At 58.8% G+C, this 115,343-nt stretch carries 106 protein-coding genes (2 of these 106 running past the window's edge); 54 read left to right on the top strand and 52 right to left on the bottom strand.

What is annotated here, in order from left to right; all coding sequences use genetic code 11:
- The 3 genes from C7H10_RS08235 to C7H10_RS08225 all read left to right on the top strand — a co-directional run.
- Positions 1-2,002: the 3' portion of an Ig-like domain-containing domain gene (locus tag C7H10_RS08235; RefSeq protein ID WP_106694466.1), read on the top strand. It extends 1,256 nt beyond the left edge of the window; 2,002 of the gene's 3,258 nt are visible here — the last part of the coding sequence; its start codon lies beyond the left edge, outside the window; its stop codon occupies positions 2,000-2,002.
- 164 nt (positions 2,003-2,166) lie between these two features.
- Positions 2,167-4,461, top strand: a complete 2,295-nt coding sequence (locus tag C7H10_RS08230) for a molybdopterin-dependent oxidoreductase (protein ID WP_106694465.1) — start codon at positions 2,167-2,169, stop codon at positions 4,459-4,461.
- 25 nt (positions 4,462-4,486) lie between these two features.
- Positions 4,487-4,945, top strand: a complete 459-nt coding sequence (locus C7H10_RS08225; protein WP_106694464.1) for a DUF2489 domain-containing protein — start codon at positions 4,487-4,489, stop codon at positions 4,943-4,945.
- Positions 4,946-5,221: 276 nt separating this feature from the next.
- Here the strand turns inward: C7H10_RS08225 and C7H10_RS08220 are convergent, their stop codons facing one another.
- The 3 genes from C7H10_RS08220 to C7H10_RS08210 all read right to left on the bottom strand — a co-directional run bounded on the left by C7H10_RS08220 (position 5,222) and on the right by C7H10_RS08210 (position 9,754).
- Positions 5,222-6,592, bottom strand: coding sequence for an aminoacyl-tRNA deacylase and HDOD domain-containing protein (locus tag C7H10_RS08220; RefSeq protein WP_106694463.1), 1,371 nt, complete (start codon positions 6,590-6,592; stop codon positions 5,222-5,224).
- A gap of 118 nt (positions 6,593-6,710) precedes the next feature.
- Positions 6,711-8,786 carry an ATP-dependent DNA helicase RecG gene (recG, locus tag C7H10_RS08215; protein ID WP_106694462.1) on the bottom strand — a complete coding sequence of 692 codons (2,076 nt, stop codon included), beginning with the start codon at positions 8,784-8,786 and terminating at the stop codon, positions 6,711-6,713.
- Between the two features lie 8 nt (positions 8,787-8,794).
- Positions 8,795-9,754 carry a hydrogen peroxide-inducible genes activator gene (locus C7H10_RS08210; RefSeq protein WP_058091990.1) on the bottom strand — a complete coding sequence of 320 codons (960 nt, stop codon included), beginning with the start codon at positions 9,752-9,754 and terminating at the stop codon, positions 8,795-8,797.
- A gap of 76 nt (positions 9,755-9,830) precedes the next feature.
- On the opposite strand from C7H10_RS08210, the gene C7H10_RS08205 reads away from it, so the two are divergent.
- A complete protein-coding gene (locus tag C7H10_RS08205; RefSeq protein ID WP_106694461.1) occupies positions 9,831-10,700 on the top strand; it encodes a sugar nucleotide-binding protein in 870 nt (289 codons plus the stop codon).
- On the opposite strand, the gene C7H10_RS08200 is transcribed toward C7H10_RS08205, so the two are convergent.
- The 4 genes from C7H10_RS08200 to gmk form a co-directional block, all read right to left on the bottom strand.
- A complete protein-coding gene (locus tag C7H10_RS08200; protein WP_011784170.1) occupies positions 10,693-11,079 on the bottom strand; it encodes a RidA family protein in 387 nt (128 codons plus the stop codon). The genes C7H10_RS08205 and C7H10_RS08200 overlap by 8 nt on opposite strands.
- Before the next feature lie 77 nt (positions 11,080-11,156).
- Positions 11,157-13,298: a RelA/SpoT family protein gene (locus C7H10_RS08195; protein WP_106694460.1), complete on the bottom strand. Its 2,142-nt coding sequence runs from the start codon at positions 13,296-13,298 to the stop codon at positions 11,157-11,159.
- A gap of 171 nt (positions 13,299-13,469) precedes the next feature.
- On the bottom strand, positions 13,470-13,682 hold the full coding sequence (gene rpoZ, locus C7H10_RS08190) for a DNA-directed RNA polymerase subunit omega (RefSeq protein WP_058091993.1): 213 nt from the start codon (positions 13,680-13,682) through the stop codon (positions 13,470-13,472).
- Between the two features lie 88 nt (positions 13,683-13,770).
- On the bottom strand, positions 13,771-14,403 hold the full coding sequence (gmk, locus tag C7H10_RS08185; RefSeq protein ID WP_106694459.1) for a guanylate kinase: 633 nt from the start codon (positions 14,401-14,403) through the stop codon (positions 13,771-13,773).
- Positions 14,404-14,586: 183 nt separating this feature from the next.
- Between gmk and C7H10_RS08180 the strand changes: the two genes are divergently transcribed.
- The gene (locus C7H10_RS08180) at positions 14,587-15,471 is read left to right on the top strand and encodes a universal stress protein (RefSeq protein ID WP_106694458.1); all 885 of its coding nucleotides are present in this window, start codon (positions 14,587-14,589) and stop codon (positions 15,469-15,471) included.
- A 36-nt stretch (positions 15,472-15,507) separates the two neighbouring features.
- Here the strand turns inward: C7H10_RS08180 and C7H10_RS08175 are convergent, their stop codons facing one another.
- Complete coding sequence (locus C7H10_RS08175; RefSeq protein WP_106694457.1) at positions 15,508-16,377, bottom strand: YicC/YloC family endoribonuclease; 870 nt, start codon at positions 16,375-16,377, stop codon at positions 15,508-15,510.
- Positions 16,378-16,561: 184 nt separating this feature from the next.
- On the opposite strand from C7H10_RS08175, the gene rph reads away from it, so the two are divergent.
- Positions 16,562-17,278 carry a ribonuclease PH gene (gene rph / locus C7H10_RS08170; protein WP_106694456.1) on the top strand — a complete coding sequence of 239 codons (717 nt, stop codon included), beginning with the start codon at positions 16,562-16,564 and terminating at the stop codon, positions 17,276-17,278.
- Between the two features lie 230 nt (positions 17,279-17,508).
- On the opposite strand, the gene C7H10_RS08165 is transcribed toward rph, so the two are convergent.
- Positions 17,509-18,315: an exodeoxyribonuclease III gene (locus C7H10_RS08165; RefSeq protein ID WP_106694455.1), complete on the bottom strand. Its 807-nt coding sequence runs from the start codon at positions 18,313-18,315 to the stop codon at positions 17,509-17,511.
- Between the two features lie 81 nt (positions 18,316-18,396).
- On the opposite strand from C7H10_RS08165, the gene pyrE reads away from it, so the two are divergent.
- Together pyrE and C7H10_RS08155 are read left to right on the top strand one after the other, a co-directional pair.
- A complete protein-coding gene (pyrE, locus tag C7H10_RS08160; protein ID WP_061332566.1) occupies positions 18,397-19,035 on the top strand; it encodes an orotate phosphoribosyltransferase in 639 nt (212 codons plus the stop codon).
- Positions 19,036-19,037: 2 nt separating this feature from the next.
- On the top strand, positions 19,038-19,679 hold the full coding sequence (locus tag C7H10_RS08155) for a DUF4124 domain-containing protein (protein WP_106694454.1): 642 nt from the start codon (positions 19,038-19,040) through the stop codon (positions 19,677-19,679).
- A 72-nt stretch (positions 19,680-19,751) separates the two neighbouring features.
- On the opposite strand, the gene C7H10_RS08150 is transcribed toward C7H10_RS08155, so the two are convergent.
- Positions 19,752-20,168 carry a hypothetical protein gene (locus tag C7H10_RS08150; protein ID WP_061332564.1) on the bottom strand — a complete coding sequence of 139 codons (417 nt, stop codon included), beginning with the start codon at positions 20,166-20,168 and terminating at the stop codon, positions 19,752-19,754.
- A 268-nt stretch (positions 20,169-20,436) separates the two neighbouring features.
- Between C7H10_RS08150 and C7H10_RS08145 the strand changes: the two genes are divergently transcribed.
- Positions 20,437-20,934 (top strand): fibronectin type III domain-containing protein, encoded by a 498-nt coding sequence (locus C7H10_RS08145; RefSeq protein ID WP_106694453.1) that lies wholly within the window; start codon positions 20,437-20,439, stop codon positions 20,932-20,934.
- Between the two features lie 21 nt (positions 20,935-20,955).
- Here C7H10_RS08145 and C7H10_RS08140 read toward each other — a convergent pair whose 3' ends face one another.
- Positions 20,956-21,291: a DUF2782 domain-containing protein gene (locus C7H10_RS08140; RefSeq protein WP_061332562.1), complete on the bottom strand. Its 336-nt coding sequence runs from the start codon at positions 21,289-21,291 to the stop codon at positions 20,956-20,958.
- Positions 21,292-21,376: 85 nt separating this feature from the next.
- Here C7H10_RS08140 and polA point away from each other — a divergent pair, with 85 nt between their 5' ends.
- Positions 21,377-24,109, top strand: coding sequence for a DNA polymerase I (gene polA, locus C7H10_RS08135; RefSeq protein WP_106694533.1), 2,733 nt, complete (start codon positions 21,377-21,379; stop codon positions 24,107-24,109).
- Between the two features lie 196 nt (positions 24,110-24,305).
- Complete coding sequence (locus C7H10_RS08130; protein ID WP_106694532.1) at positions 24,306-24,659, top strand: hypothetical protein; 354 nt, start codon at positions 24,306-24,308, stop codon at positions 24,657-24,659.
- 39 nt (positions 24,660-24,698) lie between these two features.
- On the opposite strand, the gene C7H10_RS08125 is transcribed toward C7H10_RS08130, so the two are convergent.
- From C7H10_RS08125 to C7H10_RS08115, 3 genes are all read right to left on the bottom strand, one after another.
- Positions 24,699-26,072, bottom strand: a complete 1,374-nt coding sequence (locus C7H10_RS08125) for an OmpP1/FadL family transporter (protein ID WP_106694452.1) — start codon at positions 26,070-26,072, stop codon at positions 24,699-24,701.
- Positions 26,073-26,230: 158 nt separating this feature from the next.
- Positions 26,231-27,352, bottom strand: coding sequence for a PilT/PilU family type 4a pilus ATPase (locus C7H10_RS08120; RefSeq protein WP_061332594.1), 1,122 nt, complete (start codon positions 27,350-27,352; stop codon positions 26,231-26,233).
- A 194-nt stretch (positions 27,353-27,546) separates the two neighbouring features.
- Positions 27,547-28,581: a type IV pilus twitching motility protein PilT gene (locus C7H10_RS08115; protein WP_058091364.1), complete on the bottom strand. Its 1,035-nt coding sequence runs from the start codon at positions 28,579-28,581 to the stop codon at positions 27,547-27,549.
- Between the two features lie 52 nt (positions 28,582-28,633).
- Between C7H10_RS08115 and C7H10_RS08110 the strand changes: the two genes are divergently transcribed.
- The 10 genes from C7H10_RS08110 to C7H10_RS08065 all read left to right on the top strand — a co-directional run bounded on the left by C7H10_RS08110 (position 28,634) and on the right by C7H10_RS08065 (position 37,689).
- Positions 28,634-29,347: a YggS family pyridoxal phosphate-dependent enzyme gene (locus C7H10_RS08110; protein WP_106694451.1), complete on the top strand. Its 714-nt coding sequence runs from the start codon at positions 28,634-28,636 to the stop codon at positions 29,345-29,347.
- 63 nt (positions 29,348-29,410) lie between these two features.
- Positions 29,411-30,244, top strand: coding sequence for a pyrroline-5-carboxylate reductase (proC, locus tag C7H10_RS08105; protein WP_106694450.1), 834 nt, complete (start codon positions 29,411-29,413; stop codon positions 30,242-30,244).
- A 22-nt stretch (positions 30,245-30,266) separates the two neighbouring features.
- Positions 30,267-30,851 carry a YggT family protein gene (locus tag C7H10_RS08100; RefSeq protein ID WP_061332558.1) on the top strand — a complete coding sequence of 195 codons (585 nt, stop codon included), beginning with the start codon at positions 30,267-30,269 and terminating at the stop codon, positions 30,849-30,851.
- 206 nt (positions 30,852-31,057) lie between these two features.
- On the top strand, positions 31,058-33,022 hold the full coding sequence (locus tag C7H10_RS08095) for a dynamin family protein (protein ID WP_106694449.1): 1,965 nt from the start codon (positions 31,058-31,060) through the stop codon (positions 33,020-33,022).
- 171 nt (positions 33,023-33,193) lie between these two features.
- The gene (gene metX / locus C7H10_RS08090) at positions 33,194-34,342 is read left to right on the top strand and encodes a homoserine O-succinyltransferase MetX (protein WP_106694448.1); all 1,149 of its coding nucleotides are present in this window, start codon (positions 33,194-33,196) and stop codon (positions 34,340-34,342) included.
- Positions 34,339-34,941 (top strand): methionine biosynthesis protein MetW, encoded by a 603-nt coding sequence (metW, locus tag C7H10_RS08085; protein ID WP_106694447.1) that lies wholly within the window; start codon positions 34,339-34,341, stop codon positions 34,939-34,941. The genes metX and metW overlap by 4 nt, the downstream gene beginning before the upstream one ends.
- Positions 34,941-35,387 carry a DUF4426 domain-containing protein gene (locus C7H10_RS08080; protein WP_061332593.1) on the top strand — a complete coding sequence of 149 codons (447 nt, stop codon included), beginning with the start codon at positions 34,941-34,943 and terminating at the stop codon, positions 35,385-35,387. The genes metW and C7H10_RS08080 overlap by 1 nt, the downstream gene beginning before the upstream one ends.
- A gap of 4 nt (positions 35,388-35,391) precedes the next feature.
- A complete protein-coding gene (gene rdgB, locus C7H10_RS08075; protein WP_106694531.1) occupies positions 35,392-35,991 on the top strand; it encodes an RdgB/HAM1 family non-canonical purine NTP pyrophosphatase in 600 nt (199 codons plus the stop codon).
- Positions 35,992-35,995: 4 nt separating this feature from the next.
- Positions 35,996-37,141, top strand: a complete 1,146-nt coding sequence (gene hemW, locus C7H10_RS08070) for a radical SAM family heme chaperone HemW (RefSeq protein WP_106694446.1) — start codon at positions 35,996-35,998, stop codon at positions 37,139-37,141.
- Positions 37,141-37,689, top strand: a complete 549-nt coding sequence (locus tag C7H10_RS08065; protein WP_106694445.1) for a hypothetical protein — start codon at positions 37,141-37,143, stop codon at positions 37,687-37,689. Before hemW ends, C7H10_RS08065 begins: the two co-directional genes overlap by 1 nt.
- 12 nt (positions 37,690-37,701) lie before the next feature.
- Here the strand turns inward: C7H10_RS08065 and trmB are convergent, their stop codons facing one another.
- The 3 genes from trmB to C7H10_RS08050 form a co-directional block, all read right to left on the bottom strand.
- A complete protein-coding gene (gene trmB, locus C7H10_RS08060; protein WP_061332551.1) occupies positions 37,702-38,427 on the bottom strand; it encodes a tRNA (guanosine(46)-N7)-methyltransferase TrmB in 726 nt (241 codons plus the stop codon).
- Positions 38,428-38,499: 72 nt separating this feature from the next.
- A complete protein-coding gene (locus tag C7H10_RS08055; RefSeq protein WP_106694444.1) occupies positions 38,500-40,026 on the bottom strand; it encodes a YifB family Mg chelatase-like AAA ATPase in 1,527 nt (508 codons plus the stop codon).
- Positions 40,027-40,099: 73 nt separating this feature from the next.
- Positions 40,100-40,351, bottom strand: a complete 252-nt coding sequence (locus C7H10_RS08050; protein WP_061332549.1) for an accessory factor UbiK family protein — start codon at positions 40,349-40,351, stop codon at positions 40,100-40,102.
- Positions 40,352-40,735: 384 nt separating this feature from the next.
- On the opposite strand from C7H10_RS08050, the gene glnK reads away from it, so the two are divergent.
- The gene (gene glnK, locus C7H10_RS08045; RefSeq protein ID WP_058091350.1) at positions 40,736-41,074 is read left to right on the top strand and encodes a P-II family nitrogen regulator; all 339 of its coding nucleotides are present in this window, start codon (positions 40,736-40,738) and stop codon (positions 41,072-41,074) included.
- 71 nt (positions 41,075-41,145) lie between these two features.
- Positions 41,146-42,393 carry an ammonium transporter gene (locus tag C7H10_RS08040; RefSeq protein ID WP_061332548.1) on the top strand — a complete coding sequence of 416 codons (1,248 nt, stop codon included), beginning with the start codon at positions 41,146-41,148 and terminating at the stop codon, positions 42,391-42,393.
- A gap of 76 nt (positions 42,394-42,469) precedes the next feature.
- Here the strand turns inward: C7H10_RS08040 and C7H10_RS08035 are convergent, their stop codons facing one another.
- Together C7H10_RS08035 and speE are read right to left on the bottom strand one after the other, a co-directional pair.
- Positions 42,470-42,664, bottom strand: coding sequence for a DUF6316 family protein (locus tag C7H10_RS08035; protein ID WP_061332547.1), 195 nt, complete (start codon positions 42,662-42,664; stop codon positions 42,470-42,472).
- A gap of 92 nt (positions 42,665-42,756) precedes the next feature.
- Entirely contained in the window at positions 42,757-43,638 is an 882-nt protein-coding gene (gene speE / locus C7H10_RS08030; protein WP_061332546.1) for a polyamine aminopropyltransferase, read from the bottom strand.
- 229 nt (positions 43,639-43,867) lie between these two features.
- On the opposite strand from speE, the gene speA reads away from it, so the two are divergent.
- Positions 43,868-45,778 carry a biosynthetic arginine decarboxylase gene (speA, locus tag C7H10_RS08025; RefSeq protein ID WP_106694443.1) on the top strand — a complete coding sequence of 637 codons (1,911 nt, stop codon included), beginning with the start codon at positions 43,868-43,870 and terminating at the stop codon, positions 45,776-45,778.
- A gap of 3 nt (positions 45,779-45,781) precedes the next feature.
- Here speA and C7H10_RS08020 read toward each other — a convergent pair whose 3' ends face one another.
- Entirely contained in the window at positions 45,782-46,828 is a 1,047-nt protein-coding gene (locus tag C7H10_RS08020; RefSeq protein WP_106694442.1) for an AraC family transcriptional regulator, read from the bottom strand.
- Between the two features lie 227 nt (positions 46,829-47,055).
- Between C7H10_RS08020 and C7H10_RS08015 the strand changes: the two genes are divergently transcribed.
- From C7H10_RS08015 to C7H10_RS08005, 3 genes are all read left to right on the top strand, one after another.
- Positions 47,056-47,655 (top strand): sigma-70 family RNA polymerase sigma factor, encoded by a 600-nt coding sequence (locus C7H10_RS08015; RefSeq protein ID WP_061332542.1) that lies wholly within the window; start codon positions 47,056-47,058, stop codon positions 47,653-47,655.
- Positions 47,652-48,290: a ChrR family anti-sigma-E factor gene (locus C7H10_RS08010; RefSeq protein ID WP_061332541.1), complete on the top strand. Its 639-nt coding sequence runs from the start codon at positions 47,652-47,654 to the stop codon at positions 48,288-48,290. The genes C7H10_RS08015 and C7H10_RS08010 overlap by 4 nt, the downstream gene beginning before the upstream one ends.
- 174 nt (positions 48,291-48,464) lie before the next feature.
- The gene (locus C7H10_RS08005; protein ID WP_106694441.1) at positions 48,465-49,409 is read left to right on the top strand and encodes a sodium-dependent bicarbonate transport family permease; all 945 of its coding nucleotides are present in this window, start codon (positions 48,465-48,467) and stop codon (positions 49,407-49,409) included.
- 18 nt (positions 49,410-49,427) lie between these two features.
- Here C7H10_RS08005 and C7H10_RS08000 read toward each other — a convergent pair whose 3' ends face one another.
- A complete protein-coding gene (locus tag C7H10_RS08000; RefSeq protein ID WP_106694440.1) occupies positions 49,428-50,162 on the bottom strand; it encodes an SDR family NAD(P)-dependent oxidoreductase in 735 nt (244 codons plus the stop codon).
- A 176-nt stretch (positions 50,163-50,338) separates the two neighbouring features.
- Here C7H10_RS08000 and C7H10_RS07995 point away from each other — a divergent pair, with 176 nt between their 5' ends.
- Both C7H10_RS07995 and tcdA read left to right on the top strand, forming a co-directional pair.
- Positions 50,339-52,114 carry an acyl-CoA dehydrogenase C-terminal domain-containing protein gene (locus C7H10_RS07995; protein WP_106694439.1) on the top strand — a complete coding sequence of 592 codons (1,776 nt, stop codon included), beginning with the start codon at positions 50,339-50,341 and terminating at the stop codon, positions 52,112-52,114.
- A 257-nt stretch (positions 52,115-52,371) separates the two neighbouring features.
- A complete protein-coding gene (gene tcdA / locus C7H10_RS07990; RefSeq protein WP_106694438.1) occupies positions 52,372-53,169 on the top strand; it encodes a tRNA cyclic N6-threonylcarbamoyladenosine(37) synthase TcdA in 798 nt (265 codons plus the stop codon).
- Here the strand turns inward: tcdA and C7H10_RS07985 are convergent.
- From C7H10_RS07985 to C7H10_RS07970, 4 genes are all read right to left on the bottom strand, one after another.
- Entirely contained in the window at positions 53,166-54,146 is a 981-nt protein-coding gene (locus C7H10_RS07985) for an NADP-dependent oxidoreductase (RefSeq protein ID WP_106694437.1), read from the bottom strand. The two genes, tcdA and C7H10_RS07985, sit on opposite strands and share 4 nt — an antisense overlap.
- A 77-nt stretch (positions 54,147-54,223) precedes the next feature.
- On the bottom strand, positions 54,224-54,688 hold the full coding sequence (locus tag C7H10_RS07980) for an acyl-CoA thioesterase (RefSeq protein WP_072678627.1): 465 nt from the start codon (positions 54,686-54,688) through the stop codon (positions 54,224-54,226).
- Positions 54,685-55,773, bottom strand: a complete 1,089-nt coding sequence (locus tag C7H10_RS07975) for an SMP-30/gluconolactonase/LRE family protein (protein WP_425269120.1) — start codon at positions 55,771-55,773, stop codon at positions 54,685-54,687. The genes C7H10_RS07980 and C7H10_RS07975 overlap by 4 nt, the downstream gene beginning before the upstream one ends.
- A 99-nt stretch (positions 55,774-55,872) precedes the next feature.
- A complete protein-coding gene (locus C7H10_RS07970; protein ID WP_106694436.1) occupies positions 55,873-56,664 on the bottom strand; it encodes an alpha/beta fold hydrolase in 792 nt (263 codons plus the stop codon).
- Positions 56,665-57,051: 387 nt separating this feature from the next.
- Here C7H10_RS07970 and C7H10_RS07965 point away from each other — a divergent pair, with 387 nt between their 5' ends.
- From C7H10_RS07965 to C7H10_RS07955, 3 genes are all read left to right on the top strand, one after another.
- Positions 57,052-58,092, top strand: a complete 1,041-nt coding sequence (locus C7H10_RS07965; RefSeq protein WP_106694435.1) for an AraC family transcriptional regulator — start codon at positions 57,052-57,054, stop codon at positions 58,090-58,092.
- Positions 58,089-59,525: a cardiolipin synthase gene (cls, locus tag C7H10_RS07960; protein WP_106694434.1), complete on the top strand. Its 1,437-nt coding sequence runs from the start codon at positions 58,089-58,091 to the stop codon at positions 59,523-59,525. Before C7H10_RS07965 ends, cls begins: the two co-directional genes overlap by 4 nt.
- Before the next feature lie 77 nt (positions 59,526-59,602).
- Positions 59,603-60,265, top strand: a complete 663-nt coding sequence (locus C7H10_RS07955) for a GntR family transcriptional regulator (protein ID WP_106694433.1) — start codon at positions 59,603-59,605, stop codon at positions 60,263-60,265.
- Positions 60,266-60,285: 20 nt separating this feature from the next.
- On the opposite strand, the gene C7H10_RS07950 is transcribed toward C7H10_RS07955, so the two are convergent.
- Both C7H10_RS07950 and C7H10_RS07945 read right to left on the bottom strand, forming a co-directional pair.
- The gene (locus C7H10_RS07950; RefSeq protein ID WP_425269119.1) at positions 60,286-62,496 is read right to left on the bottom strand and encodes a patatin-like phospholipase family protein; all 2,211 of its coding nucleotides are present in this window, start codon (positions 62,494-62,496) and stop codon (positions 60,286-60,288) included.
- A 7-nt stretch (positions 62,497-62,503) separates the two neighbouring features.
- A complete protein-coding gene (locus C7H10_RS07945) occupies positions 62,504-63,112 on the bottom strand; it encodes a hypothetical protein (RefSeq protein WP_106694431.1) in 609 nt (202 codons plus the stop codon).
- Between the two features lie 231 nt (positions 63,113-63,343).
- Here C7H10_RS07945 and C7H10_RS07940 point away from each other — a divergent pair, with 231 nt between their 5' ends.
- Positions 63,344-63,709 carry a hypothetical protein gene (locus tag C7H10_RS07940; RefSeq protein WP_106694430.1) on the top strand — a complete coding sequence of 122 codons (366 nt, stop codon included), beginning with the start codon at positions 63,344-63,346 and terminating at the stop codon, positions 63,707-63,709.
- Positions 63,710-63,711: 2 nt separating this feature from the next.
- Here the strand turns inward: C7H10_RS07940 and C7H10_RS07935 are convergent, their stop codons facing one another.
- Entirely contained in the window at positions 63,712-66,468 is a 2,757-nt protein-coding gene (locus C7H10_RS07935) for an ATP-binding protein (RefSeq protein ID WP_106694429.1), read from the bottom strand.
- A 97-nt stretch (positions 66,469-66,565) separates the two neighbouring features.
- Between C7H10_RS07935 and C7H10_RS07930 the strand changes: the two genes are divergently transcribed.
- Positions 66,566-66,799, top strand: coding sequence for a DUF2789 domain-containing protein (locus C7H10_RS07930; protein ID WP_061332527.1), 234 nt, complete (start codon positions 66,566-66,568; stop codon positions 66,797-66,799).
- Positions 66,800-66,808: 9 nt separating this feature from the next.
- On the opposite strand, the gene C7H10_RS07925 is transcribed toward C7H10_RS07930, so the two are convergent.
- From C7H10_RS07925 to C7H10_RS07895, 7 genes are all read right to left on the bottom strand, one after another.
- Entirely contained in the window at positions 66,809-68,203 is a 1,395-nt protein-coding gene (locus C7H10_RS07925; protein WP_106694428.1) for a GGDEF domain-containing protein, read from the bottom strand.
- Positions 68,204-68,214: 11 nt separating this feature from the next.
- A complete protein-coding gene (gene xerC, locus C7H10_RS07920) occupies positions 68,215-69,147 on the bottom strand; it encodes a tyrosine recombinase XerC (RefSeq protein WP_106694529.1) in 933 nt (310 codons plus the stop codon).
- Between the two features lie 35 nt (positions 69,148-69,182).
- Entirely contained in the window at positions 69,183-69,935 is a 753-nt protein-coding gene (locus C7H10_RS07915) for a DUF484 family protein (RefSeq protein ID WP_061332525.1), read from the bottom strand.
- 17 nt (positions 69,936-69,952) lie between these two features.
- Positions 69,953-70,867 carry a diaminopimelate epimerase gene (gene dapF, locus C7H10_RS07910; protein WP_106694528.1) on the bottom strand — a complete coding sequence of 305 codons (915 nt, stop codon included), beginning with the start codon at positions 70,865-70,867 and terminating at the stop codon, positions 69,953-69,955.
- A 14-nt stretch (positions 70,868-70,881) separates the two neighbouring features.
- Positions 70,882-72,132, bottom strand: coding sequence for a diaminopimelate decarboxylase (gene lysA, locus C7H10_RS07905; protein ID WP_106694427.1), 1,251 nt, complete (start codon positions 72,130-72,132; stop codon positions 70,882-70,884).
- Positions 72,133-72,176: 44 nt separating this feature from the next.
- Positions 72,177-72,347 (bottom strand): LPS translocon maturation chaperone LptM, encoded by a 171-nt coding sequence (gene lptM / locus C7H10_RS07900; RefSeq protein ID WP_106694426.1) that lies wholly within the window; start codon positions 72,345-72,347, stop codon positions 72,177-72,179.
- 72 nt (positions 72,348-72,419) lie between these two features.
- Positions 72,420-75,269: a class I adenylate cyclase gene (locus tag C7H10_RS07895; RefSeq protein WP_106694425.1), complete on the bottom strand. Its 2,850-nt coding sequence runs from the start codon at positions 75,267-75,269 to the stop codon at positions 72,420-72,422.
- Between the two features lie 139 nt (positions 75,270-75,408).
- Between C7H10_RS07895 and C7H10_RS07890 the strand changes: the two genes are divergently transcribed.
- Positions 75,409-77,850 carry an EAL domain-containing protein gene (locus C7H10_RS07890; RefSeq protein ID WP_106694424.1) on the top strand — a complete coding sequence of 814 codons (2,442 nt, stop codon included), beginning with the start codon at positions 75,409-75,411 and terminating at the stop codon, positions 77,848-77,850.
- Positions 77,851-77,868: 18 nt separating this feature from the next.
- On the opposite strand, the gene C7H10_RS07885 is transcribed toward C7H10_RS07890, so the two are convergent.
- The 5 genes from C7H10_RS07885 to argH all read right to left on the bottom strand — a co-directional run bounded on the left by C7H10_RS07885 (position 77,869) and on the right by argH (position 82,106).
- Positions 77,869-78,474 carry a DUF2931 family protein gene (locus C7H10_RS07885; protein ID WP_341865212.1) on the bottom strand — a complete coding sequence of 202 codons (606 nt, stop codon included), beginning with the start codon at positions 78,472-78,474 and terminating at the stop codon, positions 77,869-77,871.
- On the bottom strand, positions 78,471-79,589 hold the full coding sequence (locus tag C7H10_RS07880) for a T6SS phospholipase effector Tle1-like catalytic domain-containing protein (protein WP_244178220.1): 1,119 nt from the start codon (positions 79,587-79,589) through the stop codon (positions 78,471-78,473). Before C7H10_RS07880 ends, C7H10_RS07885 begins: the two co-directional genes overlap by 4 nt.
- 8 nt (positions 79,590-79,597) lie before the next feature.
- Positions 79,598-80,191, bottom strand: coding sequence for a hypothetical protein (locus tag C7H10_RS19320; RefSeq protein WP_244178219.1), 594 nt, complete (start codon positions 80,189-80,191; stop codon positions 79,598-79,600).
- A gap of 37 nt (positions 80,192-80,228) precedes the next feature.
- Positions 80,229-80,540 carry a hypothetical protein gene (locus tag C7H10_RS07875; protein WP_106694423.1) on the bottom strand — a complete coding sequence of 104 codons (312 nt, stop codon included), beginning with the start codon at positions 80,538-80,540 and terminating at the stop codon, positions 80,229-80,231.
- A 150-nt stretch (positions 80,541-80,690) separates the two neighbouring features.
- Positions 80,691-82,106 (bottom strand): argininosuccinate lyase, encoded by a 1,416-nt coding sequence (gene argH, locus C7H10_RS07870; protein ID WP_106694422.1) that lies wholly within the window; start codon positions 82,104-82,106, stop codon positions 80,691-80,693.
- A 59-nt stretch (positions 82,107-82,165) separates the two neighbouring features.
- Between argH and C7H10_RS07865 the strand changes: the two genes are divergently transcribed.
- From C7H10_RS07865 to C7H10_RS07840, 6 genes are all read left to right on the top strand, one after another.
- A complete protein-coding gene (locus tag C7H10_RS07865; protein WP_413774331.1) occupies positions 82,166-83,254 on the top strand; it encodes a sensor histidine kinase in 1,089 nt (362 codons plus the stop codon).
- A gap of 30 nt (positions 83,255-83,284) precedes the next feature.
- Entirely contained in the window at positions 83,285-84,040 is a 756-nt protein-coding gene (locus C7H10_RS07860; RefSeq protein WP_061332519.1) for a LytR/AlgR family response regulator transcription factor, read from the top strand.
- An 85-nt stretch (positions 84,041-84,125) separates the two neighbouring features.
- Entirely contained in the window at positions 84,126-85,067 is a 942-nt protein-coding gene (hemC, locus tag C7H10_RS07855; protein ID WP_061332518.1) for a hydroxymethylbilane synthase, read from the top strand.
- Complete coding sequence (locus tag C7H10_RS07850) at positions 85,048-85,887, top strand: uroporphyrinogen-III synthase (RefSeq protein WP_106694421.1); 840 nt, start codon at positions 85,048-85,050, stop codon at positions 85,885-85,887. Before hemC ends, C7H10_RS07850 begins: the two co-directional genes overlap by 20 nt.
- The gene (locus tag C7H10_RS07845; protein ID WP_106694420.1) at positions 85,874-86,986 is read left to right on the top strand and encodes a uroporphyrinogen-III C-methyltransferase; all 1,113 of its coding nucleotides are present in this window, start codon (positions 85,874-85,876) and stop codon (positions 86,984-86,986) included. Before C7H10_RS07850 ends, C7H10_RS07845 begins: the two co-directional genes overlap by 14 nt.
- Positions 86,983-88,224, top strand: a complete 1,242-nt coding sequence (locus C7H10_RS07840; RefSeq protein ID WP_106694419.1) for a heme biosynthesis HemY N-terminal domain-containing protein — start codon at positions 86,983-86,985, stop codon at positions 88,222-88,224. Before C7H10_RS07845 ends, C7H10_RS07840 begins: the two co-directional genes overlap by 4 nt.
- Before the next feature lie 61 nt (positions 88,225-88,285).
- Here the strand turns inward: C7H10_RS07840 and C7H10_RS07835 are convergent, their stop codons facing one another.
- From C7H10_RS07835 to rho, 3 genes are all read right to left on the bottom strand, one after another.
- The gene (locus C7H10_RS07835) at positions 88,286-89,278 is read right to left on the bottom strand and encodes a 2Fe-2S iron-sulfur cluster-binding protein (protein WP_106694418.1); all 993 of its coding nucleotides are present in this window, start codon (positions 89,276-89,278) and stop codon (positions 88,286-88,288) included.
- 13 nt (positions 89,279-89,291) lie between these two features.
- The gene (gene ubiD / locus C7H10_RS07830) at positions 89,292-90,779 is read right to left on the bottom strand and encodes a 4-hydroxy-3-polyprenylbenzoate decarboxylase (protein ID WP_106694417.1); all 1,488 of its coding nucleotides are present in this window, start codon (positions 90,777-90,779) and stop codon (positions 89,292-89,294) included.
- Between the two features lie 222 nt (positions 90,780-91,001).
- Positions 91,002-92,264 (bottom strand): transcription termination factor Rho, encoded by a 1,263-nt coding sequence (rho, locus tag C7H10_RS07825; RefSeq protein ID WP_058091947.1) that lies wholly within the window; start codon positions 92,262-92,264, stop codon positions 91,002-91,004.
- A 364-nt stretch (positions 92,265-92,628) separates the two neighbouring features.
- Between rho and moaB the strand changes: the two genes are divergently transcribed.
- The 4 genes from moaB to C7H10_RS07805 are packed head-to-tail and all read left to right on the top strand — an operon-like array spanning position 92,629 to position 95,139.
- Positions 92,629-93,201, top strand: coding sequence for a molybdenum cofactor biosynthesis protein B (moaB, locus tag C7H10_RS07820; protein ID WP_106694416.1), 573 nt, complete (start codon positions 92,629-92,631; stop codon positions 93,199-93,201).
- A gap of 12 nt (positions 93,202-93,213) precedes the next feature.
- The gene (locus C7H10_RS07815) at positions 93,214-94,428 is read left to right on the top strand and encodes a molybdopterin molybdotransferase MoeA (RefSeq protein WP_106694415.1); all 1,215 of its coding nucleotides are present in this window, start codon (positions 93,214-93,216) and stop codon (positions 94,426-94,428) included.
- A gap of 2 nt (positions 94,429-94,430) precedes the next feature.
- Positions 94,431-94,691 (top strand): molybdopterin converting factor subunit 1, encoded by a 261-nt coding sequence (gene moaD / locus C7H10_RS07810; protein ID WP_106694414.1) that lies wholly within the window; start codon positions 94,431-94,433, stop codon positions 94,689-94,691.
- A 1-nt stretch (position 94,692) separates the two neighbouring features.
- Positions 94,693-95,139: a molybdenum cofactor biosynthesis protein MoaE gene (locus C7H10_RS07805; RefSeq protein WP_106694413.1), complete on the top strand. Its 447-nt coding sequence runs from the start codon at positions 94,693-94,695 to the stop codon at positions 95,137-95,139.
- A gap of 94 nt (positions 95,140-95,233) precedes the next feature.
- Here C7H10_RS07805 and trxA read toward each other — a convergent pair whose 3' ends face one another.
- Entirely contained in the window at positions 95,234-95,560 is a 327-nt protein-coding gene (trxA, locus tag C7H10_RS07800) for a thioredoxin TrxA (RefSeq protein ID WP_011784020.1), read from the bottom strand.
- A 285-nt stretch (positions 95,561-95,845) separates the two neighbouring features.
- Here trxA and ppx point away from each other — a divergent pair, with 285 nt between their 5' ends.
- Positions 95,846-97,372 carry an exopolyphosphatase gene (gene ppx, locus C7H10_RS07795; RefSeq protein WP_106694412.1) on the top strand — a complete coding sequence of 509 codons (1,527 nt, stop codon included), beginning with the start codon at positions 95,846-95,848 and terminating at the stop codon, positions 97,370-97,372.
- Positions 97,373-97,385: 13 nt separating this feature from the next.
- Here the strand turns inward: ppx and C7H10_RS07790 are convergent, their stop codons facing one another.
- A complete protein-coding gene (locus C7H10_RS07790) occupies positions 97,386-99,332 on the bottom strand; it encodes an ATP-binding cassette domain-containing protein (RefSeq protein WP_106694411.1) in 1,947 nt (648 codons plus the stop codon).
- Between the two features lie 44 nt (positions 99,333-99,376).
- Here C7H10_RS07790 and C7H10_RS07785 point away from each other — a divergent pair, with 44 nt between their 5' ends.
- The 3 genes from C7H10_RS07785 to bamJ all read left to right on the top strand — a co-directional run bounded on the left by C7H10_RS07785 (position 99,377) and on the right by bamJ (position 101,127).
- Complete coding sequence (locus C7H10_RS07785; RefSeq protein WP_106694410.1) at positions 99,377-99,910, top strand: DUF2390 domain-containing protein; 534 nt, start codon at positions 99,377-99,379, stop codon at positions 99,908-99,910.
- Positions 99,907-100,290 (top strand): hypothetical protein, encoded by a 384-nt coding sequence (locus C7H10_RS07780; protein WP_106694409.1) that lies wholly within the window; start codon positions 99,907-99,909, stop codon positions 100,288-100,290. The genes C7H10_RS07785 and C7H10_RS07780 overlap by 4 nt, the downstream gene beginning before the upstream one ends.
- A 123-nt stretch (positions 100,291-100,413) precedes the next feature.
- Positions 100,414-101,127 carry a BamJ family beta-barrel-assembly machinery protein gene (bamJ, locus tag C7H10_RS07775; RefSeq protein WP_061333459.1) on the top strand — a complete coding sequence of 238 codons (714 nt, stop codon included), beginning with the start codon at positions 100,414-100,416 and terminating at the stop codon, positions 101,125-101,127.
- Positions 101,128-101,197: 70 nt separating this feature from the next.
- Here the strand turns inward: bamJ and C7H10_RS07770 are convergent, their stop codons facing one another.
- The gene (locus C7H10_RS07770; protein ID WP_061333460.1) at positions 101,198-101,677 is read right to left on the bottom strand and encodes an Rsd/AlgQ family anti-sigma factor; all 480 of its coding nucleotides are present in this window, start codon (positions 101,675-101,677) and stop codon (positions 101,198-101,200) included.
- A 105-nt stretch (positions 101,678-101,782) separates the two neighbouring features.
- A complete protein-coding gene (locus C7H10_RS07765) occupies positions 101,783-102,289 on the bottom strand; it encodes a disulfide bond formation protein B (protein ID WP_061333461.1) in 507 nt (168 codons plus the stop codon).
- Positions 102,290-102,356: 67 nt separating this feature from the next.
- Here C7H10_RS07765 and C7H10_RS07760 point away from each other — a divergent pair, with 67 nt between their 5' ends.
- Positions 102,357-102,782 carry a flagellar basal body-associated FliL family protein gene (locus tag C7H10_RS07760; RefSeq protein WP_061333486.1) on the top strand — a complete coding sequence of 142 codons (426 nt, stop codon included), beginning with the start codon at positions 102,357-102,359 and terminating at the stop codon, positions 102,780-102,782.
- Between the two features lies 1 nt (position 102,783).
- On the opposite strand, the gene rmf is transcribed toward C7H10_RS07760, so the two are convergent.
- The 4 genes from rmf to C7H10_RS07740 form a co-directional block, all read right to left on the bottom strand.
- Positions 102,784-102,996, bottom strand: coding sequence for a ribosome modulation factor (rmf, locus tag C7H10_RS07755; protein ID WP_058091935.1), 213 nt, complete (start codon positions 102,994-102,996; stop codon positions 102,784-102,786).
- A 113-nt stretch (positions 102,997-103,109) separates the two neighbouring features.
- Positions 103,110-104,666 (bottom strand): glutamate--cysteine ligase, encoded by a 1,557-nt coding sequence (gshA, locus tag C7H10_RS07750; RefSeq protein ID WP_106694408.1) that lies wholly within the window; start codon positions 104,664-104,666, stop codon positions 103,110-103,112.
- Positions 104,667-104,731: 65 nt separating this feature from the next.
- On the bottom strand, positions 104,732-107,062 hold the full coding sequence (locus C7H10_RS07745) for a Tex family protein (RefSeq protein ID WP_106694407.1): 2,331 nt from the start codon (positions 107,060-107,062) through the stop codon (positions 104,732-104,734).
- Positions 107,063-107,114: 52 nt separating this feature from the next.
- On the bottom strand, positions 107,115-108,848 hold the full coding sequence (locus tag C7H10_RS07740; RefSeq protein ID WP_106694406.1) for a GGDEF/EAL domain-containing response regulator: 1,734 nt from the start codon (positions 108,846-108,848) through the stop codon (positions 107,115-107,117).
- A 144-nt stretch (positions 108,849-108,992) separates the two neighbouring features.
- Between C7H10_RS07740 and rep the strand changes: the two genes are divergently transcribed.
- The gene (gene rep, locus C7H10_RS07735) at positions 108,993-111,011 is read left to right on the top strand and encodes a DNA helicase Rep (RefSeq protein ID WP_106694405.1); all 2,019 of its coding nucleotides are present in this window, start codon (positions 108,993-108,995) and stop codon (positions 111,009-111,011) included.
- A 22-nt stretch (positions 111,012-111,033) separates the two neighbouring features.
- Here rep and C7H10_RS07730 read toward each other — a convergent pair whose 3' ends face one another.
- Entirely contained in the window at positions 111,034-112,353 is a 1,320-nt protein-coding gene (locus tag C7H10_RS07730) for a porin (protein WP_106694404.1), read from the bottom strand.
- Between the two features lie 146 nt (positions 112,354-112,499).
- On the opposite strand from C7H10_RS07730, the gene C7H10_RS07725 reads away from it, so the two are divergent.
- The 3 genes from C7H10_RS07725 to C7H10_RS07715 form a co-directional block, all read left to right on the top strand.
- On the top strand, positions 112,500-113,432 hold the full coding sequence (locus tag C7H10_RS07725) for a LysR family transcriptional regulator (RefSeq protein ID WP_106694403.1): 933 nt from the start codon (positions 112,500-112,502) through the stop codon (positions 113,430-113,432).
- A gap of 150 nt (positions 113,433-113,582) precedes the next feature.
- The gene (locus C7H10_RS07720) at positions 113,583-115,133 is read left to right on the top strand and encodes an ABC transporter substrate-binding protein (protein WP_106694402.1); all 1,551 of its coding nucleotides are present in this window, start codon (positions 113,583-113,585) and stop codon (positions 115,131-115,133) included.
- On the top strand, positions 115,133-115,343 hold the 5' portion of the coding sequence (locus C7H10_RS07715; RefSeq protein WP_106694401.1) for an ABC transporter permease. 707 nt of this gene lie beyond the right edge of the window; the window shows 211 of its 918 coding nt (coding positions 1-211); the start codon lies at positions 115,133-115,135; its stop codon lies beyond the right edge, outside the window. Before C7H10_RS07720 ends, C7H10_RS07715 begins: the two co-directional genes overlap by 1 nt.

Raw genomic sequence — 115,343 nt, 5'->3', positions numbered from 1 at the left:
GAACACCGAGGAGGCCCAGCCCAACGCATCGCTGTCTCAGGATCTGATGGGGGTAGAGCTGCGCGGGATTGCGCTGGTACAGGATGGCGTTCTGACGATTGATGCCATCGGCATGGTCGAGCCTAACCTTCTGGGGCAGGAATTTACCGACTCCACCATTGCCTTCCACTTGCAGGCGGCTACGGACGTAGATTCTGTGCTGGACGCCGATGCGATGCGCGAACTGGACACCACATCGCCACAACTGGTTAGCTGGATGCCAGGACCTGAGAATGCCATTCCGGACACTCGCCAGGCCATGCAACGCCCTGGTGACCCAGTAATTCTGAATTTTGATGAACCACTGGACCCGGCGACGGCCCCGGATGGCGTTACTCTGTTTGAAGCTGGAACCGTTGTTGAAAATCTTCATGTGAAAGTGGACGGCACAACGCTCACCATCAATCCTGAGGGCGGCCTGAAACATGGCCTGGCATACCGTGTATCGCCGAGCGGGCTCTCAGACCTGGCGGGCAACCCTGCCCTCTTCCAGGACCTCGATTTCGTCATGACCTCAACCGGCGACAACGATGACAGCGTCACGAAACGCTCGCCGATTGCCTTGACGACGTATCCCGGTTTCCCCTGCGTGACCACGGCCGCTGATTTCGCGTCTCTGAGCCATGGCCAATGTCTTGATGCAGCGCCCAGCGGCCCTGCTGGCGATGTTCTGCCAATTACAGACATGCCAACAGACCGCCCGATCATTGTCGTGTTCTCCCAGTCCATGCAAGTTGACACGATCAACAGCGAGACACTGGTTGTTGAAAAGGTCAGCGACCCGGCAACCGCTATCGGCGCTGGCGAAATCGTCAGTGGCCGTATTGAAAAGAACAACCAGCGCATCCGGTTCTTCCCGGATCTGCCGTGGGAACCAGGCGGCTTCTACCGCTACACGCTGCGTTCGTCGACCGCCGTGGGCGATTGCGCTCAAGCTATTTGCTCCGACCTGGGGCCGGGCTATCCGCTGAAAACGGATCTTCTGGTTAACCCGGAGGCTGTCGGCGGCCCGGACATGACGATCTACTTCCGGGGTGCCGAGTCCATCGCGTCGGTATTTACCCCGCTGAGAAATCTGCCTGTCAGGGATACCAATTCCAACTTTGAAATTGATTGCCCTACTCTCGGTGATGAAGGCTGCCTGGAGCCATTCGAGCAGGAAAGTGACGGCATGGGCGGCTTTCTACCTTCGGCTAACGCTGCGAAGCTGATTGTTAAAGACAAGCAGGCAACGGTCCTGGGCGCGCCAGCAGGTGCCGCTGTAGGATGCTCCGCCGATACCGAAGGTGACTGCCCCCGCGACAAGTTTATCTACCAGACCTACGGTTTGAACACTGAAGTGGTTGGCCCAGCCATCGACCCGGAAACCAACAAAACAGGCGTTAAGGTTCTGCTGTACCCGACCATGCTCGTTGCGACGTCCGCAACCGTGGTTCTGGACGGACTCGGCGATCAGGTTACCGGGCCGCAAGTTCTGAGAATGCGCTACAGCGAGGGTGCAGAAGGCCGCAGGGACCAACTGATTGAAGGCATCATTATAGAAGATGCCAACGGTGGTCCTATCTTCAAAACCACGGCTGAGCTGACACTCGATGCACCCAACCTGTCTGTACCGCTTGAAGGCGCCCTTCAGCACAACCTGTACAGTCTGCCGATCACCTTGAATCTGGACGGCCCTATCACTTTCTTCGACGATGGCCGGATGCAAATAGAACAGCGCAACAACAACGCGCCTGACATTAACGTGCTGGTCAGTACCGAAAACGCGATTCTTGATTCCGGCATCGAGCTGATCAGCTGCCTGGGGGGACTCCTGTTCGGTGATACTTCAGCCTGTGAGGACCTTCTCGACGAATCGTCCGAGGACACAGGGGCAGTCCTGATTCCGTTGACGATTCCGGAGGGCGGTATTTACCTGAACTTCATCTCCAACCCGCTAAAGGAACTGCCTATCGAACAATAAGGGTTCCACCGACATTTCGATAGACGTTCAGGCCAGTCTCCGGACTGGCCTTTTTTATGAACAAAGGTCAGCTGCCCTTTACCATCCGTTCTTTCATCTGGCGGCCATTTCCTGATAATCTGGTTGCAACTTGAAACCTAAAACAACAATTCCGGGAGAGCCCCATGCAAAACGGCACACACTACCGTACCTGTCATCTTTGTGAGGCCATGTGTGGCGTCGCCATTGAGGTTCAGGATGGCAAGATTGCCTCCATCAAGGGCGACGAGCAGGACCCGCTCAGCCGGGGCCATATTTGCCCGAAAGCGGTGGCCTTGCAGGATTTGCATGAGGATACCGAGCGCCTGCGCAAGCCGATCCGTAAAACCGCCGACGGCTGGCAGGAGATCGCCTGGGATGAAGCCTTTGACCTGGTGGCCGAGCGACTCACAGATATTCGCAAACGCCACGGCCGCAACAGCATCGGCGTGTACCTGGGCAACCCCAATGTGCACAACCACGGCACCCTGATGACCACCATGCCGTTTTTGCATGCTATTGGCACCCAGAACCGGTTCTCCGCCACCTCCAACGACCAGCTACCTCATATGCTGGCAAGCCTGGAAATGTTCGGGCACCAGATCCTTTTCCCGATTCCGGACATCGACAACACCGACCTGTTCATCTGCATTGGCGGCAACCCGATGGCGTCCAATGGCAGCCTGATGACAGTGCCGGACGTACGCGGGCGGATCAAAGCCCTGAAACAACGCGGCGGCAAGCTGGTTGTAATCGACCCCCGACGCACGGAAACCGCCAAGCTTGCGGACCAGTTCCACTTTGTTCGCCCCGGCACCGATGCCCTGCTGCTGATGGCCATGGTACATACCCTGTTTGCGGAGAACCTGGTTAACGCCGGCGCGGCTGAGCGGCTGGTGAAAGACATGGATTTGCTGCGGTTGGCTGCGCTTGGCTTCAGCCCGGAATCGGTCGCGGAACCCACCGGCATTGCCGCGGACGACATTCGCCAGCTGGCCCGGGATTTGGCGAACACCCGCAAGGCCGCGCTGTATACCCGAATGGGCACCAGCACCCAGGCGTTCGGTGCCACCACCACCTGGTTGGCCTACTGCCTCAACATACTGACCGGCAAACTGGATATTCCCGGTGGCGTTCTATTTACCCAACCCGCCGTTGATCTGGTGGCTCTGGGTGCCCTGTCTGGCCAGAATGGGCACTTTGCCAAGCGACACAGCCGGGTTCGCGGGCTGCCGGAGTTTGCCGGCGAGTACCCGGCCAGCACCATGGCCGACGAAATGCTCACCCCCGGTGACGGGCAGATCCGTGCATTCGTGACCGTGGCCGGGAACCCGGTTCTGTCGAATCCTAATGGACAACGGCTGGATGAGGCCCTCGAAGGTCTCGAGTTTATGGTGTCGGTGGATTACTACCTGAACGAAACCACCCGGCACGCGGACATAATACTGCCGCCCACCGCCGCGCTTGAGCGCAGCCATTACGATCTGATTTTCAGCATGTTTGCGGTTCGCAACGTGGCCAAATACAGCGAAGCCCTGTTTGAACCCGTAGCAGACGCTCGCCACGACTGGCAGATTCTTCTGGAACTGGCCCACCGCCTCGAGAAAGCCCGCAAAGGCGGACGTTTGCCGCTACGCTCTGAACTGGGCTGGAAGGCATTCAAAGCCCTGGGGCCAGACCCGATTCTGGACGCCCTGTTGCGCACCGGCCCCTACGGCGCCAACCTGGGCAAGGCTGGCAAGCTGATTCAGCCGGCACTGGACCTGGCCATTGACAGCTTGCCCAAGCGCCACCCCCTGAAAGGCCTGGCCAAACTCAGCCCGCTGAATCGGCGCTGGCAAGAGTTACCCAAAGGTTTGTCATTGTCCTTGCTAAAAGACTATCCCAGCGGCGTTGATCTTGGCCCCCTGCAACCTTCGCTGCCGGAGCGCCTGTATACCCGGGATGGCAAGATAAATCTGGCACCACGCCGATATCTTGCCGATGTAGAACGGCTGAAAGCCTTGCTGGAGCCCGGCAAAGCCAATGACTTGCAGCTGATCGGCCGGCGCCATGTGCGCAGCAATAACTCCTGGATGCACAACAGCCAGCGTCTGGTTAAGGGCAAGAGCCGTTGCACACTGATGATGCACCCAGTGGATGCCAAAACCCGTGGGCTGACTGATGGCCAGCAGGCAGAAATCGGCTCTGATGGCCGATCAGTGGTCCTGCCTGTGGAAGTGACAGAAGATATCATGCCTGGCGTGGTGTCCATCCCCCATGGCTGGGGACATCACCGTCCGGGTACCGGCCAGTCCACGGCAGCAACCCATGCTGGCGCCAGCATCAATGACGTGCTCAACGACGCCGATGTGGACCCGGTTTCCGGCACATCCGTGTTAAATGGGCAGGTAGTGAGTGTCAAAGTCTGGCAAACTGAGGCGCAACTCAAGCAGGCCTGACACATTCACCACAGGGAGACACATCATGCCCAGAGGGCTCCAGCTGGTCATCATCGTTATTGGCCTGGTGGCCATAGGCATTCTGCTGTTCTACATCTGGCGCCAGGCCAGAGCGATCTCGGAACACCGGTTGCGCCAGAAAAAATCAGAGGAGTTCCAGGCCAAGCGCCGGGACGAAATGATTGAGAGCATCCGGATTATTGCCATGGCGGTGGAGGAAGACCAGGTGGAGTACTCCGAGGCTTGCCTGCGACTCAAGGGCCTGTTGGATCACGTTGCCCCGGACCTGCTGGAAAAATCACCGTTCCGGGTGTTTCAGGAGGTTCACAACAAGATTCAGCACATGCCGACTCATCGGGCCCGGCAGGCCACCGACACCCGCTTTGTCGAGAAGATGGATAAAGAACGCCATGCTGTCGAACAGGCCCATTCAGACGAGGTGCGCCGGGCAGCGACCGCCATAAGGCACCACCGTTTCGATTGATCGGCGCCTATTTTGTAATTTTTTGTAACTGATAGCCGGGCGCCCAGAGAAATATAGCAAAGCAAATCAATAGTTTTGCTTTCCGTGCAAATCTGACGTTGCGCTCATGGATTCCGTAGCAGCGTTTGGTGCTTTCCTTTTCCCGTAGCTTGTCTAACTTTAAACAAGGACGCTGCCCCCACGCATCCGGGGCAGAAACCTGTGTTGTTGTCTCCTGATAAGTATGGACGACTCTGCAAAGCGGTTGAATTTGCCGGCCTTCCAAGGCCGGCTTTTTTACGAGCCCTGCCCCATCATGCCGGCCATGGCCATAATGCTGTCTTTGCTGTTGACCAGCTCATCGAACTGTTCCTCCACAGCCTCTCGATCCAGGCCCAACTCCTCATATACGGAAGCGTCAGCCAGCTTTCCCGCTCCCAGGGCCACCCCTCGTTCTGTCAGCAACTGACGCCCCAGCCAAAGCAATCGCGCGTAATCGCTGTGGGGGCCATCGTAGGTGGGATTCTTTTGATACCGGATGGCCAGGGTTACTTCGTCGGGCATGCCCCAGTTTTCCATCAACTGGGCGGAGATCTGCTCACGGGTGATGCCCAACAGGTAGTGTTCGATCACGCTGGAATCGATATGCGGGTTCACTTCCAGAGAGCGGCAAACCAGTTTGAAATGGGGAGGAAACACCTGGGCCAGCACCAGGTGGCCAAAGTTGTGCAGCAGGCCAGCCAGATACGCCAGGCCAAACATCGGGCGCCGGCCCCTGGGCATCATACTCGCCAGAATGCCAGCCGATTGCGCCTGCCAGATGGCTTGCTGCCAGTAATCCACGTAGCCATCCGGGTGGTCTTTCGGGTGTTTGAGTGCCCGCCCCAGGGCCAGGCCCATGGCAAGGTTCATCACCAGATCAAAGCCCAGCACCCGCGACACCGCATCGTGCACCGAGCGCACCTGCCCCGCTGCGGCATAAAACGAGGACGACGCCCAGCTTACCACCTGGGCTGCCAGGCTGGGATCGCTCTCAACCACATCCACAAGGTCACCCATCACCGCGTTCGGGTTTACCCGAAGGTGAATAATGCGCTGGGCGGTCTCAGGCAGTGGCGGCAATTCCAGGGTATCTTCCAGTCGTTGCTGGATGCGCAGGCCAGTAAATTTTTTCAGCGCAGAGTGCAACTGGTCCCGATCAGCACCGTGATTGTCGAGATTCACAGAGATGGTGCCGGTATCCACCGCAAAGTCATGGCGTTCGGCCTTGGCGGTCAATTGGCGGAAATCCTCCGCTGGCATCATGATCGCCAGTTTCTGATCCGCCAATTCCAGGGCGACGGATTCCAGTTCATCAACCCTCTGGTCGATCACGGTCGGCCAACCGGTCAACGATGGCAAGGCGGGCAACTCCTGTAATCCGGAGCGCTGGCGCACCCGGACCTGCTCGCGCCGCTGCATCATCCTCAGGTCACGGCCAAGCTGTTTGTTCAGCGCTTCCAGATCCAGCAAGTCATCCCGCCGGCAAATAGCCTGCAGATTACCTTCGCTGTCATTCAGCAGCACCATACGCAACAGGTGCTGCGGCTGAATCTGGTTCGCGTTTCTCAGCGACACCCCCGCGGCGCTGTCGCCAAGCGCTTGCTGAACCGAAACAGGGAGCTCCATAACTTTCTCCAAAAGAAGGTTTGATACCTATTTGGCTGCATTGTGCAGCTAATTTCAAGCAAACTCTGGGCAGAAAGTGGGCCAGGCCACAATGAGCCAACAGAGTATGGCTTCGGCCTCACACCTCGCCGTACCGAATATTCTCCCCGAGCCATCGCCTGATCAAAGCGGACACCACCGCTGGATGTTGCATGAGCGCCGGCGCCATCTCTTTGACGGGTTCAATCCAGCCCTTGTCCCGTTCAAAGTCCGCGAGCCTGAACTGCATCAGGCCCGTCTGGCGGGTACCCAGAACTTCACCCGGGCCACGAATCTCAAGGTCTTTTTCGGCAATAAAGAAACCATCCTGGCTGTCTCTGAGCGCCTGCAACCTTGCTTTTCCGTTATTCGACAACGGCGGGTGATACATCAACACACAGAAACTGGCCTGTTCCCCCCGGCCCACGCGCCCCCGCAACTGATGCAGTTGCGCCAGCCCAAGGCGCTCCGGGTTCTCAATGATGATCAGCGACGCATTGGGTACATCAACCCCCACCTCAATCACGGTGGTGGCCACCAGCAAGTCCAGCTCGCCACTCTTGAACCGTTCCATCACGCTGGCCTTATCTACGGCTTTGAGCCGGCCATGGACCAATCCGATTTTCAGATCCGGCAATCGTTCCGCCAGTTCCTGCGCTGTCACCTCCGCAGCCTGACACTGTAGCGCTTCGGATTCCTCAATCAGCGTGCACACCCAATACGCCTGGCGGCCTTGACGGCAGGCGGTGCGCACCCGTTCAACAATATCATCACGGCGGGAATCCGGCAGCACAACGGTCTCTATCGGCTTCCGGCCGGGCGGCAGTTCGTCAATCACCGAGGTGTCCAGGTCGGCGTAGGCACTCATGGCCAGGGTTCGAGGGATCGGCGTTGCGGTCATGATCAACTGATGCGGGGCCAACTGACCGCCGACGCCTTTCTCGCGAAGCGCCAGGCGCTGGTGCACACCAAAACGGTGTTGTTCATCGACAATCACCAGGGCCAGACGATGGAACTGAACCTCGTCCTGGAACAGCGCATGGGTACCGATGGCCACCTGCGCCTGGCCGGAAGCAACCGCTGCCAGAGCCTCCTGACGTGCCTTGCCCTTGACCTTGCCAGACAACCAGGCGAGTTCAATCCCTAAGGGGGCAAGCCAACCCTGGAAGTTCCGGAAATGTTGTTCGGCCAGAATCTCCGTCGGTGCCATCAGGGCTACCTGGGCACCCGAGCCAATGGCTTGTAGCGCTGCCAGAGCTGCCACCACGGTTTTTCCGGAACCAACATCGCCCTGAACCAGGCGCAGCATTGGCACCGGCTGACTGAGGTCTTGCCGGATCTCCTTCATCACCTGCTTCTGGGCGCCAGTCAGGCTGAACGGGAGTTGCTCAAGGAACTGCTCCGGCAAGTCACCGGTCGGCAACAGTGGGAGCGCCGCCCGGGCCTGAATCTGCTCACGCACCTGCAACAGGCTGAGTTGATGGGCCAGCAACTCCTCCATCACCAGGCGCTGCTGGGCCGGATGCCGGCCCTCCATCAGCAAATGCACCGCTGCATCGGCAGGCGGAGAATGCACCAGTTTGACCGCGTCAGTAATCCCAGGCAGTTGATAGTCCGATAACAGTGACGGCGGCAACCAGTCCTTGATCGGGAAACGGGCCAGGTAACCCAGGGCCTGTTGGCATAGGCCTCGCACCCGGGGCTGCTGAATGCCCTCGGTCAGTGGGTAGACCGGAGTCAGTGTCGCCTCACCGGCTGCTGCCATGGGCGGTGGGCTAACCTGGTATTCGGGGTGATAGAACTCATAACCGGCCCGGCCGGGGCGAACCTCGCCGAAGCAACGAACCCGAGCGCCTTCAGTCAGCTGATTTTTCTGGGCTGCGTTAAAGTGGAAGAACCGCATCACCAGAAAACCACTGTCATCCCGCAGGGTAACCTGAAGCGATCGACGGCGCCCCATTACCAGGTCAGCCTTCATGACTTCGCCTTCAACCACCGCAATGTCGCCGATACGCAAACTGCCCATGGGGACAACGCGGGTTCGATCTTCGTAGCGATAGGGCAAATGAAACAGGAGGTCCTGAATGGAATGGATACCCAGCTTGGCGAGTTTCTCCGCGAGGGCGCTTCCTACGCCCTTGAGCTGGGTAACGGAAATGTCGTCCAGTGACGTCATAACAGCCCTCAGGCGCGCTCAGCGACCACCGGCGTTGCCGTTTTCGCCTTTTCCATCACTCGGCACTGGCTGGCCGCCAGCGACAACACATCAATGGCTTTCGGGCGGGGGAAGGTTACGCGCCAGGCCAGGGCGACCGTGCGGAAGGGTACCGGCGGCGCAAACGGGCGCACCGCCAGGATATCTTCCTGGTATTTGATGGCGGTGGCGGCAGACAGGGGTAATACAGTGATCCCTAACCCGGAAGCCACCATGTGCCTGATGGTTTCCAGAGAACTGCCTTCAGTAACCAGTTCAGGTTGGCCGTTATCAGTGCGCTTGGTGATGGCATCAACCAATGGCGGGCAGGATTCCAGCACCTGGTCACGGAAACAGTGGCCTGGCCCTAACAGCAGAAGCTGCTCTTTGGACATCTCTTCCGCCGTGATCTGGTCTTTCGCCGTCAGCGGGTGGTCAGCCGGCAGTAACACCACGAAGGGCTCATCATATAGCGGCAGCGTGACCACCTCCGGCTCTTCAAATGGCAAGGCGATGATAATGGCATCAAGATCGGAATGCCGGAGTTTCTGGCGCAGGTTGGCGGTGTAGTTCTCTTCTATGTAGAGCGGCATTTCCGGCGCGGCGCGGCGCAACTCCGGCAACAAGTGCGGGAACAGATAGGGACCAATGGTGTAGATGGCCCCCACCTTGAGCGGTGAGTTGAGCTGATTCTTGCCGTCCTGTGCCATGTCCTTGATGACACCCACCTGGTCCAGAACCCGCTGGGCCTGCTCGATAATCCGCTGGCCCACTTCCGTCACCCGGATACTGCTTTTGCTCCGCTCAAATAACGGAATGCCGAGCTCATCTTCCAGCTTTTTAACCGCCACACTCAACGTGGGCTGACTGACGTGACAACGCTCTGCCGCGCGGCCAAAATGCCTTTCCCGGGCAAGCGTAACGACGTATCGTAACTCGGTGAGTGTCATGGTGAGCTCCGGTCACAGGGTGCAGGTCGAAGTTTCACATACTTTATCAGCGAAAGCATAAGGATTGAAATTGTCTATGGCAATGACGGATCGCAAACATTCAACGCGAATCCTGGTGGCGGGCTGCGGCAAGCTGGGTGGCGACATCGCCTCCTTGCTGGCCGAGACGGCTGACGTGTACGGCTTGCGCCGGAACCCACACAAGGTACCGCCGGGAGTTACAGGTATAGGTGCCGACCTGACCCGGCCAGACACCCTGACGGGCCAGTTGCCAGAAAATCTTGATGTGGTGATTTATTGCCTGACACCATCAAGCTACGACGAACAGGGTTACCGGGGTGCCTACGTCACCGGACTACAGAACCTGATCAATGCCCTGGGTCCGAATTTATTAACCAGACTCCTGTTCATCAGCAGCACCAGCGTGTACGCCCAGAACGACGACAGCTGGGTGGATGAACACAGTGAGGCCAGGCCAGACCGCTTCACCGGGAAACTCATTCTCGAAGGCGAACAGACCGCCCTGAACAGCATTCACCCGGCCACCGTGGTCCGGTTCAGCGGCATTTACGGCCACAGCCGTCAACGCTTTCTGGAGGAGGTGCTTGAAGGGCGAATGAACCCAGAGCCCCCTGCCCCATTCAGTAACCGGATCCACGAGCAGGATGCAGCCCGGGCGGTCGCCTGGCTGACTGAAAAAGCCATAAAGGGAGAACCACTGGACGATCTCTACATTGGTAGTGATTGCGAGCCGGTGCGGCTGGATGACGTGGTAGCGTGGGTTCGGCAGCAGGTGCCGTGTAAAGATCCGGTGGAGGGTGCCCGTAAGGGAGGCAGAGCCGGCAGCAAGCGATGCAGCAATCAGCGCCTGCTGGCCACCGGCTTTGAGTTCCGGTACCCCGATTACAAGGCAGGATACCGGGAACTCATCGACGGCCTTAGCTGAGCACCATCACGGCTTCCATTTCCACAGGCACACCTTTCGGCAACGCTGCCACGCCCACGGCAGCGCGTGCCGGGTAGGGTTCCTGGAAATAGGTCGCCATGATTTCATTCACGGTGGCAAAGTTGGCCAGGTCGGTCATGTAAATGTTCAGTTTGACGATGTCTTTCAGCTCACCGCCAGCGGCCTCGCACACGGCCTTCAGGTTTTCAAACACCTGGCGGGTCTTGGCGGCAAAGTCACCTGCGACCACTTCCATGGTTTCCGGGTCCAGCGGAATCTGGCCAGACAAATACACGGTGTCCCCGGCTTTCACCGCCTGGGAGTATGTACCAATCGCCTGGGGGGCGTTTTCAGTCTGGATGACAGATTTGTTGGTCATGACCTGTAATTTCCTCTCGTTCAAAACGCCAATCGTCACCCTTCGCCGTGGCCACTGTCAACCATACCTCGGTCTGGTCAATGGCGAACCCGGCTGATGTGGGTCACCGCCCGAATGTTGCGCACCCGGCGCATCACCCGCGCCAGGTGTTTACGGCCATTCACGTGAACCACCAGGCTGACAATACCGAACTTGGCATTCTGCTCCTCCACGTTAATCCGCTCGATGTTGCCATCGGCCATGGCAACAGCGTTGGCCATTTCTGCAATCACACCGCGCTGGCGCTCCAGCTCTACCCGCAGCTCCACTGAGAACTCATCGGTGATGTCTTTGGCCCATTTCAGGTGGGTCAGGCGGGCACGGCCTTCGTCGTCTTCCGGCAGACGGGAGCATGTGTCGGAATGAATGACCATGCCATTGCCGGAATCCATCATGCCGACCACCGGGTCGCCCGGAATCGGTTTGCAGCAGTTGGCAAAGCGCACCAGCATGCCTTCGGTACCGCGAATGGTCACCGCACCCTGTTTGTCGACCTCCACATTCTCCAGACTGGCCGGACCATCCAGCGCTTCATTGCCAGATACCAGCTGCCGCGCCACCAGGTAAGCCATGCGATTGCCCAGCCCGATATCGCCGATCAGGTCATCAAAACTGTTGACCTGATTGTGGTTCACCACGGCCTGTTTCTGGGCATCGCTAATGTCCGCCAGCTTGGCACCGAATCCTTTCAGGGACTTTTTCAGCAGGGTTCTGCCCAGCTCGATGGACTCTGCCCGCTTGCGGGTTTTCAACACATGTCGAATGCTGCTGCGGGCCTTACCGGTGACCACAAAGCTCAACCAGGCGGGGTTCGGCTTGGCGCCGGGCGCGGTGATGATCTCGACGGTCTGACCACTTTGCAGCGGCTGGCTCAGGGAGGCGAGGTTGCGGTTGATCCGGCAGGCAACCGCGGCGTTACCGATATCGGTGTGAATGGCGTAAGCGAAGTCAACCGATGTGGCGCCGCTGGGCAATTCCATGATGCGCCCTTTAGGCGTGAACACGTAGATTTCGTCAGGGAACAGGTCAACCTTTACGTGCTCGATGAACTCCATCGAGTCATCCGCCCGCTCCCGCATTTCCATCAACCCTTTCACCCATCGATCAACCCTGGACTGATTGATGTTGGTGACTCCGGAATCGTCGGTTTTGTACATCCAGTGCGCGGCAATCCCGTTATTGGCGATATGCTCCATTTCCTCGGTGCGGATCTGGATCTCGATGTTGACGTGCATCCCGAAAAGGGTTGTATGCAACGACTGGTAGCCGTTGGCCTTAGGCATGGCAATATAGTCTTTGAAGCGGCCCGGCAGCGGTTTGTAGAGGCTGTGCACGGCACCCAGAATACGGTAACAATCGTCTTCCGTGTCTGTGATGATCCGAAACGCATAGACATCCATGATTTCATGAAAGGATTTCTGTTTGAACTTCATCTTGTTGTAGATGGAGTTCAGGTGTTTCTCCCGGCCCTGAATGCGCCCGGGCAAACCACGTTCTTCCAGTTTCTCCTGCAGCTTGCCCCGAATCTCATCAATGATCTCCCGGTGGCTGCCCCGCAGCTTGTCGACCGCCTTGGAAATGTACTTGGACCGCATTGGGTACAGCGAGGAGAAACCAAGATCTTCCAGTTCTGTGGAGATGGCATGCATCCCGAGCCGGTTCGCAATCGGGGCATAGATATCCAGGGTTTCGGTGGCAATGCGCTGGCGCTTTTCATAGGGCATCGGCCCCAACGTGCGCATGTTGTGCAGGCGGTCTGCCAGTTTGACCAGGATTACCCGGATATCCTTGGCCATGGCCAGGGTCATTTTCTGGAAATTCTCGGCCTGGGCTTCGGCTCGGGAGCGGAATTCAATCTGGGTCAGTTTTGAGACACCGTCCACCAGCTCCGCGACGTCTTCACCGAACTGTTCTGTCAGTGCGTCTTTGGGAATTCCGGTGTCTTCAATGACATCGTGGAGCATGGCGGCCATCAGGCTTTGATGGTCCAGTCTCAGCTCGGCAAGGATATGGGCTACGGCCAGAGGGTGGGTAATGTAACGGTCGCCACTTTTACGCATCTGCCCTTCATGGGCCTGCTCCGCGTAATAGTAAGCCCTTCGCACCTGATTGATGCGACTGGTATCCAGATACGAACTGAGCTCTTTGGCCAGTTCTTCAACCGTTGCCTCTTCCGACACCGCGCCTCCAGTGTTCTCTGTTCGCCAGGGACAAAAAAGCCCGAATGCATGCATCCGGGCCTTTCCTTGTCCTTCCAGCAGGTTTCTATAGCTACACTATAAAACTGCGGTGACAGATTTCAATGGGTCTCAATCGCTGGCAGGTAAATGTACGCACTCCTGCCGTCGATTTTACTCGTCGTCGTCTTCGGTCAGCAGATCGCGAGTAACCTTACCTTCGGCGATTTCACGCAGGGCGATAACCGTCGGCTTGTCATTCTCTTCAGCTACCATAGGCTCTGAACCTTTGGTGGCAATCTGGCGGGCGCGCTTGGTGGCCAGCATGACCAACTGGAAGCGGTTATCAACGTTTTCCAGACAATCTTCAACGGTAACTCGTGCCATTATCTTCCCCGACAAAAAAGAATCACTGATTTAGCAGACCGCGTAGTTTACTGTCCCCGGTTCAATTTGTATACAGGGAAAACCAGATTCAATCCCGACTGACCAGACCCGCCAGCAGTTTGCCGTGGCGCAACTGTTGCACCGACATTTTCAGTCGCTGGGCGCGGGTGATGGCCAGCAGGTCAGCCAATGCCACGCCGAAATCGTCGTTCACCACCAGGTAGTCAAACTCGGCAGCGTGCCGACACTCTTCTTCCGCCTCTGCCAACCGGCGCTCGATCACCTCCGGCGCATCGGTGCCGCGGCCAATCAGGCGCTCACGCAGCACCTCCGCTGAGGGCGGCACAATAAAGATACCGACGCACTCGGGAACCAGGCGGCGAACTTGCTCGGCGCCCTGCCAGTCAATTTCCAGGATGACATCCCGACCTGTCGCCAGGGTCTCGCGGACCCACGCATGTGAGGTGCCGTAGTAATTGCCGAAAACATCGGCATGCTCCAGGAAATCGCCCTCGGCAATCATCGCCTCGAACTCATCACGGCTGACGAAGTGGTAATTCACGCCGTCTTGCTCGCCGGTGCGCATGGGCCGGGTGGTGTGAGACACCGACACACCCAGCTGCGAATCCTGACGGAGCATTTCCGCGACAAGGCTGGTTTTGCCCGCGCCCGAGGGAGCGGAAATTACAAACAGGGTACCCTGCTCACCGGCCTGGCTCATGGCTTACTGACTCCAAATACAGTTTGCGCAGCCCCGGGGGCCTGCGAGAAAGCGGTGAATTATACGGGGTTTGACTTATATGCGCATCCCGAGCCGTGTTCTACTGATAATATAGCGTGTTAAACCCGTACACCGGGGCCATCAGCCCCTCACCCTGAATCTGCCGATTAGTGGAAGCCCGGAATGGACAAACTCCTGATCATCATGGACCCGAAACACAAGCACCAGACCGCACTGAGCCGGGGTATTGAAATGGCCCGGGCAACCGGTGCCAGCCTCGAGATTGTGGCCTTCGTGCATGAATATCTCGACGCCCTCCCCTCCGACCCGGTGATTCAGAACAATGCTCGGACGGCACTGATCGAGTTACGCCAGGAATGGCTGGAGAAAATGCTGGCACTGGCAGACTGCGACGACCTGAACGTGGTCGCCCACACTGTCTGGGCCAAGCAGATTCACCAATGGATTAACGAGCATTGCGAACGCGAGAATATCAGCACCGTGGTGAAAACCGGGCATCGATCCGAGACGTTCCTGTACACACCCACCGACTGGCACCTGATTCGGGAATGCCCGGCGCCGGTGATGCTGGTGGCAGACAACAAATGGAAGAAAGCACACCCGATTCTGGCCGCCATTGACCTGAGCTCGGAGAAGCCGGTCAAACGGGCCCTGAACAACCGGATTATTGATCATGCCTGGCAGCTGGCCAAGGCCATGGATACCGAACTGCACCTGGTGCATGCGCTACACACGTCGGTGGTGCTGGCTGATCTGGACATCATTGATACCGCCGCCCATACACGCAAGCGCGAGGAAGAACTGAAGCCCAGAATCGAACACCTGCGCAACACCTGGCACCTGAACCCGGAGCAGGTTCACATTGTCGCTGGCCCGGCACAAAAAGTGATCCCGAGTGTCGCCAACAAAATCAAGGCTGATATGGTGGTCATGGGCACCACCGGCAAAACCGGTCTGGCGGCCAAAGTTATCGGCAATACGGCTGAGAAAGTGCTGACTCACCTGAGGACCGATCTCGTGGCCATTAAACCGGCCGAGAAGGATTAAGGCAGAAACGGGCCGACCTACTTCGGCCCGCGACAATCATTCAAGGTTTTGCACCTGTTCCCGCATTTGCTCGATCAAAACCTTGAGGTCCACCGCCGCGCGGGTAACCGCCGCGTCAATACTTTTACTGCTGAGGGTATTGGCTTCCCGGTTCAGTTCCTGCATCAGGAAATCCAGCCGCCGGCCGATGGCATCATCGTTTTTCAGGGTATCGGTCACTTCACTGATATGAGCCTCCAGCCGGTCCAGCTCCTCGGCCACATCACTCTTCTGCGCCAGCATCACCATTTCCTGGGCCACACGCTCCGGCTCCAGCTCCACTTTTGCTTTATCGAAGCGATCCCGCAGATTCTGCTCCTGGGCGGCCAGCAGCTGCGGCATTTTCTCCCGCACTTCTGCCACCAGCTTGCCCATGGTGGCCAGACGATCCTCAAATAACGGCCTCAAGCGCTCGCCCTCCCGTTCGCGAACGGACATCAGCTCTTGGACCGTGTCTTTGAAAAGGCCGGCAGCCGCCTCTTTCGCCGCGCTGTAGTCTTTCTCCGGCAAAGACATCACGCCAGGCCAACGCAGAATATCCAGTGCATTAATATGGGCCGGATTATCCAGAATGCGGTTGATGTGGTTGGCTGCCTCGTTCACCGCCTTGGCCATCTCATCGCTGATCTCGAAGCTCTGCACCTCGTTCTCGGCAGACTGCAGGCGCATGGAGATATCCACCTTGCCCCGCTTTAACCCCTGACTACGCAGCTCTTCTCGAAACCGGTTCTCCAGTTCCCTGAACGCCTCCGGCAAACGGAAAGACGGCTCCAGGTAGCGGTGATTTACGGTACGGATCTCACACGTGAGCGTACCCCAGTCACCCTGGGTATCCTTGCGGGCAAAAGCAGTCATGCTGCGGATCATATTGGCTCCATAACCGATGAACAGAAGCATCGAGTTTAACAGGGTATTTGCCCGGGCGGCGAACCCGACCAAAGATCACCCGGCAAGCCCACCGCCCCGTGCTTGCTACGTGTTATACTCGCGGACCTTTCACCGATTCCGACCGGCACCGCCCGGACATGTATTTTCATAAACAGGACACACTATGCGACCAAGTGGCAGAACGCCCGAGCAACCCAGAGACGTCCGCATCACCCGCAACTACACCCGCCATGCCGAAGGCTCGGTACTGGTAGAGTTCGGTGATACAAAAGTCATCTGTACCGCCTCTGTTGAGAACAAGGTACCGCCATTCCTGCGCGGTGAAGGCAAAGGCTGGATCACCGCCGAGTACGGCATGCTGCCCCGCTCCACCGGCAGCCGCATGGGCCGCGAAGCTGCCCGCGGCAAACAGGGTGGCCGCACCGTGGAAATCCAACGCCTGATCGGCCGCAGCCTGCGCGCTGCGGTAGACCTGAGCGCCCTGGGTGAACACTCCATCACCATCGACTGCGACGTTATCCAGGCCGACGGCGGCACCCGCACAGCGGCCATCACCGGTGGCTGCGTGGCATTGGTTGACGCCTTGAACCACCTGGTAGCCACCAAACGCCTGAAGAAATCTCCCCTTGTTCAAATGGTGGCAGCGGTCTCCGTTGGCGTTTACAAAGGCACGCCGGTAGCGGACCTGGACTATCCGGAGGATTCCGAAGCGGAAACCGATATGAACGTTATCATGACCGACAAGGGCGGCTTCATCGAGATTCAGGGAACTGCGGAAGGCTCACCGTTTGAGCAGTCAGAACTGGATTCGATGCTGGCGTTGGCGCGGAAGGCGATTGATCAGTTGTTTGAGCTTCAGAAAGCGGCGCTGGCTGAGTAAGTTAGACGCCAGATGCACAGGTAGCGGGTTCGGAGGGGGAGACCTTTCCGGGACCCTCTCCGGCCAAGGATGGTCGGAGCGGAGCGCACATGGGTGAGGCAAGGGTTTATGAAGCGCAGCTTCATGCGCAGACGAACGACAGCAATCTATGATTGCTGGCCGGACCCGCTTGCGGGGGCTCGTAGCGTGTCCCGGAAAGGTCTCCCCCTCCGGACACGCGGCCCCGCTTCTCAGAGGCCGATTTCGATGTCGTAATCCATGATCACCGGCGCGTGATCAGAGAAACGGGTGTCTTCATCAATCCAGCCATCACGGATGGTCTTGCGAATACCCGGCGTCAACAACTGATAATCCACCCGAATACCCGCCTTCTTGCGGGAACCCTCGGTTTGCTCTGGCCACCAGGTGAACTGATTGCTCTGCTTGTTGATTTCCCGGAAACCATCAATGCAGCCCATCTCATCAAACAGGCGATCAAGCCATGCACGCTCATGGGGCAGGAAACCGGAAAAATCCGTCTTGTGGTACAGCGGGCTGGCGTCCGTCACGTGGTGGGCGGTCTGCAGATTGGCGCAGAAAATAAACTGACGACGCTTGCGCAGGGTCTTCTGCATATGCAGGCCAAAGGCTTCCATGAACTCGTCTTTGTGGTCGAGCACGGTCAGGTCGTCTTCGCCAATCAGCTCGTCCTCCCGACCAAGGGCGCAGGGCGCCAGCACGCAGGCCACGGAGACCTTGTCGAAATCCGCCTGGATAAAGCGACCTTCGCGGTCTGCCTGCTCATTAGCAAACCCGTACATGATGGCCTTCGGAAAATGGCGAGTGTAGATACCCACACCACCGTGTTCGTTCAACTCACCATCAATAAAGTAAGCCTCATAGCCTTCCGGAATCAGGTTTTTGTCTTCTACTTCATAGGCACGCATGCGGTGGTCCTGCACACAGACGACATCAGCGTCCTGCTCTGCAAGCCAGTCAAAAAAACCCTTCTCAACGGCCTGTTCAAGACCATTGACGCTGATTGTAACTACCCGCATACATGTTCCCTGATTCGGTTTGTGTGTATGATACCGGTTTTACGCTTTAATTAAAGATCAAACCCCGCCAGAAGCCTTGCCATGCACGACTATCAGCAAAATTTTATCGAGTTTGCCATTGAGCGGAATGTTCTGCGCTTTGGAGAGTTCACGCTCAAATCCGGCCGAACCAGCCCCTACTTTTTCAACGCTGGGCTATTCAATACCGGAAACGACCTGTTACAGCTAAGCAAAGCCTATGCCGCAGCCATCGAACGCAGCGGCCTGAATTATGACATTATTTTCGGCCCCGCCTATAAGGGCATTCCGTTGGCCACAGTGACCGCTATGGCCCTTGCAACAGACGGTAACAGCAAACCGTTTGCCTTCAATCGCAAAGAAAAGAAAGATCATGGTGAGGGTGGCAATATTGTCGGCGCCCCACTACAAGGTAAGGTACTGATTGTGGATGACGTAATCACTGCCGGCACCGCCATTCGGGAATCCATCGACCTCATTCGTGCCGCTGGCGCGGAGCCCGCCGGCGTGCTGATTGCGTTGGACCGGCAGGAGAAAGGCAATGGCGAGTTATCCGCCATCCAGGAAGTGGAGCAGGAATTCGGCATCCCCGTTGTCAGCATCATTCGTCTTGAGCAGGTACTGGACTACCTGAAGTCCAATCCGGAGTTTGCCGGTCACGCGGAAACAGTGGCCAGCTACCGGGACCGTTACGGAGTCTGACCATGCACCACCGTGTGTCCAAATCAACGGTTATTGCCAGCCTGGCCGCAGCAGGACTGCTGCTGTCCGCCAGTGTGCAGGCCAATATGTATCGTTACACGGATGACAACGGTCAACTGGTGATCAGTAGCACCATCCCGCAGGAGGCTACCAAACGCGGCTACGACATCCTCAGCACCAATGGCCGGGTGATTGAAACCATTCCACCCGCCCCCACAGCCGAGGAAATCGCCGCCCGGGAAGCGGAAAAAGAGCGCCAACGTCAGGCCGAGATTCAACAGGAGCAGGATCGCCAGCTGTTGAAGCGCTTCAGCCATCCAGACCAGGCTGTTCGCGCCATGCATCGGAAGATTCGCGAGCTGGAAGGGATCATCCAGTTAAAGCGCGGCAATATTTCCGTGATTTCCAGTCAACTTGACAACGAGCAAAGCCGGGCAGCCGATATGGAGCGGGCCGGCAGGGATATTCCGGAAGCTACCCTGGAACGGATTCGTCGGCTGGAGTCACAGATCCGTGACGTGGAACGGGAGATTGCCGCCCAACAACAAGACATCAGTGCGATGAAAAAGGAATTTGAGGCGGATATCAAAAGATTGGAAGTCGTTACTGGCCAGGAGCGGACACTCCCCCTGGAGCCGGAATAAACGTTTGTGTTAGCGGAAATGACAAAGGGCGCTCACCAGAGCGCCCTTTGTAGTTACAGCTCGCCGTTATGATCAGGCGGAAGCTGTTTCCTTCTTGGCTGCCGTCTTGCGAGCCGCAGGCTTACGAGCGGCCGGCTTCTTGGCAGTGACTGACTTCTTGGCATCCTGGGCTGCTTCCGCAACGTCTTCGGCGGCGCCGGAAACGGCGTCAGCGCCTTCTGCAGCTTCTTTCTCCAGCTTGGCAACCAGTTCGGCCGCAAAGTTGCCGAAACGGCTGTTCAGGCTACGCAGCTGCTCGAACAGGTTCTCGGAGTAACCAGTGTAACGCTTGCGCAGGGTCTTGACGCTGTATTCGCGGGCTTCCGCTTCCAGCTTCTCTGCGTAATCGAACGGCTTGGAAGCCAGCTTCTTCTGCTGCTCTTCCGCGGCGTTGATGCCTTTCTCAACGATGTCCTGCAGTTGTTCCTGGTAGGATTTAAGTTTACCCATGGTAGTTCTCCTTGATATTAGGATCGTTTCGGCACCACAAGCCCTCGCTTCTGCGTGCCTTTGGTAACTTTCACCTGCCAAGGTACGGATAAAAATTAGAATGTTCATACTAAAACCAGTTTTCGGTTTTTACAGATTGTTCACTTGATCGAAAGGTAGCGGCTGGCATAATCGCATCTTGTTTCAGGTAGCCCGTCTCCCGGTTTTATTCAGGCTCCATACGATCAGTAACCAGAGAGCCTTCCACGGCTCCGTATGCGAGTTGACCATGAAAATTCTACTGCCACCCCTGCCCGGCCAGGCTGCGCTTTGCCTTCTGATTATTGCCCTTTCCTCCATGATCACTGGCTGTCAGGAAGACACTCGCGCCAGCAAACTCGACACACAGCGCGCCTCGGAAGTCTCAGATGCCCGGCTGAAACAAGCACAATCAAACCTCCTGGCCACACTGGGGCAATCGCCCACGGCAAAGGAGAGTCAGTATCCTGCGGATAATACCGGAAGCCCCCGCACCCTGGCCTGGAACCCACCGATGACCCGCGAAGATGGCTCGTCACTGGCACCGGGCCAGATCTCTGGGTATCGCATCTATTACCGGATGAAGCACAAGAATGATTTCAATATCATTCCGCTGAACGATGCCAGCACAACCCGTTACCGCCTTGAGGACATGCCCCCCGGCGCCTACGAGTTCTCGATTACGACGGTCGATGTGGATGGGCTTGAAAGCCGACGCTCAGACCCGGTGGAAGTCAACCTGATCTGAGCGCAAAGGAAAGGTGCCAGGTTACCAGCGGAAGATCACCCAGCTTGGAATCAGCAGGTCAGACTCAGTGTCCTGTATCCAGCCACCACCAGATGGCACCAGGTAGTATTCGGGCCCGACGTTAGGCACCACCTTGATTTCCATAAGCTGGCCATTCACGCGGTATTCATAGAACACTTCATTCTCCCCCGGCCGGATCACAATTTCCGGCCCGCCTTCCGGGGGCTGGTAATCGGAAATAACCACAGGCTCCTGGGGCGTGACCACCGGGGTGGCATCCAGCGAGCCTTCTTGCTGCGCCATCACCGGTAATGACACAAGCCCAGCCAACATGGCGGAACAGGCGATTCGTTTCATTTTCGTGGTACCCTTTCGTTCATCTTTCTGGCTAGAGTTGCACAAGCCAACCCACGCTTCAATCAGATTCCGGACCGGCTTTGATATGACTGAGAAAAAGACCCCACCCGTGGTTCTTGTTGACGGATCGTCCTACCTGTTTCGCGCTTACCATGCGCTGCCACCACTGACTACCAGCAAAAACCATCCGACCGGAGCCATCAAGGGCGTTATCAGCATGCTTCGGCGTCTTGAGCAGGATTTCCCCGGCTCCAAGGTGGTGGTGGTGTTCGATGCCAAAGGCAAAACCTTCCGCCATGACATCTATGAAGAGTACAAGGCCAACCGGCCACCTATGCCGGAAGATCTGGCCGTTCAGATCGAACCGATCCACGAAATCGTCCGCGCCATGGGGCTCCCCCTATTGATTGTTCCGGGCGTGGAGGCCGATGACGTCATTGGCACCCTGGCCTACGAAGCCACCAGCAAGGGTATCGATGTGGTGGTCTCCACCGGCGACAAAGACATGGCCCAGCTGGTGAGCGATCACGTGACCCTGATCAATACCATGACTGAAACCGCCATGGATCGGGAGGGGGTGATCGAGAAATTCGGGGTGACCCCGGAACAGATCATCGACTACCTGGCCTTGGTGGGTGACAAGGTGGATAACATTCCGGGCGTGAACAAATGTGGCCCGAAAACCGCGGTGAAATGGCTGCAGACTTACAACGATCTCGACAACCTGATCGAACACGCCGACGAGATCAAAGGCAAGATCGGTGAATACCTGCGGGAAGCCACCGGCACCCTGCCCCTGAGCCGGGAACTGGCCACCATACGCCTGGATGTCGACCTGGACTTCGGCCTGGAAGATCTGCAGGAGCGGGAACAGGACGACAATTCCCTGCTGGAACTGTTCAAGGAATACGAATTCCGAAGCTGGATTGCTGAGTTGGAGAACACCGAAGGTTCCGCCAGCGACCAACGTGAGCGCTCCACCGAGCAGGAATCCGCAAAACCGGCAGAGAAACAGTATTCCGTGGTTACCGAGCAGGAAGAGCTGGATACCTGGCTGCAACGACTGAAAGCCGCCGACCAATTCGCTTTCGACACCGAAACCACCAGCCTGCGCTATATGGACGCCGAAATCGTGGGTGTGTCTTTTGCTATCGAGCCGGGGGAAGCGGCCTATGTACCTCTGGGCCACGATTACATGGGGGCACCGGATCAACTGGACCGCGACCATGTGCTCAACCAGCTCAAACCCCTGCTGGAAAGCCCGGACGTGAACAAGATCGGCCAGAACCTGAAGTACGACAAGAACGTGCTCGCCAACCATGGTATCCAGCTGGAGGGCATCGGCGACGACACCATGGTGGAGTCCTATGTACTCAACTCAGTGGCCACCCGCCACGACATGGATAGCCTGGCCCTAGAATACCTCGGTGAGCAGACCATCACCTACGAATCCATCGCCGGCAAGGGCGCCAAGCAGCTCACCTTCAACCAGATTAATCTGGAGAAAGCAGGCCCCTACGCAGCCGAAGACGCCGACATTACCCTTCGCCTGCACCAGATTTTGAGCCCGAAACTGAAAGAAACCGGCAAGCTGGAATCGGTGTACCGGGAGATCGACCTGCCGCTGGTACCGGTGCTGTCACGCATGGAACAAAGAGGCACTCTGATTAGCGCCAGCACCCTGCGCCAGCACAGCCAGGAACTGGCCGAGCGCATGGCGGAACTGGAGAAAGAGGCCCACGAGGTGGCCGGCGAAAGCTTCAACCTGGGCTCCACCAAGCAGCTGCAGGCCATTCTGTACGACAAGTTCGGCCTGCGCGTGATCAAGAAAACTCCGAAGGGTGCACCCTCCACCGCCGAGCCAGTATTGCAGGAACTGGCCCATGAACACGAACTGCCCCGACTGATTGTAGAGCACCGCAGCCTGAGCAAGTTGAAGTCCACCTACACGGACACCCTGCCAGAGCTGATCCATCACCGCACCGGCCGTGTACACACCTCCTACCATCAGGCGGTGACTGCCACGGGGCGCCTGTCGTCCTCCGAGCCGAACCTGCAGAACATTCCTATCCGCACTCCGGAAGGCCGCCGCATTCGCCAGGCCTTCATCGCGCCGGAAGGCTACAAACTGTTGGCGGCGGACTATTCCCAGATAGAGCTGCGAATCATGGCGCATCTGTCTGGCGACAAGGGCCTGCTGAGGGCCTTCGAACATGGTGAAGACATTCACAAAGCCACCGCCGCCGAGGTCTTCGGCGTGAGCCTGATCGAGGTCAGCTCCGACCAACGCCGCAGCGCCAAAGCCATCAACTTTGGCCTTATCTACGGCATGTCTGCTTTCGGCCTGGCCCGCCAGCTGGAGGTCGACCGCAAGACCGCCCAGGAATACATCGACCGCTATTTCGAACGTTACCCGGGCGTACTCAAATACATGGATAACATCCGCAAACAGGCCCACGACGATGGCTACGTGGAAACCCTGTACGGCCGCCGCCTGTACCTGCCGGAGATCAACGCCCGGAACAAACAGCTGCAACAGGCTGCCGAGCGCACCGCAATCAACGCGCCCATGCAGGGGACCGCTGCCGACATAATCAAGCGGGCGATGATCGATGTGGACCAGTGGCTGCACACAGAGCATGCCGACGATGCCTGGATGACCATGCAGGTGCACGATGAACTGATCATCGAAGTGCGGGAAGAGGCTCTGGAGACCGTGCGCAAGGGCCTGGTGCAGCGAATGCAGGCTGCCGCCAAGCTGGACGTACCGTTACTGGTAGAAGCCGGCACTGGCGACAACTGGGACCAAGCTCACTAGACCTGAAACCTAACCCGATAACGCCCTGTTTTTGTTCATTTTCACTGGAAAAGCACAATGACAGGGCACCCTTCCCCCTTCACTCCGCCTTCCCGCTACGTTCAAGCGCCTCCCGATCACGGCACGAAAACTGCACAGATCTGAGGGTCTGGGCTCTTTGATGCCCTATGCCGTGACAGCGATGCGAGGCCTTTCCATGAATTCCGTAGCGAATGAACGCAACTGGTTATTCGACCCATCCCACCTGAAACTGGTGCAACAGTGCCGCCGGCTGATTCAGTCTGAATTCGGGGTAAAGCTCCACCTGAACGAAGACCACCTTGCGGAGCACTTGGCTGAATACGCAGGTAAAACCCGATCGAAGCATCTGGTGCATACCTGGGAAGCGCTTAAACAGAGGGTGCCGGAGCTGGGGCAGATAGATGCAGCGCCAGCCGCTGCCAAAACTTATCGCGGGCAGGAGATTGCTGGTTCAGAGGAGGAGGCAGGCGGGGAAGAGGCCCGACCACGGAAGAAACAGGTTATCTATCGTGGTCAGGTGGTAGGCTGACCCGGACTGGCCGGATCAGCTATCGAGAAGGACAGCCGCTTAGAAGGCCTTGCTGAACTCGATGGCGGCGCTCCAGGCGCTCAGGTCGTATTCCGCCTGATAGTTGGATGCACCGAAGTTCGGATCTTGCTGAGTCGGATTCTCATGCTGATAGAACACTTCGTCTACTTTGGCGTTGCCGTCAAAAATCAGGGTCCCGACTGCTGCATCAACCGTCCAGCCACTATTGACGTCTTTCCACTGGGTTCCCAGTGTCAGCCAGTGACGATCCGTTGACGGAATACGGGCGGTAACGTACTCACCAACTGGTGATTCGTCATAGGCATAGCCTGCTTTGAAAGCCCAGGCCGGGGTAGCTTGCCATATCCCACCAACATTGAATTGCCAGGTATTACCCCACTTTTCCGTAGTGTGGCTAATCACCGCACCCGGAACGCCCGCGATCTCTCCATTAGGGTCACGGCTAATGATGTCCAGTTCCTCGAAGCGACTCCAGCGAGAGTATGTTGCACCCGCCAACAGGGTTACATCATCTGTCAGTTTATGGCGCGCCCCCACAGTAATGCTCTCGGGAATCGCCAGGGGCACCTCAACCTTTTCATTCAGGGTTGTTGTTACTCCAGGCATACCTGGGACGGGAACACCCGTCACCTCCATATCACCCTTAAGGTTGAGTTCTGTACCGGTTTGCGCCGTCATGCCAAACTGGGTTTTGTCAGACAGTTCGTACAGGAAACCAACGCGAAAGGTCACACCAATATCATCGCCTTCTATGTCAGCGTAGGGTTCTGCGCCGACCGGGAGCGGCTCCGCACTCGGCCCAAGATCCTGATTCCTGGTAAGCCGGCCCTCAGCATAGATGATATTCAGCCCGGCACCCATGGACAGGCCCTGACCATTGTTAACGGCGATCGAGGGTGTAAACGCAATGGCGGTTAACTCGGTTTTGTCCGCAAAAAACCGCCCCACAAAATCATCCTCGTAGTCACCGGCCAGCCCGTAGGGAGCATGAATACCAAAACCGACGTCTACTGAATCACTCACCTCATGGGCCAAGTAGAAATTAGGCAGCCACGCGCCATCGGCTATATCCCCGCCCCGGCCAGCCGGGGTGACAGGATTACCGGATATCCGAGTGGCAGACGCCCCGCCCTTTGCCTCTGCATCAATGTCGAGGTAGGCCGCACCAAACGAAATATTGGTCCCAGACAACTGGCTCATGCCAGCGGGGTTAAAGAATACAATAGTGGCATTCTCGGGGTTAGCCGCCGCACCGGCATTAGCAGTGCCCATGGCACTGGCGCTCTGCTCGTTCAGGGCGAATCCGCCGGCCAAAACAGTGGCTGGGGCGGCGAGAGCTGTCACGGTAGCGAAGCGGATGGCCTTTACGAGGGCATTGGTATTCTTGTGCATGCTGTCTCCTTTGTTAGTCGCGCGCGGAGTATACGCAGGGCAGCACAATGGCCTCAAATGCCAAAACTACTGGTTGCAGGCACTAACAAAGTACGACTTTGGTATTAAGGCGGCCCCGGACAGGGCCGCCTGGAAGGAGGATCGCTGTTCGGTTTCGATCAATCGTCCTGAATGGTGAGCTTGTCGACCGAAGATGACAGCTTGTCGGCACCCTGGGCATCGGCACCGAGCTTGATCATCAGGCGCAGGTCGTTCGCGGAATCCGCGTGGGCCAAAGCGTCTTCATAGGTGATGGAGCCTTCGGCGTACAGCCGGTACAACGCCTGGTCAAAGGTCTGCATGCCGGATTCGTTGGACTTGGCCATCAACTCTTTGAGTTTGTGCACTTCGGCTTTCCGAATCAGGTCCGCCACCAGCGGCGTGTTGATCAATACTTCGATTACGGCCTTGCGGCCTTTGCCATCCGGCGTCGGCACCAATTGCTGAGCCACGATGGCGCGGAGGTTCAGGGAAAGGTCCATCCAGATCTGGTTGTGCTGTTCCGGCGGGAAGAACTGGATAATCCGGTCCAGGGCCTGGTTGGCGTTGTTAGCGTGCAGGGTGGCCAGACACAGGTGGCCGGTTTCTGCGAACTGTACCGAATACTCCATGGTCTGGCGGGTACGCACCTCACCAATCAGGATTACGTCCGGCGCCTGTCGCAGAGTGTTTTTCAGGGCCACCTCGAAGCTTTCGGTGTCGATACCCACTTCCCGCTGGGTGACGATGCAACCCTGGTGCTGGTGCACGAATTCAATCGGGTCTTCGATGGAGATGATGTGGCCGCGGCTGTTGCGGTTACGGTGGCCGAGCATGGCGGCCAGGGAGGTGGACTTACCGGTACCGGTGGCGCCCACAAACATGATCAGGCCACGCTTGGTCATGGCCAGATCTTTGACGATCTCGGGCAGCGCCAGGTCGTCAATCTGGGGAATTTTCACTTCAATCCGTCGCAATACCATGCCGCACAGGTTGCGCTGGAAGAACGCTGACACGCGGAAACGGCCAATGCCCCGGGCACTGATGGCGAAGTTACATTCGTGGGTTTCTTCGAATTCGGCGCGCTGTTTGTCGTTCATGGCGCCGTAGACAAACTCCCTCGTCTGCTCCGGCGTCAGCGCGTTCTTGGTGACCGGGAGCACTTTCCCGTTTACCTTCATGCTCGGCGGCACACCCGCTGTAATAAACAGGTCCGAACCGCCTTTCTCCACCATCAGCCGTAACAGTTTTTCGAATTCCATTTGTCTACCTATACCGTTTTGTTCTCACCACGTTGACTCCCCGAACAGTGTTCGAGGAGCGGGGCGGGCGGCCTTCCCGGGACTGTCTGCAGCATGGATGCTGCAGTCAAGCTTACAGGGACGTATTTACAGCGTGTCCCGGGAAGGCCGCCCGCCTCGCTCCCTCCCCAAAGGTGGAAGCAAGGAGCCCGAAGTTAAAAGTTATCAGGCATCTTGGCCTTGGCCCGCGCTGCTTCACGGGAAATAAGACCCTTCTGCAACAGGCGCTCCAGGCACTGATCCAGCGTCTGCATGCCCAGGGAACCACCCGTCTGGATAGACGAGTACATCTGGGCAATCTTGTCTTCACGAATCAGGTTACGGATGGCCGAGGTGCCAATCATTATCTCGTGGGCGGCAATACGGCCGCCGCCCATCTTCTTCATCAGGGTCTGGGAGATAACCGCCTGCAGGGATTCCGACAACATGGACCGCACCATGGACTTTTCCTCGGCCGGGAACACGTCAACCACCCGGTCGATGGTCTTCGCAGCGGAGGTGGTGTGCAGGGTGCCGAACACCAGGTGGCCGGTTTCGGCGGCGGTCAGGGCCAGGCGGATGGTTTCCAGGTCCCGGAGCTCACCTACCAGGATGATGTCCGGGTCTTCCCGCAGGGCTGAACGAAGAGCCTCATTAAAGCCCAGGGTGTCCCGGTGGACTTCCCGCTGGTTAACCAGGCACTTTTTCGAGTCGTGCACGAATTCGATCGGGTCTTCGATGGTCAGGATGTGCTCGTAGCGGGTGTCGTTGATGTAGTCCATCATCGCCGCCAGGGTGGTGGACTTACCGGAGCCGGTGGGCCCGGTGACCAGCACCAGGCCACGGGGTACAGACGAAATATCCTTGAAAACCTGGCCCATGCCCAGATCTTCCATGGTCAGAACCTTCGAGGGGATGGTCCGGAATACAGCGCCGGCGCCACGGTTCTGGTTGAAGGCGTTTACCCGGAAACGGGCCACACCCGGCACCTCGAACGAGAAGTCGGTTTCCAGGAACTCTTCGTAATCCTTACGCTGCTTGTCGTTCATGATGTCGTAGATCAACCCGTGCACTTCTTTGTGCTCCATCGGGGGAAGGTTGATGCGGCGCACGTCGCCGTCGACACGGATCATGGGGGGCAGACCGGCAGACAGGTGCAAATCCGATGCGCCCTGTTTCGCCGAAAAGGCAAGCAGTTCAGTAATATCCATAGGATTCCTCGGAGGGCTTTTTCTTTTAGTCCAGAAGCGGCAAACTCACACTATGAGCAGCATAGCAGACAACATCGGGAGCGTAACCCGACGCATACAAAAAGCAACATTGAAGGCAGGCCGGGACCCCGGCAGTGTGCGCCTGTTGGCAGTCAGCAAGACACGCCAGCCAGACGAACTCAGGGTCGCGGCCAGTGCCGGCCAGGTTGCCTTTGGTGAAAACTACCTTCAGGAGGCGCTGGACAAGATTGAAGCCCTGAAGGATCTCGATCAGATTGAGTGGCACTTTATTGGCCCCATCCAGTCCAACAAAACCCGGCAAATTGCGGAGATGTTCGCCTGGGTGCACAGCGTTGACCGGCTGAAGATTGCCCGCCGCCTGAGCGAGCAGAGACCTCCCGGTTTACCACCATTGAATCTGTGCCTGCAGGTCAACATCAATGACGAGGACAGCAAATCCGGCTGCACCCTGTCCGAACTGCCCGAACTGGTGGATGAGATCGGCGATTTGCCTAACGTAAAATTGCGAGGGCTTATGGCGATTCCCGATCCAGACCAGTCCGAGGCAGATCTGCGGATGAGTTTTCGCAAGCTGGCCAATACCCTGCGGGAGCTTAAACGGGGGTCTCCTGAGGCGGGCCCGATGGACACACTGTCTATGGGTATGTCGGATGATCTCGAGATCGCCATCGCAGAGGGCGCAACCTGGGTTCGCGTAGGTACCGCTCTATTTGGGGCAAGGCCATCCAAACACAGCCAGAGCTGAAACCGCTGGTTCCTGCTATCATCGCATTCAACGAATTAACTGACCAAAGCCCTGGAGTGACCCTTGAGCACATCACCCACGATTTCTTTTATAGGTGCCGGCAACATGGCCAGCGCCATCATCGGCGGCATGCTGGAGAACGGCTACCAGGCCGGTAATATCTGGGTAAGCGCCCCTGACGATGGCCACCTGCAATCCATCCGGAAGCGTTTTGGTGTCAGCGTTACCACGGACAACCGGTACTGCTCCCAACAGGCGGATATTGTGGTGTTGGCAGTTAAGCCCCAGGTGATGGCGGATGTCTGCCACGACATCGCCCCGGTGGTGCAGAACACCCGCCCGCTGATGGTTTCCATCGCCGCAGGCCTGACCGCTGAGACTCTGGACAACTGGCTTGGCGGCGGCATGCCGCTGGTTCGCGTGATGCCCAACACACCGTCGCTGGTTGGCAAGGGTGCCGCCGGGCTGTTTGCCAACGCACAGGTCAAAGACGCACAGAAGACATCGGTACAGTCGATGTTCGAAAGCATCGGCTCAGCGCTGTGGGTGGACGACGAAGACCAGTTGCACGGCGTTACCGCGCTATCCGGAAGCGGCCCGGCGTATTTCTTCTTGATGCTTGAAGCTCTGGAAGGCGCCGCCACCGAAGCCGGCATCGCACCTGAAACCGCTCGGGCACTCGCTATTCAGACCATGGCGGGCGCGGCCGAAATGGCGGCCCGCAGCGACGATGACCCAGCGCAGCTCAAACGCAACGTCATGTCCCCCGGCGGCACCACCGAGCGTGCCGTGAATACCTTTGAGGACGGCGGCCTGCGGCAACTTGTGAAAAAGGCCTATGGCGCGGCGTTTGATCGCTCCCGGGAAATGTCCAAAGAACTGGCAGATAAACAGTAACCGTTAACGGAGACACAGCTACATGCTGGCAGATATTGTGATTACGATCCTGCTGATCGCGTCCACCTTCTACATGACCATCGTACTGCTGCGCTTCCTGCTACAGCTGGCCCGGGCCGACTTCTATAACCCGATTTCCCAGTTTGTGGTGAAGGCCACCAATCCGCCGCTACGCCCGCTGCGCCGTTTCATTCCCGGCTGGGGCGGCATTGATGGGGCAGCGCTGGTACTTGCTGTCATTATCCAGGCCATTACCTTCTTCCTGATCCTGGTGGCCCTGAACGGCGGGATTCCCGGCATCAATCCGATTACCCTGCTCGTCTGGGCCGTTTTGAATGTGCTCAGCCTGATTGTCAAAATCTACTTCTGGTCAGTGATTGCCGTGGTGGTGGTCAGTTGGATTGCCCCGCAAAGCAGCCACCCGGCTATCCAGCTGGTCGCGCAGATTACCGAACCGGTCATGCGACCGGTGCGTAGCGTCATGCCTTCCATGGGCGGGTTGGATCTGTCACCAATCATTGTGTTCCTGATACTGAACGTCATCTCTGTGGTGATTGACCATATGAAGATCGCCGCGGGCCTCGGCTCCATCGGCCTTGGAATGTAACCTGCCTCACAGATATACATTCAGTTACAGTTTTATCTATTTCGAAACACCGAAGGCTTCAGCGTCAACAACATGATTCTGAAGCTTTTTTTGCATCAGTTCCCGACCTGCCGTAAAAAATGCCGACTGGCGCACCCCACCCAACTGACTAAAAAGGCTACTATTAACGTCATTTAATCTCGGAAGTCGCGCAGAAGGATTATCCAATGAATCAGCAGGGAACTCTGTCGCAGCAGGTTGAGGCATACCACAACTGGAAGAAAGAGCTGATACGGCAGATTGGCCGGTACCGGCTCTGGCTGCAAGATAACAATCTGTTCTCGGAAGACGTCAGCACCCGAATTCGCCATGGCCTGGAACTGCTCATTGAAGATGAGCTGACCATCGCCTTTGTGGGCGAGTACTCCCGCGGCAAAACCGAGCTGATCAATGCCCTGTTTTTTTCGGAGTACGGTCAGCGCATGCTGCCGTCCCAGGCAGGCCGCACCACCATGTGCCCCACGGAGCTGTTCTTTGATCGCAGCGCCAACCAGAACTACCTGCTGCTCCTGCCCATCGAGACCCGGACCGGCGAACTTTCCCTGCAGCAACTGCGCAAGCAGCCTGAGCGCTGGGTAAAGCACGAGCTGGACGAGCGCAACCCGGAAGTCATGCGCGAAGTGCTGGCCGAGGTTGCCCGCATCAAAAGCGTGACCCCTGACGAAGCGCGCCAGTTGGGCTTTGACGAAGCCATGCTGGAACACGATCGCAACAACCCCGGCAATGTACTGGTGCCTGCCTGGCGCAACGCCCAGATCAGCATTCGTCACCCGCTGTTCGAGCGTGGCCTGCGCATCCTCGACACGCCGGGGCTCAACGCGCTGGGCTCCGAGCCAGAGCTGACCATCAGTATGCTGCCACGCGCCCACGCGGTCATTTTTGTGTTAAGTGCGGACACCGGCGTAACCGCCAGCGATATGACGATCTGGAAAGATCATATCGATACCGAACACGCGGACCACAGGGCCGGCCGGTTCGCCGTGCTGAACAAGATTGATGTGCTGTGGGACGACCTCCAGGGCGAACAGCATACACTGGATGCGATCGAGCGCGTGCGCACCTACACAGCGGAACATCTCGGCATCCGTCAGCAGGATGTGATTCCGTTGTCCGCCAAACAGGGCCTGCTGTCGCGAGTACGCAAGGACGAAAGCCTGTTCGAGCGTTCCAATATCGGCCAACTGGAACAACTGATCATTCAGCGCATCCTGATGCACAAGGAGCAGCTGATTACCCAGAACCTGATCAACGATCTGCTGGGCATGCTGCAGAACAGTCAGGCGGCCATGCAATACCGCCTGGAGTGCCTGGAGGAAGAGCGCCAGGCCTGCACCGGCGCCACCATGGACAAAGCCGCACTGGGGCGTCTGGCCGAGCGCGCCCAGAAGGACTACGACTTCTACTACAAAAAACTGATTACCCTTCGCTCCTCTCGCCGGCTGATGGACTCCCAGGGCGACATGCTGAAAAAACTGGTGGCGGAAGATCGTTTTGAAGACCACGCAGCCAAGGTCCGACACATGATGTCCAAGAGCTGGACCACCGCCGGCATGAACCGGGCCATGGACCATTTCTTTGAACTGTTGGAAAGCGACCTGACCAACCTGCTGGCCGAAGGCCGGCTGGCAGAGAAAATGGTCGGAGCCATCTATCGCCGTTATAACGAAGACACCCGGGCCAGGCACCTGGAGCCCATCCCGCTGCGGGCGGGCCGCCATGTCATCGCCATTCGGGAACTGCGCAAGAAAGCCAAGCGCTTTCGCATCAGCCCGAAAAACCTGCTGACCGAACAGTCCCTGCTGGTGCGCCGCTTCTTCAACGTCATGGTGGGCGAAGCTCGCACCCTTCACGGCCGGGTGCGTAAGGATGTCGAACGCTGGCCCCAGGAAGCTCTGCTGCCGATCATGCAGTATTCCATGGAGCAGAAACAGCTGTTGGAGCACCAGATCCGGCGCCTGCGCGACATGGTCCGCAGCGACCGGGACAGCCGCGCGGAGCGCCAGCGCCTGGATAATGCCATTGCCGACCTGCGTAAACAGCTGGAACTGGCCGACGCCATGATGCGGCAAATCCGCAAGCCGGCCCCCACCATGATTCAGCAGAAAGTGGTCAATATCTCAGGCGCCATCTGAAAGACCGGGGCCCGCTCGAACATCGCGCGGGCCCCGAAAACGGCGCCACAGCCACGCGCCGGTTGCAGCAACCCCCACCCGCCTTTAAACTGCGATGCTGTCGCGCTTTTCTGAACACTTCAAGGCCAATGGCCAGACACTTGTGGACCGGACCAGGAACTCATCACCGCCATGCCTGATTCCCTGCCCTCGGACTCCGTGGGCCTTGTAAGCCCCCAAACCATTCGCTTTGACACGCCGATCGAACTGGCGTGCGGCCAGACCCTGGACAGTTACGACCTGGTGGTGGAGACCTACGGCACCCTTAATCCGGACGCCAGCAACGCAGTGCTGATTTGCCATGCACTCAGCGGCCATCACCATGCTGCGGGCTATCACAGCATGGAAGACAAGAAACCTGGCTGGTGGGACAGCTGCATCGGCCCGGGCAAGCCCATCGATACCAATCGTTTTTTTGTGGTCAGCCTGAACAATCTGGGAGGCTGCCACGGCAGCACCGGCCCCAATTCCACCAACCCGGCAACCGGCAAACCCTATGGCCCGGACTTCCCGGTGATTACCGTTGCCGACTGGGTAAAAAGCCAGGCTTACCTGGCTGACCACCTGGGCATCGAACAATGGGCCGCGGTGGTCGGTGGTTCGCTGGGTGGCATGCAGGCGTTGCAGTGGAGCCTGGACTACCCGGAACGGTTGCGTCACTCGGTGGTGATTGCGTCCACGCCCCGACTCAGTGCACAAAATATCGCCTTCAATGAAGTGGCTCGCCAGGCCATTACCTCCGACCGGGAGTTCCACGACGGCCGATACTACGATTTTGGCGCGGTGCCTCGCCGGGGCCTGATGCTGGCCCGTATGGTCGGCCACATCACCTACCTGTCCGACGCCTCCATGGGTGAGAAATTCGGCCGGGAGTTGCGGGAAGAGGCCTACAAGTTCGGGTTCGACGCCGAGTTCCAGGTAGAAAGTTACCTTCGTTACCAGGGCGAGCGTTTCTCAGAAAGCTTTGATGCCAACACCTACCTGTTGATGACCCGGGCCCTGGACTACTTCGATCCGGCCTATGCCGCCGGCGGGGATCTGGCCAAGGCTCTGGCACCGGCAAGCTGCGAGTACCTGGTGCTGTCATTCAGCACCGACTGGCGCTTTTCGCCCGAACGCTCCGAAGAGATGGTGAACGCCATGATCTCTGCCCGCAAGAAGGTCAGCTACGCCGAAATCGATGCCCCCTGGGGCCATGACGCGTTCCTGATTCCAACCCCCAGGTACACCGATATTTTCACCGCCTATATGGACCGGGTAGCACGGGAGGTGGGCGCATGAGACCAGACCTGGACATCATCCAGCAATGGGTCCAGCCAGGGCATCACGTACTGGACCTGGGTTGCGGCAATGGCACCCTGCTGGACTTTCTTCAGCGGGAGCGAGGCGCCACGGGGTTTGGCCTGGAGATCAACCCGGACCACATCACCACCTGTATGGCGAAAGGGGTGAGCGTGATCGAGCAGAACCTGGACACCCAGGGGCTGGACAATTTTGACGACGGCATGTTCGACGTGGTTCTGATGACCCAGGCCCTGCAAGCGGTGCGGCGACCGGACAAAGTGATCGAAGAGATGCTCCGGGTCGGCCGAGAGGGCATCGTCACCTTCCCCAACTTTGCCCATTGGCGCCTGCGCTGGGGACTGGCTCTGAGTGGCCGTATGCCCGAATCCGACGCACTACCGTATAAATGGTATAACACCCCCAACATACGGCTATGCACCTTCAAGGATTTTGAAGCCTTGTGCCGTCAGAAAGGCATTCGCATCAAGAGCCGCCGGGTGGTAGACGGTCAGCATCAGAACAGCTGGCTGGCCAGGCTCTGGCCGAACCTGTTGGGGGAAATTGCCATCTATCGAATCACGCGGGAGAACCCATGATGATGACTCGTTCGATCACTCGCCTACTGACCCTGACCCTGGGACTGCTGTTATTCGCTCAGGCGCAGGCCGGCCAGGAAGACTTCGGTGACTATCAGGTGCACTGGAGCGTTTTCCCAAGCACCTTCCTTGACCCGGAAGTCGCCAGGGCCAACAACCTGCAACGCAGCCGGGGCATTGGCATCATCAACATTTCCATTATGACCGAAGGTGAGCATGGCCAGATCCGGCCGGTTGGCGGGCAGGTACAGGGCCAGGTGACCAATGACATCCAGCAGGTGAATTTCCTGGCCTTCCGTCGTATTCAGGAGGGTGATGCAGTCTATTTCATCGCCCAGTACCAGTACCGTTCCGGCGACCTGATGACGTTCAACATCACGGCCCGGCCCACTGGCCACAACCGGGATCTGCCAGTTCGTTTCTCCCATACCCTGTTCAATGACTGACACCATGAGCCAGAAATTTGTCATCGCCAGCAATAACAAAGGCAAGATTGCCGAACTGACAGAACTGCTCAGCCCCTTGGGGTTGCAGCCGGTTGCCCAGGGCGAACTTGGCGTGAGCGAGGCCGAAGAACCGGCGGTCACCTTCGTTGAAAACGCCATCCTCAAAGCCCGCCATGCCGCCCGGGAAACCGGGCTGCCGGCCCTGGCAGACGACAGCGGCCTGGCCGTGGATGCCCTCAATGGCGAGCCCGGCGTGCGCTCGGCGCGGTACGCCGGCGACGCCGCTTCCGACGCCGACAACGTGGCGGCACTTCTGGATGCCTTGAACGACGTTCCCGCCGCACAACGCAGTGCCCAGTTCCATTGTGTTCTGGTGTATCTTCGACATGCCGACGACCCCACGCCGATCATTTGCCATGGCCGCTGGCCCGGGCAGATCCTGACCGAGCCCCGGGGTGACGGCGGCTTCGGTTATGACCCTGTATTCCTGGCGCCGGAGTTCAACTGCAGCGCCGCAGAACTGACCCGGGCACAGAAAGGCAAGATCAGCCATCGGGGCCGGGCCCTGGCCAGCCTGCTGGAACAACTCCAGGCGGAGCGGTAAACCCATGACCGCCACCCCGGTTGCGGTCTGCCCGCCACTGAGCCTGTACATCCACGTGCCCTGGTGCGTGCGCAAATGCCCCTACTGTGACTTCAATTCACATGCCGTCAAGAGGGAAATTCCGGAAACGGCCTATCTGAACGCCATTCTGGAGGATCTGGATCAGGACCTGTTCTATATCCTGGGGCGCCCTATCGAAACCGTCTTTATCGGCGGCGGTACTCCTTCCCTGATGAGCGGCGCCTTCTACGAACAGCTGTTCGACGGGCTCCGCCAACGCCTGGCGTTTTCAACCGATGCGGAAATTACCCTGGAAGCCAATCCCGGCACGCTGGAAGCGGGCCGCTTCGAAAGTTTCCGCGCAGCCGGCATCAACCGGCTGTCCATCGGGGTACAGAGTTTTCACCCGGAACACCTGCAATCCCTCGGCCGTATCCACGATCAGGCCATGGCCCACCGAGCCATCGAATCCGCCCGGGCTGCCGGGTTCGACAATTTCAACATCGATCTGATTCACGGCCTGCCGGGGCAAACTCCGGAACAGGCGGTCAGCGACCTGCACGCCGCACTGGCCCACCGGCCAACCCACCTGTCCTGGTACCAACTCACCATTGAGCCGAACACCGAATTTTTCTCGCGACCACCGGCGTTGCCGGACGACGATCGGCTCTGGGACATTTATCAGCAGGGGGCAGCCCATCTTCGGTCAGCGGGCTTCGATGATTACGAGATCTCGGCCTGGAGCTTGCCCGGCCGGGAAAGCAGACATAACCTGAATTACTGGAGCTTTGGCGACTATCTGGCGCTGGGTGCCGGCGCTCACGGCAAAGTCAGCCTGGCCGACGGCCGGATTCTGCGGTACTGGAAAACCCGGCAACCAGACGCCTACCTGCAAAGGATCGGCTCCCGCACCTCCGGTAGCGAAGAGCTGGCACCGGAGGACCGGCCGCTGGAGTTCATGATGAATGCGTTACGCCTGAAACGGGGCACGTCGGAACAACTGTATCTTGAGCGTACAGGTTTACCCTTGTCGTCAGTTGCGGTACAACTTGAGCAATTACGCAAACAACATCTGCTGACCCCTGATCGCCTGCAGGCGACCGAGCAAGGACAGCGTTACCTGAATAGCCTGCTGGAGCACTTCCTCTGATGAATTCAGCTCAGCACACCGTGCCATCCGGGCCTCGCCCGATGAAACCGCCCATGAAGGTATCCATCGTGGTGGCGGTGGCGCTGTTTCTGGTTCTGATGGCCATCAACCAACCCCTGAAGACCGGTTCTGCCCCTCAGGGCATTGTCAGCTTCCAACTGGCAGGCACGGCAGACCAGGCCTACGCCATTATCCGCAGCTGGCGCGAGAACGGCTTGATCTGGGCAAAAGCGTCATTGTGGGTAGACTTTCTGTTTGTCGTGGCTTACCTGGCCGCGCTGTTGCAGTTGACCAGACACTTCACCCGGGACAGGCCCGGCATCCGGGAGCGCAAGGTCGCACGCTGGGTGCGCGCGCTGTTTATCACGGCAGGGCTGAGTGACGTGGCGGAGAACATTGTACTGCTGAACAACCTGAGCCCGCCCACAGACTCCATGAGCATGACCGCCACTATCCTCGCGTTGATCAAATTCACCGGGCTGCTGCTCGGAGTGGCCGGACTTGTCATCATCCGGGCTGCCCGCCGGCATCCGCTGAGCCACTCCTGACACCGTCCCGCCTCAATTGGTGCGATAGAACAACAAATCCCAGACTCCGTGGCCAAGATTTTCACCACGCTTTTCGAATTTGGTGATCGGACGGTCATCCGGGCGCGGTGAGTAGCCACCCTGCTCCTGAGTATTGGCGAACCCTTCCGAATCGTTCATCACTTCCAGCATGTGCTCGGCGTAGTTTTCCCAGTCCGTCGCCAGGTGCAGAATGCCACCAACGCGGAGTTTGTGACGAATCCTCTGAACAAAGTCGTGCTGGATCAGGCGACGTTTGTGGTGCTTTTTCTTGTGCCAGGGGTCCGGAAAGAACACCATCACACGGTCCAGGCTGGCATCTGGTAAGCACAAGTCGATGACGTCATTGGCGTCGATATTGTAAACGCGCACGTTCTCAAGTCCGCGATCCTCCACCTCTTTGAGCAAGGCTCCAACACCGGGCAAGTGCACTTCCACACCGATAAAGTCCTGCTCGGGGGCCGCTTCCGCCATATCCGCCAGGGATTTCCCCATGCCAAACCCAATCTCCAGATTCAGCATGTTGTCCCGGCCAAACACTTCCCTCGGGTCGATCATGCCGTTGTCGCGGGTCAGGCCGTACTTGGGCCAGCTGCGTTCATAGGCCTTTTTCTGACCCTCGGTCATCCGGCCCTGGCGCAAGACAAAACTGCGAACACCGCGGCGGGTGGTGATCGGGTTGTCGCCGGAGGCATCGTGCGTCTCATGCTGGTCAGTCATCTGTGGTCCTCAACCGTCAATACGGATCTGATTTAGGGAACGTTACCCGCCAGTTTACCAGAGTAGACCGCCTCAAGCGGAGACAACCGAGCTTTGCCCCTGTTGACGGTCCAGTTGCCGGTAGCCGAGCGCTTCCATCAGATAGTTTCGGGTTACCGCTGGCTGGCCATCCAGGTCCGCCAGGGTGCGGGCCACTCGCAGAATCCGATGCAACGCCCGCGCAGACAACCCAAGTTTCTCCATGGCTCCGGACAGCAGTTTCTCGCTCTCCGCATTCAGATGGCTGGCCTCGTGCAACGCCTTGCCAGCAAGGGCCGCATTGAGCACGCCCCGTTCTGACTGCCTGGCCCGGGCCCGTAGCACCCGTTCCCGGACGCTGGCGCTGGACTCTCCGGTTTCACCCGCCCCCAACAACACGCCCCCGGCCTGCACCGGCACTTCAACGTGCAGGTCAAACCGGTCCAGCAACGGCCCGGATATCCGGGAGCGATAGCGCATGACCTGCTGCGGCGTACACTGACACTCCATGGTCGGATGCCCACTGTAGCCGCACGGGCAAGGGTTCATAGCAGCAACCACCTGGAATCGGGCAGGAAAAGTGACCTGCCGTGCAGCCCGACTGATGGAAATTTCACCGGTTTCCATAGGTTCCCGCAATACCTCCAACACGCGGCGCTGGAACTCTGGCAACTCGTCAAGAAACAGTACGCCTCGATGGGCCAGGGAGATTTCTCCGGGCCTTGGGCTGCTACCACCTCCCACCAGCGCCACCGCCGAAGCGGTATGGTGCGGGGAGCGGAATGGAGCCTGCCGCCAACCACCGGGCTTGAGGGGAAGGCCGGCGACCGAATGCACACTGGCCACCTCCATGGCCGCGGCGTCGTCCAGGGCTGGCAGTATGCCGGGCAGCCGGCTGGCCAGCATGCTTTTGCCGGTGCCTGGCGGGCCAAACAGCAGAAGATTGTGCCCGCCGGCAGCCGCCACTTCCAGGGCCCGTCGGGGAACCTGCTGGCCCCGGACGTCCGCGAGGTCCAGCCCCTCGTCCCGGGGCCCGGCTTCTGGCTGGGCTCGAGCTACCGGGGATATCCGGGCGCGACCAGACAAATGCTCACAGACGGTCAGTATGTGGCTGGCGGCAAACACGTCATCATCGCTGGCCAGCGCGGCCTCTTCAGCATTGTCTTGGGGAAGCAACAGCGCGCGACCGGCGCCTCTTGCCGCCAGTACCGCCGGCAATACGCCTTTCAGGGGCCGTAATGCGCCATCCAGGGACAACTCGCCAATGAACTCGAGGTCTTTGAGACTTTCGGCGGGAATCTGCCCGGAAGCGGCGAGGATGCCAAGGGCGATGGGCAGGTCGAAGCGTCCACCCTCTTTGGGCAGGTCTGCGGGGGCCAGGTTAATGGTGATTCGACGGGCGGGGAATTCGAACCCGGCGTTGATCAAGGCACTGCGAACCCGGTCTTTGCTCTCACGCACACCGGTTTCCGGCAATCCAACAATCGACAGGGCCGGCAGTCCGCCAGACAGATGCACTTCAACAGTCACTGCCGGTGCAGACACACCGATACTGGCACGGGAATGGACAATAGCAAGCATGGCAACCTTCCTTGGCAATCAGTTTCTTACAAGTCCCGGCCGCTGCATCCTGCGGGCCGGGCCAGACCGGTCATTATGAGGACAGTTTCTGCTCGAGTTCGGCAACCCGCTTCTCAAGCGCTTCCACTTTTTCACGGGTTCTCATCAATACCGCCTGCTGGGCATCGAACTCTTCGCGGGTGACCAGTTCCAGCTTCGACATGACCGTCATCACCGTTGCTCTGGCCTGGGCCTCAAAATCGTCTTTCGCAGCCCGAGCCATATCCGGAACGAACTGGCCAAACTGGCCCTGTAACTGAGCAAAAAAGTCCTGTGGCCCTTTCATAAATCACCTCTGAGAGTCTCTGTTTCCCGACGCGGCAAACGCCGTGGCTGAGTCGCTATCCGCTTTGGTGGGAGTGTATCACACCGCCGCCCCTGCCATACTGTGCCCTGTCCGCATTATAATGGCGGCGGATGGCTAACCCGAACATGCTCTTTTTTGAGCCAAGGGCGGGCTCATCGCACCAAGTTGGTGCGCGTTATTGCGCCATTCTGGAACAGGATATAACCAACAAACTGATTTAAAACATTTTTTTTGCGTTGGCACACCCGATGCTAAAGCTCTCGTACGCAATCCGCACAATTGATGTGCGAGGTGGCAGCATCCCGAACTCAACAACCGGCCGCTGGCCCTCACTGTTGGGACGGCTTTACCAAGGAGAAAGCAATGAAACTTGTGACAGCGATCATCAAGCCTTTCAAATTGGATGATGTCCGTGAGGCACTATCCGAGATTGGCGTACAAGGCGTAACCGTCACTGAAGTCAAAGGCTTCGGTCGGCAAAAAGGCCACACAGAGCTCTACCGTGGCGCGGAATACGTGGTGGACTTCTTGCCCAAGGTCAAAGTGGAAATCGCCATTGGCGACAACCTGCTTGACCAGGTCATCGAAGCCATCACCAAGGCGGCCAATACCGGCAAAATCGGCGACGGCAAGATCTTCGTGACCGAACTGGCGCAAGCCATCCGGATTCGAACCGGCGAGACTGGCGAAGAAGCGGTCTGACAGCAGACTGACTCTGAAAAAAGCCAACGCAAAAAATTTATAACCTAAGAGCCTTGTGCGGAGGGCCTCCTATGGAAAGCACTGTTTTTGAAATACAGTACGCATTAGATACGTTTTACTTCCTCGTGTGTGGCGCATTGGTCATGTGGATGGCAGCAGGCTTTGCCATGCTCGAGTCCGGCCTGGTGCGCTCAAAGAACACCACTGAAATTCTGACCAAGAACGTCGCCCTGTACGCCGTTGCCTGCACCATGTACATGGTCTGCGGCTACGCGATCATGTACGGTGGCGGCACCTTCCTGAGCGGCATCACTGGCATGGGCGTTGAAGAAGGCTTCGAGTATGAGGCTGCAGCAACCTACGCGCCATCCGCTGACTTCTTCTTCCAGGTGGTCTTCGTTGCTACAGCCATGTCCATCGTATCCGGTGCCGTGGCCGAGCGCATGAAGCTCTGGGCATTCCTGATCTTCGCTGTGGTCATGACCGGTTTCATCTACCCGATGGAAGGCGCCTGGACCTGGGGCGAAGCTGACGTCTTCGGCATGTACAACCTGGGCGATCTTGGCTTCAGTGACTTTGCCGGCTCTGGCATCGTACACATGGCTGGCGCAGCTGCGGCCCTGGCTGGCGTCCTGCTGCTGGGCGCCCGTAAAGGCAAATACGGCCCGAACGGTGAGATCCGCGCCATTCCCGGCGCCAACCTGCCCCTGGCCACTCTGGGTACCTTCATCCTGTGGATGGGCTGGTTCGGCTTCAATGGTGGCTCGGTTCTGGCGACTGCTTCCGCAGAATCCGCTAACGACGTCGCCATTGTATTCATGAACACCAACGCCGCAGCGGCTGGTGGCGGTCTCGCAGCTCTGATCCTTGCCCGACTGATGTTTGGCAAAGCTGACCTGACCATGCTCCTGAACGGTGCACTGGCTGGTCTGGTGACCATCACTGCCGGCCCGGACACCCCCACTCCGCTGCTGGCAACCATCTTCGGTGCCTTCGGTGGCCTGCTGGTGGTGGTAAGCATTGTGACCCTGGACAAGCTGCGCATTGATGACCCCGTCGGTGCCATCTCTGTTCACGGCGTCTGCGGTCTGCTCGGCCTGCTGCTGGTGCCGGTTACCAACGGCGACGCCAGCTTCAGCGGCCAGATCATCGGCGCCATCACCATCTTTGTCTGGGTCTTCGTGACCAGCCTGATCGTGTGGAGCATTCTCAAGGCGGTCATGGGCATCCGGGTATCCGAAGAAGACGAATACGAGGGTGTGGATTACTCCGAGTGTGGCATGGAAGCCTATCCAGAGTTTGTCAGCGGCAAGCAGTAAGCCAGCCTGACAACCACGAAAAACAAGAAGGGCGCCAAACGGCGCCCTTCTTGTTTCTGTTCCTGGCGCTCCGTCACTAACAGACGCCCTGGAACAATTGGTCATCCGCGTGCCGCAGATACAACATCAATTCCATTTCCGCTTCGTGGACACTGTCAAACGGCCCCTGGATCGAGCCCTCGCGAGTCTGGAAAAACCACTGTCCGTTGACCAACGAGAACCGCTCACTACGAAACCAGTGACGATCCTGTTCACCTTTGCGCGTTTCCATAACAACTCCTTTCACTCCGAACACAGCACGATGATCAATAAATGACCACACTGTTTCAGCATAGCTCAGAGTGCGGAGCTGTCTAATTTTTGTCAGGCCTCTTCGGGACGCACCGCGTCTTCCAGCGCATCCACCATAAACTGAGGCATCGCCAGGGCTCCGTGGTGAATGCCGGCGTTGTAATAGCGGGTCACGAACGGGCGGTTGTTGGCGTCTTCCTCACGGAAATACTTCAGCGGGTTATCCTTGCTACCCATGGTGCAGCTCCACCACCCGGTCGGGTAGACAGGCTGAGGGAACGGCAAAGTCTGTACGTGGCCGAAGCCGGCCTTCTGCATATCGCTGTGGATGTCCTTGATGATGCTGTCCGTGTGCAACAGCGGCGATTCACTTTGCTGCACAATAATGCCGCCCTCCCGAAGCGCCGCCATGGCGTCCCGGTAGAAATCCAGGGCAAACAAGCCTTCGGCGGGGCCCACCGGGTCGGTACTGTCGATAATCAGCAGGTCGATGCTGTTGGGCTCAATATCCCGCATCCACTTGATACCGTCGCCAAAAAAGAAATTTGCCCGGGGGTCATTATTGGCCTCACACAACTCCGGAAAGTATTTTTCCGACATGCGGGTAACCCGCTCGTCGATTTCCACCTGCCAGGCCTCCTCGACACCGGGGTGCTTGAGCACTTCCTTCAGGGTTCCGCAATCTCCACCGCCCACTATCACCACTTTCTTCGGGTTCTTGTGAGTGAACAACGCAGGATGGGTCATCATCTCGTGGTACAGAAAGTTGTCACGGGTGGTCAGCATCACGCAACCGTCCAGCACCATCAGGTTGCCAAAGGTTTCCGTTTCATAGATTTCCAGCTTCTGGAACGGCGTCTGCTCTTCGTGCAGCTTGCGCTTGACCTGCAGGGAAAATGCCGTGCCCTGATCCTGGAATACCTCGGTAAACCAGCCTTCGTTCAATACCGTCATCTGTACCTCCCATTCATTGCGCCACCACGGGGTCGGGGCCTGTTCAAAGGGGCGTATTGTAGGGGGCCCACGGCCATAGCCAAAGTACTATTCCCCTTCGCCGCCACGTATTTTTCACATTTCAGGCCACTCGTGGCCCGGCAATCCTTTCGATCCGGCCTGTCAGGTCCTACAATGCAGCCTGACAACGGCCTGCGGGCCATTCCGGTTTCCTGACAGGATAGCAACAATGCCTGAAACCACAGCCTTACCTGCCCACAAGGTTTATAACATCGCTCACTGGAGTGATGGCTACATCGCGGTGACTCCCAGGGGTGAAGTCGAGATCTGCCCAGACCGGGGGCGGACAGCAGCCCAAATCAACCTTCCTGACCTGACCCGGTCTCTGGCCGAGTCCGGCGTTGCCCTGCCGGTACTGATCCGTTTTACCGACATACTGCACGACCGGGTGAACAAGCTTTGCGGCGCCTTCAACAAGGTGACCGCTGAACAGGGCTACCAGGGCCGCTATACCGCGGTCTACCCGATCAAAGTGAACCAGCAGCGACGGGTTGTGGAAGAGCTGTTGGCGGCACAACCCGCCGCCTCGGCCGGACAGGTCGGGCTCGAAGCCGGTAGCAAGCCGGAATTGATGGCGGTATTGGCCCTTGCCCCCAAGGCGGGGTCAGTGATTGTCTGCAACGGCTATAAAGACCGTGAGTACATTCGCCTGGCCCTGATCGGCCAGAAGCTGGGCCACCGGGTGTTTATCGTGGTGGAGAAGCAATCGGAGCTGCCGCTGATACTGGAAGAGGCTGAGCGTCTTGAGGTATCACCGCTGATTGGAGTGCGGGCACGATTGGCCACCATTGGCAAAGGTAACTGGCAGAACACCGGCGGCGAAAAATCCAAGTTCGGGTTGTCCGCCAGCCAGGTTCTGGATGTGGTCAATACCCTTAAACAGGCCGGCGCTTTGGGTACCCTGCAGCTGCTGCACTTTCACCTGGGTTCACAAATTGCCAACATCCGCGATATCCAGACCGGCCTGAAGGAATGCGCCCGCTTCTACACAGAACTGCACCATTTGGGCGCACCCGTCGGCACCGTGGATATCGGCGGCGGCCTGGGCGTGGACTATGAGGGCACCCGCTCCCGCAGCAGCTGCTCAATGAATTACAGCGTGTTTGAATACGCCTATAACGTGGTGCATGTGCTGCAAGCCGAATGCGATCGCCAAGGCATTCCCCACCCGGACCTGATCAGTGAATCCGGCCGTGCCCTCACAGCCCACCACTCGGTTCTGGTCACCAACGTGATTGATCGGGAATCTCCAGACCATCGGGAAGTCACTGAGCCCGAAGCAGACGCACCAGCACCACTGCATGACCTTTGGCGCGACCTTCTCAGCCTGCAGGATGATCACTCACCCCGGTCACTGGCCGAGATTTACCACGATGTGCTGCATGCGATGAACGATGTCCACGCCCAGTTCGCCCATGGTCTGCTGTCACTCAGCGAGCGAGCCCAGGCCGAGACTCTCTACACCACCTGCTGCCGCCTGCTTCGGGTTCAGCTGGACAGCGGCAGCCGGGCGCACCGGGAAATCATCGACGAACTCAACGAAAAGCTTGCTGAAAAGCTCTTTGTTAACTTTTCCCTGTTCCAGTCCCTGCCGGATGTCTGGGGCATTGACCAGATCTTTCCGGTGATGCCGATCAATGGCCTGAACCGTCCGCTGAGCCGGCGCGCGGTGATTCAGGACATTACCTGTGATTCGGATGGCCGGATTGACCAGTACGTGGACGGCCAGGGCATCGAAACCACCCTGGCATTGCCGGAGGAAAAGGAGGGCGAGCCACTGCTGATGGGGTTCTTCATGACCGGCGCCTATCAGGAGATCCTGGGAGACATGCACAACCTTTTCGGCGATACCCACTCGGTGGATGTGCGGCTGAACGACCAGGGCGAGTATGACATTGGCAAGCCCATTACCGGCGACACCGTCGCCAAGGTACTTCGTTACGTCAACTTTGAACCGGAGAACCTGATCAAGTCCTACCAGGATAAGTTTGCCGCCAGCAACCTGGATAAATCCACACAGGACCGATTACTGGGCGAACTGAAAGCCGGTCTTGAGGGCTACACTTACCTGGAGGAATAGCCTTCAGTCGCCCTCGGCCTGGTGTAGCCGACGCCAGGCCGAGGGTGAGATACCCTCCCACTTGCGAAAGGCCCGGCCAAAATTGGACGGGTCGCTGTAACCCAGGTGTTCCGCAATGTCGTCGATACTCAGGGGTGAGTGTCGCCTTAGACAATCCAGCGCACGTTGATGGCGCACGGTTTCCTGTAGCAGCTGGAAACGGGCGCCTTCTGCAGCCAGCTGGCGCCGCAGAGTGCGAGCAGACACATGTAACTGCCCGGCCAAATCCTCCAGACTCAACAGGCGGCCGTCACGAATCGATTCCAGCATCCTGACTACTCGTTCCGTGACCGAGGTGGATGCCTCCATCTGCCGCATTTCTTCCTCGCATTGAGCCTCAGCCACGCGACGAGCCACAGGATTGGACAACGATAACGGCAGGTTCAGAAACTGCTTTTGGAAGCGGAGCTGGTTAACACCGGTGCAGAAACTCACGGCATTGCCAAACAGCGGCTGGTAAGGCCCCACATTGGCTGGCTGCTCGTAGTCCACCAGGCACCGCCCGCCCTCCAACAACCGCTGACCAAACAGCAGGTTGTTCACTTCCATCAGGGAAGCCAGGACCACCTCGATGTTGAAACGATGTAAATCCCGGGTGTCGTGCTTGATATCGAGCTGAATGACAGCTTCATCGCCTTCGATAAAAAACGACAGGGCCATGTAGGCAAAACGAATCCGGAAATATTTGATCAACACCCGCAGCGCCTGCTCGAGCGTGTCGCAGCTGATGGCGGCCTGAGACAGCGCACCATGGGCGGTAAATTTCAGGCGCCGGCCAAACTCCAGCCCCAGGCTGTCGTCCTTGCAGCGAACAAAGGCTTGACGACACAGCTCAGTGAACTGGTCCAGGGTAATGAAATTATCCGGGTGGCTCAGCTGTGGCTGGCGGATACCGGCAGCGCTGACCAGCTCTTGCTGGGCAACACCCCGCTCCTCTGCCAGCTGGCAAAGAATCTCGGCGTAATGGGCCCGGATAACCGGCAGGGTGCCGCCGGAAAGCAGTGCGTTCATGGTTTGAACTTTGAGTCGTTATTATGGTTGTCAGACTAGCGCCTGCTCTGGGATCCGGCAATCACTCCACTGACACAACTCCGCCGACAATGCGGCCAGATTTTTTTCACTCAAGGCAATCCACTTCTTGCAGCCTCCCGTAAATAACCAGACTGACAAACCAGCGGCGAGTGCCTAGAATGATGACTGTAATCAGCTCAACTCATGCGACTGTCAAGGAGCGTCCGGTGACCACACTGGATCAGCAACCAGCGAAAGCCGAGGGCCGAAAAGACCCTTGGGGTGTCTTGCTGGAAAAAGTAGGCAAACACCAGGATAGAGCTGCATACCACGCTTTGTTCGAACACTTTGCGCCGCAGATAAAGTACTACGCCATTTCTAACGGCATGGCCAGCCACGCCGAGGAACTGGTGCAGGAAGTGTTCATTTCCATTTGGCGCCGCTCCTGCCTGTATGACTGGCGTAAGGCTGCGGCGTCTACCTGGATCTTTACCATTGCCCGTAACCAGCGGATTGATATGCTGCGGAAAATGCAGCGGACCAGCGCTGAAATGGCAGTGGAAACCGAGGATCTGTGGCAGATTCCTGGCGATAATGAGGATGAGCCGGTGACGTCCCTGCACCGTTTGATGTCAGAGCGCCGGATTCGTGAGTCTCTCAGCCAGTTACCGGAAGAGCAGATTACCGTCATCGCCAAGGTGTACATGGAGCATAAGTCTCACCAGATGGTGGCGGATGAACTTCAGATCCCCCTGGGAACCGTGAAGAGCCGGGTACGCCTGGCGTTGAACAAGTTAAAAGTGATTTTGCAGGATCAGAACGTATGACACGGCACCACCCCGACAGCCTCAGCCTGATGGAGTACAGCGCTGGCAATCTGACCGAGCCCCATGCTCTTTGCATCCGGCTGCACCTTGAGCAGTGCCCACACTGTCGGAGCCGGGTGGACACCCTGAACAGCCTGGGCGCGGTGATGATGGAACAGCAGCCCAAGGTCACTGTGTCGGATAGCAGTTTCGAGCAGTTGATGGCACGTATTGACTCAGCACCCCAAGATACTTCACCGGTTGTGCAGGCACCGCGATTGAGCCCGCTGCAGAAGTTGCTTGGTCAGGACATCAACGAGCTGCCCTGGAAACGTCAGCTGGGCGATGTCAGCGTACTGGATATTTCGGAAAAGTTTCCCGGTCAGGGTGAGCGGGTGGTACTGCAGAAACTGGTGGCAGGCGGCAAGGCCCCGGCCCACACACACCGCGGTGATGAGACAACGATCGTGCTGCAGGGTGCGTTCGCCGACCAGAAGGGCGTGTTCAACCAATGGGATTTCGTGGTGTTGAATGAGCAGGACGAGCACAGGCCCGTTGCCGTAGGGTGTGAAGACTGCATTACCTTGTCTGTGCTGAGCGCCCCGGTCAAGCTGACGGGCACCTTCACCAGGATGTTGAATCCGTTCATTCGGTAAGTTTAGTTGATCAGTCCAGTGAGAAACGGAGGCAGGTTGCCTCCGTTTTTTGTGGCGACCGAAGATCCGTTATCGCAATCCGGTAATGGTTTAATTGACTTGGGCGCCCATCCCCCTAAACTGATCCATAGTAGGTAACAACTCCAGCACCATTCAAAACGCAACAGCTGACACATGCCCGACATCATCGTCATGTTTTTCCTGCTCGGCCTGGTAGCAGGAACCGTCAAATCTGACCTGTCCATTCCACGAGAAGCCTACGACATTCTCAGCCTGCTGCTGATGCTCACCATTGGCCTGAAGGGCGGAATGGCCCTGTACGGGAACCTGGCACCAGGCCTGCTTCTGGAAATGCTTGCGGTAGCAGGCCTGGGCTTTGCGCTACCCCTGCTGATGATCCCGATCCTGCGTTACGGCGTCGGACTTTCAATCGCCGACACCGCCAGTTTCGCCGCCCACTATGGCTCGGTCAGTGCCGGCACTTTTGCCGTCGCCCTGGCGTGGGTTGAAACTCGCGGCCTCAGCTCCGGCGGCCAGGTCACGCTCTATCTGGTACTTCTGGAGTTACCGGCCATCATGGTCGGGCTCTGGTTCTACCGGCGTTTTGGCAAACGCACGGGCGATTCCAAGGGCACGCCGCTCTGGCAGGAAACCCTGACCAACCGAAGCGTTATCCTGCTGGTGGGTGGTGTGGTCATTGGAGCGCTTTACGGGCCCGGACAGGGCACCGGCGTCACCGCCCCCCTGACCAGTGCGTTTTCCGTCATTCTGTCGCTGTTCCTGCTGGAGATGGGGCTGGTGGCCGCCGAAACCCTGCGCAACCTGAAGCTGATCCACTGGCGGGTTGTACTGTTTGGGCTTGCGATGCCCCCCGTGCTGTCGGTGGCTGGGCTAACGGTGGGCACCCTGCTCGGGCTCGACACCGGCTCTATCGTCATCCTCGCAACGCTCACCGCCAGTGCGTCCTACATCGCCGCACCGGTGGCGATTCGCCACGCCGTTCCCGATGCCAATATCGGCCTGGCTATGCTGGCTTCCCTGGGCGTCACCTTTCCATTCAATGTGCTCGTCGGCATCGGGCTTTATTACTCAATGCTCAGCTGGGCGGTGCCGCTATAGTGTCCCGCCTGGCGCCGCCTACCAGGGTAACTCCGAACCATCCCAACTGAAGAACCGACCGTTACTGCTGTCGTCCAGGGCGCCCAATACCCGGATCAGGTTATCAGCCGTCTGCAAGGGCTTATGTACCGTCAGTTTGGACAATGACTGGCTGAACGGTGCACTCAGGGTCGACTCGGTGGTCCCCGGATGCAGCGCCACGCAGGCAATGGGCTTGCACCGACGAGGCAGTTCGATGGAAAGATTCCGCACCAGCATGTTCAGGGCGGCTTTTGAACTTCGATAAGCGTACCAGCCGCCAAACCCGTTATCGGATATCGACCCCACCTTAGCCGAAATGGCCGCCACGCGCTTGAACTCACGATGCCGCAGCCAGGGCAGCAGGGTCTGGATCAGCAAGGCAAATCCGGTGGCGTTGACCGCGGAAGCCCGGGCCATGTTAACGGCCGCCACGTCGTCCAATCGCTTTTCGGGAAACAGCCGGTCATCATGCAGCAGGCCAGCGGCGTAAATCACAGTGACGATCGGGCCGGAACCGTCCAATGCCGTTCTCAACTCGGCTTTATCAAGCCGCTTCTCATCTTCCGCATCCCAGGCCAGCAATCTCACACCGGGATGATTCCTGAGATCGTCCGGTGCCCGCTGAGGATCACGACACAGACCAATGACGGCCTGGGCCGGGCAAGTCTCCAGATAGCGTTTCGCCAGCGCCGCACCAATTGCACCGGATATACCGGCAATCACGATCGTCATTCCCACGCCCTTCCACTATCAATGGATACCATGCCGGTGATACGAAAATTCAATGCCTTCGGGCCACCAGCCAGCAAACCAAAAAATTCAAACGCTCGTATGAAGAGACACTTCCGGATTGAAACAACGACATCCGGCAGTCATTCAGACTGCTAAATCCAAACAGGAGAGTATCCATGCAATACCAGGCACCAGCGAACGATCTTCGCTTTCTGTTGTTTGATGTGTTGGGCGCAGACAAACTGCACGAACTGGAAAAGTACGCCGATGCGACTCCGGATCTGATTTCGGCGGTGATCGATGAAGCCGGCAAACTGGCGTCAGAGGTCATCCAGCCTACTAACCAGATTGGCGACCGCCAGGGTTGCAGCTACGATCCGGAAACCAAATCGGTCAAGACACCTGATGGCTTCAAAGAGGCCTACCAGAAGTTTGTGGAAGGTGGCTGGACCGCTCTGGATGCACCACTGGAATTCGGCGGGCAGGGCCTGCCCCACACCCTGAAGTTTGTCGTGGACGAAATGGTGTGCTCCACCAACCTGTCCCTGGGCATGTACCCGGGCTTGACCCACGGTGCCATCAGCGCCCTGTATGCGCACGGCTCCGAGGAGTTGAAGCAGACTTATCTGGAAAAACTGATTTCCGGCGAGTGGACCGGCACCATGTGTCTGACCGAGCCCCAGTGCGGCACCGATCTGGGCCTGATCCGCACCAAGGCCACACCGAATGACGACGGCAGCTACGCCATCGAAGGCACCAAAATCTGGATCACCGGCGGTGAGCACGACCTGGTCGACAATATCGTACACCTGGTACTGGCCAAGCTGCCGGGCGCACCGGACACCACCAAGGGCATCTCCCTGTTTGTGGTGCCCAAGTTCCTGCCGGATTCCGGCGAGCGCAACCCCGCCTTCTGTGGTGGCCTTGAGCACAAGATGGGCATCAAGGGCTCTGCCACCTGCGTGATGAATTTTGAAGGCGCCAAAGGCTGGCTGGTAGGCGAGCCCAACAAGGGCATGAGCGCCATGTTCACCATGATGAACGAAGCCCGGCTGATGGTGGGCATGCAGGGCCTTGGCTTGGCCGAGATGGCTTACCAGGAAAGCCTGGCGTTTGCCAGGGAGCGCCTGCAAAGCCGCTCCCTGAGCGGCCCCAAGAACCCGAACGGCCCTGCTGATGCGATTATTGTGCACCCGGACGTACGCCGCATGCTGATGCGCCAGAAGGTGCTGAATGAAGGTATGCGGGCACTGGCGCTGTTCACTGGCCATCAACTGGACCTTTCCGTGGCTCACCCGGATGAAAGCGTGCGTGAAAACGCCGATGACCTGGTGCAGCTGCTGACGCCTGTGGTTAAAGCCTTCCTGACCGACGAAGGCTATAACAACGCCAACTGGGGCCAGCAGGTTCTGGGCGGTTCTGGCTTCACCCAGGATTGGCCGCTGGAGCAGCTGGTTCGGGACGGCCGTATTGCCCGCATCTATGAGGGCACCAACGGCATCCAGGCGATGGACCTGGTGGGCCGGAAGCTGTCCCTCAAGGGAGGCCAACTGGTTCGCGCCCTGTTCGCAGAACTGACCGGATACCTGAAGGACAACCCGGAGGCGCCGTACCGCGAAGAACTCAAGGTTGCGCTGAAGAGTCTGGAGCAGGCCACCATGTGGCTGGCCCAGAATGCCCCCAAAGATCCGGAACAGGCCGGCGCTGCCGCCACCCCGTACCTGCGGATTATGGCCCTGACCGTGATCGGTTATCTGTGGTCCCGCATGGCCGGCGTCGCAGGCCAGCAGCTGCAACTCGGAGAGGGTAATAAGCCGTTGCTTGAGGGCAAGCAGGTATCCGCCCGCTACTATTTCGAGAAGCTGATGCCTGAAGTGGACTGGCTGCTAAAAGACATCCAGACCGGCAAAGACAGCCTGATGGCGTTTGAAGACGAGCACTGGGTGGCTTAAACGGCAATACCGGTCTGGCCAAAATGGCTGGCCGAAAATGACCGGTAATTGGCAACTTCTGACCTTCTTAAAGACAGATCAGAACTTGATAATAGTCACGTTGATTAGTGTCTCTGAACTAGTCCAACCCGCCTCTTGCCGAGCCGGGTACCTTCTTGAAGCCGCGCTCTTGCGCGGCTTTTTTTATCGCGTTTTCCCGCCTGCGGCAGTCTCGGTTACAATGCGCTTCTCTTTTTTCCCTGCATTCCGGAGGCTGAATGACCGCCGATGATTATCCGTTCCGCTTTGGCGGCATAGAGCGCCTCTATGGCCGCAAGGCCCTGAACGCCTTCCGTAATGCCCACATAGCCATCGTCGGCCTCGGTGGTGTTGGCTCCTGGGCCGCTGAATCGCTGGCTCGCAGCGGCATCGGCACGCTCACCCTGATCGACATGGACGACATCTGTGTGTCCAACACCAACCGCCAGCTGCATGCCCTGGAGGGCCAGTATGGCCACACCAAGACCGATGCCATGGCCGAGCGGCTGAAGGCCATCAACCCCCAGGCGGATATCCGGGTGCATTTCGGGTTTTTAACCACCAAGAACGTGGCAGAGTTGATTACCGAGGATATGACCGGGGTGGTGGACGCCATCGACAGCGTGAAGGCGAAAGCAGCGCTGATTGCCCATTGCCAGCGGCGGAAGGTTCCGATTGTCTGTGCCGGCGGGGCCGGCGGCCAGATGGACCCAACCCAGATTCAGGTGGCCGACCTGAGCAAGACCACCCAGGACCCGTTGTTGGCAAAGGTGCGCAATATGCTGCGCCGGGAGTACGGGTTCTCCCGGAATCCAAAGCGGCGTTTTGGAATTGAGGCGGTGTATTCACTGGAACAGCTCACCTACCCCGCCGCCGATGGCGAGGTGTGCCTTCAGAAGCCGGCCACCGAGGGTCCGGTGCGGCTTGACTGCGCCTCTGGCTTCGGCGCAGCCAGCCCGGTAACCGCCAGTTTTGGTTTCTTTGCCGCCTCCCGGTTATTGAACCGGATTGCCCGCAAAGCCAATCAGGCCGATTAACGGCAATCCAGCACCAGCTTGCCCCGCACATGACCGCCTTCCAGCAGTTCGTGGGCTGCCTGTACCTGGTCCAGGGAAAATACCTGCTCAACATGGACCTTCACATCACCGTCTTCAATCAATTCGGCGATTTCATCCAGATGGAAGGCATCCGGCCGTGAGCGCATGCCGTGGGCTCGAACGCCCATGGCTTCTGCGGCGCTGACCACGTCATCGGCGGTCACCGTGGGGATGGTTACCAGCACGCCGGAATCACTGAGAGTTTGCAGGGAACGCTTGCCGGTCTCTCCCCCTACCAGGTCCAGAACCACGTCCAGGCCATAGCATTCTTCGGTGAAGTCGGTGGTGTGGTAGTCAATCACCTCATGTACCCCGAGTTCCGCCAGGAAATCCCGGTTACGGGAGGACGCCGTCACGATGACGTGGGCGCCCCGCTCCAGGGCAAACTGAACCGCAAAGTGCCCGACACCGCCGGCCCCGGCATGAATCAGGATTTTCTGGCCAGACTCCAGCTCCGCCACCTCAAAGAGGGCCTGCCAGGCAGTGAGTGCAGCAAGGGGCACGCCGGCAGCCGCGATCAGGTCAAGCTCTTCCGGTACAATGGCGAGATCTTCAGCGTCGGCAATGGCGTACTCGGCGTAGGCTCCGCCAGTGACCGGGAAACCGATCATGCCCATCACCCGGTCCCCTGGCACCAGCGTGGTCACGCCTTCACCCACGTCCACCACTTCACCGGCCGCGTCGTAACCGGGCGTCCAGGGCAGACTGTTTTCTATCTGGGTTGCGACGAATCCCATGCCCTTACGGGTTTTCCAGTCGATGGGATTGAGGCCGGCTCCGTGTACGCGAACAAGCACCTCGCCCTCACCCGGTTGCGGAATGGGCGATTCTGTCACGCGCAGCACATCACGCTCACCAAAGCGATCATAGACCACGTGGCGCATGGTGCCGGTTTCGGTCAGATCAGATGATTCCATGGGTGTCTCCAGACAGCAGTGAACGGTGCCGTTACCGGCCTGAACTCTCAGACTAGCAGAATTTTACCTGCCCGGCCTCAACCGGGCAGGCCCCGCCCGCCGGCTACCAGCGCGCCGCCAAGTATCTCGGCGAAGGCCTTGGGCGCCCGGGCTGGCCGCTGGGATTTCATATCGACACAGGCATGGGTGGAGAGCGCGCGCAGCAAGGTTTTGCCATCGGCCGGGCGAATCAGCTGAAACTGCCGGGCAGAGCGGAAACGGCCATCCCAGTCGGTGAGCCAGGTACCCAGCACCAGTTCATCCCCGGCATTGGCAGAGGCCAGGTAATCCAGCTCAGTGCGGGTAATCGCCATGGCCTTTCCGGTTTCTTCATGCAGGGCCCAGGTCATGCCCAGGCTGTCGATGTGCTGCCAGCTCACCTCTTCCAGCCAGCGCACATAGACCACGTTATTGGCGTGGCCCAGGCGGTCGGTGTCTTCCGGGCGAACGGTGATGGTCATGGTAAACGGGTCAGGCAAGTCCCAGTTCAATGCCTGTGTCATGGTTGCTCTCCAAGGCCGGGAATAGCATGCAACGGTAGCCGGCCAATGCGGTCATTGTGAAGTGAACCAAAGTATAGAACGCCATCGTGGGGATTCACCGAGGTAATTTCCTGAAGGTGGGTGCCCCGGGTATCGTGCAGGCTGGTGATCATCTTACCGCTGGCATCAAAAGCAACCACCAGCCCATACTCCTGTGGCTGGGGCTTCAGACTGTCAGGCAACTTGGCCACCAGATTCTTCAGCCAGGGCTTGCGATGCATGCTGTCCACCTGAGCATTGCGTAAGGTTGGAAACGCGACCCAGTAGCGGCCCTGATCATCTACGGCCAGGTTATCGGGAAACCCGGGCAGGTTGTCTGCAAAGACTTCAGCCTGGCCCGCCCTGGGCCCGGTGATCCAGTATTTCAGGATACGGTACTTCCAGGTTTCGTTAACCAGCACGTAGTCACCCGCCGGCGACACCGCCACGCCGTTGGCAAAGTGCAGGTTGGCCAGCAGGACTTCGGTACGGCGGGTACGAGGATTATAACGAAGCAGGCGGCCGTGGGGGCGCATTTCCAGCAAATCCAGAAGGTAGTCCGGCTGGCGGAAGCGGGAACTGGCGTCGGTGAAATAGATACGGCCATCCGGCGCAATGTCCACGTCATCGGTAAAGCGGAACGGCGTGCCTTCGGCCTCGCGGGTCAGTACCGACAGGGTGCCGTCTGGGGTGATGGACAGCAGGCCTTTCCAGGCATCAGCGACAATCAGGTTGCCCTGGGCATCGAATACCATACCCAGTGGCCGTCCGCCGGTCTCCAGCCAATTCTCTACAGTACCATCAGGAAAAACGCGCACGATCTTGCCGTCCTGGGTACCGGTGTAAAGCACGCCGTTTGCATCAATGGTGGTATCTTCCGGACCATAGACTTGGCCCCGGGCCAGCAAGTCTGCCAGGCGCAGGCGTTCGTTGGGCGCCAGCACACCGGTCATGGCCGGCGGCGATGGTGCCTCCCAGGCCTTGCTGTCAACCGGCGACGGCGTGAGCAGGAAGCTGCCCAGCAGTAGAAAGATGACCAGCAGGCCTATCAACAACCATTTCATCATGTGCGCCCGATCCATTGGTGATTGTTAGACGGTAGGCAATATCAAAGCACCCTAACCTTAGCAGACATTACCGGGTTTCTGGCAACGCAGGACAGGCCGTCAGGATCCGAGAAAACGACGACACAAAGCCGCAAAGGTATCGGGCTTTTCCGCATGCAGCCAGTGCCCGGTACCCTCGATTATCTTCAGTTCGGCGGCCGGGAACAGTTGCCGGATGGGGTCTTGATGTTTGCTTTGGATATAGGCGGAATCAGCGCCTTTGATAAACAGCACCGGACCATTGTATGGCCCCTCACCCTCCGGCGCGGCGGCCAGTTTCTGATAACAAGTGTCAATCACAGGCAAATTCAGGCGCCAGCGGAACATCTGATCACCATCACGGGCCTGCTCTGCCGGTATCCGCTCCAGGTTTTTCAGCAGGAACTGCCGCACGCCCGGGATTTCAACAAATTCGGCCAGGCGCTTGTCCGCTTCCTGGCGAGTTGTTACGCCAACCAGGTCCAGGTTCTTCATACCATCCAGAACCGCATCATGCCGGGCTTTGTAGGTGACCGGTGCTATGTCCGCGACGATGATACCCTTGACCCGTTCCGGATAACCCAAGGCGACCTGCATCGCCACCTTGCCACCCATGGAATGACCCAGCACCCAGGCCTTGTCCAGATTGTGAGCGTCCATGTAGGCCACCACATCGGCCGCCATGGCCGGGTAATCCATGTCGTCGGTGTGGGGCGAACTACCGTGATTGCGCTGATCGAGGGCGTGAATCTGCCAGCCATCTTCCAGGCGGCGGGCGATACCCCCAAGGTTCTCAAGGGAGCCGAACAGCCCATGCAGCAGGATCAGGGGCTCGCCCTGGCCGGTAATACGATGATTCAGTTCAACGGTCATGCGCTGACAGCCTCCGGTGATGGGGATGAACCGGATACACTACCATCGCCAGACTCGGGGGCAAGGAGAAATTAGGCAGACAAACCGCAGGCACAAAAAAGCCGGGATAAACCCGGCCAGAAGGTCACAGACATTACGACGGACAGATCAACAGTAGAAGATGCTGTCCAGATATTCCGCCAGTGCCAAAACGTTTTTACGCTCGGCCTCGTTATGGGGTACAAAGATTTCCCGTTCCATACAACACCTCCATTTTGCCTGTTGGCTACTTCAACCTGATGCGTACCATGCTATCGTTGAAGCTATGGCAAGCCGTTGACTGGCTGTGCCAATCGTTTGACATTTTGTATCACTCTGACACACAACCACCCGGAGCCAACCATCGGCATGCACGCGCAAATGGACCAAGCCGATCCCCCGCAGGTTGCGGCGTCCAGCACCCTGGCACTGGTTCACTACCTTGATACGCTCGGGCTGTTAGACCGCTCCCGCGTAGAGGCGCTCACCGGCCTGAGCCTGGAAGCCCTGGAAGATCCGGATTTGCGCATTCCCGCCAGCACTCACTACCAACTTTGGGAACTGGCGGAACAACTGACTGGAGACCCCGGTGTTGGACTGCATGCCGGGCAGGTTGTTGACCCTGAACGAATGGGCCTGGTCGGGCATGTATTCTTCAATTGCGACACACTGGGCGAGGCCGTCGTGCAGTACGTGCGGCTGCACCGGCTGATCAACGAATCGGTAACCCTGAGCTTTGAGCAAACGCCGGATCAGGCCATCCTGACCTGGCAGCCAGACCACCCCGATCACTACTGTCGTCAGGATATGGATCGCACCCTGGCGGCGGCCCTGTGTCGAACCCGTCATTTTATTCACCGGGGCATTGAAGCCGACTGGCTGGAAGTGGCCCATCCGGAACCCGGCTATGCCAGCGAGTACCGGAAACTGTTTGGCGGGCCGGTTATTTTTGGTGCCGGCATCACCAGAATGGCGTTCTCCAGCCAGCACCTCGGGCACCCGATTCCCCATCGCAACCCGTATGTCTATTCCGCCATGCTGAAGCAGGTCAATGCGGTACTGGCCCGTCTGCAAACGCGGAAGTCGTTCAGCCGCAAGGTTCGCCGCCTGATTTCGCGCCAGATGGCCACCGATCGCATTGATGCCGACACCCTGGCCCGGCAATGCCATATGAGCCGCCAGACCCTGTACCGCAAGCTGAAAAAAGAAGGCCTGAGCTTCCATGACCTGGTGGAACAGGTGCGCCAGGACAAAGCCCTTCGGTATGTGGCTGACGATCAGTACGCACTGGGAGAAATTGCCTTCCTACTCGGCTTTTCCGAACTCAGCGCCTTCAGCCGTGCCTTCAAACGCTGGACCGGCGTGGCACCGGCCCAGTTCAGGGCAAGCCACCAGGAAGGCAAGAGATGACCCCGGATAACCTGTCACTGCTGGCCATCCCCCTTGCTGCACTGTACCTGGCGGCCCTGGCCTGCATTTATCGGATCCTGCTCAGCTACCGCACCGCCCAGGGGGCCATTGCCTGGATCATCGCGCTGGTAGGCCTGCCCTATATCGCGGTGCCACTGTTTGTTCTGTTCGGCAGAAGCCGCTTTGGCGGTTATGTCAAAGCCCGCCGGATGGGCGATCAGTCCCTGACCACTCTGCTGGACCAGTTCGAGAAGCAGACCACGTCGATCTCCAACCCCGGCCACGAACATTTCAGCGATGAGCTGCAGGTGCTGTGCAAGTTGAGCCGGCAGCCGTTTACCAGCGGCAACCAGTGCACCCTGCTGAAAGACGGAACCGCAACCTTTGAGGCCCTGTTCGAAGCCATGGAGGATGCCAGGCAATACATTCTGCTGGAGTTCTACATCGTGCGCTCAGACAAGGTGGGGCAGCGCATCAAGGCGATTCTGGAACGCAAGCTGGCGCAGGGTGTCGAGGTGTGGTTTCTGTACGACGACATCGGCAGTGTGTTGCTGTCACGGCGCTGGCTTAACGAACTGTCAGCCGCCGGCGCGCGCATCGCTTCGTTCGGCAACGGTAACGTACGCCGCCGGCGTTTCCAGATCAATTTCCGGAACCACCGGAAGTTACTGGTCTGTGATGGCAAGGTGGGCTTTGTTGGCGGCATTAACCTGGGCGACGAATACCTGGGCACCGCGATGGACCAGGAACCCTGGCGCGATACCCACTGTCGCATTGAGGGCCCGGCCGTGACCGGGTTGCAGCTGGCGTGGCTGGAAGACTGGCACTGGGCCAGTAATATCCGCCCGGGACTGGACTGGCACCCGAGCTTTGACACCGGCGGTGATCAACAGGTTCTGGTACTGCCTACCGGGCCTGCAGATACCTGGGAAACCTGCACGCTATTTTTCCTGAACAGCATCAACAATGCCCGCACCCGAATCTGGATTGCGTCGCCCTATTTTGTTCCGGATTTCCAGATCATGAACGCCCTGCAGCTGGCGGCGCTGCGTGGGGTGGACGTTCGCATCCTGATTCCGGAAAAAACCGATAACCGGCTTATTCGCCTGGCAGCCTATTCCTATCTGGTGCAAGCCAGCCAGGCCGGCATCGGGATCTATCGCTACCAGCCCGGTTTCATGCACCAGAAGGTGGTACTGGTGGATGACCGCTACGCTGCCGTGGGCACGGCGAACCTGGACAATCGCTCCATGCGCCTGAACTTCGAGATCACGGCGGTGAACACCAACGGGGACTTTGTCCGCTCGGTCGACACCATGCTCCGGGAAGATCTTGAGTACTGCCAGAGAATGACTGAACGGGACTACCAGGACCGATCCATCCTCTTCCGACTCAGCTGTCGCGCGGTGCGACTGCTGGCGCCGTTGCTGTAGCGGTTATTCTGGCTCCGGCAAAAACATTGTGCGACCATGGCCTTTCCGACGGTTCACCTGCTGTAAACAAATAACCCATGAACGCATTCAAGCCCAGAGAAACCCTGACCGAACAAGTCGCCCGCCATATTGAAAACCTGATTGCCTTTGAACAGCTGAGATCCGGTGAGCGCATCTACGAAAGCGCCATGGCCAAAGAGATGGACGTCAGTCATGGTTCCATCCGCGAGGCGCTGTTACTGCTGGAAAAACGGCACCTGGTGCGCAACGTGCCACGCAAGGGGGCGTTCGTTACCCCGCTGGACGAGCACTTTGTACGCAGTCTCTATGAAATTCTCGAGCTGTACCTGACCCACACCGGCCAGAAACTGGTGCGACAGTGGCAACCCGAGGACATGGCCCGGCTTGAGAAGCTGTACCGGCAAATGAAGGATTGCTACCAGAAAAACGACCTGATGGCGTTTCTGGAACTGGGCATTGAATACACCAAGGCCTCGCTGGTGTACGCGGACAACTACTTCATCGTCTCCGCCATCGACGATCTCTGGCCTTCGGCCAAACGCTGTGCGTTTGTCGCCTTTCGCCAGGGCGGCGCCCAGGTACTGGAAGACAACCTGGTGCACATGGAAGAATCCATCCGCGCCATTGGCAACCGGGACGAAGCGGCCCTGGCCGACATCCTGCACCGATACGCCATCCAGCAATGCGAACAGGTTCTGGCCGCCATCAACGTGGGTTGAGGCTGGCGCTGGCTGACGGGTCAGTAGAACAGCTGGGTAAACGAGAAGCCGATATTCAGGTAGGCGGTCCAGTTATCCTCGTTGTTGTAGGCAGCGGCCAGTTGCACCGGCCCGAGCAGGGTATCCACGCCAGCAAAGGCACTCCAGGACCGCACGGTGTCCCCCCACCGGGCATCGCGCATACTGTCCCAGGCATTGCCGGTTTCAAAACCGGCGCCGGCAAACCAGGGCATGACCGGACCACCAAACTCCCGCCGACCGTACACAGAGGCCAACACCGCGTCGTTGCCGGTAATTTCCCCCGGGGCATAGGCTGAAAGCTGGCGAAAACCACCCAGGCGGGCGGCGTTTTCAATACCGGCATCGCCGCTGAAAATCTGGCGGGTATACAGCAGCCCGGTCAGGTTAAAACGCTCCCAGGTGCCAGTACCCAGCAGCATGACCGTGACGCCGTCAAAGTGACGATCTGAACCCAGGTCCTCCCTCTCCACCCGCCCGCGAATCCCGGCAAAAGCGCCGGATTTCGGGAAGAAGGCATCGCTCAGGGAATCGTGCACCAACTGCAGGCTGACATGCCCCTGATGCACATTGTCGGCGGGGGCGACCGGAACACCCACTTCGTCATCAACCGAGGCATACCCGCGCACATAGGCCAGACGAACTTCTCCGTTGCCTCCCAGCTCCATACCCAGGGCCAGGTCCACTTGCCGGAAGGTGACATCCACTTCCGAGATGCGCCGCCCCTGATCGTAAATGCTGTAATCGTCCCGGCGATACTCCACACCGACAACGGCAAACCGGTCATAACCGTAGGTCAGCGGCTGGTACCACTGGCTTCGGACCCAGGGCTGGGTACCCAACTGAACGCCGGTCAGCCATTCGGCACCCAACCGGTTCAGCTCGGTCATGCGCAGGCCGGCTGCCAGGTTGAAGCGGGTATTTCCCTCAAAGTTATCTTCATAGTTGAGCCCGAACGACAGGTAATTAGGTCCCCAGCTTTTCTCCCGCGCCCGTATCACAAGGACCGGCCCCGCTTCCGTAGGTGCCAGCGACCAGCCCACGGATTCGTAATAGCCAAGGCCATAGATACGCTTCAGGTCTGCCTCAAGCTCCGGTACGTCCAGTACCTCCCCCGGTTGCTGGCGAATCCGCTCCCTCAGGAAGTCTGTCGCCAGACGCTCGCCCTGGGCGATCTCAACCCGAACCACAGGCCCGGGCACCCAACTGCCTGCGGCACGGCGCGACTGATACGCCGCCCACTGTTCCTCAGGCACCGACAGCCGATTCAGGGCAACCGCATGCTCTCGGGCGGCGGTGGCACCCAGTTCGAACAGGACCGGTGCATCGTAAAAGTCGGCGGAGCCAAAGCCTTCGAGGTCCGGGTGAACCAACACGTCCTGCTCGGTCAGCATGGCCAGTTGGGCATCGGTATTCCTGCGGGTTATCAGGGTAGTCAGTTGCCCCACCACTGAGAAAGCCTCCCGCAATTGGTCGGCGCTCATCATCGGATCGGTGATATCCACGGCAATGACCACATCCGCGCCCATCTCCCGGGCTACACTGACCGGCAGATTGTTGGCAACGCCTCCGTCCACCAACAGCCGACCGTCCCGCTCAACTGGCGCATAAACGCCCGGAATGCTCATGCTGGCCCGAATGGCCTCGGCAAGATTACCGTCTCCGATGACCACCTCTTCCCCGGTTTCAAGGTCGGTGGCCACGGCTCGGAAGGGAATGGGTAACTGATCGAAATTTTCAACCAGAGCGGCATTGCGGGTGAGTTCATTGAGGATAAAGCCAAGATTCTGTCCGGTCACCAGGCCTCCGCCCAGGTGGACACCTTGCCTGCTGACCCCCAGACCGGGCACCAGTGGCAGACGCCAGTCGTCCTGTTTGCGCCGGACCGGCTTGAATGCCCGGCCGGGGTCATCGCGGAAGCTGGACAACCAGTCCAACTCCAGAAACCGCTGCTCAATCTCGGAAACCGACATGCCCGACGCGTAAAGTGCCGCCACGGCGGAGCCGGCACTGGTGCCAACCACCACATCCACCGGCACCCGCATTTCCTCAAGAACCCTCAGCACACCCACATGGGCCATGCCTTTGGCACCACCGCCACTGAGCACCAGCCCAACTTTGGGGCGTTCTGAAGGTTCCGACGCCAATACTGGCACCCACAGCAGGGGCGCCAGAATCAACACCAGAAACTGACAATACCGAAAGCCTGGCAAACCCCGGTCAGCTCTTGTCGTGGTGTTTGTCATCGTCGGCCAGGGAAAGGTGGGAAACGTCCGGAACCATCGGAGGTGGCAGATCCCGCTTTACCCCCAGATCGGAGCCCGGGGGCGCCAGGCTCCAGTCGTCCAGATGCTCGAACATGGGCGCTTCCGGGTCTTCATGCTCCACCAGGGTGACACCCACAGGGTCCAGGGTCAGGCCTGAGCCAGCAAGGATATCGTCCACTTTCTCGCCAGCCACTGGCAGGCGATCTCCAGGTTCTGTCGCCGGCACATTGCCCTTAGAGGCCGCTTTCGGCGGGGCCGTTGGTGCGTCTGTCTCGGTTTGCTGATCGGCCTGGGGAACCGGCGCAGGTTTCGGTGCCGGGGCGGCAGCCTGGGCTGACCCAGCCATCGGCTGTACATGGGCAACCATGCCATGCCTGCGCAGTACCGCCTGGTATTTCTCAGCCTGAACCTGCTCCAGCTTGTTGCGGATAACAACAGGCTGGCCACTGAACATGCGGTCCAGTTGCTCCACGCTGGCTTTGAACAGGGCCCGGGCGTTATTGCGCGCGGTTTCCACATCGGTACCCGGTGCGCACTCACCCTTGAATACAAGCTGGAACATGGCAATCCCTCTCACTTTCCCAATGGTTCTGGCTCCATGATAGCGGAAAACCGGCCCTCCGGCAGGCTGGCAAGCACCGGGCGACACTGAATTATGTCCAAAATGCAAACAATTGAAAAATACCGTGTATCAATGACGAAATTTCCGAGACTCTCTGCAATAATCAACCGTAACCAAACTTTACACTTGGTTACATATAAGTTATTCCATCCGTTTTCGGGAGTGCTCGTTATGCGCACCAGACTATACGCCTTCGCATCCGCGGTTGCGTTATTGATGTCAGCCAGCCAGGCACATGCCGAAAATCTTGACGTTTTGATGAGCCAGGTTTTTTCCAACCAGGAAGCCACCTACATCGGTTTTGAAAGCGTGGAACGGGAAGACATCCCGGAACAAGCCGCCGTAGACCGGAAATATCTGATCGTCGACTTCCGACTCGCCGAGCAGAATCCGGAAAGTGAGCAGCTTCAGGCCAGCGTCCACAAAGTCTGCATGACCCTGCTGAAAGACCGGGCGCTGGTTCGCTCCCTGTCAGACTCCGGGTACGACATGGTGTCGGTGGCGTTCGACCGCAAATCCCAGTTCGACTGCCTCTAAGCTCAACGCTGGCCCAGCAATTTGGGGAAAGCTTCAAGGGCCGTATTAACCGCATCCAGATTGAACGCCTCTACATCCGCCAGCAGTTTTTCGCCGTAGCTGGTGACCGACGGCGAACGATGACGTTGACCCCACTCAACAATTCGTAGCGCAAAGTCTTTCATCTGTTCCGGGTCGCCGCTTTCACGAACATCCTGCCACTGGTCACCAAAATCCTCCGCCAGCTTCTCCCGCAGCCAGCCTCGCTCCTGCATACTCATGGTCTGGGCCAGCAGCCGCTCGGCTTCCTCCGGCGCCCCGTCATCTTCCGCCTGCTCTACGGTGGCCTCAACCCGGGGCAACACGAGAGTAAAGGTGGACCCAACATCCGGTTCACTCTTTACCGTCAGTTCACCGCCCATCATTTCCACCAGCTTCCGACTGATGGCCAGGCCCAGGCCGGTGCCGCCGTATCGCCGGGAGCTCTGACCTTCCTGCTGCTCAAAGGCGTCAAAAATACGATCCTGCTGATCCGGCGCAATCCCAATGCCGGTGTCAGCCACGGTCACTTTCAACCGGTAGTAGCGGATATCCGCGTCCTTGCCGGTGGATTCCTCCAGTTCTTTGGCCACGGCCCGCACTGTCACTCCACCCTCATGGGTGAACTTGATGGCATTGCCCACCAGATTGAACAACACCTGGCGCAACCGGGTTTCATCCAGCATCATTGCCGAGGGCATACCCGAGCCTACGCTCACCTCCAGGGTAATGCCCTGTTCGGTCGCTCGCAGATCAAAGATATGCCGGACATCGCTGAGCAGCCGGCGAACCGAAACCGGGCCAAAGTCCAGGCGCATCTTGCCCGCCTCGATCCGTGACAGGTCAAGAATGTCGTTGATCAGCATTAACAGGCTACGGCTGCCGGCGCGGATGGCGTTCAGGTAGTTCCGCTGCTGGGGATCGGTCACCGAGTTGTAGAGCAGATCGCTGTACCCAATGACCGCATTCATCGGGGTTCGGATCTCATGGGACATATTGGCCAGGAACTCACTCTTGGCCCTGCTCGCCGTCTCCGCCTCCCGGGCCAGGCGCTCGGCCTCAAGCTTGGCCGCTCGCAGTTCATCTTCGCTGCGCCGCAAGGCATTCTCGGACCGAATCCGTTCATCCACTTCCAGCGACAGCTTGCGGTTCCAGTAGAGGAAAATCAGTACCACCACGATGGCAATCAAAATGATGCGCCTGACCACCGTATAGTCGGTTTCCTGTTCGATATCCAGGTGTATCCAGCGGTTATACACCGCCTCGGTTTCCGATGCTGGCAGGCTGCTCAGGGCCTTGTTGAGGATACGGTGTAAAATCGGGTTGTCCTTGCTGACCGCCAGCCGCAGGTCATATTGATAGGGCGTGATGCTGGTAATCCGCAGGTTCGACAAGCCCAGCCGGGCAACCGTGTAACTTACCGCCGGAATATGCGTGACCATCACATCCAGGTCGCCGTTGGACAGCGCCAGGAGCCCCTCTTCAACCGTTTTTTGCGGATACAGATCCAGGTTCGGGTGATTGATCAACAGATAGTCGTGACTGGCCTGGCGGTTAACCACCCCAACCCGCTCGTCCCGCAGCTCTCTGAGGTCACCAATGAACCGGCCGGTATCCCGGATGGCCAGGGCAATCGGTACCGACACATAGGCCCGGGTGAACAGGAATTCCTGTTCGGTTCGGGGGGTGCGGGACATACCCGGCAGAATATCCACTTCACCCGCCTTCAACATGTCCTCGGCCGACTGTCGGGAGCCCGCAATCACCCGGTTGAAGCGAACATCCAGGTTCTCCTCCAGCCGTTTGACGAGGTCAGAGGCAAGGCCCGCCGGGCGGCCATCTTGCTCGAATTCAAACGGTGGCCAATCGCCACGCATACCCACTTTCAGCCCGGGATGGCGTTTCAACCACTCCAGTTCCGAAGCGGTCAGGGCCACGCCACGGCCCTCAAGGGCTGGCATATTTGCCTGCAACCAGGACTGGCGAATATCCCGGTGCTCGTTGTGACTCAATGCCTGAACGGCCCGGTCAAACACCCGGAAAAGGCGGTCACGGCTGGTCGGCACCTGCAACACGACATCCACCGGGCGATTATCCAGCAGAACGGCCAGACCGATACCATTGATCATCGCGGATTCAAGGTAATCCGAGACCACCGGGACCGGTCCGAGGAAGGCGTCGGCCTTGCCGGACAAAACCAGGCTGATGGCTTCCCCCAGACTGGCGACGGGCACCGGCGAAAAGTTATCAATCGGGTCCAGCAGTGGGAACTGGTTGGGATCGCCACCAATAATCGCGACATTGGCAGATTCCAGATCCGACAGCGTCCGGTAGGCGGCGTCACCGGCATTCACAAATATCCCATAGGTCAGCGACATCATCGGTGAGGTGTGCCGAAGACCCGGGATCACCGGCGATCCCGGAATGCGGGTGGTCAGAACCAGGTCCGCATCTTCGCCCTGGTCGACCGCCATGAAAGGCTCAACCGGCACGCCAAGCTTATCTGACAAGCGGGCGAGATAATCAATCCAGATACCCGCCAGCGCACCCTCACCGGTATCGAACACCAGCGGCACCTGGCTCTGCCTGACAGCCACCCGGAAGCCATCCTGCTGGCCCAACCACTCCAGGTCTGCAGCGCCCAGAACCGGCGCCGGCGAAGCCTGGGGCGGTTCCGCCCACACGACCCCTTGAATCAGGACAAACAAGAGGCCATACAATAACTGTGGAAGAGACTTCACTGGATATCCTCGGTGGTTCCACTACATTTCAGGGAACAATACCTGCAAATGTGGAAGATTTCATACTGCCTCACCGCACACAGGAGAAGCCTGTCTCATGGACACCAGCAAACACACTCTAAGCGTCCTTTTTCAGCAGCTTGGTTTACCATCAGATCAGAAAAGCATGGAGAGTTTTATCGCCCGGTATTCTCCACTGCCTTCGGAAATTGCCATCCAGGACGCCCCTTTCTGGTCCGAAAGCCAGTCGCAATTTCTTGAGGAGGGGCTTGAGGAAGACAGCGACTGGGCCGAGATTATTGATGAACTGGACGCCCTGCTGCGGCACTGATCGGCGCCGTCAGTCCACCATGACCTGATTGCGGCCGGCATCTTTGGCCTGATACAGGGCCCGGTCGGCACGATCAAACACGGTATCTTCGGCATCACCATCCCGGAACTCTGACACGCCGGCAGAAAAGGTGATTGATACCGGCTTGCCGCCAAAATGGAACGGCAGTTTGCCGACATGCTCACGAAACTGCTCTACCACGTCCCGGGCAGCCTCCAGCCCGGTCTCCGGTAACAGCAACACGAACTCCTCACCACCAAACCGGGCGATGAAATCCGTGCTGCGCAGGCGGCTTTTCATCTCCCGTGCCACCAATTGCAGTACCCGGTCACCGGCTTTATGGCCAAAGGAATCGTTGATTTTCTTGAACAGGTCAATATCAATCACCGACACACTGAGCGGGTGTCGGTAACGCTGCCAGCGGTTGTATTCGAATGACAGCCGCTCCTGCCAGGCTTCCCGGTTGGGCAGCTGGGTAAGCAGGTCGGTCATCGCGCGCTCCCGCTCCCGGCGAACCTGCGCCTGCATCTGCTCGGAATGAGCCTCCATGGCGGCGACCTTCTCCTGCATGGCATTGAGTTGCTGCGCCAGCATTTCCTCCCGCTCGGCATCCCGCGTGCAGAATCGTTCCAGAGCACCGCCGATGAACTCCAGTCGCTGGCTCACAGACTGCTTGAGGCTCTGCAAGTCCTGACTATGTTGGATATCCTCGGATACTTTGCTCAGCTCCGACCGGATTTCCCGGTCCAGCGTTGCGGTATCATCGTGTCTGGAAGCGTAGGCATCGGACTGTTCCGAAAAGTGCTGACGCAGGGTTTCCAGGCGCTCGTCCAGCCGTTTGAGGAAAGTCTCGAACTCTCGCTGGCTGCGGGTAACCGCCTCAATCACCAGTTCAGCCACCTGATTCAGGCCTTCCCTAAGGACCTCCCAGTCGTTGCTCGATAACAGGGTTTGCTGAAGCGTCCTGGCCTGCGACTCCACCTCTGGTTCCAGGCTGACCTGATTCAACAACAGCCCCAACAACTGGCCCACACGGCGGGCGATTCTGAGCCGATGCCCCTCTTCGGCGATATCATGCTCACTTCCCGTCGGCTCCTCCGGCGCGACGGCCTGTGTGTCGGCCTTTGGGCCCTTTGGCTCGGCTTCATCAAGACGGGTAATGGCTTTGTCAATCTGATCCTGCAGGGTTTTCCAGGCATCGATATCGAACTTTTGTTTGCGCAGATCGGATCTCAGGCGATTGAGCAGGTTATCAAGTTCCGGAGTCTGGCCTTCCGAGGCCAGGCTGGTTCGCACCAGCATGCGCTCAAGCACATTGCGCTCGGCTAACCACTGTTTTTCGCGCTGCTCTGCCTCGTCCAGTTCCCGAAGATACTTATCCTTCCAGGACTCCTCAGATGCCATGAAACACTCCCTCAAGAACCGGTATGATCATTGTCGTTGCGGTTGATATGGTTGGTCGAACGTCGACGCGCCCGGGGATGACTTTGATCGTACACCCTGGCAAGATGCTGAAAGTCCAGATGAGTATAGACCTGTGTGGTGGCGATGTCCGCATGACCAAGCAGTTCCTGCACCGCACGCAGGTCGCCGCTGGACTCCAACATATGGCTGGCAAAGGAGTGCCGCAGCAGGTGCGGATGCAAGCGCTGGTCGGCACCCTGCACCATGCCCCAGCGGGCCAGGCGGGCCTGGATACTGCGCTGGCTCAGGCGACCACCCCGCTGGCTGACGAATACCGCGGTTTCGCCCTCGTTAGCCATAGCTGTTCGGTGCGCCAGCCATTGGTTCAGGGCCGCGACGGCTTTGCCACCGACCGGCAGAATGCGCTCCTTGTTACCTTTACCCAGAACACGCACCTCCCGGCCTTTCAGGTCCAGGGCGGGCAGGCTCAGGCTGGCCAGTTCTGCCAATCGGAGGCCCGAAGAGTACATCAGCTCGAACATGGCCAGGTCGCGGATTTCCAGAGGGTCGTCCGGATTGATGTCCAGCAGCTGGCTGATCTGGTCAACGTCTGCCACCTTCGGTAACCGGCGACCGCTCTTGGGGGCCCGGACGTCCAGAGCGGGGTTGTCCCGGGCAAGCCCTTCCCGAAGCAGGAACTGATAGAAACGCCGAATGGCGGACAGGTGCCTGGCAATGCTCCGGCCGCTTAAACCGTCTCTGCTCAGCCGGGCCACGTAGCGGCGGATGTCGTGAATCGTCAGCTCTGACCAGGCCGGGATGTCAACTTCGATCAGCCAGGCGACCAGGCGATCAAGGTCTCGTTGATAGTGATCACAGGTACGGGGGGAATGGCGCTTTTCGGTGGCGAGATGCCGGACAAACGCAACCACCGGGGCGGCCATCGCCTCGGGTGGTCGGGTGTCCGTCGCCAGCCCGGTCACCCCTGGCCGCTCTCCACAGCCAGGCCAGACACCGGGGCATCTGTGCGATAACGATCAAGCATGGGGGGCAGCAGCCGGCTCAGGGTATCGCTGATATAGCTGAGAAACAGCGACCCCATGCTCTGATCAAAATAACCCTGCTCGCAGCTGCCGACAGCAAATACGCCAACCAGTCCCTCGTGACGCAGCGGTACCAGGGCCACCGAGGCAATCGGTTCATCCCGGTCCGGGAACAGGAACTCCCGCTCGCTTTCCCGGAACTGGCCGCACACCGCACGGTCACCCTCCAGCAACGAGCCCAGACGCTCCCGGGCCTGGACGGAGTTGACGATGTGCAGGGCTCCCTCGCCTTTCTCCGGCTGCGCCGAATCGCTGAACAGCAGTACCGAGGCAGCATCCAGGCCAAAATCGCCGCGGATGCTGTCATCGACGGCGGCGGCTATATCGTTGAGTGACCTGGCTTCAATCACCTGCATCAGCAACCGTTTGCTTTTCTCGAACAGCCGGTCGTTATGACGGGCGATCGATACCAGCTCCACCAGTTCACGGCGAAGGGTATCCCGCTGCTCACGGAACAGATGAACCTGGCGTTCCACCAGCGAGATGGCCCGGCCACTGTCGTGGGGCAGAGTCAGGCTGCGCAGCAGTTCATCCTGATCAAGAAAAAAATCAGGATTGGCGCGAAGATAATCGGCCACCTGCTCCCGAGTGAGTTCGCCGGCCTTCTGGCGGGCCGTTTGTTCTGTCATCGTGTTCTCCTGAGCCGTCAGGACCTTGTTTTATTGGTTCGGGAACTTCTGCGACGCCGGGGCTGGGGATCGCCCGGCAGACGAAGCTGCCCTTCAAATACCGTTTTAGCGGGGCCTTCCATCATAACAGGGGACCCATTCCCCTGCCATTCGATCACCAGAGGGCCACCCCGCAGCTCCACCTCCACCCGGGTATCCAGCAGGCCTCGCAGCTGGCCGGCCACCACCGCAGCACAGGCGCCACTGCCACAGGCCAGGGTTTCTCCCGAACCACGCTCAAATACACGCAAGCGGGCATGGCTCCGGTCGACGATCTGCAGGAATCCGATATTGGCCCGCGCGGGGAACCGGGGATGCTTCTCCAGCATGGGGCCAAGGGTGGCCACCGGCGCCGTGTCGACGTCATCCACCACCAGTACACCGTGGGGATTGCCCATGGAAACCGCCGACAATTCCACGCTCTGGCCATCAACATCGACGGTGTACACGGTCTTCTGACAGTCCGCGGCGAAGGGAATGGCGGGCGGATTGAGTTCCGGCACGCCCATATTGACCATCACCAGGCCATCCTTGCCGATTTTCAGCTCGATCACGCCCTTGGCAGTCTGTACCCGGATCACCCGCTTGTTGGTCAGGCGCTGGTCACGCACAAACCGGGCAAAGCAGCGGGCGCCGTTGCCGCACTGCTCCACTTCCGAACCATCGGCATTAAAAATACGATAGCGAAAATCCACATCAGGCAGGCCCGGCGGCTCCACCACCAGCAACTGGTCGAAGCCGATACCAAAGTTCCGGTCCGCCAGCTCCCGGATCAACTCCGGGCGCAGGCGGAAAGGCTGGCTGATGGCATCCACCACCATAAAGTCGTTCCCCAGCCCGTGCATCTTGGTAAACCGGAGCAACGGCCCCTGGCCCCGTCTTTGCGGATTCATTTCTTGCTCCCCGTTCATTCCGGCAGGCAACTTTCAGGGCCAAGCTGATCGTCCAGGGTCTCCCGGCGGCGCACCACATGCACCTGATCGCCGTCAACCATCAACTCGGGCGGGCGGTTACGGGTGTTGTAATTGGATGCCATAACGAAACCGTAGGCACCCGCCGACCGAACCGCAAGCAAATCGCCCGCCTTCAGCCGGAGTTGACGATCCTTGCCCAGAAAATCGCCGGTTTCGCACACCGGCCCGACCAGATCCCAGGCTTTTTCCTCGCCATCCTGATGGGGCTGTACCGGGATGATGGCCTGCCAGGCGCTGTACAGTGCCGGGCGGATCAGGTCGTTCATGGCGGCATCGATAATGGCGAAGTTACGATGCTCGGTGCACTTCAGAAACTCCACGCGGGTCAGCAATATACCGGCGTTGGCGGCAATGGAGCGGCCCGGTTCCATGATCAGTTCCAGCTCCCGATCACCCAGTCGCTCGGCCAGTGCCTTGACGTAATCCGCTGGCTGCGGGGGCTGTTCCTGATTGTAGGTCACGCCCAGGCCGCCCCCCATGTCCAGATGGCGGATATGAATGCCCTGGTCCGCCAGAGTATCGATCAGCACCAACACCCGGTCCAGGGCATCCAGAAACGGAGAGACTGACGTCAGCTGGGAACCAATGTGACAGTCCACTCCATGGACATCCAGGTTTGGTAACGCTGCGGCACGGGCGTAAACCTGAGGGGCCTCGGCGATATCGATACCAAACTTGTTTTCCTTCAGTCCGGTGGAAATGTAGGGATGGGTGCCGGCATCGACATCCGGGTTCACCCGAAGCGATACCGGTGCCCTCACGCCCAACTCTCCGGCCACTTTGTTCAGGCGGTCCAGCTCGGTGTCAGATTCAACGTTGAAACAGCGCACGCCCACTTCCAGCGCCCGCTTCATTTCCCATTCCTGCTTGCCAACGCCGGAGAACACCACCCTGGCGGCATCGCCACCGGCGCGCAGCACCCGCTCCAGCTCACCGGCAGAGACAATATCGAAACCGGCGCCCAGGCGCGCCAGCACATTGAGCACCGCCAGGTTGCTGTTGGCCTTCACGGCATAGCACACCAGGTGCGGGCGGCCATTCAGCGCGCTGTCATAGGCCCGATAGTGACGCTCGAGGGTGGCCCGGGAATATACGTAAGCCGGGGTGCCAAAACGCTCAGCGATTGACGCCACCGGAACATCTTCGGCGTACAGTTCGCCATTGCGGTAATTGAAATGATCCATGTTGATCCTGACTATCTGGATGGGTTACTGCCAGGGTTGGTGGCTCAGCGTTCCGGCGACTCATCGGTGTCAGCGCTCTCGTCCGCCTGCCCGGACTGGACCGGATCTGCCTGTGGCGCTTCGCGGTACAATGGCCCTTTCTGGCCACAACCGGCAAGAAACAACAGCAATAGCATCACGAGCGCCCAAGGCCGGCGAGATGGTCCAACCTGCATACCCATACCCCTGAGTGAATAATGGCCGAAGTATACCCGACACCCGCCCCTGATCGCGAGGGACCCGATGGCTTATGGCAGATAACGGTTGAGGGCGTCCTCCAGACTGGTGCGGTAAAACAGTGACTGACCGGTCTGGATATCCCGTTGATACAACTGCGGGTCCAGATCGTGGGGCAGGTGCAGGTCGGTGAGATACACCGGATAAGATTCGCCACTCCGGCGCAGCGAACGGATGTAGTGGGCGACGGCGGGAATCAGCCGGTCCCCGTATTCCTGCACACTGAATTCCTGATCGTTGCAGTAGATATCAAACCGTAGGGTACTGTCGCCCTGCTGAACGCCAACCGCCTGCACTTCCAGGCCTGAAGGCGGCGCCATGGTGCTCTGATAGGGCCGAAGCTCGGCAAGCCAGCGGCCGTCGCGGCGAACCATTTCATAGCAGCGGATACCACCTGCCGGGTCCAGGTTATCAGCCTGACGCAACAGGCGCCGTTCCACCAGGTTCTCCAGAAAACGCATCAACGGACCGAGCAAGTGGTTGCGATGCCCTGCCCGCATCGATCGGGTCCACAAACTGCCATGTTCATCGACAACCCAGAGCTGGCCACGGTCACCCTGAAGCAACCAGAACACCTGAATATTGCCCGCTTCGGACGCGGCGCAGACCGCCTTTAGCACCGGCTCGTCCCGCAGGGCATGGCGGTCCGGCACTATTGGCAGATACTCATCCTGCGGCTGCAACAGCGCTGCCAGCAGAGCTTCACGACTGTCCAGGGCGACAAACCCCGGTTCCCGGCCGCTGAACTGCAGCAGGAAATAGCGATGATCCATCTCGATGATGTAACGCAAGGGGTGCGGCCCGGTGCCGCCGGCAAAGAACTGGCGTAATACATCTCCAAACAACTCCCGCACCCGGCGTGCAATGGCGCTGCCATGCCCCCGACTGGGGGCCGCCACGCGGATTTCCGGCAGCTCGGCCGGGTTGATCGCCACCTGAGCCAACACGTTTTTCAGGCACTGGATCAGGGTATCTCCGGCGGCATAGTGCTGCAGACTGATCTCATGCCAGCTGTTCAGGGTAATCTGATCAATGGTCAGCACCAGGTTATCGCGCCCACCGCTGAACCCCAGTGAATCGGAACGGGCACTGAGCTTGTGTAGCCCACGTTCGGTCAGGTGGGCTTGCGGGTCCACCGCCACATTAATCAGCAACAGGTTTTTCAGCGGGCGCACACCTCGGGACAGCGCCTCTCTGGGCGCCGGAGACATGGGCATAGGCAGAAAGCCCGACAACACCTCCACAATGTCTTTAAGTTCGGCCACCGAGGCAACACTCTTGCCCGCCCGGACATTGAGCCGGGTGGAGCGATGCAACAAGCCGTTGCAGTAACACCACACCAACAGCTCCGCCAGATTGCCTGCGCGGCGGATCACCGGTTGCCAGAAGGCGTCGGAGGGATCTTCAAGATCCCGGTACAGCAACCACCCATCACCTTCCCCGCCCTGTTCGGACTGGTGGTGAAAAGACAGGTTTTCCTCCGCCAGCGACGGCACCAGACCAGGGTTAACCAGTTCGATCTTGCCCGCCTTGCGCTGAAAGGCGGCGTAGAGTTTGCGGCCCAGCAGGTTAATGTCATTGGCGCTGATAGCCGCCTGGGTGTGCTGCTCCCGGGCCATGCGCGACAACAGTCGGTAACTGTGGGTAAGCTCCGCCACGATGTTCCGCCTGAGGCCTGTCACCTCTTCTGCCCGCCAGCGCTGGCGATCGTCCAGGGCGCTGAGGCGGTCTTCGCCCCATTCCCACTGCTGCACTAGCTGTCGTAGCAGATCGATTCGCCATTGGTCCCCGGCCATTCCGGCCCGGGTGAGGGGCAAACCCGCCTTCAGGTACAGGCTCCGGCGCACCAGGTCGAGGCGCTCCGGAGCACCACTGGTTAACAGCCATTGCTCCAGGCGCTGATACAGCATGACGTAGGGGTCCAGAACATCGGCACTGGTTTGCCCCTGATACACCGCCTGTTTGAAGCTGGCGGACAATAACGGCTGGGCGGTATCGGTGGCGTAACACTCAATCAGAAACAACTTGAGAATGGCCTTCCAGGGAGCATCAATGCCTTTGTAGAGCTGCCAGATACCGGCGCCGGGGAACTCCTCATCCGGAATCGACGGCACGGCGCCAAAATCAATGTACTCGCTGGCCTTGATGAACCGGCACTCCAGCAAACGCCGGCGGCATTCCCCGTAGTCCGCCTCGGCCTCCGACGGGATCAGCCACCAGAGCGGATAGCGCCCAGCCAGATGGATGCTGGTCCGGTAGAATTCATCCAGCAACAGAAAGTGCTGGGCACTGCCACAGTTCTCTCCGGTGACCTCGGCCCGCTGCCGGCCGGCCCGCCAGTCAGCGGCCGAGAAGACAAACACGTGGAGCTCAACGCCCAGCGTTGCCGCCCATTGCGACAGCTTTTCGGCCTTGCGCTCCAGGCTGCGGATGCCCTGTTCAGACAGATCATCCCGATGACAAAGCCAGGCATCCAGATCACTGGCAACCGAGTGCCCAAGGGTGCCGGGACTGCCCATCAGGAACAGACTGTCGAGATCGGCCTTGCGAAGCCCTTGATCGCGAACACTGAAACTTCGGGCAAAACGGCGCGCGGAATTCAGCACATCGTTACCCGGCGTATAGCCGGCCAGGCCCTGGGGGCAGCTGCCATCAAGATAGCCCGGCAAAGCGGGATGATTCAGATGAAACGCCAGCGGTAACAGTTCAAGCACCACCTGCTGCCGGTAAGTCAGGGCCGAACACGCCCGTTCCCAGCGCTGACGATTGACCAATAGAAACCGGTCCCGCAGCCGCCGCAGGGTTTTTCGGTCGATGCCGTCCTCAAAGTCGAGAACGATGGGCGGTGCGAGAACGGTCAAGAGGGCTCCGGCAAGTGGTTATTTTCGGTCAGATAGTCAGTATGATGAATGAATCGTGGCAAAACCGGTAAAAAAATAAAAGGATGACCCGTTTCCGGTAAACACCGGAACCGGCACCTCCTGAAGAGGCACCTGCGCTGTGAAAGAATTCATTATTCAACGTTATCGGCCGGATCTGTCTGGACCTGTCATTCAGCCAACCCTGCTGCGGGTGGACGACGATGGCCGAATCGCCCACGTCGACCGCCATGCCGAGGCCATGTTCGGCTACGACGCCGGGGCGTTGATCAGACAACCGGTGCAACGCATTCTCGCCTCCCGGCAGGACGATCCCTTTGCCCCGGCCCACCGACACCATCTGGACAACGGCCAGACCGTGCTGGTGACCTTCCGCCACAAGGATGGCTTCTTTTTTACCGCCATTCTGGGCTTGCGCATGGAAATGCGTGATTCAGACCAGGCCGCCAACGCCACCATTTCCCTGAAAGACAGCGGCGACATGGACAGCCGCCTGTTACGACTGGCAGAACAAGGCGCCGGTTTCGGGCTCTGGGAGCTGGATATGACCTCCAATGAGATCAGCTGGTCTGAGGGCATGTACCGTTTGCTGGAGTTGCGCCCCGGGACGGAATTGTCACCCGAACAGGCCTTGTTCTACTGCCAGGTCGGCCAGAACCGCGTGCGTGCCCTGTTCCGCCGCTGCATGCGCACGGGCCGCCCGTTCAGTATGGAGCTGTCGGTACTGACCAGCCGGCAACGTCTGCAACGAGTCATCCTGTCGGGCCGCGCCCTGAAAAGCGGCGGCCGGATCCAGAAGCTCGGTGGCGTGATGGTCAACCACAGTGAAGCCATGCTACACGACCACGCCCGGCAGCAGGCCCAGAGGATTCTGGAAGCAACCGCCAACGCCACGCCAGACCTCGTGGTCGCTGTCGACACCAGCCTGAACCTGTTGCATTTCAACGCTCCCTGGGCAGAACAGTTCCGAAACGCCTTTGGCGCCGAACCAAGGCCCGGCGACAACCTTAAAACCCTGCTTGCCGACTTCACCAACGAACGGCGCATGATTGAGCGCCTGTGGCAACGGGCCTTTGACCGGGAGCACTTCGTGGCCGAGATGCCCCTGAACCGCCAGGGCGAAGGCCTGCCAGTCTACGAATTTCATTTCCAGAATATTCAGGGCCTGCAAGGCGAGGTGGTCGGTGCCGTCCATGTTGCCAAAGACATCAGCAATCGTGTCCAGCACAGCGGCAGCGGCGACTACCGGATGCGCCATGACCCGGTGACCGGATTGATGAACCGGCGCTCCTTTGTCGAGCATCTGGAACGGGCCATGAAGCATAAGCGCAAACGCCAGTCGATGGACGGCTTGCTGCTGCTCGACCTGGACAGTTTTGAACAGTTCAACGAACAGGCCGGCAGTGGCACCTGCGATCGGTACCTGCGTGAATTGGCCGGTATGCTCGGGCTGCGGGTGCGCCAGCGGGACGCCCTGGCCCGGCTGTCCGGTGACACCTTTGCCCTGTTCATAGAGAACTGCCCCGAACCCAGGGCCCGCAAGATTGCCGAGGAAATCCGGGAGCAGATTGCCCAGTTCCAGTTTGAATGGCAGGGCAGACAGTTACAGACCACCGCCAGTGGCGGCCTGCTGATTCTCGGAACCGACGCTCCGCTCCAGCCTGAACAACTACTGACCCAGGCCGCCGACCTGTGCCATACCGCCAAGACCTCCGGGCGCAACCGTATCCACACCACCCAGGCCTTGCCCGGCGAGTTGGCCAATCGGGGCACCGACCGCCAGCTTGAACAGCTGCATCAGGCCCTGGATAATGGCCAGCTGATTCTGGAGTTTCAATCCCTCAAGCCGGTGGCCAGCGTCACCTGGGGTGACCACATTGAAATCCTGTGCCGGATTCCGGGTACAGGCGACGACTCGCCCCTGCTGCCGGAGCAGTTCCTGCCAGTAGCAGAACGGTTTGACCTGGCCAAGCGCCTGGACCGCCAGGTTATCCGACAGACTCTCCAGTGGCTGAGCCAGCATCGACTGTTGGAGCCAAGGCTGAAGTACTGCGGCTTCAACCTGTCGCTGGCCACCATTCTGGATGACACCTTTGCTGATTTCATGGAACAACAGGTGCGCCAGACCCCGTTCCAGGCCCATTGTTTCTGCCTGGAGATCCGTGAATCCCACGCCACCCAGTATCCCGATGAGGTAGCCGTATTATGTGACGCCCTGCACCGGGCGGGGTGCCGGGTTGCCCTGGAAGGGGCGGGGGCATCCGTGGAAAGCTACAGCCTGGCCGCCAACCTGCCGGTGGATATCATCAAACTGGACCGGCGCATCATGAACGATCTGGAACGTGATCCGGTGCAGCAGATCATGGTGGATGCCCTGCATCGGATTGCCGAAACCGCCGGCAAGGAAACCGTCGCCACCTTTATCGAGAACGATGAAACCCTCAGGAAAGTCCGAACCCTGGGCATTCACTTTGGCCAGGGTTACCGTTTGTCACGGCCGCGGCCGCTGGAAGAGCTCAAACCAGCGGAGGTAGAACTCAGCACCGGCCGCATAGGCGGGTAAGCGGTTGCCGGGAGCTGCCTACCAGCCCTCCATCGGGATGCCATGTTCCCTGAGGTAATCACCGTGTTTTTCGAGATAATTCCTGGTTCCTACCTCAAAATCATCCGGGTCACCCGGCACTTCCGTGGCCTGCATACGCATCACCTCGATTTCGTTGCCAATCTGGTTCGAAATCCAGACCACCACAGTACCGCCGGGCGCCAAGCCAATGGTCAGGAGGTTCCGGGGGCCTGAGCGCACATCAACCTGCGTAACATAGGTTGCCGGCTCCCGCATTCGGTCCAGCAGGTCTTCCGGCACCTTAATTATCTTGGTGTAGTACTTCTGCTCCGCGTAGGAAAACCAGTTGACCAGAATCAGTTCCGGAAAGGGGTCAACTCCGGCTCCCTTGCCACGGGGACCATGGGGCCCCTTCCAGCAACACCCCACCGTGCCGATGGGCTGGCGCCAGCTCCGCTCACCCGACTTCTCCAGAAACATGTCGGTCACCCACACTTCATAGTGTTGTGGCGCCGCTATCCTGATCATCCAAAGTGTGTCGTCTGCCTTCGACCACGCCGAACACCCGCTGCCCAACAGGGCGATGGCCACGATGCCCATGGCCAGAATTCTCTGAATCATCATTCGCCCTCTGTCTGTGGATAAACCAGGCGCTCCCCGGAGAGCACCGGTGCATGGGGATGCAATCCCTCTAACTTCGCAGGTGTTCCCGCCACCAGGGTTTCGATGCCGTTGTAGTGTGCGGAGTAATGGATATAGCGTTGGAGCAACAGGTGTTCATGTTCCGTGGTCAATGAAGGGGCGTCGCTCCCTTGTTCAACCTGTTCCAGGAGTTGTTGCAGGATGGGGTTCAGTTCATTTGGCAAGGTATTGTCGGTTCTCCTGGTATCGATATCTTGCAGCGGCGCACCGCTATCGGTGGCCAGCCGATGCATCAACCTCAAGGCCACCTGCGAATACTCCCCCCGCACCTGGCGCAGCATCCGCAACACCAGTTCCACCCGGCCATCCGGCGCCGGGTGCTCCTGGCGCCGGGTAACAATTTCCAGCCGGGCTGGTCCTTCAGGGCCCAGGTCTTTCGGCCAGGCCTGCAATTGTTCGGATTGCCGTACCGGCAGGTTGTCGGGGCCAATCCAGCCTGCGGCCTCTACCTGTTGCCGTTTGGCCTCCAGGTTGTCCCACTGCAGGGTTTTGTCCGGCCAGCGCAGCCGGTCGCGAGGTATCGGCAACCTGGGGCTTAACAGCACGTCCTCGCGCTGGCTGTCGCCGTAACCACCGCCAATATCGGAATGAACTCCAGGCAGGGAGATTTCCCGGAAGTTGGCCGGCAAGCTGCCGTCGCGGCTTCGCAGACTGTTCAGAGCAAAGTTCCTGCGGTGCTCATGGGCGGCGGTCAGGTGCACTGCATGGCGCACCTTGTCCGAACTCAGGTACAGCTTTACCGGGTAGTTGCGGTTGTTATGAGCCGATAAATCACCAGCGGCCGGGTTAACGATGGCGGCCACGGAATCGAATAGTCCCACGAAGCGAATTTCTACTGTCTCCGGCCAAGGAATATGGTTCTGAGCCAGTATCTCGGCGAGCAGGCCGCTTTCCCCCTGATTAATCTCATGCGCAGCGTGGCGGGCCGCAGCAGCCCCCCGACTGAAGCCGAACAGATCCAGGGTCAACCGATTAATAGGTTTGCCTTGTGATGAGACTTTGGCCCGCTCGGAGAGTCGTGAGAAAGCTAATGTCACCTGTGGGACTATGCCAGCCTCTCCCATACCGGTCGCTGCGCTGTACAACGCATCATCCTCACTGGTCTTGGTGCCCGCCCCCCAGGGGCATAGATACTGAAGCGATGGGTAATGGTGTTGCCCGACTCAATTCGACCCTCATCGTACAAATCCCACAACTTAGCCACATTGCTGGGGGCATTGGCATAACTGTCACCCAACATCAGGCCCATCCGCCGCTCACACTCTTCACGGCTAATGGTGTTGCCCTCATAGGGAATCAGGCATTCCTGCTCCAGCTGCTCACCAAAAGCATGGGTATTGGCCGCATTGTTCATGGTGCCGTCGGTAAACAGGCCAACTTCCAGATGAATCTTGGGAGAAGGTTCCCGGGAGGAGTCCTCCTTGGCGCCTTCGGACATCAGAACGGGAGCCACCAACGCGGAAGCCCCTAAGGGCAGGCTCAGCCGGTGGTCATCTTCGCTGCCCTGAGCCGCCTGCTCCTGACGCTGACACTGCCGGTAGTGCGTCGAGAACATATTCACTTCCAGCGCCCCCACCCCCCAGGGGTCGGATTGGCGCAACTGATCGGGGGTCACGCCGCATTCGTTCAGTTGCGCCACCGCGCTCTCAATCGCAGAAGATGTGTATATCCAGCTATCATTTACCCGCCACCGCCCCCCCGGCAGGCGAGCTGTTGTCTGGCTGCCAGGTCACCATGGGGGAGAAGGGGCCATCCCAGCCTTCACAGACCAACATCAGCTCACCGTCTTTCACTGCCCGGTGGACAGTCTCGGCTATGTTGCCTCGGTCACGGTAGTGGTGCCTGAATAACGAGTGCATGTTTGAACGAACATGGTTGTTCTCTTTAACCAGGCGCCTGGCCTTATCGGCGGCGAAAAAGGGGGTTTCAACGAGGGGAAGATCACAGGCTCTCAGCTCCGAGGGCCTGACCAGTTTCATGAAGCTCATCGTCAGCATTCCTTGTTGACGGTAGAAGACGGGTAAAAATGAATCGGCAATCCTAGCCGATATTTCATGTTTATGACAAAACCGCACTTTACGGTTTTGTCATAACTTTTCTACACCGTTCAGTTCAGTCCATGACACACTCCATGGACTCTACACCAGCGTTAGCCCCTTCCGGGCGCGGGCCACCGCCGCACGCACCTGGTTCGGTGCGGTGCCGCCCAGGTGATCACGGGCCTGCACGGAGCCTTCCAGGGTCAGCACGTCAAACACATCCTCACCAATTACGTCGGAGAACTGCTGCAGTTCTTCCAGGGTCATCTCGGACAGATCACGGCTTTCGGCCACACCAAAAGCCACGGATTTGCCGACGATTTCGTGGGCATCCCGGAAAGGCACGCCTTTCTTGACCAGGTAGTCGGCCAGATCGGTGGCGGTAGAGAAGCCCCGCTTGGCTGCTACCCGCATGTTATCGGCCTTGGCTTCGATCGCCGGAATCATGTCGGCGTAGGCCTTCAGGCAGCCCTTGATGGTATCGACGGTGTCGAACAGCGGCTCTTTGTCTTCCTGATTGTCCTTGTTGTAGGCCAGCGGCTGGCTCTTCATCAGGGTCAGCAGACTGATCAGGTGACCATTGACCCGGCCGGTCTTGCCGCGCACCAGCTCCGGCACATCCGGGTTCTTCTTCTGGGGCATGATGGAGGACCCGGTGCAGAAGCGGTCCGGCAGGTCGATGAAATCAAACTGGGCCGAAGTCCACAGCACCAGCTCTTCACTGAACCGGGACAGGTGGGTCATCAGCAGCGCGGCAAAGCTGCAGAATTCGATGGCGAAGTCCCGGTCAGACACCGAATCCAGGCTGTTTTCAGTGGGCCGGTCAAAGCCCAGCAGTTCCGCGGTCAGGTTACGGTCGATCGGATAGGTGGTACCGGCCAGGGCGGCAGCGCCCAGGGGCATCACGTTTACCCGCTTGCGGCAATCCTGCAGGCGATCGGCATCGCGCACCAGCATCTCGTACCAGGCCAGCAGGTGGTGGCCGAAGGTGACCGGCTGGGCGGTCTGCAGGTGGGTGAAGCCGGGCATGATGGTGTCCGCTTCGCGCTCGGCCAGGTCCAACAGGCCAGCCTGCAGGCGGGCCAGTTCCTCGGCAATCACGTCGATTTCGTCCCGCAGGTACAGGCGGATGTCGGTGGCTACCTGGTCGTTACGGCTGCGGCCGGTGTGCAGCTTTTTACCGGTAATGCCGATGCGGTCGGTCAGCCGGGCTTCGATGTTCATGTGCACGTCTTCAAGGCTGACAGACCATTCGAAGCGGCCGGCCTCGATGTCTTCCTTCACGCCTTTCAGACCATCAATAATCTGGTCTCGCTCAGCGTCAGTGAGCACACCCACTTGAGCCAGCATGGTGGCATGGGCGATGGAGCCGGTAATATCATGGTGATACAGGCGCTGGTCAAAACCGACCGACGCAGTGAAGCGCTCAACAAAGGCGTCTGTGGGCTCGCTGAAGCGGCCACCCCAGGGTTTTTCGGAGGATGTGGTCTGGTCAGACTTTTTCTGATCCGTCATGGTCTATCTTTCCTGCTGACAGCCCGGCATCATCACGCCGGCAATGGGTAAGTGAAAATTTGCCGCAGTATAGCATTCTGACCACGGTTAAGGAGACTCCCCTGGCAACCGACAAAGGCATCAACAAGAAGGACTCCACCGACTTCTACGTTCCCGATCTTTGCCGGGTGCGGGCGGTGTTCCTGCTGCTGGTCACCAGTGAGCTTTTTGTCCTGGTGTTGTCTATCGTGCAGGCCGAGCGCGGCTGGATAGACTGGAACTACTTCGGCTTGCTGTCCCTGTTCGTACAGTGGACCACCCTCACCAGTGCCGCACTGATCTGCCTGCTGCGGCCATGGCTGGCGCAAATGAGCGTCGCCCGCGCCACCCTCGCCATTGTGGTCATTGTGCTGCTGGATGTGCTGGCTTTCAGCCTGTTTGCCGACAACGTATTGCACCCGCAGCCGGGGGTTGCGCTGTGGCAGGGCATTGCCAAGAAACTGTTGGTGGCGCTGCTGATCGTGCTGATGGTGTTACGCTACTTTTACCTGCAGGACCAGTGGCAACAACAGCGAGAGGCCGAAATGCAGGCCCGGCTGACGTCGCTGCAGGCCAGGATCCAGCCCCATTTCCTGTTTAACAGCATGAACACCATTGCCAGCCTGATTGCCAGCAATCCGGAACAGGCAGAAGAGGCGGTGCTGGATCTGTCCGAGCTGTTCCGGGCCAGCCTGCGCACCGATGATCAACTGGTACCACTCAGCCGTGAACTGGAGCTGTGCCAACGCTATCTGGCCATTGAAGCCCTGCGCCTGGGAGACCGGTTAAAGCTGGACTGGGACATACAGCCGGGCCTCGAGCAACAGGCCATTCCTCCGCTGACCTTGCAACCGCTGGTAGAGAACGCCATCTACCACGGCATTCAGCCCAGACCCGAAGGCGGCACAGTGCGGATCGAGGTGTACGGCAAAGGCCATTTTGTATACTTGATGGTCCAGAACCCGAAACCGGAGTCCAGCAACCGCCAGCACCAGGGCAACCAGGTGGCCCTTGTTAACATCCAGGCCAGGCTCCAGGCTTTGTTCGGCGAGCCAGCGGTTCTCAAACACAGCCATCAACACAACATCTACACAGTTACCCTCAGGCTGCCCGCAAGGACAGCAAGCTGACAAAACAGACCAGGCGACCGCAGGAGCACCATGAACCAACAACCGCAGCGCATTCTGATCGCAGACGACGAACCCCTGGCCCGGCAGCGCATTCAGCGCCTGGTGGAAGAACTGCCGGAATACCGGGTGTGCGGTGAAGCGAGCGATGGCAATGACGCCCTGCGCAAGGTGGCCGAGCTGGAACCGGATATCCTGCTGATGGACATTCGCATGCCGGGCATGGACGGCATGGAAGCGGCGCACCAGCTGAGCCAGCTCAGCAACCCGCCGGCGGTTATTTTCTGTACAGCCTACGACCACTATGCCATCCAGGCGTTCGAGGTTCGCGCCATCGCCTACCTGCTCAAACCGGTGCGACGGGAGGCTCTGGCAGACGCCTTGGCTCGGGCGGGAAAGGTCAACCGGGTTCAGCTCCAGGCCTTGACCCACAACAGCGACCTGACCACCGAACAGGTTGCCGTGCGCACCCACCGGGGAACAGAACTGATTGATCTTACAGACATCCGCTACTGCGAAGCGGACCAGAAATACGTCACCCTGCACCACAGCCGGGGTGAAACGGTCTGTGATTACACCCTGAAAGAACTGGAGCAGGCGTATCCGGAAAAACTGTTACGCATTCATCGGCATACCCTGGTCGGCGTGCGTTTCATCCAGGCCCTGCGGCGCAACAGCGATGGTCAGAGTATGCTGGCACTGAACGACTCAGACACCCTGCTACCGGTCAGCCGCCGCCATGCCAGCCATGTCAGGCAGTGGTTGCAGGAGCACCAACCCTCCCCCTGAGGGGGTACAGGGCCGTCTACGGCGGGACTTTTTCACTGCCACAAGGTAACCTTGGGGCACATTTTTTCCTACGACTGTGAGTGCCATGTCAACACGAACCCTTCGCATTGCAACCCGCAGCAGCGCCCTGGCGTTGTGGCAGGCGGAATTCATCAAATCCGAACTGGAAAGGCTGCACGATCACATCACCGTGGAGCTGGTGAAGATCAAAACCCAGGGCGACAAGATTCTGGACGTGCCCCTGGCCAAGATTGGTGGCAAGGGGCTGTTTGTGAAGGAGCTGGAAGAAGCCATGCTGGACGGCCGGGCCGACCTTGCGGTGCATTCCATGAAAGACGTGCCCATGGAATTCCCGGAGGGCCTTGGCCTGGTGGCTATCTGTGAGCGGGAAGACCCGACCGATGCGTTTATCAGCAATCAGTACGATCATCTGGACCAACTGCCCCAGGGTGCCGTGGTTGGCACCTCAAGTCTGCGCCGCGAAACCCAGCTCAGGGCCAACCGCCCGGACCTGGAAATCAAGATGCTGCGAGGCAACGTCAACACCCGATTGGCCAAGCTGGATGCCGGCGAATACGACGCCATTGTTCTGGCCAGCTCCGGCCTCAAGCGCCTGGGCTTCCACGACCGGATACGCTACTGCATGCCGGATACTGTCTCGCTTCCGGCCGTTGGCCAGGGCGCGCTGGGTATTGAATGCCGCCTTGATGACAGCGAGCTGCGGGCATTGCTGGCACCACTGAATCACGACGATACTTCTGACCGGGTGAAAGCGGAAAGGGCCCTGAACCGGCGCCTCGAAGGGGGTTGCCAGGTTCCCATTGCCGCCTATGCCCTGCTGGAAGACGACAACACATTGTGGCTGCGCGGGCTGGTGGGTGCTGTCGACGGCACCGAGATTTTTCGGGTAGAAGGCCGCGCGCCCCGTGCCGAAGGCGAACGCCTGGGCCGTGAACTGGCTGAGCAACTGCTGGCTATGGGTGCTGACAAGGTACTGGCTGAGATCTATGGCCACACCCCAAGCTGATCGGAATAGCCAGGCCCTGCCCTTGCAGGGCCGGCGCATACTGATTTGCCGGCCAGAACCCGAAGCCAGCCGCCTGGCACAGGCTTTTCAGGCCGCCGGCGCCGAGGTTCGCCGGATGCCCCTGGTAGTCCGGGAACCGCTGCCGGAAACACCAGAGCGCCGGTCAACCCTTCAGAATCTCGACCACTTCGCTCACATCATTGCCGTCAGCCCCTACGCAGCCAGCTTGCTGCTTGATGAGATCGATCACTGGTGGCCTCAGGTGCCGATGGGCATTCAGTGGTATGGCGTGGGTGCCGGCACCGCCGCGGTGTTCGCCCAGCATGGTCTTAGCCCGAACAAGCCAGACAATGGCTGGACCAGTGAAGCTCTGCTGGCCCTGCCGGGTTTGAAGGATCTAAACCACGAAAAAGTGCTACTGGCGCGGGGAGAAGACGGCCGAGAACTGATCCGGCAGACCCTGGAGCAACGGGGAGCCCGTGTAACGGTTCTGCCCCTGTACCGACGCTTCCGGCCGTACTATGCTGCCAACGACCTAAAAGACAATTTTGCTGGGTTCCGGCCGGAGGTGATTATTGCGCTTTCCGGTGAAACCCTGAACAATCTGGTAGAGGCCGGCAGCGCGTTCCTGCCGACCCTGAACAATGCGCTGGTGGTGGTTCCAGCGGAACGAGTCTCGGAGCTGGCCCGCAAGGCCGGCTTCAGGAGTGTGCTGGTTCCGGACGGCCTGGCTGACCAGGATCTGGTGACCAGCGTGGCTTCCTGGCTGATGCAGGAGGCCGGTAACAACGGTAAACCAAGTAAGGATGCCCGTGACTGAAACAACAAAGCAACTGCCCGCTCCGGTAAACCCTGCCAATTCCGCCCGCGTGCGCCTGTGGCCGGTATGGCTGATTGCCATGCTGGCGCTGATTATTGCCCTGGCCCTCGCGTTCTGGAACTGGCAACAATGGCAAACCCAAAAAACCACCATGCTGTTGATCCAGGAGTTGCGCCAGGATACGGCACAACTGGAAGACCGTTATGGCAGCCGTGGCAGCGAGCAGAGCCAGCGCCTTCAGTCACTGGAAAATAACCTTTCAGCGCAGCGCGAGCTGATCGCCACCCAGCAGCGACAGATTGACCACAACGCCCGGGAACTGCTTGAGGCCGGGAATCGTACCCGTACCGACTGGCTGCTGGCCGAGGCAGAATACCTGCTGCGCATCGCCAACCAGCGCCTGTTGATTGAGAAAGATATCCGGGGCGCCCTGTCTGCCCTGGAATCCGCGGATGAGGTTCTGCGGGAATCCGATGACATCGGGGTTTACCCGGTTCGCCAGCAGCTGGCCCGGGAAATTCTGTCACTGCGGGGCATCCAGGGCGTCGACCGCACCGGACTGTACCTGAAACTGGAAGCGGCCATTGCCAGCATTCACGACCTGACCGACCTGGCCCTGATTCACGATCAGGCCCCCGGCTTCCAGATGACCGAAGACCCGAATGCCCCGACCGATGGCCGCAATATGTTTGTGCGGGGCTGGAATCGTTTCCTCGATACCCTCAAGCAGGTGGTCGTGGTCCGTCGCCTGGACGAACCGGTCAAACCCCTGTTGTCGCCGGACCAGAGCGCCTGGGCTCGCCTTAACCTTCAGTTGATGCTGGAAGAGGCGGAGATGGCCGTGCTTCGGGGCAACCAGCCTTTGTATGAACGGGCCCTGAACAAGGCCATCACCACCGTCAATGACTGGTACGACGCCACCAATCCGGCCATCCAGGGATTGGCGGATACGCTGACGGAACTGGCAGACCGCAATGTGGACCCCACCCTGCCGGATATCAGCCAGTCTCTCGGCTTGCTGAAAGAGCGGCTGGCCGGTCGGCTGGCGACCCGTAATGGTGACGCCTCCGAAACCGAACGCGGGGGCAATGGCTCATGATCCGGCTTCTGCTGCTCCTGCTGGTCGCGCTGCTGGTCGGCACCGCATTATCCCTGGGGCTGACCTATGATCTTGGCTATATTCGCATCAGCCTGGGCCATTACCTGATCGAAACCAATTTCTGGGTGGGCCTCGGGCTGATAATCCTGCTAGTGGTATTGGCGGTTTCTCTGATCAATACCTTCAGGCACCTGCGCCAGGGCACCGGGATGGTGGCCGGCTGGGTATCCCGGGGCAACGAACGCCGGGCCCGGCGCCGCACCACCCAGGGTCTACTGGCACTGGCCGAGGGCAACTGGCCGCGGGCCCGCAAGCTGCTGGCCACTTCCGCTGACAAAGCCGACACACCGCTGATCAACTACCTTGCTGCCGCCCAGGCGGCCTTTGAAACCGGTGACCACGAAGCGGTGGACGAGCTGCTTCGCAAAGCCTATGACAGCACCCCCGGCTCAAATATGGCGGTGGGGCTGACCCAGGCCCAGCTGCAACTGGCGGGCAACCGGCTGGAACAGGCCCTGGCGACCCTGCTGCGCCTTCGCAAGGAGTCGCCCCATCACCCGTTTGTGCTGAAGCTGCTGAAGAACACCTACCTGCGCCTGGAAGACTGGCGTGAGCTGTCCCGGTTGATACCGGAGCTTCGCAAGCGGGATGTATTGCCCGGCAAAGAGCTGGACGAGCTGGAACGGCAGGTATGGCATAACCTGCTGGAAAGGGCCGCAGAAGACACCCAGAAGCTGCGCAAAGACAACCCGGCGGCGTCTCTGGAACCGCTGACCCGGTTATGGGACGAACTGCCCGGCTTTGTGCGCCGGGACGAATACACCATCCGGGATTACGCCAGCCTGCTGGCCAGGCTGGGTGACGAGGCCCAGGCGGAAACCCTGTTGCGCAAAGTGCTGAGAAACCACTGGAGCGACGAGCTCATCAACCTGTATGGGCGGGTAAAGGGCAACCAGCCCGAAGAGCAACTGCTGATTGCCGAACAGTGGCTGAAAGACCGGCCCAACAATGCGGAGCTGCTACTGGCCCTGGGCCGCCTCAGCCTGCGTAACGAGCTCTGGGGCAAGGCAAAAGAGTATTTCCAGACCAGTCTGCACCTGCGCCGGAGCCGGGAAACCCTGGCCGAGTTAAGCCGGCTGAATGCTCACATGGGTGAAGAAGAGGCCAGTATCAAGCTGCTGATGCAGGGCCTGGAAAGCGATAACAGCCTGCCAGACCTGCCCATGCCAAGGGCCTGACACTGGAACCAAAAAGGCCGGATGATTACCATCCGGCCTTTTTGGTTCACCATGGCGGTGTTCAATCCCGCGGAGCGTATTCCAACACATCCGAAAAGAACGCCTGCTTTGGTAACCCTTCAGCCATCAGCGCATCCATCAGGGTGTAGACCATTGCTGGCGAGCCACTGGCATGCACTTCCACATTTTGCCAGTCTGCCCCGGATGCCAGCACGGCACCCACCAACTGATCGTGATGGCCACCCCAGTCGTTGTCCTCGTCGTCACCCACTACCGGGAAGAAGCTGAACGGTGACCAGTCGTCATGCCATTGCTGGGCCAGCGACCGCAGGTACATATCCTCGTGCTTGCGCACCCCCCAGTACAATTTGACCGGGTGCTGGAAACGGGTTTCCTGCAGGAATTCGCACAGGCTTTTCATCTGGGCAAAACCGGTGCCTGCCGCCACCATCAGCACCGGTTTGTCCGGCGCGGCAGCCAGGCACGCCTTGCCGTGAGGCAACTCCACGGTAACATCCTGCCCGGAGGTCAGGGCATCAATCACCTTCTGGGCAGACACCCAGTCTGGCGAGGCCTGGATGTGCAACTCGATATTGCCGGCAGATGGACTGCTGGCAATCGAAAAATAGCAGGGCTCGGCACCTGGAAGATTCACCGACAGGTACTGGCCGGCGTGAAAAGACACCTCGCGGCGCTTCGGCAACTGCAATTCAACCCGATACACATCGTGACTGATGGAGCGCACATCCACCACTTTCGCCGGGTATTGCCGGGGTTGATGATTTCCTGATGCCATAACGGCGGGTATCTCCAGTTTCAGGTCAGTCAGCGCCAGAGTTCGACACATCATTAAACGCTCACCAACCGTGATGAGTTTCTGATTACGGGTATTCAGGGCCTGACCGGACACCAGCCGGGCCTCACAGATTTCACATACGCCATTTCGGCAGGCGGCCGGCACCTGAATACCGGATTCAGCAGCGGCCAGCAGCAAGTCCGTATCGCCTGCCACCTGAAAACTCAGGCCGGATGGCTGAAGCCGAATCCGATGCATCCGGCTGCTCCTGTCAATCGGGGCGAGCGGCGGGAATTTCAATGCCGAGGCTGTCCCACAGGTCGTCCACCCGCCGCTTGACCTCATCGGTCATGGTGATCGCGGTGCCCCACTCCCGATCGGTTTCACCGGGCCATTTGTTGGTGGCGTCCAGGCCCATTTTTGAACCCAGGCCGGACACCGGCGAGGCGAAGTCGAGATAGTCGATCGGTGTATTCTCCACCATCGTGGTGTCCCGAACCGGGTCCATCCGGGTGGTCATGGCCCAGATCACATCTTCCCAGCTACGGGCATTCACATCGTCATCGGTGACAATCACGAACTTGGTGTACATAAACTGCCGCAGGAACGACCATACGCCCATCATCACCCGTTTGGCATGGCCCGGGTACTGTTTTTTCATGGTAACGATGGCCAGCCGATAGGAGCAGCCTTCCGGCGGCAGGTAGAAATCCACAATCTCCGGAAACTGCTTCTGCAGGATCGGAATAAACACTTCGTTCAACGCCACCCCGAGCACCGCCGGCTCATCGGGCGGGCGACCGGTGTAGGTGCTGTGGTAAATCGGGTCTCGGCGGTGCGTGATTCGCTCCACGGTGAACACCGGGAAATGGTCCACCTCGTTGTAATAACCGGTATGGTCGCCGAAGGGGCCCTCCGGAGCCATGTCGTCCGGGTAGATAAACCCTTCCAGCACGATCTCGGCGCTGGCCGGCACCTGCAAGTCACTCAGGCCAGCCTTTACCAGCTCGGTACGGGCACCCCGTAACAACCCGGCGAAGGCGTACTCGGACAACGAATCCGGCACCGGGGTAACAGCGCCGAGAATGGTCGCCGGGTCCGCGCCCAGGGCCACCGCCACCGGATAGGGTTTGTCCGGGTTGGCCCGGCGGAATTCCTGGTAGTCCAACGCCCCACCCCGATGGCTGAGCCAGCGCATGATTAACCGGTTGCGACCAATCACCTGCTGCCGATAGATTCCCAGGTTCTGGCGCTCTTTATTGGGCCCACGGGTGATTACCAGCGGCCAGGTTACCAACGGGCCGGCGTCACCGGGCCAGCAGTGCTGTACCGGAATCTGGTACAGGTCGACCTGGTCCTTGTCGATCACTACGTCCTGGCAGGGCGCCGAGCGGAGCACTTTCGGGCTCATGCGCATCACCTGTTTGAAGATCGGCAGTTTTTCGATGGCATCCCTGAAGCCCTTGGGGGGATCCGGCTCTTTCAGGAACGCCAGCAGTTTGCCAACCTCCCGCAATGCCGCCACGTCTTCCTGCCCCATCCCCAGCGCCACCCGTTTGGGAGTGCCAAACAGGTTGGCCAACACGGGCATGTCGTAGCCTTTCGGGTTTTCAAACAACAACGCCGGCCCACCGGCCCGCAGTGTGCGGTCGCAGATTTCGGTCATTTCCAGGTGGGGGTCGACTTCTACGCTGATGCGTTTCAGCTCGCCCAGTTTTTCCAGCTGGCTGATGAAGTCTCTCAGGTCGTTGTATTTCATGGTGTGCTCCGTTTCTGGTCTACGGTACTACGGAGTTCGGGCTTAACCGGACTGCCCTGTATTTCGCCTTTTGATTTTTTTGTTCGGAGTTTGAACAAGGCCGGAAAAGGGTGTCAAAACGGAAAACGGTGGTTTTCCTGATGGTTTTGACACCCTCTTCCGGCCTTGTTCTTTGGACTTTGGGGGGGGCGCCCCTGGGTCAGCCGCGCATAGACATCAACATCAACGACGTTTCATGGACTGGAAGAACTCGTCGTTGGTCTTGGTGTCACGCAGCTTGTCTAGCAGGAATTCCAGTGCACCGGTGTCGTCGTCCATGGAGTGCAGCAGCTTGCGCAGAATCCACACGCGCTGGATGTCTGCCTCGCTCATCAGCAGGTCTTCACGGCGGGTGCCGGAACGACGGATGTTGATGGCCGGGTAGACACGTTTCTCGGCAATCTTGCGGTCCAGGTGCACTTCCATGTTACCGGTGCCCTTGAACTCCTCGTAGATAACCTCGTCCATCTTGGAACCGGTATCCACCAGCGCGGTCGCCAGGATGGTCAGGCTGCCGCCCTCTTCCACATTCCGGGCCGCACCGAAGAAGCGTTTGGGCTTTTCCAGGGCATGGGCGTCAACACCACCGGTGAGCACCTTGCCGGAAGACGGAATCACCGTATTGTAGGCGCGGGCCAGGCGGGTGATGGAGTCCAGCAGGATGATGACATCTTTCTTGTGCTCGACCAGGCGCTTGGCCTTTTCGATCACCATTTCCGCTACCTGCACGTGACGGGCCGGCGGCTCATCGAAGGTGGAGGCTACAACCTCGCCGCGCACGGTGCGCTGCATTTCAGTCACTTCTTCCGGGCGCTCGTCAATCAGCAGCACCATCAGGTGACATTCCGGGTTGTTGCGGGCGATGGACTGGGCAATGCCCTGCATCAGCAGCGTTTTACCGGCCTTGGGCGGGGACACAATCAGGCCACGCTGGCCTTTACCGATCGGGGCTACCAGGTCGAGTACCCGAGACGAAAGGTCTTCGGTACTGCCGTTGCCCACTTCCAGGGTCAATCGCTCCTGGGGGAACAACGGGGTCAGGTTTTCAAACAGAATCTTGTTGCGGGCGTTGTCCGGCTTGTCGAAGTTAATCTCGTTAACTTTCAGCAGGGCGAAGTAACGCTCACCATCCTTGGGAGGACGGATTTTACCGGAGACGGTATCGCCGGTACGCAGATTAAAACGGCGAATCTGGCTGGGGGAGACATAGATATCGTCCGGGCCGGCCAGGTAGGAGGCGTCGCCGGAGCGAAGGAAGCCGAAACCGTCCTGCAGAATTTCCAGTACGCCGTCGCCGTAGATGTCTTCGCCGCTCTTGGCGTGTTTCTTCAGGATGGTGAAGATAACATCCTGTTTGCGCGAGCGAGCCAGGTTGTCCAGGCCCATTTCTTGCGCGATATCGAGCAATTCGGGCACAGATTTCTGCTTGAGTTCAGTAAGATTCATAATTTGTAGGATTGTCAGGAATGGAAGTAAACGACTGTTGGAATGACAGGGGTGCCCCTGAACGCATTGATCAAAAAAGCTGAAACATGGTGCTGGCTAGATGGAGCAACCGGTGCAGATGGAAGCCGGATTTGTTTGCTGAAGCCAGAGAGTGGGAACAACCGTTCGCCGGGCAAGCCGCATAATCGACCACCTTGAAGGCGTCTGTCAAGACCTCTGCCCAAAATTAAGTCAGTTTCATGATCTTCCGCCACCGGCACGCCTCCCTCTGATGGGTTACTCCCTTCCCATCTGCGGCCCGTACACGGATACTGACACTACTATTGATGAACGCATCTCGAATGCAGTAGAGCGGAGCCAAGCCATGAGCACTGAGCTTACGAATGAACTCAAACCTCTGAATATTGCCATTTTGACCGTATCTGACACACGGGGTTTCGAACAGGACACTTCCGGGCAGTTCCTCGAAGACAGCGTTGTCGGGGCCGGACATCGTCTGGTGTCTCGCCGAATTCTTCCGGACGACGTTTACCTGATACGCGCTATTATTTCACAATGGGTTGCGGACCAGGACGTTCAGGCTGTCATTATCACCGGCGGCACCGGCTTTCACGAACGAGACAGCACACCGGAAGCGGTCAAGCCTCTGCTGGACAAGGTCATTGAGGGTTTTGGCGAGGAATTTCGCCGGTTATCGGCACTGGAGATCCGCTCTTCCACGATTCAGTCACGATCATTCGGTGGCATGGCCAACAACACCGTTATTTTCTGCCTGCCGGGCTCAACTGGTGCCTGCAGGACTGGCTGGGAAGGCATTCTGAAAGACCAGCTGGACAGCCGGCACGGCCCCTGCAACTATTCCGGACTGGTCATGCGCAAGCCAGAGCGCGCCTTCGGTCGGCTCCAGGAAGTGATTGGCAACCGCGCAGAAAAATAACCGGGAGGTACCATGGCAGGCTCTGACCTGATCTCTGTTGACGACGCGCTCAACTACATATTGGGCCGCGCCACCGCGGTGACGCAATCCCAGGCGGTGCCACTCAGTGAATGCCTGGGGCGGATTCTGGCGGAAAACCAGTATGTGCCGGCGGATGTCCCCCCTGCCGACAACAGTGCCGTAGATGGCTATGCGGTGCACCACTCAGATGTCGCCCCCGGGCGGGCGCTGGTGGTCTCTGACCGGGTGCCGGCGGGCACAGCCCCCAAACCACTGGAGCCCGGTACCGCGGTGCGAATCTTCACCGGTTCAGAGATTCCGGAGGGCGCGACTGCGGTGGTGATGCAGGAGCGGGTGGAACGTACCGATGACAACATCCTCATCGTGGCCGAAGTCAGCGCCGGGCAGAACATTCGTCGTCGCGGTCAGGACCTGACCCAGGGGGAACTGGCATTGCCCCGGGGCACCCTTATTCGCCCCCAGGAAATGGGCTTACTGGCATCAATGGGCATCGCACAGGTGCCAGTACTGGACCGGTTGCGGGTGGCCATCCTGAGCACCGGTGATGAACTGGTGCAACCCGGCGAGCCGCTTGCCCCCGGCCAGATTTACAACAGTAATCGCTACACCCTGCTCGGGATGCTGGCACAGGCGGGATGTGAGGCTATCCTCTGCGAGACCGTTCGGGATACTCGCGACGGCACCCGACAAGCGCTGCAAGAGGCGGCAAGAAAAGCCGACCTGATCATCACCAGTGGCGGCGTCTCGGTGGGCGAAGAAGACCACGTGCGCGCGGTGCTCGAGGAGTCCGGCCGGCTGTCTTTGTGGCGGATGGCCATCAAGCCTGGCAAACCACTGGCGTTCGGCAGCATTGACGACACGCCGGTGCTTGGGCTGCCCGGCAACCCGGCCTCTGTGTTGATTTCCTTTATGGTCATCGTGATGCCCTACATTCGCAAACGCCAGGGACGACCCGACGCGCTGCCGATCGGGGAATGCCTGCCTGCAGGCTTCACCACCCATTCACCATCCATCCGCCGGGAGTTTGTGCGCGCCCGCAAGACAGGCAATGGGGCCACCGCTTCCGTGTCCGCTGCCCCGAACCAGAGCTCCGGCGTGCTGAGTGCCGCTTGCTGGAGCTCCGGCCTGGCGGTGGTGCCGGAAAACAGCACCATCAATGTTGGTGACCCGGTGATGTATTACTCATACCCTGAACTGATGAGCTGATCATGACTGACCAGAACCTGACTGTTCGCTTTTTCGCACGGCTTCGCGAGGAGCTTGATACCGAGAGCCTTGAGTTGCCGACAACCCCGGGCCAAACCGTTGGGGGCCTGTTGTCGGAACTGGCCGCCCGGGGCGGCCCCTGGGCCCAGCTGCAGGGCGAGCAGCCGGTCATGGCGGCCGTCAACCAGGCCATGGCCAAACCTTCAACGCCGGTCATGCCGGGCGATGAAGTGGCCTTCTTTCCACCGGTGACCGGAGGTTGAAATGATCTCTATCCAGACGGAAGATTTCGATGTCGGCGCGGAATACGAGGCGCTGCGCGCCTCCGGTTCCGGCACTGGTGCGGTGGCGACCTTTTCCGGGCTGGTGCGGGACTCCGGGGACCTGTCCGGGGTGACTGGACTGTTCCTGGAGCATTATCCGGGCATGACGGAACAGGTGCTTCAGGGATTGATTGACTCCGCCTCCCAGCGCTGGGATGTACGCAAGGCGAGGGTGATTCATCGGGTCGGGCGGCTGGCGCTGTCGGATCAGATCGTGTTTGTCGGGGTGTGCAGTGCTCACCGGGGGGATGCGTTTGCAGCCTGCGAATTCATCATGGACGCCCTGAAAACGTCAGCCCCGTTCTGGAAAAAGGAAATCACCGGAGACACCGAACACTGGGTTGAGCAAAAAGACTCGGACCTGGACCGCTCCAAGGCCTGGAAATAAAGCTCACCTTGCGACTGGCGGCCAGTGAGGGTGATTGAGGCATAAAAAAACCGCCCGTGAACCATGTTCAGGGGCGGCTTTCTTCAACAGCGGCTCAGAGGTTGCTGTCGAGGAAGGCGGCGAGTTGTGACTTGGACAAAGCGCCAACTTTGGTGGCGTCCACATTGCCGTTCTTGAACAGCATGAGGGTCGGGATGCCACGGATGTTGAACTTGGGCGGGGTCTGCTCATTCTCGTCGATGTTGAGTTTGCAGACCTTGAGCTTGCCGTCGTATTCGTCGGCGATTTCTTCCAGAACCGGGGCAATCATCTTGCACGGGCCGCACCACTCAGCCCAGTAGTCAACCAGTACCGGGACGTCGGACTTCAGTACGTCCTGTTCGAAAGAAGCGTCGGTGACATTAACGATATTTCCGCTCATTACCTTTTCCTGATTCAGGCGCTCCGGGGCCTGTAACGCAGCCGCGTCGGAGTCGCTGTTGACTGTAGCAGGCTGTACAAACCGTCATCGGAATGTCGCCTGCCCGGATTTCGTTAGACGAATACTTTACGCGATTGCCGGCCTCAATGTGAAGCGAGATCTGTTTCCACCGGCAACGATCGGCATCCGTATTCACCGCAGACCGTTACTGACAGCGCACCGCGCTTTCTTTTATAGTACGGCCATTGTATCGACAAGTTCACACCATACAGGACGCCAACCCACGTGACGGCCGCATCCCCTGCCGAGAACACCGCCCCCTCCCCGGATATGCTGGCAGCCATTGATATGGGCTCCAACAGTTTTCATATGGTCGTGGCCCGTCTGGTCCATGGTGAAATTCGTACCGTCGAGAAGATGGGCGAGAAGGTCCAGTTGGGCGCCGGGCTTGACCCCTATAACCGGCTGACGGAAGAAGCCCAACAAAGGGCCCTGGAATGTCTCAGCCGGTTTGCCCAGCGCCTGCAGGGCATGCCTGCCGAGGGCGTTCAGATTGTCGGTACCAACGCCTTGAGGGTGGCCCGCAACGCCCCCGAGTTTATTGCCCGGGCGGAAGAGGTCCTCGGTTACCCGGTAGAGATCATCGCGGGGCGGGAAGAAGCCCGTCTGATCTACCTTGGCGTTTCCCACACCCTGGCCGATGACGAAGGCAAACGACTGGTCATCGATATTGGCGGCGGCAGCACCGAATTCATCATCGGCCAGCGATTTGAGCCCCAGGAGCTGGAAAGCCTGCACATGGGTTGCGTGTCGTTTCGCAATCGCTATTTCCCGGACGGCAAGATTACCCGGCGGCAGATGGACAAGGCGATCACCCACGCTGAACAGGAGCTCCTGAACATCCGCCAGCACTACCGCTCGGTTGGCTGGCAAAGTGCCGTCGGCTCCTCCGGATCCATCAAGGCGATCTGCAGCGTGCTGGCCAACCTGAAGATCACCGATGGCACCCTCACCCGAGAGGCCATGGAAGAACTGCGCAAACGGCTGGTAGACATGGGCAGGGTCGAAAAGCTGGCAGACCTGGGCGTGCGCCAGGACCGGCAAAGCATCTTCCCGGCTGGGTTTGCCATCCTGCTGGCCGCGTTCCGATCGCTGGATATTCAAGCGATGACCTTCGCCGATGGCGCTCTCCGGGAGGGGCTGCTGTACGACATTGTAGGCCGTATCCAGCACGAGGATGTGCGGGAGCGCACCATTGCCGCGCTGCAGGAGCGCTACCATGTGGACCAGGCTCACGGCGCTGCCGTTGAGCAAACGGCTATCGCTGCCTGGCAGCAAGTGGCCGACCAATGGGGCCTGCATACGTCAGCAGACGAGGATGTACTGCGCTGGGCCTGCCGGCTGCACGAGATTGGCCTGACCATCTCCCACAGCCAGTACCACAAACACGGCGCATATCTGCTGCGTTATTCCGACTTGCCCGGTTTTACCCAGCAGTTCCAGAAAGATCTGGCCACCCTGGTGCGTGGCCATCGACGGAAATTCTCCGCCACGGTGTTCGAGGGCATAGAGCCAGAAGACAAACCGCGCCTGCGGTACCTGTGCGTTTTGCTGCGGCTGGCCGTATTGATTCAACACCCCAGGAATCTGGAGCAGCCTCCCGAATTCGTCCTCCATGGCCATGAAAACAAGCTGGTGGTGGAGTTTCCGGAAGGCTGGCTGGATAACCGGCCACTGACCCTGGCAGACCTGGAGAACGAGCGGGATTACCTGTCCAAACAGGATTTCACCCTGGAAATCGGCACCCGGTAAACCAGACGGGGCACTAGCCGGCCAGTTCGGCTTCCAGGTTTTCCACCGTTTCACTGACCTCCAGCCACTCGGCCTCGGTCTCCTCCAGGGCCCGTTTGAGTTCGGTCTGATCCGCCAGCAGCGCCTTCAGGCGTACTTTCCCGCTGTCTTCGTACACCGCAGGGTCGCCCAGAGAAGCTTCCACGCCCGCCAATTGCTGCTGCAACTGATCCATCCGGGCTTCCAGGGATACCTGTTTTTTCCGCCACGGGCTCAGTTTCTGACGCAGTTCCGCCTCCTGGCGTTTTCTGGCCTTGCGCTCTTCGGCCGTCAATGCCTGGCCACTGCCCGCCTTCTTTTCAGCATCTGAATCCTCAGCTACCTGGCGTTTGGGGGGCTCGTCCTCATCCTTCCTGCGGTCTGCCAGCCAGCGTTCATAGTCTTCCAGGTCGCCGTCGTATTCCTGGACTCTGCCATCCGACACCAGCCAGAACTCGTCTACGGTATTGCGTAACAGGTGCCGATCATGGGACACCACCACAATGGCACCATCAAAATTCTGCAATGCCATGGTCAGGGCCTGGCGCATCTCCAGGTCCAGGTGGTTGGTGGGCTCATCCAGCAACAGCAGGTTGGGTTTCTGCCAGGCGATCACCGCCAGGGCAACCCGGGCTTTTTCACCCCCAGAGAACGAGCGAATCGGGCTCAGGGCCTCATCGCCATGAAAATCAAAGCCGCCCAGAAAGTTCCGCACCGATTGCTCGGACGCACGGGGCGACAATCGCTGTAGATGCAGGAACGGGCTGGCGTCCAGGTCCAGGGCTTCCAGCTGGTGCTGGGCAAAATACCCGATGGCCAGGTGCTCGCCACAGGTACGCTCACCCGACAGAAGTGTACCGGTGCCCCGCAGGGCATCCATAAAGGTTGACTTGCCCGCACCGTTGGGGCCGAGCAAACCAATGCGCGAGCCGGGCAGCAAAGTGACGTTGATACTATTCAGGATAGCCGTCTGGCCATGGCCGGCCACACCGTTGCGAATGGACAACAACGGGTTGGACACCTTGTCCGCCATTGGAAATTCAAAGCTGAAGGGCGAATCCACATGGGCTGGCGCGATTCGTTCCATGCGCTCCAGGGCCTTGACCCGGCTCTGGGCCTGGCGGGCCTTGGTAGCCTTGGCCTTGAAGCGGTCAATGAAACGCTGGATCTCGGCAATACGGGCCTGCTGGCGCTCGTAATTGGATTGTTGCTGGGCCAGGCGCTCACTGCGCTGCACTTCAAACGCCGAGTAGTTGCCGGTGTAGAGTTCCAGCTTTTTGTTATCAAAGTGCACCAGGTGTGTGGCCACCCGATCCATGAAATCCCGATCATGGGAGATAAACAGCAGGGTGCCAGGGTATCGACGAAGCCAGTTCTCAAGCCACAGACAGGCGTCCAGGTCCAGGTGGTTGGTGGGCTCATCCAGCAACAGGAGGTCCGATGGCCGCATCAGGGCCTGGGCCAGATTCAGACGAATACGCCAGCCCCCGGAGAACGCCGATACCGGCCGGTCCACATCGCTATCAGCAAACCCCAACCCACGCAGCAATGAGTCGGCCCTTCTGGGCGCAGACCAGGCTTCATGTACATCCAACTCGCCGTGCAGGCGGGCAATGGCGTGATGATCATCCCGGGCTTCCGCATCGGCCAGCTCACGCTCCATACGGCGCAAGTCAAAGTCGCCATCCAGGACAAAGTCCCGGGCAGAACGCTGGCTGGCCTCAACCTCCTGCGCCATGTGGGCAATACGGCAGCCCCCTGGCAGCGACACACTGCCCTGCTCCGGCGCCAGATGGCCCAGTAAGAGCTGGAACAGGCTGGATTTTCCGGCACCATTGGCGCCAACAATTGCTACCCTCTGGCCGGGCTGCACCGTCAGGCTGACGTTTTCTAGCAACCAGACGCCGCCTCGTTGTAAACTGAGATCGGTTATCGTTAACATAGACTGTCTTTATCCATGGATTTCAGCCAGGGAAGTGCCCTGCCATGACCGTTCCGCAGACAGAATCATTGAATCTGCCCGCAACAATGGAACCGGATAATCCCCTGTGGCGTTATGCACTGGCCTGCTGGCAAAACCCGGAGCTGGCCGAGGCCTGCCTGACGTTGCAGGCCTGTGACTGGAGCGTTACCCGAATTCTCTGTGCCGGCTGGTTGGGGGTGAACGGGCACCTGTTCACTGGCGTTGAGGACGCTAAGGTAACAGAGTGGCGATCCCGTGTAACCGGCAGCATTCGTTCCGCCAGAAAATCCATTCCCCGGCATCATATTGGTTGTCGTGATCTCCGGGAAGCGCTGGCACGGGCCGAACTACAGGCCGAGCAAACCGAACTTGCCCTGGCCTGGCACACACTGACACCCAGGTACCCGGAGACTGGCAACATGCACAATCGCAAAGCCGCCATCTTGCAAAACCTATTGGCCGCAGCACCGCGTCGGGACACAGACACCCAGGCACCCGTATCAATGGACACTCTGGCAGGCCTCCTGGCGGCTGCGGCAGGAGAACCCCAGCCATGATGATGAAATGGCTTATTAGGCTATCGTTTCCAGCCCTTGGCCTGCTTTTGTTGCTGATTTTCTTTGGACTGGGGGACCCAGGCAAGGTATCGGAGTCTGCGGCCGAGGAGAAACCCGAGGCCATCCCTTCGTTTGAAGGCCTGCTGCCGGCCCCCATCCCCACCGAGGGCCCGGAGATTGTCTTCAAATGGCAAGACACCGAGGGGAACTGGCACTATGCCGACCAGCCACCCGCCCAGGGCCCCTGGAACGCTCTGGCCATTGAGCGGCCGAGCAAGAACCTGCATAACGAACGCCGGGCCGACAATGACAGCGACTGGCGTTCTCCCTACCGGGCCCCTTTTTCCCTGGCGCCATCGCCCGGGGATAACGGTACCTGACGCCAACAGCATCACACTGTTACCACAGTTTCAGTGGCATCCTGTGGCTGAACCCGTTACCTTTCCTGTTTGCCAAATCCAAGTGGGCCGTCAGGCCCTGTTACACGCGCGAAGGATACCAGTATGAAGAAAACCCTGTTAGCTATCGCCATGACCGGCCTGGTTGCCGGCTGCTCTACCGCCCAGGACTCCGAAAAGGACCCAGCCCTGGACACGACGCCGGAGAGAGTCAGCTACGGCATGGGCCTGGTGCTTGGTGAGCGCATGAGCAATGACCTGCCTGACCTGCAAATGGACCAGTTCCTGCAGGGTATCCAGCACGGCCACGCTGGCGACGAAGAGACCAAACGCCTGACCAGGGAGCAAATCCAGGAAGCACTGATGGCCTACCAGGAGGAGCTTCAGGGGCAACAGGAACAACAATTCGAAGAACTGGCCAGCCAGAACCTGGAAGCCGGCGAAGCCTTCCTGGCCCAGAACGCTGAGCGCGAAGGCGTGGAAACCACCGAGTCCGGCCTGCAATATGAGGTCATCGAGGAAGGCGATGGCAACAACCCGACAGCCTCAGACCGGGTACAGGTGCACTACACCGGCGAGCTGATCAATGGCGATGTGTTCGACAGCTCCCGTGATCGTGGCCAACCGGTTACCTTTGGCCTTAGCCAGGTAATTCCGGGCTGGACCGAAGGCCTGCAGCTGATGAGCGAAGGCGCCCGCTACAAGCTCTACATCCCCGCCGACCTGGCCTACGGCCCGGGTGGCAATCAGGCGATCGGGCCCAACGAAACCCTGATTTTTGATGTAGAACTGCTGGCAGTGAACCCGGAAAGCGAATAACTCCGGGCAATAAAAAACGGCCTGAACATTCAGGCCGTTTTTTTTGAAACACTCTACTGGCTGCCCGAAATCAGGCTGAGGCCATTTTTCCAGCGTGGGCGTTATGCAAATGCTCGATCAGGAAATCTTCCATCTCGAACCGGCTTTCCAGCACCTCACCCAGCTTTGACAACTCTGAGAACAGCTCTCTGACGTCGTCTTCGGTCAGTAGTCGACCATCAACGCGATCGTTGAAATTGAGAGCCACGCCGGTCGTCTGCTCAATCCGGGGATAGACCTTTGCCGCCAACTCCAGGCCGCCATCGTTGAACTCACGGGCTTCCTGGATCAACTGTTCGTAGACTTCGAAGTGCCCGGCAGACACATAATCGACCAGCACCTCACAGAGGCGGACAAACTTGTCTCGCAGCATCTCGGTCTGGGAAAAATCGGTCTCGGTCGACAGATCGCAGTAGCGCACCAACAGCTCCTGGCGCTCTTTCAGCCAACGGTCGATCAGCTCGCTGACTCCGCCCCAACGCTCCCTGGCGTTTCTGCAGTTCTCCAACATGACGTCTGTCTCCCCTCAGTCAGTCTGCCTGATAAATGGCCGTTCACTTGATTGTTGTCATGACTGAATCAAGTTACCCCAAGGCCATGGTGGCCCGCAACCGTTTCAGCCCTGCAACCAGTTTTTCGGCCGGTATCGACGGAACATCATCACCAGGCCAACCAGCACCAACAAGCTGAAGAACACGGCTGTCCAGCCAGGAATGCTCAACCCGAGAAAGCGCCAGACCACCTCGGCGCAATCACCGGTGCCTTTCAGGGCCGTCTGCAGCACCTCAAACCAGGGCAACACCTCAAGCATGTAGTCCACGGACGGGCCGCAGGCGGGCACCTGATCTTCCGGCAGGCTTTGCAACCAAAGTTGCCGGCCAGCAATGCCCAGCCCGGTACCGGCGGTCAGCACCAGAAAAAAGCCATACACCCGGTTACCAAAACCGGCGGGACCATGGAGAAACGCAATCAGGGCTACCAGCCCTGCGCCCATGAAACCAAAACGCTGCAACCAGCACAACGGGCAAGGCTCCAGGCCCATGACGTGCTCCATGTAAAAGGCCACGGCCAACAGAGCTGCGCACAGAAGAAAAACGACGCCGAACACCCATTTGCTTGTCAAATCAACACCCCGGAATCATCATGTAAGCTGATGCTGCCAATCCTAACCCATGAAGAACATTGCGCCTATGACCTTTCACCGAAAATACGCCCTAACGCTGTTACTCGCTGTCGCTTCCCTGATCGCCTGGCCGGCCATGGCCGAGGAGGAGCCGGAGGAACGGGGGGTAACCGACTACATCGCCATGGAGCCGGCTTTTGTGACCCATGTGGGCGAACCCGGCAACAAGGTCATTTACCTGAAAGCGTCTGTAACCCTGCGGGCCTCGCAGGAGACGACAAGAGCTGCTGTAGAGGCCCATATGCCAAGATTACGGCACGAATTGGTAATGTTGTTCGGTGAACAGACCGACGTTGACCAGCTCACTACGCAACAGGGCCAGCAAGCGTTGAGAGGGGAGGCAGCACAGCGCATCAATGCTGCCCTGGAAGAACAGAAAACCGGTGAGCGCATCACCGGCGTCCTGTTTACGGAATTTGTGGTACAAAGGTAGGTCAGGCGATTCGGGAGAACAGGTCGTCGCTGGAGGGCTGCTCGGCAGCCACCTGGCCGGCATCATCCCAACCCGCTTCCCAGGCAGCGATGATCACCTCACCCCGATACGGGCATCGGTTTTTATCCATGCCCATGGAGCCCGCCATGTACCCCTGGCGATATGCCTTGTTGAGGGCTTCCACATCCCATCCGAGCTTGATATCTCTTGCCATGGCTCCGTCTCCTTACCTGTTGTAAACAAAAGTAACAGCAGGTAACGAAGCCGGCAAACCGTTCTGTGGTTTCTGTGCGTCACGTCCCTTTCGGGTTGTGACTCAACCACGGCTCACGAGCGAAGATACTCTTCCAGGAAGGTGGCAAACGGAAGTTTATCCGACTGTTCCTGGGCCTTCTGTTCGGCCAGGGATTCCCGCGACATGCGTTGGTAATCCGCCATTACGTCCGGAGCCAGTGGTTCGCTTCTGAGGGTTTCCTGATGCTGCCGGGACAACGCCAGCACCCAGTCCCGGTGACCAAGCCCGGAGGCTTCCATCGAAGCCAGTACGCGGGCTGATGGCACAGACCACTCCTGCCCCTGCAACTTTTCACGCTGAGCAGCCAAGGCTGAACGGTAGGTCTCGTCCTTACCCCAACTGTCCAGCAAATCCGCCAGTGGCTGCAAGCGATCCAGCAACTCACGGGCCGCGTTACCCACCGGCACCCGCTGGCCACCCTGGCACACCCCCAGCTCCTGCCAGCGGCCTGATGCCACCACATCTTTGTAGTTGTCATCCAGCCGCTGACATTCATCATCTCCGATGCGGGGAGAGTCGGTCAGCAGACAGTCAAGCAGGAACAGATCCAGAAAATCGATCTGCGCCTGGTTGACCCCTACCGGCGAGAATGGGTCCAGATCCAGACAACGTACCTCTATGTATTCAACTCCACGGGCATCCAGCGCCTGGATAGGCTTCTCGGCACGCTCGGTGGTGCGTTTGGGACGAACGGCGCTGTAATACTCGTTCTCAATCTGCAACACACTGGTGTTGATCTGGATAAACTCGTCGTTACGACGGGTGCCAATGGCTTCATAAGCCGGCCAATTGGTATGGATAGCCTGGTCCAGGGTACGGGTGTAGGTGCTCAGCTCGTTGAAACAGATGTTGAGGGAGGCCTGGGCATTGTTGTGGTAACCCAGATCACCCATCCTCAGCGACGTAGCGTGTTTGCCATACCAGGTTCGCTCATCAAACCGGCTTAGGTCATGCTTCACGCCGGCAACGAAACTGGCATCCAGGGCTGGTGATGCACCGAACAACAGCATTAACAGCCAGCTTCGGCGGCGGAAATTGCGGATCAACCAGAAATACTGGTCGGATTTGAAATCCTTCAGGGCATCCTGATTACCGGTGAGTTGCTGCCACTTATGCCAGAAACTGTCGGGTAACGACAGGTTGTAGTGGGCCCCGGCAATACTCTGCATGATGCGACCGTAACGCACAGCCAACCCCTGCCGATAGACATGCTTTAGCTGGCCAATGTTCGAGCGGCCATACTCAGCGATGGGAATGCTCTGATCGCCATCAATCTCACAGGGCATGCTGGCCGACCAGAACACTTCGTCACCGAGATTCTGCTGGACAAACCGGTGGGTGTCTCGCAGCGATGCCAGCATGGCCTCAGTAGAGCTGAAAACCGGGGTGATCAGCTCGAGCAGGGCTTCGGAATAATCGGTGGTAATCCGTGGATGGGTCAGGGCCGAGCCCAGCGCCTCCGGGTGCGGTGTCTGGGCAATGAAACCATTGGCATCCACGCGAAGGCCTTCTTTTTCGACGCCTTTGAGAAAACCATCCCAATCGCTGGCCGCAAACTGGTGAAACAGGGAGTGGCGGGATTCAGCCATGGTGAGCTCCTGTTGGCGCGATTGCCCCCTTGTGAGGGGCAACCGCGTTGAATCGATGAGGTGATTTAACGACCGTTCTTGCGGGCAGAGGCCAGCGCCTGCGCCAAAGCGCCTGCCATAGCGCCCTGCGTCTGGCCTTGACCACCCTGGGGTTTGCGACCACCGGAGCGACCTGCGTTGCGGTCGGCGCCCCGGGCTGGCTTGGCCTGGGTCTCGGCACCGGGCTGGTCATCCATACGCATGGACAGCCCGATCCGTTTACGGGGAATGTCCACTTCCATCACTTTGACCTTAACAATATCACCGGCCTTGACCACTTCGCGCGGGTCTTTTACGAAAGTATGAGACAAGGCGGAGATGTGCACCAGGCCATCCTGGTGAACGCCAATGTCGACAAAGGCACCGAAGTTGGTGACGTTGGTTACCGAACCTTCCAGCACCATGCCCGGTTTCAGGTCATTCAGGGTTTCCACCCCTTCCTCGAAGTTGGCAAAGCGGAACTCGGGGCGCGGGTCGCGGCCCGGCTTTTCCAGTTCGGAGATGATGTCTTTGATGGTTGGCAGTCCAAACTGTTCGGTAACGTAGTCCTGAGGGTTCAGGCTGCGCAGAAACGCGGAATCACCAATGATATCTTCCACCTTGCGGCCATTCCCCTTCGCGATGGCCTCGACCACACCGTAGGCTTCCGGGTGCACCGAGGAACGGTCCAGCGGGTTGTCGCCGCCAGCAATACGCAGGAAGCCAGCCGCCTGCTCAAAGGTGCGCTCACCCAGCCGGGAGACTTTCAGTAGCTGCTTGCGACTGACAAACTTGCCGTTCTGGTTGCGAAAATCGACGATGTTCTGAGCAATGCTCGGGTTCAGGCCGGATACCCGGGTAAGCAGAGGCACGGAGGCCGTATTCAGGTCGACCCCAACGCCGTTTACACAGTCTTCCACCACCGCATCCAGGCTACGGGACAGCTGCACCTGGGAAACGTCATGCTGGTACTGGCCAACCCCGATGGACTTGGGTTCGATCTTTACCAGTTCCGCCAGTGGGTCCTGCAGGCGGCGGGCGATGGACACCGCACCACGGATGGTAACATCCAGATCCGGCAGCTCTTTTGAGGCAAATTCCGAGGCGGAGTAGATGGACGCACCAGATTCGTTGACCACAATACGGGCCAGCTTCAGTTCCGGATAGCGTTTGCACAGGTCGCCCACCAGCTTCTCGGTTTCCCGGGACGCGGTGCCGTTGCCGATGGCGACCAGCTCAATCTGGTATTTCTGGCACCAGGCCGCCAGTTGGGCAATGGATGGCTCCCATTTGTTCTGGGGCGCATGGGGGAAGATGGCCCCGTGGTCCACCACCTGGCCAGTGCCGTCGATCACCGCGACTTTAACGCCGGTACGCAGACCGGGGTCCAGGCCCAGGGTTGGCCGGGGGCCGGCCGGGGCCAGCAACAACAGGTCTTTTAGGTTGGCGGCAAACACGTTGATGGCTTCGGCCTCTGCGGCTTCCCTTACCTGAGACATCAGGTCGGTTTCAATCTGGGTAGATAGCTTCACCCGCCAGGTCCAGCGCACCACTTCCGACAGCCATTTGTCGGCGGCCCGCCCGTTATCCCGAATACCCCAGCGCGCGGCAATCCGCTGCTCGGCGGGATGGGGCTGACGGCGATCGTCTTCAACATCCCCCACCACCAGCGAGTAGGTCAGTATGCCTTCGTTACGTCCGCGCAGAATCGCCAGGGCCCGGTGTGAAGGCACTTTCTTCAGGGGCTCCACGTGATCGAAATAATCCCGGAACTTGGCGCCTTCGTTTTCCTTGCCATCCACCACCGCGACTTTCAACTGACCTTCCTGCCAGATAAAGTCCCGCAATGAACCCAGCAACTCGGCGTCTTCGGCAAAACGCTCCATCAGAATGTGGCGGGCGCCTTCCAGCGCGGCTTTGGTGTCTTCCACGCCAGCTTCCGGGTTCAGGTAACCGGAGGCGGTGGCTTCCGGGTCCAGCGTAGGGTCGCCAAACAGGGCGTCAGCCAAGGGCTCCAGCCCGGCTTCACGGGCAATCTGGGCCTTGGTGCGGCGCTTGGGCTTGTAGGGCAGATACAGGTCTTCCAGGCGGTTCTTGGTGTCTGCCTCCTGGATGGCGGCGCGCAGCTCATCGGTCAGCTTGCCCTGCTCGTCAATGCTGTTGAGGATGGTGCCGCGGCGGTCTTCCAGCTCGCGGAGGTAACGAAGACGCTCTTCCAGGGTTCGCAGCTGGTTGTCATCCAGTGAGCCGGTCACCTCTTTCCGGTAACGGGCAATAAACGGAACGGTGGCCCCTTCATCCAGCAAGGCAACGGTGGCATTAACCTGTTGCTCGCGTACGCCGAGTTCGTCGGCAATGCGCCGGGAGATACTGTTCATGCAACCTCTGTGTATTATCGCGTTCGGAATTAATGCGCAAAGGTACAGCGGCTTACTGCTGCAGGCAAGCGGACTGGTTACGGTGGTTCAGGAATTGTACAAGATCATTCCAGGGCATGGGGCGGGCAAAGTAATAACCTTGAATCTCATCGCAGTGCTGCTGGCGCAGGAATTCCAGCTGGCTTTCGGTTTCAACACCCTCCGCCACCACACTGATCTGCAGGCTGTGGGCCAGGCTGATGATGGCCCGGATAATGTGCTCGGCATCCGCCGACTGCCCCAGTTCCTGGACGAAGGATTTGTCGATTTTCACCAGGGAAATGGGCAGGTGTTGCAGATTGCTCAGGGATGAAAAACCGGTACCGAAGTCATCCAGGGCAAAGCTGATGCCTAGCTGATTGAGTTCCCGCAGGCATCGCTGGGCGTAATCCGGATCGTGCATCATGGCGCTTTCGGTCAGTTCCAGCTCCAGCAGGCTGGTGTCGACGTTAGCGTTGAAAATAATCCGGAAGATGGTTTCGGTCATCTTGCGGTCGTGGAACTGGCGGAATGACAGATTGACCGCAAACACCAGGCCGGGAAAGCCCATTTCGGCGCTTTCCTGCAAGCGTTTACACGCCTGCTCGATCACCCAGTAGCCAATGGGGACGATCAGGCCACTGCGCTCCGCCACCGGTATGAATTCGTCCGGACCGACCAGGCCCCGCTTGGGATGATTCCAGCGCAGCAGGCACTCGACACCGCGAACCTCCTCAGTCGCCAAGTCAATCCGAGGCTGATAATACAGCTCCAGTTCCTTGGCTCGCAATGCGTTGCGCAAGTCCGCCTCTAGCCGGAGCTGGTAGCCGGCAGAAATATGTAACTGGCGGTCATAGAAACGGTAGCTGGTGCCCGGGTCCCGTTTGGCCTCAAACATCGCCCGGTTGGCCCGCCTCAGCAGTTCTTCCGGGCTGTCGCCCGCCTCGGGATAAGTCGCCACGCCCAGGCTGGCGCTGACCACAATCATCTGGCCGTCAACCGTCAGCGGCTCATCCAGTGCAACCACTACCTTACGGATAATCTGGGTAATATCGAGCGAGTCTTCCACCTTCTCGATAATAATCGCCAACTCGTCGCCGCCGATGCGCATCAGCGAATCCACCCGGCGCATCTTCTGGCGCAACCGCTCCGCCAGCCGGAACATCAACTGGTCGCTTTTCTGATAACCGAAGGATTCGTTGATACTGCGAAAATCATCAACATTCAGATGCAGGAGTGCCAGCCGGTGGCCGGCTCTCTCCGCCCGCAACAGGGCCTGCTGCAAGCGGTCGAAAAACAGGTCCCGATTGATAAACCCGGTTGCCACCTCACGGCCTAACTGGCCGTGGGCCGACTCGGACAGCTGCACGCGATACCAGAGATATTTCACCGCCCGGCGAAAGTTCCAGCGATCCAGAGTCTGCCGGCACAGGTAGTCGGATGCACCGTCGCGCAGCAGCTCGCCCCCTCGCTCTTTACAGGGTTCCGCGCTCAGGGCAAGCACCGGCTTGTCTTCACTGGAAACGGACAGATACTGCAGAAACGCCTGTTCGTCACCACCGTGAAAAATGCAGTCCCAGACAATGACATCGAAGCTGGCGTTGCGGATAAGATCATCACAATCCACCAGGTCCGGGCACCATATGGCGTCCGGACTGATTTCCGGATCGTCGTCCAGCAGCGCGGATAACCACAGAAAATCCGCGTATTCCGGGGTCAGTACCAGCAGGCGTAGACGATCAGGTCTGGTGTCCAGAGACAGTGTCATCGAGCAAAATCCATGTGTCGGCCAACAGCAGAGTCCATTCTAGGAAGCATAGCTGATAGATCGTCAAGGTACAGAAAGTCTGGCTGGTGTAGAATAGCTCCACGCTAAATACCTCCCCATGGTTCCCGATTTGGTCTCTACATTGTGAACAAGCTCAACCCGAGACAACGCGAAGCGGTTCGCTACGCCGAAGGCCCACTGCTGGTGCTGGCCGGTGCGGGTAGTGGCAAAACCAGTGTGATCACCCGCAAGATTGCCTATCTGATTGAGGAATTGGGCATTCCCGGGCGACATATTGCCGCAGTAACGTTCACCAACAAGGCCGCCAGGGAAATGAAGGAACGGGTCAGCCGGATTGTTGACCGGGGCAAGGCCCGGGGACTGATCGTGTCCACCTTTCACAACCTGGGCCTGAACATCATCCGGGAGGAGCACGCGCACCTGGGCTATCACCCCGGTTTCTCCATCTTCGATGCCGAAGATGCCAAGGCACTGCTGCAGGACCTGATGATGCGGGAAGCCAGCGCCGAGGCCGGCGACGAGCTGAACGATGTACAGATGACCATCTCGTCCTGGAAGAACGCCATGCGCAGCCCGCCCGAAGCCTACAGCAAGGCGGCTGACGAGCGTGAGCAGCGTATCGCCATTGTCTACAGGCACTACAACGAGTATTTGAAAGCCTACAACGCAGTGGATTTTGACGACCTGATCCTGCTGCCGGTGCAGTTGTTCCGGCACACCCCGGACGTGCTGGCCAAGTGGCGCCGGAAAATCCGTTACATGCTGGTGGATGAATATCAGGACACCAACGTGTGCCAGTATGAACTGGTCAAACAACTGGTTGCAGAGCGGGCCGCATTTACCGTGGTGGGCGATGATGACCAGTCCATCTACGCCTGGCGTGGAGCCCGGCCGGAAAACCTGGCGCAACTCAAAGAAGACTTTCCCAGCCTGAAGATCGTCAAGCTGGAGCAGAACTACCGCTCCACCGGCCGCATCCTGCGCAGCGCCAACACGGTGATTGCCAACAACCCCCACGTGTTCGAGAAGGCCCTGTGGAGTGACCACACCATCGGCGAGGAAATTCGCATCATCCGATGCCGCAACGAAGACGCGGAAACCGAGCGGGTAGCCACGGAGATACTCGACCAGAAGCTGAAGAACGGGCTCGATTTCAAAGATTTTGCCGTACTGTACAGGGGCAACCACCAGGCCCGGTTGCTGGAAATGAAGCTGCAGGCGTATCAGATTCCCTACCGGATTTCCGGTGGGCAGTCGTTCTTCTCCAAGAACGAGATCAAAGATGCCATGTCGTACCTGCGGTTGATGATCAACCCGGATGACGACGCCGCCTTCCTGCGGGTGGTGAACGTGCCTCGCCGGGAGATTGGTCCGCGCACCCTGGAACAGCTGAGCCACTACGCCCGCGCTCGCAATGTCAGCCTGTTCAAGGCACTGGGCGATATGGGCGCGGAAACCCACGTCACCGAGAAAGGCCTGGACCGGCTGCGCCGCTTTGCCCACTGGGTGGACAAAACCTGCGAGCGGCTGTTTTCCGAAGATCCGATACCGGTGATCAAGCAGCTGTTCACCGACATTGAATACGAGGAATGGCTGCACCAGCATTCCGGCAGCCCGAAGCAGGCCGAACGGCGGATGGAAAACATCTGGTACCTGGTGGAATCGATCCAGCGCATGCTGGACGACGGCAAGGGTACCGCCGATGAACTGGGCATAGAAGATGCCATCGCCAAACTGATTCTGCGCGACATGATGGAGCAGCGGGAAGAGGAAGACGACAGCGACAAGGTGCAGTTGCTAACCCTGCACGCTTCCAAGGGCCTGGAGTTCCCCCATGTTTTCATCATGGGCCTGGAAGAGGAAATCCTGCCGCACCGTACCAGCATTGAGGAGGGCAATATCGAAGAAGAGCGTCGCCTGATGTATGTGGGTATCACCCGGGCCAGGGAAACCCTGGCGTTGACCTATGCCGCCTCACGCAAGCAGTACGGCGAGAAACTGGAGACCATTCCCAGCCGGTTTCTGGACGAGCTGCCAGAAGACGATGTTCGCTGGGAAGGTCTCGGGGACCAGGACAAAGAGGCCAACCAGAAGAAAGGCAAAGCCACCCTCAGTGCCCTGATTGGTGATCTGGGCCTGTAAACCAATTACAGAGCAACCTTACCTAGAACTTCACCCTCACACCCGTGGTGACAATCGTGATGTCCTCGTACTCCGGGCTGTAGCAGGTTCTGCCAGATTCCGTGCACCAGAAACCACGCTCGAAACTGTGAATCTTGGCGCCGGCATAGGCATCAAACATATCCATCGGGCTCCAGACATAGCCGACACCAATCACCGATCCTTTTTCATCATCCTTGTTACGATTCATGGTCTCGCCATAGTGGATATCAAACGCATGGGTCCGGTTGGGACGATACCCCAGTTTGGCATAGCGGAACTGACCTAACTCGGATCGGGTTGATGAAAAGTTACCTTCCGTTTCCGAGGTGGTGCGCTCAGCGGAATCGTTCACCGCAGCGAGCGTCAGGTTTAAACCGGTGTCGCTGTGAAAATAGGACACCGAGCCACCGTATTTCCTGACGTAAGGGCTAACGCCGGGATCCGGGTCAAACGCGACGCTGGGGTCTACGTTGGTGCGCTCCGCCCGGGAGTACCCAAGGCCCACCAGCACACGGCCACCGGGGGCACGCAACCCCGACCTGAGACCCACTTGCATGATGGATTCATGACCTTCGCCATCACCACCGCTTTTGTGTCCGACACTGGCCGAAAGCGTCACCGGGCCAATGCGGGGGCTGTCATAGCGAATACGGTCATGCCTGCCTTCAAAATTGTAATCGCGAATGCTTCCGGCGATGGTTGTCCGGTTAACGCGCCCTGCGCCATCCGCGCCCCGAAGCTCATCTTCCGTAAAATTTTGACGATCCTGGAAGCTGCCATCGGCATTGAATTGGGTTTTAACGGACGAGTCTTTAAGCTTGTAATACAGACTGCCACCAATCAGACCCGGGTTACGAAAACTGATCACGCCTGTGCCAGAGTAATCCCGGCGCGCAGTGTTATAGGCGGCTCCCTCTCCACGACCGACAGTGATTTTACCGTAAGGTGAATCAATAAAAGCGTCAGTGATTCTCTGCTCAAGTTCGCCTGATGTGGATTTATTGGCAGGCTCGACATCACTGGAAGAATTGGAATATGCCCCTATTTCGATCAGTGCGCCTGCCGTCCACCCCTCAAACAATCGCTGGGTGGCACCGAGATTGAAGCGCGTTGGGCTGTTTCGATTATCAACATGGTAGTACTCAGTATCCGAGCCCCGGCCCAGAATGGCAGTGCCGTCATTGGCTTCAAAACCGTAACCGTCCTGCACGTACATGATTGCCCGGTTGACCTGCCCTCCCACCTCTACTTCCAGCGCTGACGCCGGGGTGGCTGCGGCGGTTAAGATGCTAGCCGCCAGCAGCGTTCTAGAAACGTTCATAATGCCTCCGGTTCTTGTTTTTTCTGACACCTGCGTCAGTGGCTTTATTCAATCTACCTTTCCTTTATCGGCTACTATAGATACCTATGTAAATTGAAAACATCTGATAGATATATGCGTTATATGCATCTAAATTTGGATTTATTATGAACATCAAGAAATTGAAGTGCTTTCGCGCTGTGGTTATCCACGGTTCGCTGGTTGCCGCCGCGTCGGTCATGAACCTCAGCCAGCCGGCCACCAGCCGCTTGATCTCCACGCTCGAAGACGAATTAAAGCTGAAACTGTTCAAACGCGAGAAACGACGCCTGACTCTGACCCCGGAAGGCAAGGAATTCTACCGCGAGACCGAAAAAATACTGGCCAATCTGGACGACCTGCCGCGAATCGTTCGGGAAATAAAAGAGGGTGGCACACGCACACTGCGTATTGTTGCTCTCGCGCGTCTGGCCAATAGCCTGGTATCGCCTGCTCTGGCACGTTTTGTTGCCGAGCATCCGGAACAGCGCTTCAGCGTGGATGTCCGGGGCCACCGGGATATCGAACAATGGGTGGCAGGACGCCACTACGACATTGCGGTCGCGCTGACCCGGCCCTGCAACCATCCTTCGGTCATTCAGCAGCCGTTCTTCGATACCGACGCCATGGTCATGGTGCCGAGGGGGCACCCGCTGGAACAGCTGGATTCGGTAACACCCGCGCAGTTGGCCGAGCATGACATCATCGCCCTGGCCCCCGGCCTGCGCCCGCGCTTTCAGATGGAGGAGATTTTTAACTCAGCCGGCATTGAGCTGAGCTGCAAGATTGAGACAACGTCCAGTGTTATGGCCTGCCAGATGGTCGTGGAGGGGCTGGGGGTCACCATCATTGATCGGTTGGCTGCAATGGCAATGGACCAGAACCGCTTCAGCCTCCGCCCGCTTGCCCCTCACTACAGGCTTCAGTTTGTTCTTCTGTTTCCACCAGGTTTCGAGGAAACACCAGCCATTACCAGCCTGGTTCGATGCCTTCAGGATCAGGTCGTCTCATCCCTGGGGGAACATGCAACGATGACGGGTGATAAGACGAATGCAATTTAAGCATGCATTAAACGCATAGAAATATGCTTTATATTCAATTTTAAAATCCATACCCCCTGCCTAAACTGGCCTCAATTGCTGATCGTGCATCCACGCTGACAGTCGGGAAAAGGCGATCAGACTCTCCAATAACTATAATCAGGAGAAAAGATGAGAATCCGGACCCTGGTGCAATCAGGCATCCATTTGCTAGGCGTCGTCATCAGCTCTCTGAGCCTGTGTGCGTACGCAAGCCCGAAAGACAATAGCCTGGTCGTTGCCTTTTCAACGCCACTGACCACCGTCGACCGGCTTTATTCCATCCAGCGCGAAGGACTGATTCTCTCGCGCCTGACGGATGATGGTCTGTTCTACGTTAATCCGGACACACTCGAATTCGAGCCTCTGGCGGCCGAATCCTACCAGTGGATCAACGATACCCAGCTGGACATTAAGGTCCGGAATGACGTGAGGTTTCACGACGGCAGTCCGCTGACGGCAGACGATGTGGTCTATACGTTCGAGTGGGTGCTGGACGAAGCTTCCGAGACCAGCCGGGGCCCGGTGATTCGGTCCTGGCTTGAAAGTGTTGAGAAAACCGACACTGACACAGTTCGTTTCAACCTGCACCTTCCCTACCCCATGGCCCTGCGGGACATGGCCATCAGTATTCCGATTCGCAAAGCCGGAACGTACGACGGTACCCGAGGGCGGGAGAACGCCGCCGAGGATATCCCCCTCAACGGCATCGGCCCTTATAAGCTCAAAGAGTTCCGGGCCGGGCGAGAGATCGTGTTAGAGCGGTTTGACAACTATTACCAGGCCAGCCCGAAAGCCAATCCCGCCATCGACACCATTGTGTTCCGGGTTATTCCCGACCAGGGCACGCAGCAGGCGGAACTGCTCAGCGGTGGCATCGACCTGATGATGGACGTTCCACCGGATGTGGCGGACAACATCAGCCACCTGCCGGGCGTGCGCAGAAAAGAAGGCAACGATATCCGGATTGGCTACATCACGCTGGATGCGGCTGGTTACTCCAACCCGGACAGCCCGTTCACCAATGTCAAAGTGCGCCAGGCCATTAACCACGCCATCAATCGCGAAGAGATAACCCGCTACCTGGTTCGCGGCAGCGCCGAAGTGGTTCATTTCGCCTGCCACCCCCGCCAGTTTGGCTGCGACAGTGACGGCCCCCGATATCCGTACGACCCGCAGAAGGCCAAAGCTTTGCTCGCAGAGGCGGGCTACCCGGACGGTTTCTCCTTCAACCTCTGGGCCTACCGGGAAAAGATCATTGCCGAAGCGGTGGTCAGCAACCTCAGAGCCATAGGGCTGGATGTGGACCTGCGCTTTGTAAAGCTGAACGTGTTTTCCAAGGTCCGCAACGATAGAAACATGGAAACCTTCTTTGCCTCTTACGGCAGCGGTGGTACCGCTGACGCATCGGCGTCTGCCGGCGTCCACTTTGCCAGCAATACCGCCCGTAACTTCACCAAGGATGAAGAGCTGGCCGAGACGTTACTGGCCGCCGAACAGACCATTAATCCGGATGAACGTAAACGCCTGTATCGCAACGCTCTGAACCGTATCGCTGAACAGGCCTACTGGGTGCCCATGTTCTCCTACAGCCAGAACTATCTGCTGGCTCCCGGGCTGGAGTTTCCGGTGCCTAACGATGGCGTCCCCCGATTCTGGCAAGCCAGTTGGAGCGAACAGTAATGCTTACTTTCATACTTCGCCGCGGTCTGATGGCCATACTGGTGGCCCTTACCGTTTCCTTCGGTACGTTCGCCCTTTTCCATTACGCAACAGACCCGGCACAGACCATTGCCGGTGAGGATGCCCCACAGGAAATGGTCGACGAGATCCGTAAACAGTACGGCTTTGATCGCCCGGCCGCCGTGCAGTATTTCGATTGGCTGGGAAGCG

The organism is Marinobacter shengliensis, from assembly GCF_003007715.1.
Classification (GTDB): domain Bacteria; phylum Pseudomonadota; class Gammaproteobacteria; order Pseudomonadales; family Oleiphilaceae; genus Marinobacter; species Marinobacter shengliensis.
Note: the sequence above shows the minus strand (reverse complement) of the source record. Positions and strands in the feature narration are given on the sequence as shown.

Bases quoted from the DNA above. Each gene is read 5' to 3' on its own strand.
- C7H10_RS08230 (WP_106694465.1), top strand. From the start codon at position 2,167: ATGCAAAACGGCACACACTACCGTACCTGTCATCTTTGTGAGGCCATG.
- C7H10_RS08225 (WP_106694464.1), top strand. From the start codon at position 4,487: ATGCCCAGAGGGCTCCAGCTGGTCATCATCGTTATTGGCCTGGTGGCC.
- C7H10_RS08220 (WP_106694463.1), bottom strand. From the start codon at position 6,592: ATGGAGCTCCCTGTTTCGGTTCAGCAAGCGCTTGGCGACAGCGCCGCG.
- recG (WP_106694462.1), bottom strand. From the start codon at position 8,786: ATGACGTCACTGGACGACATTTCCGTTACCCAGCTCAAGGGCGTAGGA.
- C7H10_RS08210 (WP_058091990.1), bottom strand. From the start codon at position 9,754: ATGACACTCACCGAGTTACGATACGTCGTTACGCTTGCCCGGGAAAGG.
- C7H10_RS08205 (WP_106694461.1), top strand. From the start codon at position 9,831: ATGGCAATGACGGATCGCAAACATTCAACGCGAATCCTGGTGGCGGGC.
- C7H10_RS08200 (WP_011784170.1), bottom strand. From the start codon at position 11,079: ATGACCAACAAATCTGTCATCCAGACTGAAAACGCCCCCCAGGCGATT.
- rpoZ (WP_058091993.1), bottom strand. From the start codon at position 13,682: ATGGCACGAGTTACCGTTGAAGATTGTCTGGAAAACGTTGATAACCGC.
- gmk (WP_106694459.1), bottom strand. From the start codon at position 14,403: ATGAGCCAGGCCGGTGAGCAGGGTACCCTGTTTGTAATTTCCGCTCCC.
- C7H10_RS08180 (WP_106694458.1), top strand. From the start codon at position 14,587: ATGGACAAACTCCTGATCATCATGGACCCGAAACACAAGCACCAGACC.
- C7H10_RS08175 (WP_106694457.1), bottom strand. From the start codon at position 16,377: ATGATCCGCAGCATGACTGCTTTTGCCCGCAAGGATACCCAGGGTGAC.
- rph (WP_106694456.1), top strand. From the start codon at position 16,562: ATGCGACCAAGTGGCAGAACGCCCGAGCAACCCAGAGACGTCCGCATC.
- C7H10_RS08165 (WP_106694455.1), bottom strand. From the start codon at position 18,315: ATGCGGGTAGTTACAATCAGCGTCAATGGTCTTGAACAGGCCGTTGAG.
- pyrE (WP_061332566.1), top strand. From the start codon at position 18,397: ATGCACGACTATCAGCAAAATTTTATCGAGTTTGCCATTGAGCGGAAT.
- C7H10_RS08155 (WP_106694454.1), top strand. From the start codon at position 19,038: ATGCACCACCGTGTGTCCAAATCAACGGTTATTGCCAGCCTGGCCGCA.
- C7H10_RS08150 (WP_061332564.1), bottom strand. From the start codon at position 20,168: ATGGGTAAACTTAAATCCTACCAGGAACAACTGCAGGACATCGTTGAG.
- C7H10_RS08145 (WP_106694453.1), top strand. From the start codon at position 20,437: ATGAAAATTCTACTGCCACCCCTGCCCGGCCAGGCTGCGCTTTGCCTT.
- C7H10_RS08140 (WP_061332562.1), bottom strand. From the start codon at position 21,291: ATGAAACGAATCGCCTGTTCCGCCATGTTGGCTGGGCTTGTGTCATTA.
- polA (WP_106694533.1), top strand. From the start codon at position 21,377: ATGACTGAGAAAAAGACCCCACCCGTGGTTCTTGTTGACGGATCGTCC.
- C7H10_RS08130 (WP_106694532.1), top strand. From the start codon at position 24,306: ATGAATTCCGTAGCGAATGAACGCAACTGGTTATTCGACCCATCCCAC.
- C7H10_RS08125 (WP_106694452.1), bottom strand. From the start codon at position 26,072: ATGCACAAGAATACCAATGCCCTCGTAAAGGCCATCCGCTTCGCTACC.
- C7H10_RS08120 (WP_061332594.1), bottom strand. From the start codon at position 27,352: ATGGAATTCGAAAAACTGTTACGGCTGATGGTGGAGAAAGGCGGTTCG.
- C7H10_RS08115 (WP_058091364.1), bottom strand. From the start codon at position 28,581: ATGGATATTACTGAACTGCTTGCCTTTTCGGCGAAACAGGGCGCATCG.
- C7H10_RS08110 (WP_106694451.1), top strand. From the start codon at position 28,634: ATGAGCAGCATAGCAGACAACATCGGGAGCGTAACCCGACGCATACAA.
- C7H10_RS08100 (WP_061332558.1), top strand. From the start codon at position 30,267: ATGCTGGCAGATATTGTGATTACGATCCTGCTGATCGCGTCCACCTTC.
- C7H10_RS08095 (WP_106694449.1), top strand. From the start codon at position 31,058: ATGAATCAGCAGGGAACTCTGTCGCAGCAGGTTGAGGCATACCACAAC.
- metX (WP_106694448.1), top strand. From the start codon at position 33,194: ATGCCTGATTCCCTGCCCTCGGACTCCGTGGGCCTTGTAAGCCCCCAA.
- metW (WP_106694447.1), top strand. From the start codon at position 34,339: ATGAGACCAGACCTGGACATCATCCAGCAATGGGTCCAGCCAGGGCAT.
- C7H10_RS08080 (WP_061332593.1), top strand. From the start codon at position 34,941: ATGATGACTCGTTCGATCACTCGCCTACTGACCCTGACCCTGGGACTG.
- rdgB (WP_106694531.1), top strand. From the start codon at position 35,392: ATGAGCCAGAAATTTGTCATCGCCAGCAATAACAAAGGCAAGATTGCC.
- hemW (WP_106694446.1), top strand. From the start codon at position 35,996: ATGACCGCCACCCCGGTTGCGGTCTGCCCGCCACTGAGCCTGTACATC.
- C7H10_RS08065 (WP_106694445.1), top strand. From the start codon at position 37,141: ATGAATTCAGCTCAGCACACCGTGCCATCCGGGCCTCGCCCGATGAAA.
- trmB (WP_061332551.1), bottom strand. From the start codon at position 38,427: ATGACTGACCAGCATGAGACGCACGATGCCTCCGGCGACAACCCGATC.
- C7H10_RS08055 (WP_106694444.1), bottom strand. From the start codon at position 40,026: ATGCTTGCTATTGTCCATTCCCGTGCCAGTATCGGTGTGTCTGCACCG.
- C7H10_RS08050 (WP_061332549.1), bottom strand. From the start codon at position 40,351: ATGAAAGGGCCACAGGACTTTTTTGCTCAGTTACAGGGCCAGTTTGGC.
- glnK (WP_058091350.1), top strand. From the start codon at position 40,736: ATGAAACTTGTGACAGCGATCATCAAGCCTTTCAAATTGGATGATGTC.
- C7H10_RS08040 (WP_061332548.1), top strand. From the start codon at position 41,146: ATGGAAAGCACTGTTTTTGAAATACAGTACGCATTAGATACGTTTTAC.
- C7H10_RS08035 (WP_061332547.1), bottom strand. From the start codon at position 42,664: ATGGAAACGCGCAAAGGTGAACAGGATCGTCACTGGTTTCGTAGTGAG.
- speE (WP_061332546.1), bottom strand. From the start codon at position 43,638: ATGACGGTATTGAACGAAGGCTGGTTTACCGAGGTATTCCAGGATCAG.
- speA (WP_106694443.1), top strand. From the start codon at position 43,868: ATGCCTGAAACCACAGCCTTACCTGCCCACAAGGTTTATAACATCGCT.
- C7H10_RS08020 (WP_106694442.1), bottom strand. From the start codon at position 46,828: ATGAACGCACTGCTTTCCGGCGGCACCCTGCCGGTTATCCGGGCCCAT.
- C7H10_RS08010 (WP_061332541.1), top strand. From the start codon at position 47,652: ATGACACGGCACCACCCCGACAGCCTCAGCCTGATGGAGTACAGCGCT.
- C7H10_RS08005 (WP_106694441.1), top strand. From the start codon at position 48,465: ATGCCCGACATCATCGTCATGTTTTTCCTGCTCGGCCTGGTAGCAGGA.
- C7H10_RS08000 (WP_106694440.1), bottom strand. From the start codon at position 50,162: ATGACGATCGTGATTGCCGGTATATCCGGTGCAATTGGTGCGGCGCTG.
- C7H10_RS07995 (WP_106694439.1), top strand. From the start codon at position 50,339: ATGCAATACCAGGCACCAGCGAACGATCTTCGCTTTCTGTTGTTTGAT.
- tcdA (WP_106694438.1), top strand. From the start codon at position 52,372: ATGACCGCCGATGATTATCCGTTCCGCTTTGGCGGCATAGAGCGCCTC.
- C7H10_RS07985 (WP_106694437.1), bottom strand. From the start codon at position 54,146: ATGGAATCATCTGATCTGACCGAAACCGGCACCATGCGCCACGTGGTC.
- C7H10_RS07980 (WP_072678627.1), bottom strand. From the start codon at position 54,688: ATGACACAGGCATTGAACTGGGACTTGCCTGACCCGTTTACCATGACC.
- C7H10_RS07975 (WP_425269120.1), bottom strand. From the start codon at position 55,773: ATGATGAAATGGTTGTTGATAGGCCTGCTGGTCATCTTTCTACTGCTG.
- C7H10_RS07970 (WP_106694436.1), bottom strand. From the start codon at position 56,664: ATGACCGTTGAACTGAATCATCGTATTACCGGCCAGGGCGAGCCCCTG.
- C7H10_RS07965 (WP_106694435.1), top strand. From the start codon at position 57,052: ATGCACGCGCAAATGGACCAAGCCGATCCCCCGCAGGTTGCGGCGTCC.
- cls (WP_106694434.1), top strand. From the start codon at position 58,089: ATGACCCCGGATAACCTGTCACTGCTGGCCATCCCCCTTGCTGCACTG.
- C7H10_RS07955 (WP_106694433.1), top strand. From the start codon at position 59,603: ATGAACGCATTCAAGCCCAGAGAAACCCTGACCGAACAAGTCGCCCGC.
- C7H10_RS07945 (WP_106694431.1), bottom strand. From the start codon at position 63,112: ATGTTCCAGCTTGTATTCAAGGGTGAGTGCGCACCGGGTACCGATGTG.
- C7H10_RS07940 (WP_106694430.1), top strand. From the start codon at position 63,344: ATGCGCACCAGACTATACGCCTTCGCATCCGCGGTTGCGTTATTGATG.
- C7H10_RS07930 (WP_061332527.1), top strand. From the start codon at position 66,566: ATGGACACCAGCAAACACACTCTAAGCGTCCTTTTTCAGCAGCTTGGT.
- C7H10_RS07925 (WP_106694428.1), bottom strand. From the start codon at position 68,203: ATGGCATCTGAGGAGTCCTGGAAGGATAAGTATCTTCGGGAACTGGAC.
- xerC (WP_106694529.1), bottom strand. From the start codon at position 69,147: ATGGCCGCCCCGGTGGTTGCGTTTGTCCGGCATCTCGCCACCGAAAAG.
- C7H10_RS07915 (WP_061332525.1), bottom strand. From the start codon at position 69,935: ATGACAGAACAAACGGCCCGCCAGAAGGCCGGCGAACTCACTCGGGAG.
- dapF (WP_106694528.1), bottom strand. From the start codon at position 70,867: ATGAATCCGCAAAGACGGGGCCAGGGGCCGTTGCTCCGGTTTACCAAG.
- lysA (WP_106694427.1), bottom strand. From the start codon at position 72,132: ATGGATCATTTCAATTACCGCAATGGCGAACTGTACGCCGAAGATGTT.
- lptM (WP_106694426.1), bottom strand. From the start codon at position 72,347: ATGCAGGTTGGACCATCTCGCCGGCCTTGGGCGCTCGTGATGCTATTG.
- C7H10_RS07885 (WP_341865212.1), bottom strand. From the start codon at position 78,474: ATGATGATTCAGAGAATTCTGGCCATGGGCATCGTGGCCATCGCCCTG.
- C7H10_RS07875 (WP_106694423.1), bottom strand. From the start codon at position 80,540: ATGAGCTTCATGAAACTGGTCAGGCCCTCGGAGCTGAGAGCCTGTGAT.
- argH (WP_106694422.1), bottom strand. From the start codon at position 82,106: ATGACGGATCAGAAAAAGTCTGACCAGACCACATCCTCCGAAAAACCC.
- C7H10_RS07860 (WP_061332519.1), top strand. From the start codon at position 83,285: ATGAACCAACAACCGCAGCGCATTCTGATCGCAGACGACGAACCCCTG.
- hemC (WP_061332518.1), top strand. From the start codon at position 84,126: ATGTCAACACGAACCCTTCGCATTGCAACCCGCAGCAGCGCCCTGGCG.
- C7H10_RS07850 (WP_106694421.1), top strand. From the start codon at position 85,048: ATGGCCACACCCCAAGCTGATCGGAATAGCCAGGCCCTGCCCTTGCAG.
- C7H10_RS07845 (WP_106694420.1), top strand. From the start codon at position 85,874: ATGCCCGTGACTGAAACAACAAAGCAACTGCCCGCTCCGGTAAACCCT.
- C7H10_RS07840 (WP_106694419.1), top strand. From the start codon at position 86,983: ATGATCCGGCTTCTGCTGCTCCTGCTGGTCGCGCTGCTGGTCGGCACC.
- C7H10_RS07835 (WP_106694418.1), bottom strand. From the start codon at position 89,278: ATGCATCGGATTCGGCTTCAGCCATCCGGCCTGAGTTTTCAGGTGGCA.
- ubiD (WP_106694417.1), bottom strand. From the start codon at position 90,779: ATGAAATACAACGACCTGAGAGACTTCATCAGCCAGCTGGAAAAACTG.
- rho (WP_058091947.1), bottom strand. From the start codon at position 92,264: ATGAATCTTACTGAACTCAAGCAGAAATCTGTGCCCGAATTGCTCGAT.
- moaB (WP_106694416.1), top strand. From the start codon at position 92,629: ATGAGCACTGAGCTTACGAATGAACTCAAACCTCTGAATATTGCCATT.
- C7H10_RS07815 (WP_106694415.1), top strand. From the start codon at position 93,214: ATGGCAGGCTCTGACCTGATCTCTGTTGACGACGCGCTCAACTACATA.
- moaD (WP_106694414.1), top strand. From the start codon at position 94,431: ATGACTGACCAGAACCTGACTGTTCGCTTTTTCGCACGGCTTCGCGAG.
- C7H10_RS07805 (WP_106694413.1), top strand. From the start codon at position 94,693: ATGATCTCTATCCAGACGGAAGATTTCGATGTCGGCGCGGAATACGAG.
- trxA (WP_011784020.1), bottom strand. From the start codon at position 95,560: ATGAGCGGAAATATCGTTAATGTCACCGACGCTTCTTTCGAACAGGAC.
- C7H10_RS07790 (WP_106694411.1), bottom strand. From the start codon at position 99,332: ATGTTAACGATAACCGATCTCAGTTTACAACGAGGCGGCGTCTGGTTG.
- C7H10_RS07785 (WP_106694410.1), top strand. From the start codon at position 99,377: ATGACCGTTCCGCAGACAGAATCATTGAATCTGCCCGCAACAATGGAA.
- C7H10_RS07780 (WP_106694409.1), top strand. From the start codon at position 99,907: ATGATGATGAAATGGCTTATTAGGCTATCGTTTCCAGCCCTTGGCCTG.
- bamJ (WP_061333459.1), top strand. From the start codon at position 100,414: ATGAAGAAAACCCTGTTAGCTATCGCCATGACCGGCCTGGTTGCCGGC.
- C7H10_RS07770 (WP_061333460.1), bottom strand. From the start codon at position 101,677: ATGTTGGAGAACTGCAGAAACGCCAGGGAGCGTTGGGGCGGAGTCAGC.
- C7H10_RS07760 (WP_061333486.1), top strand. From the start codon at position 102,357: ATGACCTTTCACCGAAAATACGCCCTAACGCTGTTACTCGCTGTCGCT.
- rmf (WP_058091935.1), bottom strand. From the start codon at position 102,996: ATGGCAAGAGATATCAAGCTCGGATGGGATGTGGAAGCCCTCAACAAG.
- gshA (WP_106694408.1), bottom strand. From the start codon at position 104,666: ATGGCTGAATCCCGCCACTCCCTGTTTCACCAGTTTGCGGCCAGCGAT.
- C7H10_RS07745 (WP_106694407.1), bottom strand. From the start codon at position 107,062: ATGAACAGTATCTCCCGGCGCATTGCCGACGAACTCGGCGTACGCGAG.
- C7H10_RS07740 (WP_106694406.1), bottom strand. From the start codon at position 108,848: ATGACACTGTCTCTGGACACCAGACCTGATCGTCTACGCCTGCTGGTA.
- C7H10_RS07730 (WP_106694404.1), bottom strand. From the start codon at position 112,353: ATGAACGTTTCTAGAACGCTGCTGGCGGCTAGCATCTTAACCGCCGCA.
- C7H10_RS07725 (WP_106694403.1), top strand. From the start codon at position 112,500: ATGAACATCAAGAAATTGAAGTGCTTTCGCGCTGTGGTTATCCACGGT.
- C7H10_RS07720 (WP_106694402.1), top strand. From the start codon at position 113,583: ATGAGAATCCGGACCCTGGTGCAATCAGGCATCCATTTGCTAGGCGTC.